The 88,323-nt window shown below is 73.6% G+C and carries 80 protein-coding genes and 4 tRNA genes (1 of these 84 only partly in view); 29 read left to right on the top strand and 55 right to left on the bottom strand.

The genetic code is table 11. From position 1 onward, the window contains the following. On the bottom strand, positions 1–441 hold a 441-nt coding region (locus INN71_RS10515; RefSeq protein ID WP_301800272.1), incomplete at its 3' end, for a response regulator transcription factor. Positions 442–600: 159 nt separating this feature from the next. Between INN71_RS10515 and INN71_RS10510 the strand changes: the two genes are divergently transcribed. Genes INN71_RS10510 through opgC form a run of 5 tightly spaced genes read left to right on the top strand, consistent with a single transcriptional unit; the run spans position 601 to position 7,273 of the window. Then, positions 601–1,875 carry a PP2C family protein-serine/threonine phosphatase gene (locus tag INN71_RS10510; protein WP_301800270.1) on the top strand — a complete coding sequence of 425 codons (1,275 nt, stop codon included), beginning with the start codon at positions 601–603 and terminating at the stop codon, positions 1,873–1,875. Further along, positions 1,875–3,914: a glycosyltransferase family 2 protein gene (locus tag INN71_RS10505; RefSeq protein WP_301800268.1), complete on the top strand. Its 2,040-nt coding sequence runs from the start codon at positions 1,875–1,877 to the stop codon at positions 3,912–3,914. The genes INN71_RS10510 and INN71_RS10505 overlap by 1 nt, the downstream gene beginning before the upstream one ends. Further along, a complete protein-coding gene (locus INN71_RS10500; protein WP_277498350.1) occupies positions 3,911–4,243 on the top strand; it encodes an STAS domain-containing protein in 333 nt (110 codons plus the stop codon). The genes INN71_RS10505 and INN71_RS10500 overlap by 4 nt, the downstream gene beginning before the upstream one ends. Next, on the top strand, positions 4,236–4,691 hold the full coding sequence (locus tag INN71_RS10495) for an ATP-binding protein (protein ID WP_301800266.1): 456 nt from the start codon (positions 4,236–4,238) through the stop codon (positions 4,689–4,691). The genes INN71_RS10500 and INN71_RS10495 overlap by 8 nt, the downstream gene beginning before the upstream one ends. Then, the gene (gene opgC / locus INN71_RS10490; protein WP_301800264.1) at positions 4,661–7,273 is read left to right on the top strand and encodes an OpgC domain-containing protein; all 2,613 of its coding nucleotides are present in this window, start codon (positions 4,661–4,663) and stop codon (positions 7,271–7,273) included. The genes INN71_RS10495 and opgC overlap by 31 nt, the downstream gene beginning before the upstream one ends. Positions 7,274–7,291: 18 nt before the next feature. On the opposite strand, the gene INN71_RS10485 is transcribed toward opgC, so the two are convergent. From INN71_RS10485 to INN71_RS10475, 3 genes are all read right to left on the bottom strand, one after another. Next, the gene (locus tag INN71_RS10485; protein WP_301800262.1) at positions 7,292–8,581 is read right to left on the bottom strand and encodes a nitrate/nitrite transporter; all 1,290 of its coding nucleotides are present in this window, start codon (positions 8,579–8,581) and stop codon (positions 7,292–7,294) included. Positions 8,582–8,612: 31 nt separating this feature from the next. Further along, complete coding sequence (gene uvrB, locus INN71_RS10480; protein WP_301800260.1) at positions 8,613–10,742, bottom strand: excinuclease ABC subunit UvrB; 2,130 nt, start codon at positions 10,740–10,742, stop codon at positions 8,613–8,615. Positions 10,743–10,803: 61 nt separating this feature from the next. Next, entirely contained in the window at positions 10,804–11,187 is a 384-nt protein-coding gene (locus INN71_RS10475) for a response regulator transcription factor (protein WP_277498344.1), read from the bottom strand. A 58-nt stretch (positions 11,188–11,245) separates the two neighbouring features. On the opposite strand from INN71_RS10475, the gene INN71_RS10470 reads away from it, so the two are divergent. The 3 genes from INN71_RS10470 (at position 11,246) to INN71_RS10460 (ending at position 14,071) form a co-directional block, all read left to right on the top strand. After that, on the top strand, positions 11,246–12,505 hold the full coding sequence (locus tag INN71_RS10470; RefSeq protein ID WP_277498343.1) for a phosphatidylserine/phosphatidylglycerophosphate/cardiolipin synthase family protein: 1,260 nt from the start codon (positions 11,246–11,248) through the stop codon (positions 12,503–12,505). Positions 12,506–12,632: 127 nt separating this feature from the next. Beyond that, on the top strand, positions 12,633–13,520 hold the full coding sequence (locus INN71_RS10465; RefSeq protein ID WP_301800257.1) for an SDR family oxidoreductase: 888 nt from the start codon (positions 12,633–12,635) through the stop codon (positions 13,518–13,520). Next, positions 13,517–14,071, top strand: coding sequence for a carboxymuconolactone decarboxylase family protein (locus INN71_RS10460; protein ID WP_277498341.1), 555 nt, complete (start codon positions 13,517–13,519; stop codon positions 14,069–14,071). Before INN71_RS10465 ends, INN71_RS10460 begins: the two co-directional genes overlap by 4 nt. A 16-nt stretch (positions 14,072–14,087) precedes the next feature. On the opposite strand, the gene INN71_RS10455 is transcribed toward INN71_RS10460, so the two are convergent. The 10 genes from INN71_RS10455 to INN71_RS10410 all read right to left on the bottom strand — a co-directional run bounded on the left by INN71_RS10455 (position 14,088) and on the right by INN71_RS10410 (position 24,283). Beyond that, complete coding sequence (locus INN71_RS10455) at positions 14,088–15,179, bottom strand: MCE family protein (protein WP_301800254.1); 1,092 nt, start codon at positions 15,177–15,179, stop codon at positions 14,088–14,090. Between the two features lies 1 nt (position 15,180). Then, positions 15,181–16,215 carry an MCE family protein gene (locus tag INN71_RS10450; protein ID WP_277498339.1) on the bottom strand — a complete coding sequence of 345 codons (1,035 nt, stop codon included), beginning with the start codon at positions 16,213–16,215 and terminating at the stop codon, positions 15,181–15,183. After that, the gene (locus INN71_RS10445; protein WP_277498338.1) at positions 16,212–17,309 is read right to left on the bottom strand and encodes an MCE family protein; all 1,098 of its coding nucleotides are present in this window, start codon (positions 17,307–17,309) and stop codon (positions 16,212–16,214) included. The genes INN71_RS10450 and INN71_RS10445 overlap by 4 nt, the downstream gene beginning before the upstream one ends. Next, a complete protein-coding gene (locus INN71_RS10440) occupies positions 17,306–18,289 on the bottom strand; it encodes an MCE family protein (RefSeq protein WP_277498337.1) in 984 nt (327 codons plus the stop codon). Before INN71_RS10440 ends, INN71_RS10445 begins: the two co-directional genes overlap by 4 nt. Next, complete coding sequence (locus INN71_RS10435) at positions 18,286–19,308, bottom strand: MCE family protein (protein WP_277498336.1); 1,023 nt, start codon at positions 19,306–19,308, stop codon at positions 18,286–18,288. Before INN71_RS10435 ends, INN71_RS10440 begins: the two co-directional genes overlap by 4 nt. Position 19,309: 1 nt before the next feature. Then, positions 19,310–20,386 carry an MCE family protein gene (locus INN71_RS10430; protein WP_301800252.1) on the bottom strand — a complete coding sequence of 359 codons (1,077 nt, stop codon included), beginning with the start codon at positions 20,384–20,386 and terminating at the stop codon, positions 19,310–19,312. Between the two features lie 4 nt (positions 20,387–20,390). Next, the gene (locus tag INN71_RS10425; RefSeq protein ID WP_277498334.1) at positions 20,391–21,212 is read right to left on the bottom strand and encodes an ABC transporter permease; all 822 of its coding nucleotides are present in this window, start codon (positions 21,210–21,212) and stop codon (positions 20,391–20,393) included. A gap of 11 nt (positions 21,213–21,223) precedes the next feature. Then, complete coding sequence (locus INN71_RS10420) at positions 21,224–22,057, bottom strand: ABC transporter permease (RefSeq protein ID WP_277498333.1); 834 nt, start codon at positions 22,055–22,057, stop codon at positions 21,224–21,226. Between the two features lie 9 nt (positions 22,058–22,066). Further along, the gene (locus INN71_RS10415; RefSeq protein WP_277498332.1) at positions 22,067–23,017 is read right to left on the bottom strand and encodes an SCP2 sterol-binding domain-containing protein; all 951 of its coding nucleotides are present in this window, start codon (positions 23,015–23,017) and stop codon (positions 22,067–22,069) included. A 279-nt stretch (positions 23,018–23,296) separates the two neighbouring features. After that, complete coding sequence (locus INN71_RS10410; protein WP_301800248.1) at positions 23,297–24,283, bottom strand: DNA-3-methyladenine glycosylase; 987 nt, start codon at positions 24,281–24,283, stop codon at positions 23,297–23,299. Positions 24,284–24,451: 168 nt separating this feature from the next. Here INN71_RS10410 and INN71_RS10405 point away from each other — a divergent pair, with 168 nt between their 5' ends. Beyond that, positions 24,452–25,213 carry a TetR/AcrR family transcriptional regulator gene (locus INN71_RS10405; protein ID WP_277498330.1) on the top strand — a complete coding sequence of 254 codons (762 nt, stop codon included), beginning with the start codon at positions 24,452–24,454 and terminating at the stop codon, positions 25,211–25,213. A gap of 75 nt (positions 25,214–25,288) precedes the next feature. Here INN71_RS10405 and INN71_RS10400 read toward each other — a convergent pair whose 3' ends face one another. Beyond that, positions 25,289–26,578 carry an acetyl-CoA C-acetyltransferase gene (locus INN71_RS10400; RefSeq protein ID WP_277498328.1) on the bottom strand — a complete coding sequence of 430 codons (1,290 nt, stop codon included), beginning with the start codon at positions 26,576–26,578 and terminating at the stop codon, positions 25,289–25,291. A gap of 200 nt (positions 26,579–26,778) precedes the next feature. Between INN71_RS10400 and INN71_RS10395 the strand changes: the two genes are divergently transcribed. After that, entirely contained in the window at positions 26,779–28,116 is a 1,338-nt protein-coding gene (locus INN71_RS10395; RefSeq protein WP_301800246.1) for a 3-oxoacyl-ACP reductase, read from the top strand. Positions 28,117–28,120: 4 nt separating this feature from the next. Next, on the top strand, positions 28,121–29,008 hold the full coding sequence (locus INN71_RS10390) for a MaoC/PaaZ C-terminal domain-containing protein (protein WP_277498325.1): 888 nt from the start codon (positions 28,121–28,123) through the stop codon (positions 29,006–29,008). 92 nt (positions 29,009–29,100) lie between these two features. Here INN71_RS10390 and INN71_RS10385 read toward each other — a convergent pair whose 3' ends face one another. From INN71_RS10385 to INN71_RS10360, 6 genes are all read right to left on the bottom strand, one after another. Next, positions 29,101–29,985 (bottom strand): acyl-CoA thioesterase II, encoded by an 885-nt coding sequence (locus INN71_RS10385; protein WP_277498324.1) that lies wholly within the window; start codon positions 29,983–29,985, stop codon positions 29,101–29,103. Between the two features lie 79 nt (positions 29,986–30,064). Then, positions 30,065–30,991 carry a PAC2 family protein gene (locus tag INN71_RS10380; RefSeq protein WP_277498323.1) on the bottom strand — a complete coding sequence of 309 codons (927 nt, stop codon included), beginning with the start codon at positions 30,989–30,991 and terminating at the stop codon, positions 30,065–30,067. A gap of 126 nt (positions 30,992–31,117) precedes the next feature. Beyond that, complete coding sequence (locus tag INN71_RS10375) at positions 31,118–32,596, bottom strand: amino acid permease (RefSeq protein ID WP_367619029.1); 1,479 nt, start codon at positions 32,594–32,596, stop codon at positions 31,118–31,120. 100 nt (positions 32,597–32,696) lie between these two features. Further along, entirely contained in the window at positions 32,697–34,601 is a 1,905-nt protein-coding gene (gene dxs, locus INN71_RS10370; RefSeq protein WP_301800242.1) for a 1-deoxy-D-xylulose-5-phosphate synthase, read from the bottom strand. A gap of 132 nt (positions 34,602–34,733) precedes the next feature. Continuing rightward, a complete protein-coding gene (locus INN71_RS10365) occupies positions 34,734–35,711 on the bottom strand; it encodes an SMP-30/gluconolactonase/LRE family protein (RefSeq protein WP_301800240.1) in 978 nt (325 codons plus the stop codon). Next, positions 35,708–36,013, bottom strand: coding sequence for a thiamine-binding protein (locus INN71_RS10360; protein ID WP_301800239.1), 306 nt, complete (start codon positions 36,011–36,013; stop codon positions 35,708–35,710). Before INN71_RS10360 ends, INN71_RS10365 begins: the two co-directional genes overlap by 4 nt. A 124-nt stretch (positions 36,014–36,137) precedes the next feature. Here INN71_RS10360 and INN71_RS10355 point away from each other — a divergent pair, with 124 nt between their 5' ends. The 5 genes from INN71_RS10355 to INN71_RS10335 are packed head-to-tail and all read left to right on the top strand — an operon-like array spanning position 36,138 to position 39,592. After that, positions 36,138–36,371 carry a hypothetical protein gene (locus INN71_RS10355; protein WP_301800238.1) on the top strand — a complete coding sequence of 78 codons (234 nt, stop codon included), beginning with the start codon at positions 36,138–36,140 and terminating at the stop codon, positions 36,369–36,371. Beyond that, positions 36,364–37,347, top strand: a complete 984-nt coding sequence (locus INN71_RS10350) for a hypothetical protein (RefSeq protein WP_301800237.1) — start codon at positions 36,364–36,366, stop codon at positions 37,345–37,347. The genes INN71_RS10355 and INN71_RS10350 overlap by 8 nt, the downstream gene beginning before the upstream one ends. Then, complete coding sequence (locus INN71_RS10345; RefSeq protein WP_301800235.1) at positions 37,344–37,631, top strand: hypothetical protein; 288 nt, start codon at positions 37,344–37,346, stop codon at positions 37,629–37,631. Before INN71_RS10350 ends, INN71_RS10345 begins: the two co-directional genes overlap by 4 nt. A 1-nt stretch (position 37,632) precedes the next feature. Further along, a complete protein-coding gene (locus INN71_RS10340; protein WP_301800233.1) occupies positions 37,633–38,574 on the top strand; it encodes a hypothetical protein in 942 nt (313 codons plus the stop codon). Continuing rightward, complete coding sequence (locus INN71_RS10335; protein WP_301800231.1) at positions 38,549–39,592, top strand: heparan-alpha-glucosaminide N-acetyltransferase domain-containing protein; 1,044 nt, start codon at positions 38,549–38,551, stop codon at positions 39,590–39,592. The genes INN71_RS10340 and INN71_RS10335 overlap by 26 nt, the downstream gene beginning before the upstream one ends. 99 nt (positions 39,593–39,691) lie before the next feature. Here INN71_RS10335 and acnA read toward each other — a convergent pair whose 3' ends face one another. The 3 genes from acnA to INN71_RS10320 all read right to left on the bottom strand — a co-directional run bounded on the left by acnA (position 39,692) and on the right by INN71_RS10320 (position 45,970). Continuing rightward, entirely contained in the window at positions 39,692–42,496 is a 2,805-nt protein-coding gene (acnA, locus tag INN71_RS10330; RefSeq protein WP_301800229.1) for an aconitate hydratase AcnA, read from the bottom strand. A 178-nt stretch (positions 42,497–42,674) separates the two neighbouring features. After that, positions 42,675–43,910, bottom strand: coding sequence for a class I SAM-dependent RNA methyltransferase (locus tag INN71_RS10325; protein ID WP_301800227.1), 1,236 nt, complete (start codon positions 43,908–43,910; stop codon positions 42,675–42,677). Further along, complete coding sequence (locus INN71_RS10320; protein ID WP_277498306.1) at positions 43,907–45,970, bottom strand: APC family permease; 2,064 nt, start codon at positions 45,968–45,970, stop codon at positions 43,907–43,909. Before INN71_RS10320 ends, INN71_RS10325 begins: the two co-directional genes overlap by 4 nt. 86 nt (positions 45,971–46,056) lie before the next feature. Between INN71_RS10320 and INN71_RS10315 the strand changes: the two genes are divergently transcribed. Together INN71_RS10315 and INN71_RS10310 are read left to right on the top strand one after the other, a co-directional pair. Then, positions 46,057–46,719 (top strand): TrkA family potassium uptake protein, encoded by a 663-nt coding sequence (locus INN71_RS10315; protein WP_277498305.1) that lies wholly within the window; start codon positions 46,057–46,059, stop codon positions 46,717–46,719. Then, entirely contained in the window at positions 46,719–47,387 is a 669-nt protein-coding gene (locus INN71_RS10310) for a TrkA family potassium uptake protein (protein WP_277498303.1), read from the top strand. The genes INN71_RS10315 and INN71_RS10310 overlap by 1 nt, the downstream gene beginning before the upstream one ends. A gap of 117 nt (positions 47,388–47,504) precedes the next feature. Here INN71_RS10310 and aspS read toward each other — a convergent pair whose 3' ends face one another. Genes aspS through INN71_RS10295 form a run of 3 tightly spaced genes read right to left on the bottom strand, consistent with a single transcriptional unit; the run spans position 47,505 to position 51,461 of the window. Continuing rightward, positions 47,505–49,283, bottom strand: coding sequence for an aspartate--tRNA ligase (gene aspS / locus INN71_RS10305; protein ID WP_301800224.1), 1,779 nt, complete (start codon positions 49,281–49,283; stop codon positions 47,505–47,507). Next, complete coding sequence (hisS, locus tag INN71_RS10300) at positions 49,280–50,695, bottom strand: histidine--tRNA ligase (protein WP_301800222.1); 1,416 nt, start codon at positions 50,693–50,695, stop codon at positions 49,280–49,282. The genes aspS and hisS overlap by 4 nt, the downstream gene beginning before the upstream one ends. Positions 50,696–50,729: 34 nt before the next feature. Then, positions 50,730–51,461, bottom strand: a complete 732-nt coding sequence (locus INN71_RS10295) for an MBL fold metallo-hydrolase (protein ID WP_301800220.1) — start codon at positions 51,459–51,461, stop codon at positions 50,730–50,732. Between the two features lie 156 nt (positions 51,462–51,617). Here INN71_RS10295 and INN71_RS10290 point away from each other — a divergent pair, with 156 nt between their 5' ends. Further along, entirely contained in the window at positions 51,618–52,844 is a 1,227-nt protein-coding gene (locus tag INN71_RS10290) for a DUF349 domain-containing protein (protein WP_301800218.1), read from the top strand. An 85-nt stretch (positions 52,845–52,929) separates the two neighbouring features. On the opposite strand, the gene INN71_RS10285 is transcribed toward INN71_RS10290, so the two are convergent. From INN71_RS10285 to INN71_RS10195, 19 genes are all read right to left on the bottom strand, one after another. Beyond that, entirely contained in the window at positions 52,930–55,167 is a 2,238-nt protein-coding gene (locus INN71_RS10285; protein WP_277498359.1) for a bifunctional (p)ppGpp synthetase/guanosine-3',5'-bis(diphosphate) 3'-pyrophosphohydrolase, read from the bottom strand. A 299-nt stretch (positions 55,168–55,466) separates the two neighbouring features. Next, complete coding sequence (locus tag INN71_RS10280; protein ID WP_301800216.1) at positions 55,467–56,075, bottom strand: adenine phosphoribosyltransferase; 609 nt, start codon at positions 56,073–56,075, stop codon at positions 55,467–55,469. A gap of 26 nt (positions 56,076–56,101) precedes the next feature. Further along, positions 56,102–58,735 (bottom strand): hypothetical protein, encoded by a 2,634-nt coding sequence (locus tag INN71_RS10275; RefSeq protein WP_301800214.1) that lies wholly within the window; start codon positions 58,733–58,735, stop codon positions 56,102–56,104. 3 nt (positions 58,736–58,738) lie between these two features. Next, positions 58,739–59,086 carry a preprotein translocase subunit YajC gene (yajC, locus tag INN71_RS10270; RefSeq protein ID WP_301800211.1) on the bottom strand — a complete coding sequence of 116 codons (348 nt, stop codon included), beginning with the start codon at positions 59,084–59,086 and terminating at the stop codon, positions 58,739–58,741. Between the two features lie 129 nt (positions 59,087–59,215). Further along, positions 59,216–60,262 carry a Holliday junction branch migration DNA helicase RuvB gene (ruvB, locus tag INN71_RS10265; RefSeq protein ID WP_277498358.1) on the bottom strand — a complete coding sequence of 349 codons (1,047 nt, stop codon included), beginning with the start codon at positions 60,260–60,262 and terminating at the stop codon, positions 59,216–59,218. 55 nt (positions 60,263–60,317) lie between these two features. Then, positions 60,318–60,920 (bottom strand): Holliday junction branch migration protein RuvA, encoded by a 603-nt coding sequence (ruvA, locus tag INN71_RS10260; protein ID WP_277498294.1) that lies wholly within the window; start codon positions 60,918–60,920, stop codon positions 60,318–60,320. Next, entirely contained in the window at positions 60,917–61,552 is a 636-nt protein-coding gene (ruvC, locus tag INN71_RS10255; RefSeq protein ID WP_277498293.1) for a crossover junction endodeoxyribonuclease RuvC, read from the bottom strand. The genes ruvA and ruvC overlap by 4 nt, the downstream gene beginning before the upstream one ends. Positions 61,553–61,690: 138 nt before the next feature. Next, on the bottom strand, positions 61,691–62,458 hold the full coding sequence (locus INN71_RS10250) for a YebC/PmpR family DNA-binding transcriptional regulator (protein ID WP_277498292.1): 768 nt from the start codon (positions 62,456–62,458) through the stop codon (positions 61,691–61,693). Positions 62,459–62,473: 15 nt separating this feature from the next. Beyond that, positions 62,474–63,157, bottom strand: coding sequence for a pyridoxal 5'-phosphate synthase glutaminase subunit PdxT (gene pdxT / locus INN71_RS10245; protein WP_277498291.1), 684 nt, complete (start codon positions 63,155–63,157; stop codon positions 62,474–62,476). Positions 63,158–63,218: 61 nt separating this feature from the next. Next, positions 63,219–64,364, bottom strand: coding sequence for a metallophosphoesterase (locus INN71_RS10240; RefSeq protein ID WP_277498290.1), 1,146 nt, complete (start codon positions 64,362–64,364; stop codon positions 63,219–63,221). A 54-nt stretch (positions 64,365–64,418) separates the two neighbouring features. Next, positions 64,419–65,324, bottom strand: a complete 906-nt coding sequence (gene pdxS, locus INN71_RS10235; protein ID WP_277498289.1) for a pyridoxal 5'-phosphate synthase lyase subunit PdxS — start codon at positions 65,322–65,324, stop codon at positions 64,419–64,421. A 10-nt stretch (positions 65,325–65,334) separates the two neighbouring features. Continuing rightward, positions 65,335–67,101: an FAD-dependent oxidoreductase gene (locus INN71_RS10230; protein WP_277498288.1), complete on the bottom strand. Its 1,767-nt coding sequence runs from the start codon at positions 67,099–67,101 to the stop codon at positions 65,335–65,337. A gap of 132 nt (positions 67,102–67,233) precedes the next feature. Further along, complete coding sequence (locus INN71_RS10225; RefSeq protein WP_277498287.1) at positions 67,234–68,295, bottom strand: diiron oxygenase; 1,062 nt, start codon at positions 68,293–68,295, stop codon at positions 67,234–67,236. A 163-nt stretch (positions 68,296–68,458) separates the two neighbouring features. Then, the gene (gene pgsA, locus INN71_RS10220) at positions 68,459–69,097 is read right to left on the bottom strand and encodes a phosphatidylinositol phosphate synthase (protein WP_277498286.1); all 639 of its coding nucleotides are present in this window, start codon (positions 69,095–69,097) and stop codon (positions 68,459–68,461) included. Positions 69,098–69,109: 12 nt separating this feature from the next. Further along, complete coding sequence (locus INN71_RS10215) at positions 69,110–69,889, bottom strand: inositol monophosphatase (protein ID WP_277498285.1); 780 nt, start codon at positions 69,887–69,889, stop codon at positions 69,110–69,112. Continuing rightward, a complete protein-coding gene (locus INN71_RS10210; protein ID WP_277498284.1) occupies positions 69,886–70,407 on the bottom strand; it encodes an HIT domain-containing protein in 522 nt (173 codons plus the stop codon). Before INN71_RS10210 ends, INN71_RS10215 begins: the two co-directional genes overlap by 4 nt. Positions 70,408–70,450: 43 nt before the next feature. Next, the gene (locus tag INN71_RS10205) at positions 70,451–71,470 is read right to left on the bottom strand and encodes a hypothetical protein (RefSeq protein ID WP_277498283.1); all 1,020 of its coding nucleotides are present in this window, start codon (positions 71,468–71,470) and stop codon (positions 70,451–70,453) included. A 5-nt stretch (positions 71,471–71,475) separates the two neighbouring features. Next, a complete protein-coding gene (gene thrS, locus INN71_RS10200; protein ID WP_277498282.1) occupies positions 71,476–73,464 on the bottom strand; it encodes a threonine--tRNA ligase in 1,989 nt (662 codons plus the stop codon). Positions 73,465–73,993: 529 nt separating this feature from the next. Beyond that, positions 73,994–74,683 (bottom strand): NADPH-dependent F420 reductase, encoded by a 690-nt coding sequence (locus INN71_RS10195; protein WP_277498281.1) that lies wholly within the window; start codon positions 74,681–74,683, stop codon positions 73,994–73,996. A 78-nt stretch (positions 74,684–74,761) separates the two neighbouring features. Here INN71_RS10195 and INN71_RS10190 point away from each other — a divergent pair, with 78 nt between their 5' ends. Continuing rightward, positions 74,762–75,139, top strand: a complete 378-nt coding sequence (locus INN71_RS10190) for a DUF1330 domain-containing protein (RefSeq protein ID WP_277498279.1) — start codon at positions 74,762–74,764, stop codon at positions 75,137–75,139. A gap of 92 nt (positions 75,140–75,231) precedes the next feature. Here the strand turns inward: INN71_RS10190 and INN71_RS10185 are convergent. Together INN71_RS10185 and INN71_RS10180 are read right to left on the bottom strand one after the other, a co-directional pair. Continuing rightward, a tRNA-Val gene (locus INN71_RS10185) sits at positions 75,232–75,303 on the bottom strand. A 65-nt stretch (positions 75,304–75,368) separates the two neighbouring features. Then, a complete protein-coding gene (locus INN71_RS10180; RefSeq protein WP_277498277.1) occupies positions 75,369–76,190 on the bottom strand; it encodes an aminotransferase class IV in 822 nt (273 codons plus the stop codon). Between the two features lie 139 nt (positions 76,191–76,329). Between INN71_RS10180 and INN71_RS10175 the strand changes: the two genes are divergently transcribed. The 4 genes from INN71_RS10175 to INN71_RS10160 all read left to right on the top strand — a co-directional run bounded on the left by INN71_RS10175 (position 76,330) and on the right by INN71_RS10160 (position 77,599). After that, positions 76,330–77,073 carry a FadR/GntR family transcriptional regulator gene (locus INN71_RS10175; RefSeq protein WP_277498276.1) on the top strand — a complete coding sequence of 248 codons (744 nt, stop codon included), beginning with the start codon at positions 76,330–76,332 and terminating at the stop codon, positions 77,071–77,073. 242 nt (positions 77,074–77,315) lie between these two features. Further along, positions 77,316–77,388, top strand: a tRNA-Gly gene (locus INN71_RS10170). 28 nt (positions 77,389–77,416) lie between these two features. Beyond that, positions 77,417–77,487: transfer RNA gene (locus tag INN71_RS10165), tRNA-Cys, on the top strand. Between the two features lie 37 nt (positions 77,488–77,524). Beyond that, positions 77,525–77,599, top strand: a tRNA-Val gene (locus INN71_RS10160). Between the two features lie 93 nt (positions 77,600–77,692). Here INN71_RS10160 and INN71_RS10155 read toward each other — a convergent pair. Next, positions 77,693–77,989 carry a hypothetical protein gene (locus INN71_RS10155; RefSeq protein ID WP_277498275.1) on the bottom strand — a complete coding sequence of 99 codons (297 nt, stop codon included), beginning with the start codon at positions 77,987–77,989 and terminating at the stop codon, positions 77,693–77,695. A gap of 90 nt (positions 77,990–78,079) precedes the next feature. Between INN71_RS10155 and INN71_RS10150 the strand changes: the two genes are divergently transcribed. After that, positions 78,080–78,286: a hypothetical protein gene (locus tag INN71_RS10150; protein ID WP_277498273.1), complete on the top strand. Its 207-nt coding sequence runs from the start codon at positions 78,080–78,082 to the stop codon at positions 78,284–78,286. Positions 78,287–78,711: 425 nt separating this feature from the next. Beyond that, the gene (locus INN71_RS10145) at positions 78,712–79,251 is read left to right on the top strand and encodes a hypothetical protein (protein WP_277498272.1); all 540 of its coding nucleotides are present in this window, start codon (positions 78,712–78,714) and stop codon (positions 79,249–79,251) included. 7 nt (positions 79,252–79,258) lie between these two features. On the opposite strand, the gene INN71_RS10140 is transcribed toward INN71_RS10145, so the two are convergent. The 5 genes from INN71_RS10140 to INN71_RS10120 all read right to left on the bottom strand — a co-directional run bounded on the left by INN71_RS10140 (position 79,259) and on the right by INN71_RS10120 (position 85,306). Continuing rightward, positions 79,259–81,274 (bottom strand): ATP-binding protein, encoded by a 2,016-nt coding sequence (locus tag INN71_RS10140; protein ID WP_277498357.1) that lies wholly within the window; start codon positions 81,272–81,274, stop codon positions 79,259–79,261. Between the two features lie 27 nt (positions 81,275–81,301). After that, positions 81,302–82,393: a TrkA family potassium uptake protein gene (locus INN71_RS10135; protein ID WP_277498271.1), complete on the bottom strand. Its 1,092-nt coding sequence runs from the start codon at positions 82,391–82,393 to the stop codon at positions 81,302–81,304. Positions 82,394–82,402: 9 nt separating this feature from the next. Beyond that, entirely contained in the window at positions 82,403–82,774 is a 372-nt protein-coding gene (locus INN71_RS10130) for a hypothetical protein (RefSeq protein ID WP_277498270.1), read from the bottom strand. A 5-nt stretch (positions 82,775–82,779) separates the two neighbouring features. Continuing rightward, entirely contained in the window at positions 82,780–83,736 is a 957-nt protein-coding gene (locus tag INN71_RS10125; protein WP_277498269.1) for a YihY/virulence factor BrkB family protein, read from the bottom strand. A gap of 127 nt (positions 83,737–83,863) precedes the next feature. Further along, positions 83,864–85,306, bottom strand: coding sequence for a cation:dicarboxylase symporter family transporter (locus tag INN71_RS10120; RefSeq protein WP_301800195.1), 1,443 nt, complete (start codon positions 85,304–85,306; stop codon positions 83,864–83,866). A 121-nt stretch (positions 85,307–85,427) separates the two neighbouring features. On the opposite strand from INN71_RS10120, the gene INN71_RS10115 reads away from it, so the two are divergent. From INN71_RS10115 to INN71_RS10105, 3 genes are read left to right on the top strand one after another with little or no spacing between them, the layout of a single operon-like run. Further along, entirely contained in the window at positions 85,428–85,643 is a 216-nt protein-coding gene (locus tag INN71_RS10115; protein WP_277498361.1) for a hypothetical protein, read from the top strand. After that, positions 85,610–87,094: a sensor histidine kinase gene (locus tag INN71_RS10110; protein ID WP_277498356.1), complete on the top strand. Its 1,485-nt coding sequence runs from the start codon at positions 85,610–85,612 to the stop codon at positions 87,092–87,094. The genes INN71_RS10115 and INN71_RS10110 overlap by 34 nt, the downstream gene beginning before the upstream one ends. Next, positions 87,091–87,765 (top strand): response regulator, encoded by a 675-nt coding sequence (locus INN71_RS10105; protein ID WP_277498267.1) that lies wholly within the window; start codon positions 87,091–87,093, stop codon positions 87,763–87,765. The genes INN71_RS10110 and INN71_RS10105 overlap by 4 nt, the downstream gene beginning before the upstream one ends. Positions 87,766–87,921: 156 nt before the next feature. Here INN71_RS10105 and INN71_RS10100 read toward each other — a convergent pair whose 3' ends face one another. Continuing rightward, positions 87,922–88,323: the end of a glycine hydroxymethyltransferase gene (locus INN71_RS10100; RefSeq protein WP_301800193.1), read on the bottom strand. 1,158 nt of this gene lie beyond the right edge of the window; only the last 402 of its 1,560 coding nucleotides appear in the window; the start codon falls outside the window, past its right edge; the stop codon is at positions 87,922–87,924.

Raw genomic sequence — 88,323 nt, 5'->3', positions numbered from 1 at the left:
CGCGGGCGCCCCGGCCGGTGCGGCGGGCGCGGCCGTCGTGCCGGCCGGCGTGGCCGCCACCGCGGGGCGCGAGCGCCGCAGGAACGCGCCCACCCGGGCGCGGAGCTCGCGGGGCGAGAACGGCTTGACCATGTAGTCGTCCGCGCCGACGTCGAGGCCGGCGAGCCGGTCGGACTCGTCCGTGCGACCGGTCAGCATGATGACGAACGCGTCGCTGAACGCACGCAGCCGCCGGCACGTCTCCATGCCGTCGATGTCGGGCAGGCCGAGGTCGAGGGTCACCAGGTCCGGCTGCTCGCGCCGCACGACCTCGACCGCCTCGGCGCCGGTCGACGCCTCCAGCACCGTGTAGCCGGCCTCCTCGAGGACCGTCACCACGAGGAACCGGATGTCCTCGTCGTCGTCCACGACCAGGACCGTGCGTCCCGTCTGCTCCGTCACGCCCGTGCGCCTCCCTCGTGCATCTGGTGCATCCCCGACCGCCCCGGTACCCGGCGAGCCGCGTCGGCACCGGTCGTGACCTGCGCGGTAGGTTCCACGTTAGCGTGGAGCGAGCACGCTCCGCTGGTGTCGTGGGGGCACCTACTCGAGGAGCGGCAGATGCAGGACGAGCGTCAGGGCACCCCGTCGACCCATCCCGGGTCGACGGCGTCGGGGCACGACGGCGGGGACGGGCAGGACGAGCCCGGCCGGCACGACGAGCCCGGCGACGTCGCGCTGCAGCGCGCCGTCGACGGGGTGAGCGACGTGGTGGGCTCCGGCAGCGAGCAGCTGGACCGGATCACCCGCGTCGCGCGCAAGCTCTTCCGCGTGACCGCCACCTCGATCACGCTGTTCGACCGCGACCGCGCGTGGCTGCCGAGCGCGCAGGGCACCGACCTGCGCACGCTCCCCCGGGCCCAGACCTTCTGCGACACCACCCAGGCGCTCGGCGACCTGCTCGTCGTCCACGACGCCCGCGACGACGAGCGGTTCGCCGACCTCGACATCGTCCGCGACGGCGGCATCGTGTTCTACGCCGGCCACCCGCTCACCGACCACCTGGGCAACGTCGTCGGCACGCTCTGCCTGTTCGACGACGCCCCGCGCGACCTCGACGAGGAGGGTCGCGCCGACCTCGCGGACCTCGCCGCGTGGGCGCAGCACGAGCTCGTGTCGTCGACCGAGATGGGCCAGGCCCGCGAGGTGCAGGCGTCGCTGCTGCCCGCCGAGCCCGTCTCGCACGGACCGTGGCGGGCGGCCGGCACCTGCCTGCCCGCCCTGGCCGTCGGCGGCGACTTCTTCGACCACGGCGTCGGCAGCGGCGTGCTGCACCTCGGGGTGGGCGACGTGATGGGCAAGGGCACCAGCGCCGCGCTCCTCGGCGCCGGCGCCCGCGCCGCGATCCGCAGCACCCACGCCGCGGTGACGGCGGGCGCGGACCTCGGCGTCACCGCCACCCAGGTCGCGCGGAGCCTCACCCCCGACCTGGAGCGCGCGGGCGCCTTCCTCACGGTCTTCGAGGCCGCGGTCGACCTCGACGACGGCTACACCCGCTGGGTCGACGCCGGCTCCGGGCTCGCCGCGGTGGTGCACCCGGACGGGTCGTGGACGACGCTGACCGGGCAGGACCGCCCCTTCGGCGTCTTCCCCGACGACCACTGGAGCGAGCACACGACCACGGTGGGCCCCGGTGACCGCCTCGTCGTGATCAGCGACGGCGTGCTCGACCTCCTCGACGCGCCCGAGACCCCGTGGCCGGAGCTGGCGGCGATCGTGCGCGCGGAGGAGACACCGGACGACCTGCTCGACGCGGTCCGTCGGCTCGCGCGGGAGCGCACCCCCCTCGACGACGTCACGGTCCTGGCGGTGTTCCGCCAGGCGGAGGAGGGGTGATGTCGCGGCGGCTGCTGCTCCTGCGGGTCATCGTCCTCGTCACGGCGCTGCTGGGCATCAACTACGTCACCTGGCGGTGGCTCTTCTCCGTCCACTGGTCCGCATGGTGGATCGCGGTGCCCCTGGTCATCGCCGAGACCTACAGCCTCGTCGACTCGCTGCTGTTCGGCATGGCGATGTGGCGGCTGAAGGAGCGCGGCGAGCCGCCGCCGCCGATCCCCGACGCGACCGTCGACGTCTTCATCACGACGTACAACGAGCCGATCGACCTCGTGCGCGGCACCGCGGTCGCGGCGGTGGCCATCCGCCACCCGCACCGCACGTGGATCCTCGACGACGGCAACCGCCCGGAGATGGGGCGCCTGGCCGAGGAGCTCGGCATCGGGTGGATCACCCGCTCCGGCGACTGGGCGGGCATGCCCCGCCACGCGAAGGCCGGCAACCTCAACAACGCGCTGCAGGCCACCGACGGCGAGTTCCTCCTCATCCTGGACGCCGACCAGGTGCCCTCCCCCGACATCCTCGACCGCACCCTCGGCTACTTCACCGATCCCGAGGTGGGGCTCGTGCAGACCCCGCAGTACTTCGTGAACGTGCCCGAGGACGACCCGCTCGGCAGCCAGGCGCCCCTCTTCTACGGCCCGATCCAGCAGGGCAAGGACGGCTGGAACTCCGCGTTCTTCTGCGGCTCCAACGCCGTCATCCGCCGCGAGGCCCTCATGCAGGTCGGCATCGCCCGCTACGTGCACGAGGTGGGCGTCGGCGTGAACCGCGCCCTGCGCTCCGCTCGCTCCGTCGTCGCCCGCGCCCGCAAGGAGCTCGGCCCCGAGGAGACGGCGGTCGCCAAGGCCCTCGACGAGGTGCTGTACGACGTGAACCGCGCGCGCCGCGAGATCGCGCGGGGCGAGGCGCTGCTCGACGTCACCTACCGGTTCCAGCACCGCATCGGCGAGATCCGGCGCCGCCTGGTCGCCGAGGACATGCAGCTCGTCGCCGCCGACCTCGAGGTCATCTCGCAGCTCGAGGGCCTGGCCGAGGCCTCCGACCAGTCGCTGGCCACCGTCAGCCTCGAGAGCATCGACCGGGTCACGGCCCGGGCGCTCTCCCCGCTCGGCGCCATCGAGACCGTCGAGGCGCTCGTGCGCGCGGTCGACGTCGACCGATCCGACGAGGCCATGCCGATCATGCCGATGGCCACCATCTCGGTCACCGAGGACATGGCCACGTGCATGCGCATCCACGGGCTCGGATGGCGCACCGTCTACCACGACGAGGTGCTGGCGCACGGGCTCGCGCCGGAGGACCTGGAGTCGATGCTGACCCAGCGGCTGCGCTGGGCGCAGGGCACCGCGCAGGTCATGTTCCGGGAGAACCCGCTGGTGCAGAAGCGGCTGCGCTGGCCGCAGCGGCTGATGTACTTCGCGACGATGTGGAGCTACCTCTCGGGCTTCGCCGCGCTGGTCTACATCGCCGCGCCCGTCGTCTACCTGACGATCGGCGTGCTGCCGGTGCAGGCGCTCAGCTCGGACTTCTTCCTGCGCCTCGTGCCGTTCCTCGTCGTCAACCAGCTGCTGTTCTTCGTCGCCGCCGCCGGGCGTCCGACGTGGCGGGGCCAGCAGTACTCGCTCGCGCTCTTCCCGGTGTGGATCAAGTCGGTCACGTCCGCCTTCGGCAACGTGTTCCTCGGTCGCGACCTCGACTTCTCGGTGACCCCGAAGGTGCGCAAGGAGGACGAGCGGCTGCGCTGGGACCTCGTGCGCCCGCAGCTGATCGCGATGGGCCTGCTCACCCTCGCCGCCGTCGTCGGCGTCGTCCGCCTGGCCGTCGGCCAGGCCTCGGTGCTCGGCACGTCGCTCAACCTGGTCTGGGTCGTGTTCGACCTGGTCATCTTCTCGGTCATCATCCGGGCCGTCCGCTACCGCGGCTACGCCCCCGAGACCGCCGAGGCCCCCGAGGCCCCCGACGAGCCCGACGAGCCCGACGGCGCGGCCGGGACCGCCCTGCCGCCCACCTCCCCCGCCAGCGAAGGAGACCGATGATCGACATCGACGTCAGCACCGACCGAGGGATCGCCGTCGTGGTGCCCCACGGGCGCCTCAACATGGTCGCCGCCCGGCAGCTGCGGGAGACGCTGAACGGGGTCATCGAGGGCGGCACCAACCGCGTCGTCGTCGACCTCGCCGAGACCACGTTCCTCGACTCCTCGGGGCTCGGTGCGCTCATCAGCGGTCTCAAGTCGGCGCGCCAGGCGGGGGGCGACCTCCGCATCGCCCGACCGACCCCGGCGGTGCTGTCGGTCTTCGAGCTGACCAACATCGACAAGGTGCTGCGCCCGCGGGCGGACGTGGAGAGCGCGTTCGATGTCTGAGCGCTCCCACCAGGGTGACGAGGCGGACGGCGCGCGCGTCCTGCTCCTCGACCTGGCCGCCGAGCCCTCGGCCCTCGACGACGCGCACGACGCCCTCGACCAGGCGTGGGAGGAGCACCCCGAGGTGGGCGACGCCGAGCGGCTGCGCTTCGTCATGGCCGCGATGGAGATCCTCGGCAACGTGGTCGAGCACGCGTACGCCGCCGACGAGGAGCCCCGGCGGCGCCGGCTGACGCTCGAGGTGCGCCGCGTCGACGACGGCCTGCTCGGCACCATCAGCGACAACGGCCAGCCCGCGGCGCTCGACCTCAGCGACGTGACGATGCCCGGGGAGGACGCCGAGAGCGGCCGGGGTCTGGCCCTGGCGCTCGCCGCGCTCGACGAGCTCGGCTACGAGCGCGTCGAGGGGCGGAACGTGTGGACGCTGCGGTGCGCGCCCCGGGGCTGAGCGCCCCGGGAGGGGCCTCCGCGTCGGGTGCGCTCCGCCGTACCCCGGTCGTGCTGGCCTGCCTCGGGCTCCTGCTGACCCTGCTGTCCTTCGTCTCGGCGGCCCCGCCCGCCGGTGCCGCCGACGACGACGCTCCCCCGGAGCTGCCGCCCGCCGGCAGCCCCTGGTTCGGTCCCGGCCTGACGTGGACCGAGGACTCCGCGGCCGACTACGCGAGCCGGCTGGGGCGCACGCCGTCGCTCTACACCCAGCGCGTCAACTACCCCCTCGGCGACGACGACCGCACCTACCTGCGCCAGTTCGTGGAGCAGGCCGCGACCCAGGGCGCGGTCGCCGTCGTGAGCCTCGAGCCGGTGATGCCGCTCGTGGACCTCACCGACGCGCACGCCGCCGACCTGGCCGACGAGCTCGTGGAGCTGCACGACGAGCTCGACACCTACTTCCTCGTGCGGTTCGCGCCCGAGATGAACGGCACCTGGTACGGCTGGGGCCAGCAGCCCCGCTCGTACGTCGAGGCCTTCCGCACCGTCGCCGACGCCGTCCACGACGCCACGCCGCACGCGGCCATGGTCTGGTCGCCGGTGTACGGCGCGGGCTACCCCTACGGAGCGGCCTACGGCGACGTCGACCCGGACCGGTTGGCGGAGGTCGCCGAGCTCGACACCGACGGCAGCGGGCGGCTCGACGAGGGCGACGACCCGTACGGCCCGTACTGGCCGGGCCCCGAGGCCGTCGACTGGGTGGGCCTGACGCTCTACCACTTCGGCCCGGACCGGGGTCGCATCGACAACGACCTCGACCCGACCGAGGGCGGCGAGACCGGCGACGTCGAGACGAGCGAGGGCTTCGAGCTCGACCGCGTGCCCGCCGAGGACGCCTACCGCGACCGCCTCGAGGAGCAGTTCAACTACGTCGGTGACGGCGAGCGGACCCCGTTCTACGAGCGGTTCGCCGAGGAGTTCGAGCTGCCGATGCTGGTCGAGACGGGGGCGCTGTGGATCCCCGACGACGCCGGCGACCCCGAGCTCGACATCAAGCAGACGTGGTGGCGCCAGGTCTTCGAGGCCGAGGCCGACTACCCCCTCGTGCGGGGCTACTCGTGGCTGGAGCAGCGCCGCCCGGAGGCCGAGGCCGACGACCGCACCGTCGACTGGCGCGCGACCCGCACCGACGAGCTGACCGCGGCGCTGCGTCCCGACCTGCTCGACTCCGACACCCGGCTCGGGCCGGTCACCCGTGTCCTCGACCAGGAGGCGGGCAACGAGGCGACCGCCCAGGGGCGCCTGCCCGACGCGGACGACATCGGCGCCGAGATGGGCTGGATCGTCTTCTGCGTCGCCGTGCTCGCCGTGCTCTTCGCGCTGGCGGGCCCGGCCGGGCGGTGGCTGCCCTCGTGGCGCTACCCCGACGAGGACGACCCGCGCGACAAGCGCCTCGACCTGTTCCGCGGGTGGATCATCCTGGCGGTGGTCATCACCCACATCGAGGTGGCGAGCCCGTACTCCTACATCACCCTCAACGCGATCGGCGCCATCACCGGCGCCGAGATGTTCGTGCTGCTCTCGGGCATCGTGCTCGGCATGATCTACCTGCCCACCGTGCGCAAGCTCGGTGAGTGGCCGACCGCGGTGACGATGTGGCGCCGGGCCCGCAAGCAGTACGTCGTGGCGCTCGTCGTCGTCATGCTCGTCTACCTGCTCGGGCTGGTGCCGTTCATCGACGCCACGGTGATCACCACGTTCACCGACCGCGGCACCGGTGAGGACGGCGAGGTCCTCAAGGGGCAGGTCTACGACCTGTACGCGAACGCGCCCCGCCTCTTCGACTACCCGCCGCCGTGGTACGCGGTGCGGCAGTTCCTCCTGCTGGAGATGGGGCCCTGGGTCTTCAACATCATGGGCCTGTTCGTGGTGCTGAGCCTGCTGCTGCCGGTGCTGATGTTCCTCGTCAAGCGCGGGCTGTGGTGGCTGCTGCTGGCCATCTCCTGGGGGCTCTACATCTGGAACGCGTTCGACGAGGTCCACCCGCTGCCCTCGCAGTTCGAGGCCGTGTTCCCCCTGCTGACGTGGCAGATCGCGTTCACCCACGGCCTGGTGCTCGGCGTCTACCGGCGCCAGATCACCCGGGCGCTGCTGACCCGGGCCGGGAAGATCGGCTGCGCGGTCTTCGTGTTCGGCTACGCCGGCAGCCTGGTGTGGCTGTGGCTGGCCCACACGTACGGCTACTCGGCCTCGCCGTTCCCGGAGGGGGCCTACGGCTGGCTCTACGACAACGCCTACACCCGGGTGTTCCTGCAGCCCGGGCGCCTGCTCGACCTCGCGCTCATGATCATCGTGGCCTACGCGGTGCTGACGACGATGTGGAAGCCGATCGACAAGGTGATCGGCTGGTTCTGGACGCCGCTGGGCTCCTCGAGCCTCTACGTCTTCATCGTGCACGTGTTCTTCGTGCTCGCGGTCGGCAACATCCCGGGGCTGGACCGGGGCTCGATCTGGCAGGGCACACTCGTGCACACGGCGGTGCTGGCCCTCATCTGGCTGATGGTGCGCAAGCGGTTCCTGTTCTCCGTGATCCCGCGCTGAGCCGGACCCGGACGGGGCCTACGTGGGCACGGCGGCCGTCGCCTCGCCCGCGCGCAGGTGCGCGCGGGCGGAGCGGCGGTAGCGCCAGACCTGCACGAGCCCGACGCCCCAGAGCAGGAACTGCAGGCTCATCGCCCAGCGGAACGCCTCGGGCGTGTACGTCGCGCCGTCCCCGGGGGTGCGCCAGTCGAGCACCAGGCCGATGCCGACGACCAGGAGCAGGGTGGCGTAGAAGCCGCCCTGGTTGACGAGCCCCGTCGCGCTCGCGAGCCGCTCGAGGGGGTTCGAGGTGCGGGCCACGTCGAAGCCGATCATCGAGGCCGGGCCGCCGACGCCCACGACCACGACGAGCAGCACGAGCACGGCCAGCGGGGCGTCGCCCGGCCAGGCGAGCACGACCGCCCACATGACGACCATCGCGCTCACGATGCCGATGGCCATGGTCGAGCGGTGGTAGGGGAACGCGCCGACGAGCCAGCCCAGCACGGGCCCCGCAGTCATGACCGCGACCACCATGAGCGTGAGCAGCAGCCCGGCGACGGCCTCGTCCTGGCCCTCCCCCTGCACGAAGAACGGGTAGCCCCAGAGCGTGCCGAGCGCGTTCGCGCTGAACGGCGTCATGAAGTGCATCCACATGCCCAGGCGCGTCCCCGGGTGCCGCCACGCCTCGCGCAGACCGGTGAGGGTGTCGCGGGGGGACAGCGCCGGCCCGCGCAGCGAGCGCCGCGTCGGGGTGTCGTGCACGAGCACCAGCAGCGCGACGAGCAGCACGATGCCGACGGCGGCGGCGCCCAGGTAGGTGCGGGTCCACCCGAACGCCCCCAGCGCCAGCGTCATCGGCACGGCAGCGACCACGGCCCCGAGCTGGCCGAGCGTGCCCGTCAGCTGGCTCATCAGCGGCACCTGCCGCAGGGGGAACCACGACGACACGAGGCGCAGCACGCAGATGAAGACGAGGGCGTCGCCGACGCCCACGAACACCCGGGCCAGCAGCGCGACGGCGTAGGTCTCGGCGAACGCGAAGCCGGCCTGCGCGCAGGTGAGCACCACCAGGCCGCACAGCAGCACCTGCCGCGAGCCGAAGCGGTCGACGAGCACGCCGACGGGGACCTGCATCACGGCGTACACCAGCAGCTGGAGCATGACGAAGCTCGCCAGCTGCGACGCGTTGATGTCGAAGCGCTCCCGCGCCACGAGACCGGCGACGGCGAGGGAGGAGCGGTGGAAGACGGCGAGGAGGTAGACCGCGAGACCGAGGCCCCACACGACGTAGGGGCGCAGCCGTCCGACGGCCGGGTCGTTGCTCATTGCAACGAATCCTACGCCGCGGCGCGGGCCCTCACTTCGCGGCCTCCATCATCTGGCGCAGCTCCTTCTTCAGGTCCGAGATCTCGTCGCGCAGGCGCGCGGCCAGCTCGAACTGCAGCTCCGCGGCCGCGGTCTTCATCTGCTCCGACAGCTCCTGGACCAGCTGGGCGAGCTCGGCGCTCGGCAGGCCCGCCGCGCGGGCGACCCGGTCGGCCACGGCCTGGTCGCCCAGCACCGGCACGGGCGCCTTGCGGGGCTTGACCCCGCCGGCCCGGCCCTTCTGCCCCACGTCGGCCCAGGTCTGCAGGAGGGCCTCGGTCGTCTCGTCCTCGCGCGCCAGCATCTCGGTGATGTCGGCGATCTTCTTGCGCAGCGGCTGCGGGTCGACCCCGTGCGCCACGTTGTAGGCGACCTGCTTCTCCCGGCGGCGGTTCGTCTCGTCGATCGCCGACGCCATCGAGGGCGTGATGCGGTCGGCGTACATGTGCACCTGACCCGAGACGTTGCGCGCCGCGCGCCCGATCGTCTGGATCAGCGACTTGTCGGAGCGCAGGAAGCCCTCCTTGTCGGCGTCGAGGATCGCCACGAGCGACACCTCGGGCAGGTCGAGGCCCTCGCGCAGCAGGTTGATGCCGACCAGCACGTCGTAGGCCCCGAGCCGCAGGTCGCGCAGCAGCTCGATGCGCTTGAGGGTGTCCACCTCGGAGTGCAGGTAGCGCGTGCGGATGCCGGCGTCGAGCAGGTAGTCGGTGAGGTCCTCCGACATCTTCTTCGTCAGCGTCGTCACCAGCACGCGCTCCTGGCGCTCGACGCGCGTGCGGATCTCGCCGATGAGGTCGTCGATCTGGCCCTTCGTGGGCTTCACGATGACCTCGGGGTCGACCAGGCCGGTCGGGCGGATGATCTGCTCGACGACGTCGCCGCCGACCTTGTCGAGCTCGTAGTTGCCCGGCGTGGCCGACAGGTAGATCGTCTGCCCGATCCGCTCCAGGAACTCCTCCCAGCGCAGCGGCCGGTTGTCCATCGCGCTGGGCAGGCGGAACCCGTGGTCCACGAGGTTGCGCTTGCGGGACATGTCGCCCTCGTACATGCCGCCGATCTGCGGCACCGCGACGTGGGACTCGTCCACGACGAGCAGGAAGTCCTCGGGGAAGTAGTCGAGCAGCGTGTTCGGGGCCGTGCCCCGGGCGCGCCCGTCCATGTGCATCGAGTAGTTCTCGATGCCCGAGCACGAGCCGACCTGGCGCATCATCTCGATGTCGTACGTCGTGCGCATCCGCAGGCGCTGGGCCTCCAGCAGCTTGCCCTGGCCCTCGAAGACCTCGAGCTGGTCGGCCAGCTCGAGCTCGATCCCCTTGATGGCCCGCTCCATGCGCTCGGGACCCGCGACGTAGTGGCTCGCCGGGAAGACGTAGAGCTCCTCGTCCTCGGTCAGGATCTCGCCGGTCACGGGGTGCAGCGACATGAGCCGCTCGATCTCGTCGCCGAAGAACTCCACCCGCACGGCGTGCTCCTCGTAGACCGGGAAGATCTCGAGGGTGTCGCCCCGCACCCGGAAGGTGCCCCGCGTGAACGCCAGGTCGTTGCGCGTGTACTGGATCTCGACGAGCCGGCGCAGGATCGAGTCGCGGTCGCGCTCCTCCCCCACGCGCAGCCGCAGCATGCGGTCGACGTACTCCTGCGGGGTGCCGAGGCCGTAGATGCACGACACCGTCGAGACCACGATGACGTCGCGACGCGTCAGCAGCGAGTTGGTCGCCGAGTGGCGCAGCCGCTCGACCTCCTCGTTGATCGAGGAGTCCTTCTCGATGTAGGTGTCGGTCTGCGGGACGTACGCCTCGGGCTGGTAGTAGTCGTAGTAGGAGACGAAGTACTCCACCGCGTTGTCGGGGAACAGCTGGCGCAGCTCGTTCGCGAACTGCGCGGCCAGCGTCTTGTTGGGCTGCAGCACGAGCATCGGGCGCTGCACCTGCTCGGCCACCCAGGCGACGCTGGCGGTCTTGCCGGTGCCGGTCGCGCCGAGCAGCACGACGTCCTGCACGCCGGCGTCGATGCGGCGGGAGATCTCGGCGATGGCGGCGGGCTGGTCGCCGGCCGGCTGGTAGTCCGAGACGACCTGGAACGGCGCCACCCGGCGCTCGAGATCGGTGACGGGTCGCATGGGTGCGAGCGTACGACGCGCCACCGACAGGACCGTCCGGCGTGCGCGCCCCGGGGCGGGCTCAGCCCGTCGACAGGCCCCGCTCGGCGAGCGCTGCGCCGACGACCTCGCGCAGCTGGCGGGGCGAGAACGGCTTCGACATGAACGTGTCGGCGCCCAGCTCCGCGCCCGAGTCGCGGTCGGCCTTCTCCTCGCGGGCGGTGAGGATCACGACGTACGCCTCGCTGAACTCGCGCAGGCGCCGGCACGTCTCGATGCCGTCGATGTCGGGGAGGCCGAGGTCGAGGGTGACGACGTCGGGCGGGTTGGAGCGGGCCAGGTCGAGGGCCTGCAGGCCGTGGGAGGCCTGCTCGACCTCGACGTCCAGGCGCTCGAGCACCAGGGCGACGAGCTCGCGGATGTCCCCGTCGTCGTCCACGACCAGCACTCGTCCTCGGCGTGCCATCGCCACCTCTTCCCTCCCTGGGCGGTCGGCGGGCGCCGACCTCGCTAGATTGTCGCTCGTGAGATCACGCAGCGCCGGTGCCGACCGTATCCTCCGCGTGCTGCGGCGCACACTGCTCACCCTCCTCGGGGTGCAGCTGGCGCTCGCCCTCGGCATGACGTTCGTCGACTCCTACCGCCGCCGCGGCAAGAAGCCCAAGCCGTTCCCGACCACGTCGCCGACCACCGTCGAGATCGGTGAGGGCACCGTCACCACCTACACCTTCGGCCAGGACCTGTACGACGACATGCTCGCGGCCATCGCGGGCGCGCGCCGCCGGATCCTGCTGGAGACCTACATCTGGAAGGGCGACGAGGTCGGGGAGCGCTTCAAGCAGGCGCTCGTCGACGCGGCAGCCCGCGGGGTGGACGTCTACTGCATCTACGACGGCTTCGCGAACCTCGTGGTCGACCCGCGGTTCAAGCGGTTCCCGCCGGAGATCAAGGTGCTCCCCTACCCCGTGTACGGCGCGGGCCTGCGCTTCTGGGACCTGCGGCGCTACGGGCGCGACCACCGCAAGATCCTCGTCGTCGACGACGAGACCGGGTTCGTCGGCGGCTACAACATCGGCGCGCCCTACGCCACGGAGTGGCGCGACACCCACGTGCGGATCACCGGCCCCGGCGTGTGGGACCTGACCCGCACGTTCGCCGACTTCTGGAACCTGCACCGCCGCAAGCGCTTCCGCAGCAGCGAGCGGCCCCTGCTGCTCGAGACCGCGTCGGTGTGGGAGCCCCGCATCCGGTTCCACCGCAACATCCCGCGCCTGTGGATGTTCCCCATCCGCTCGATGTACCTCGAGGCCATGGACCGGGCCACGCACAACATCTGGATGACCCACGCCTACTTCATCCCCGACCAGGACTTCGTCGACTCCCTCGTGCGCGCGGCCCACCGGGGCGTCGACGTGCGCATCCTGCTGCCGCACAAGTCGAACCACATCGTGGCCGACTGGATCTCGCGCGGCTACTTCTCCCAGCTGCTGGAGGCGGGGGTCCGCGTCCTGCGGTTCCGCGAGGCGATGGTCCACGCCAAGACCGCGACGATCGACGGCAGCTGGTCCACCGTCGGCACGGCCAACGTCGACCGCCTCAGCCTCCAGGGCAACTACGAGATCAACGTCGAGGTCATCGACGAGGAGTTCGCCGCCACCATGGAGGAGATCTTCCTCTCCGACCAGGGACACAGCTGGGAGCTGCGCGGCGACGAGTGGGAGGCCCGCTCGGCCCACCGAAAGTTCACCGAGTTCGTCCTCGCTCCCCTGCGCCCGCTGCTCTGACCCCCGCCCCGCACCCTTCCGTACCGCACCCTTCCGCCCCGGGCTGCGGCCGTGCGAGGCTGGGCCGACCCGGGCCCCGGCGCCGACGAACGTCTGCGCGGCCCGGTCGACGGGGAGGAGACCCACCATGGGGCCGTGGCGCCGCACGTTCGAGCTCGCCGGTCGGGACGTCCTCGTCACCGGGGCGGCCAGCGGCATCGGCCGGGCCGTGGCCCTGCGCGTCGCGCGCGAGGGGGCCCGCCTGCACCTGACGGACCTGCGGGAGGAGCCCCTGCTCGCCGTCGCCGCCGAGGTCCGCGCCGCGGGCGGCGAGGTCGGCCTGGTCCGCGCCGCGGACGTCTCCGACCGTACGGCGGTGCTCGCCCTCGGCGCCGACCTCACCGCGGTCCACGGCCCCATGGACGTGGTGATGAACGTGGCCGGCATCTCCGCCTGGGGCACCGTCCGCTCGCTGGAGGGGCACCACTGGCGCAGCATGGTCGAGGTCAACCTCATGGGCCCCGTCCACGTCATCGAGGCGCTCGTGCCGCCCATGGTCGACGCGGGACGGGGCGGGGCCCTGGTCAACGTCGCGTCGGCCGCGGGCATCATCGCGATGCCGTGGCACGCGGCGTACAGCGCGAGCAAGTTCGGTCTGCGCGGCGTCTCGGAGGTGCTGCGCTTCGACCTCGCCCCGCACCGCATCCGGGTGAGCCTGGTGTGCCCCGGCGGGGTCGCGACGCCGCTCACCGAGACGGTGCAGATCGCCGGCGTGGACACGACCACCCCGCGCTTCCGACGCCTGCTCCGGCGCTTCCGCAGCCACGCCGTCACGCCCGAGCAGGCGGCCGAGGCCATCGTCGCGGGCGTCCGGAAGGGCCGGTTCTGGGTCTACACCTCGAGCGACATCCGCCTGCTCCACCTCCTGCAGCGCCTCTTCCCGCCCGGCTACCGCCTGGCGATGACGGTGCTCCACCGCGCCGCCAACGCCGCGCTGCCCGAGGTCGGGCGCGCCCGGCGTCAGGACGCCGCGTGAGCGCTCCCCCGCCCCGCGTGGCACCCGGTGGGCGCCGGGACGTGGGCGTGCCCGCCTGGCTGCTGGCCCGCGCCGCCGGGCGCCTCACCGGGACCGAGCCGCCGGCCGTGTTCCTCACGCTGGGGCGCACCCGGGGCCTGTTCTGGGGGTGGCTGCACTTCGCGGGTCGCCTCATGCCCGGCGGCCGGCTCCCGCGGCGCGACACCGAGCTCGTGATCCTCCGCGTGGCGACCCTCGCGGGCAGCGCGTACGAGCTCACCCAGCACCGCCGCCTGGCGCGGCGCGCCGGTCTCGGCGAGGCGGAGGTCGCGCGCGTCGCCGACGGCCCCGGCGCCGAGGGCTGGACCCCGCGCCAGCGGCTGCTGCTGGGCGCCACCGACGCCCTGGTGCGCGACCGCGACCTCGACGACGAGACGTGGGCCGCGGTGCAGGCCGAGCTCGGCGACCGCTGCGCCGTCGAGCTGCTGCTCCTCGTCGGGCACTACGACATGCTCGCGCTCGTGCTCCACGCCCTGCGCGTGCAGCCCGACGCCCCCCGCCGGCGGCGCTGAGCCCCGGCGTACCGGGTCAGCGGTCGAGCGGCGGCGGCGCGTACTGCGCGCCGCGACGCACCGGGCCGCCGATCGCGCAGCGACCGTCGACGTAGGTCTCCAGCCGGTCCGTCGAGCGCGGGTCGCCGCGGTACTCGCGGTAGTCGCACTCCTGGGCGCCCTGCAGCCACAGGTCGAGGTTGAGCCATCCGCCCTCGAAGGCGCTCGCGAAGCGGCTCATGCCGTAGAACAGCGCGTCGGGCAGCGCGCGCAGGTGGGGCTCGCGCTCGTAGACCACCTGGCCCAGCGTGTTGAGCTGGGTCAGCAGGGGCGGCAGCACCGGCCGGAGGTCGGCCACGAGCAGCTCGACGTTGGCGAAGTCGGCGCCGGTGCGTCCCAGGATCTCGCGGAACTGCGGGTCGAAGTCGCGCAGGAAGGCCGAGATCGAGGCCGCCGCCGTCGAGAACCGCTCGAGCAGGGGGATGTTGCCCTCGAGCAGCTCGCCGACCGTCTGGCCGTTCGTCAGCAGGCGCTGGGTCTCGGGGAACGCGGCGTCGAGGGTGGCCGACAGGTTGTCGGTCGCGTCGAGCAGGGTCTCGAGGTCGTCACCGACGCCGTCGGTGGCTGCGCCGAGCTCGGCCAGCACCAGCTGCAGCTGGTCCTCGTCGATCACCCGGATGAACCCGTTGAGGCTCTCGGCGGCCTCCGCGAAGGACACCGGGATGTCGACGGCCTCGGCCGAGATCCGGTCGCCGTCGGTGAGGTAGGGGCCCTCCTCGTCCTTCGGACGGAAGTCGAGGTACTGCTCGCCGACCGGCGACAGGCTCCGCACCTGGGCCTGCGTCGACTCGGGGATCTCGGTGCCCTCGGACAGGCTCACCGTCGCGGTGATGCCCCCCTCGGGGTTGATCCGGATGGTGTCGACCGTCCCGACGCGACTGCCGCGGTACGACGCGGCCGACCCCTCGAACAGGCCGCCGCTGCGCGGCAGGTCGATGGAGATGCTCGCCGGCCGGCCCGTGAGCGGCAGGTTGAGGACCGACGTGAGCATGTAGGCCAGCGTCACGGCGAACACGACTACGAGGCCGATGACGCTGAGCACGAGCTTGCTCGGCAGGAGGCGGGACATGTCAGCCACCGTTCGGCGTCGAGCCGCCGAGGAGGTCGCCCAGCCCCGGCAGCGGTGAGGTGAGGACGGAGTCGACCCGCAGCTTGAAGTACAGGTTGAGGTAGTCCGTCGGGGTGCGGTCGTCGAGGGTGGCCGAGAACGTCGCCAGGTCGTCCAGGGCGGGCAGCAGCTCGCCCTCGGCGGCCAGCACCGTGTCGAGCACCGGGCCCAGCTCGTCGACGATGAGGACCAGGTCCTCCCGGGTGCGCACCACCAGGTCGTCGGCGGTGATCGCCAGCGCGTCGGCGGAGCGCAGGAGCGCGGCGAGGTCGTCGGTGTTCTCCGTCAGCGTCTGCGCGGCGGGGCGCAGGTCCCGCAGCGCGGCGTTGATCGTCTCCTCGCGGGCGTCCAGCGTGGCCGAGGCCGCGGAGAGCGCGTCGAGCACCCGGTCGATCTCCTGGGTGGAGGCGAGCGCCTCCGCCAGGAAGATGTCCGTCTGCTCCAGGAGGCTCTGGGTGGCGCCGACGCGGCCGTCGAGCGCCGTGTTCAGCTCGCTGACGATGGTCTGGATCTGGCCCAGGTTGCCGCCGTTGACCAGCAGCGAGGCCGACGCCAGGGCGTCCTCCACGCTGGGGGCCACGGCCGTGCTGGCGTCGTCGACGGTGTCGCCCTCCGCGAGCAGCTCGCCCTCGCCGGACGGCGTGATCTCGACGTACACCTCGCCCAGCGCCGTGGTGTAGCGCAGCCGGAAGCGCGAGGTCGAGGGGATCTCGATGTCGTCGTCGATCGCCATCGTGACGCGGGCCCGGTAGTCGTCCGGCTCGATCTTGACGACCTTGCCCACCTGCACGCCGTCGACCTTGACGGTGGCGCCGTCGGGGAGGTTGAGCGCGTCGGAGAAGCTCGCGGTGAGCTGGTACCGGTCCGCGCCGGCAGCGGTGGGCCGCAGGTTGTCGACGCGGCTGCAGCCGGCCGCCGCCATCGCGACGGCGGTCACCGCCACCAGGGCGGTGGTGCCGCGGCGCAGCGGCCGGGTGGTGCGGGGGAAGGGGCTCATGGCGTCAGCAGTCCTCCCAGCTGGCGCAGGAGCGCCAGCAGGTCCGGGCTGGTGCCGAGCTGCGCGCACACGTCCAGCGGCAGCGACGCGAGCGCACCGCACAGGGCCTCCGTCACCGGCTGCACCGGCGAGAAGTACTGCGGGGGCAGCTTGACCAGCAGACGGTTCTCGTCGGTGACCGCGTCGCCGACGTTGGTGAAGGCCATCGGCCCGATCTCGATGGTCTCCTCGAGCTGGGCGCGGTGGGCCGCCAGGTTCTCGAGCACACCGGTCAGGCCCCGCGTCGTCGTCGCGATGGCCGAGCGGTTCTCGACCGAGAACCGGCCCAGCGCCGCGAGTGCGTCGCTCAGGGCGACGAGAGACGCCTCGAAGTTGTCCTGCTCGGCCGCGAACAGCTCGGTCGCCTCGGTGACGCTGAGCAGGAACTCGTTGATCGTGCCCTGGTTCTCCGCGAGCAGCGTCGTCAGGTCGTCGAGGTCGCCGATAGTGCCCGCGATGTCGTCGCTGTTGGCCGACAGCGAGTCCGCCGCCTGCGCGAACTGGCGGATCGTCTCGTTGAGCTGGGCGCCCCGCCCGTTCAGCGTGCCGGCGCCGATCTCGAGCAGCCGGTTCAGCGTGTCGGCGTTGCCGTCGGGGCCGCGCAGGCCGTCGCTGAACGTGCGCAGCGTCTCCAGCACCTCGTCGAACTCGATCGGGGTGCGGGTGCGCTCGACCGGGATGACGGCGCCGTCCTCCAGCCGCGGCCCGTCGGCGAACGCCGGCGTCATCTCGACGTACCGGTCGGTGGCCACCGAGCGGGACATGACGAGGGCGCCCGCGCTGGCGGGCAGGTCGGCGTCCGGCTCGATCTCGAGCGTCACGTCGACGACCTCGCCGCGCGGCTCGATCTCGGTGACCGTGCCGATCGGGACGCCGAGCACACCGACGTCGTTGCCGACGAAGAGCCCGGAGGTGGTGGTGAACTGCGCCGTCACCTCGATCATGCCGTCGTCCCCGACGGAGCAGCCGCCGGTCGAGAGGAGCACGCCACCGGCGAGGAGGGCCGCCGTCCGCGCCCGCAGGCGTGACCGCCCGCCCTGCTGGACCCCGCTCATCGGACGCACACCCTTTCGATGACGCACTCGAGGTTGTCCGGCAGGCCGCCGGGCGTGTACTGCGCCAGCCACGGACCCGTGCCCGCGCTGTTCGTGAAGTAGCGGGCGGTCGCGGGGAGGATCTCGAGCGCCGAGTTCAGCGCGCCCTCGTGCCGCTCCAGCACCGCCACCGTCGTGTCGAGGTCCGCGAGCAGCGGCTGCACGGCTTCCTCGTTGTCCTCGATCACCCCCCGCAGCAGGGTGCCCAGCTCCGTCATGTCGGTCAGGAGGGCGTTGATCGCGTCGCGTCGCACCCGCAGGGTGTCGAGGATCAGGTCGCCCTGGCGCATCAGCTCGATGAGGTCGGGCGTCGACTCGCTCAGCTGCTGGGTGACCTGGCGGGCCGCGCCCAGCAGGGTGGTCAGCTGCTCGGAGCGGCGCACGACGACACCGGACAGGCTCTGCACCCCGTCGAGCGCCGGCCCGAGGTCGTCCCCGGTCACGTCGAGCACCTCGGTGACCTCGGCGAGGCTGCGCTCGAGCGCGACGCTGTCGAACTCGTCGAGCTCGCCCACCGCGCCGTCGATCGCGTCCTGCAGGTTGTAGGGCACGCGGGTCTGGGCCATCGGGACGGTGTCGTCGGGCAGCTCGCCCTCCCCCGCCGGGGTGACCATGAGGAAGTGGGTGCCCAGCAGCGTGGCCACTTTGACCTCGACGGTCGTCTCCGAGCCCAGCTCGACGTCCTGGTCGAGGGTGAAGGTCACGCGGACGGCCTGGCCGTCGAGCTCGATGTCGGTCACGTCGCCGGTGCCGACGCCCGCGACCTGCACCTCCTCGCCCACCCGGATGCCGCCGGTGTTCTCCAGCATGGCCGAGTAGGTCTTGGTGCCGATCGACAGGCCCGACGCCGCGCCGATGACGGCGGCGAGGAACGCCAGGACGGCCAGGCCGGCGAGGCCGACGCGGTAGCGGTTCGCGTTCGCGAGGTTCAGCTTGCTCATGACGGCGTGCACGCCTCCGAGTAGGGGCCCCCGCTGCCCGGCACCCAGATCGTCGCCCCCGCGACGTCCACGCCCAGGTTGCAGAGGTAGATGTTGAGGTAGGCGCCGTAGGACATCGACCGCGAGTACGCGCCCAGCAGCAGCGGGAGCGACTCCACGGTCCGGGCGACCCGGTCCTGCTCGCGCGCCAGCAGCGCGGCGGTGTCGGCGAGGCTGGCGACGTCGCGCGCCAGGGGCGCGCGGATCTCGGCCAGCAGGTCGGAGGTCGAGGCCACGAGGCTGCCCAGGTTGTCGATCGAGTTGGCGAACACGTCCCGCTGGGCCGCGAGCCCGGTCATCAGGTCGCGCAGCTGCACGACGGTGGCGTCGAACTGCGCCGACTGCTCGTCGAGGTTCTGCAGCACCGGCGTGAGGTTGGCCAGCACCTCCCCGAAGACCTGGTCCTTGCCCGCCAGGTACTCCGTCGCCTCCGCCGTGTTCTGCAGCAGCGACTCGATGGTGCCCGCCTCGCCCTGCAGGACGGCGACGATGTTGCCCGCGAGCTGGTTGACCTCGGAGGGCTCCAGCACCTCGAACAGCGGCTCGAAGCCGTTGAGCAGCACGGTGAGGTCGAACCCGGGCGAGGTGCGCTCCCGGCTGATGGGGGTGTCCTCGTCGAGCTCGTCGCCGCGGTCGCCGTCGGGCGCCGACAGCGCGAGGTACCGCTGCCCCAGCAGGTTCTGGTAGCGCAGCGCGACCAGCGTCTGCTCGTAGACCGGCTGGTCCTCGCGCAGGGAGAAGGTGACCTCCGCCGAGTTGTCGTCGGCCAGCTCGATCGACTCGACGCGACCGACCTTCACGCCGGCGACGCGCACGTCGTCGCCCTCGCGCAGGCCGCTCACCGCGGTGAACTCCGCCGTCCACTCACGCAGGTCGCCGCCGACGGTGTTCGTCATCATGCGGAACAGCCCGACGAACAGCACGAGCGCGACCACCGCGAAGACGACGAACTTGACCAGCGTGCTCTTGAGCCCGGTCACGTCAGCACCCCCGTCCCTGCAGGTCGCCGTACGACGGGCAGTCCGCCGCCCCGTAGGCCTGCGGCCCCGTCAGCACCAGGTCGGCGTCGATCCGCACGTAGCGGCCGTAGCTCATGGCCTCGGTGAAGCCGCGCCCGAAGTCGGCGGCGGCCAGGACCCCGGCGACCACGTCGTCGCGCTCGTCGTACAGCACGTCGACGGTGACCGCGGTGCGCAGCAGCATGTCGACCAGCCCCTGCTCGTTCTCCGTCAGCAGCGCCCGCGTCTCGTCGAAGGCGGAGCTGCCGTTCGTGACGATGGCGGCGAAGTTGCGCTCCTGCTCCACGAGCGTGCGGGCGGCGACGAGGATGTCGTCGGTGGCCGCGAAGAGCTCCGGCGCGTAGCGCTGGAACGCCTCCAGGTTGGTGGACAGCAGCTCGAGGTTGCGACGCACGCGGGGGAACTCCGGGTTCAGCTTGGTCAGGTACTCGTCGAGACGCTCGATCGTGCGTCCCAGCTGCTCGCCGTTGCCGTCGAGGGCCTGGGCGAGGTTGCGCAGGGTGGTGGCCAGCTCGGCCGGGCCGAGCGCGGTGACGATCTGGTCGATGCTGTCCAGCACCTCCTGCAGCTCGAGGGTCTCCGCGCTGTTGTCCTGCGGGATGGTCTGGCCGGCGCGCAGGAACTCGGTGGTCTCCTGCGGCGAGGTGAGCTCGACGAACGACGTGCCGAACACGGTCGCCGGCAGCACGCGGGCCTGCACGTTGCGCGGCAGGTCGGAGGACAGCTCGGGGTCGAACTTCACCCCGACCTCCACGTACGCGCGGCCCGTGTCGGCGTCCGCCTCCTCGCCGTGCTGGATCGACTGGACCCGCCCGACGATGACGCCCTGGAAGCGCACGTCAGCGCCCTCGCGCAGCGCGCCGCCGGCGTTGTCGAGCTGGACGGTGCCATCGAACTGCTCGGCGAACGCGCCCCGGCCCACCAGCACGAGGAGCGCCACGACCATGCCGATGACGACCACGCCCGCCGTGCCGCGCAGCACGAGCGTCGCCTTGGCGGGCTCGCGGTTGTTGCCCTTGAGGACCTGCCAGATGCTCACGCCATCACCCCGTGATCCTGAAGCCGGGGTCGTTGCCCCAGAACGCGAGCGTCAGCAGCATGTTCATGAGGATGACGACGACGATGCTCGCCCGGATGGCCCGGCCGGTGGCCTCGCCGACGCCCTGGGGACCACCGCCGGCGTTGAACCCGTACCAGCAGTGGATGAGCGTGACCAGCACGGCGAACACGACGATCTTGACGACCGAGAAGAAGACGTCGCGGCCCGAGATGAAGATGTCGAAGTAGTACTCGTAGGTTCCCGACGACTGCCCGAACACGACGACCACCGAGAGCTGCGAGGCGATCCACGAGCCGAGCAGACCGATGAGGTAGAGCGGCAGGATGGCGAACATCGAGGCGAGCAGGCGCGTGGTCACCAGGTAGCGCAACGGGTGCACGGCCATGACGCCGAGCGCGTCGATCTCCTCGTGGATGCGCATCGAGCCCAGCTGCGAGGTGAAGCGGCACCCCACCTGGGCGGCCAGGGCCAGCGCAGCGATGAGCGGGGCGAGCTCACGGGTGTTCACCGACGCCGACACGAAGCCGGTCAGCGGGGCCAGACCCACCAGCTCGAGGCCGTTGAAGCCCTCGATGCCGAGCGAGGTGCCCGCCGACAGGGAGAGCAGCACCATGACGCCGATCGTGCCGCCGCCGACGATGATGGCGCCGGAGCCCCAGCTGATGTCCATCAGCTGGCGCAGCACCTCCTTGCGGTAGTGCACGAGCGTGTACCGGATCGCGAGGATCGCGCGGACGGCGAAGGTGAAGAAGTCGCCGATCCGGGCGAGCCCGTCGGCCGGTGCGTCGAGGATCTTGGCTGCCATCGGTCCCTCCCTCACGCGATCCGCTGCGGCACGAGCATGACGTAGGCCTGGGTCACCGCGACGTTCACGATGGACAGCAGGATGAAGCTGAGCACCACGGCCTGGTTCACCGCGTCGGCGACGCCCTTGGGCCCGCCCTTCGCGTTGAGGCCCTTGTGGGCGGCGACGATGGTGGCGATGAAGCCGAACAGGGCCGCCTTGAACTCCGCGAGCACCAGGTCGGTCGGCTGCGCGAAGGAGATGAACGAGTTCAGGTAGGTGCCCGAGCTGACGTCACCGCTGCCCACGTTGAGGAAGTAGCCGGTGCCGATCGCGGTCACCGCCACGATCACGTTGAGCAGCAGGGCCACGACGATGGCCGCGAACAGCCGCGGCGCCACCAGCCGGTTCACGGGGTTGATGCCCATGACCCGCAGCGCGTCGACCTCCTCGCGGACCGTGCGCGCCCCGATGTCGGAGCACAGCGCGGACCCGACCGCGCCGGCGATCATGAGCGACGTCACCAGGGGGGCGCCCTGGCGCAGCACGCCGATGCCGTTGACCGCGCCGCTGAACGAGATCGCGCCGATCTGGTTGGCGATGCCGCCGATCTGCACCGACACGATGACGCCGAACGGGATGGCCACGAGGATCGTGGGCAGCAGCGACACCTTCGTCATGAACCAGGCCTGGAACAGCGCCTCCTGCCACGAGAACTTGCGCTGGACGATGTCGACGAAGATCGCGCGGGTCGCCTCGACGGCGAGGATGATCATGGCACCGGTGGTGGTGATGCCGGCCTGCATCCGTCCCCGGAGGTCGCCCACCAGGGCTGCTCCCGGCAGGCTGCGGGTTGTCGTGGACACGGGGGCTCCTCAGCTCGGACGGGGGATGTCGATGGCGGAGCTCAGCAGCAGGGCCTTGGCCCGGTCGCCGCGCACACGCAGCTGACCGCGCAGCACGGCGGTGAGCGGGTTGAGGTGGCCGGTCGCCACGCGCAGGAAGTCCTCGCCCGAGCAGGTCACCGTGGCGTCGCGGTCGACGGTCGGGTCCTCGTCCGCCGGGCGGTCGGGCGTGATCGGGGTGACCGTGGCGGCACCGTCCGCGACGCGCACGACGAAGCGGTCGTGGCCGCCGCCGGCGGCGCCCGTGATGCGGAAGACGACCGTGAGCCGTACGAGGCCCGGCAGCCGCGGCTTGACGTGCTCCGGCAGGCGTCGCGCGACCTCGGCCAGCACCACGTCGCGGAACGGCCCCGCCATGACCGCGCGCAGGTGCCCGGTCGGGACCCCGAGCAGCACGGACGACACCGCACGCGGGTCGAGGGCGGCGGGCTCGACGAGGGGCTCGCCCGAGCCCGGGACGCGCAGGACCCGCCCCGCCCGGAGCACCGTCGCCTGGTCGCCGGCGAGCTCGAGGCGGCCCGCGAGCAGCTCGAGCGCCGCCTCGGCCTGACCGGTCAGCAGGCGGACGAAGCCGAGGGCGGTCAGTCGCACCACGACCTCGGGCCGGCCGGCGGCGGGGCGGCCCGTCGTACCCCCCGCGGTGGCGTGCACGCGGCCGCCGTCGACGACGACCGTGCGGCGGTGGACCAGCGCACCGCGTCGGGTGAGCTCGAAGGTGACGGCGCAGGTGTCCACGCCGTCCGGGGCGCCCGAGGCGTCGACGAGCGCGTCCACCAGGGCGTCGACCAGGGCGGCCCCGTCGGGGCCGGTCACCCGCTCGAGCACGAGCGCGTCGTCGGCGTCGCGCAGCACCGCGAGGAGCGCGGGACCCTCCAGCGCCAGCAGCTCACCCGCGCCGAGCAGCCCGCCGGGGGCGCTCACGCGACCACCGCGACGGCCGCGACGACGGACGCGATGCCGGGCTGCCGACGTCGTGACGCCGGCCGCGGGGCACGACTGGTGGGCATCTGCACTCCGTTCCACTCCCTCAAGCGGTCACAGGGGTAACGCCGGGTTCACCCTGGGGTTACGCGGGTCACACCTTAACCGTTGCACCGCTCGTGTCGTGTCGTGGCTCACGTCCCGGCGGGAGGAAGGTACTCGCGGGTACGGGACCTGCCAAGGGGCCCGCCGAGCGTCCGTCCGGCGCCGCGGGGGCGCTCACCGGCCGCGCCGGCGCACCGGCAGGTGGGTGCGCGGGGACATCCGCGCCCCGTGCCGGGGCCGCCGCAGCCCGGCCACGGCCAGCAGCTCCGGGACCCGGGCGCGGTGGGGCCGGTAGGGCTCGAGCAGCTCGGCCATCCCGGCGTCGTCGACGGGCTCGCCGACCAGCGCCCAGCCCACGTCCTTGGCGACGTGGTAGTCGCCGAAGCTCACCGCGTCGGCGTCGCCGAGCGCGCGGCGCGTGGTCTCCGCGGCGGTCCAGACACCCACCCCGGGGACGGTGCGCAGGCGCCGGGTGACCTCGGCGGGCTCGAGGCCGACGGCCCGCTCGAGGGAGTCGGCGACCCGGGCCACCCGCACCAGGGTGCGCGAGCGGCCCGGGTCGATGCCGAGGGCGAGCCACTCCCACGACGGCACCAGCGCGAGCGTCCCGGGGGCAGGTGGCACGAGGAGCGGGCGGCCCGGCCGGACACCCGCACCGGTCCGCGCCCGTCCGCCCACCGGCCGGTCCCCCGGTTCCGGCCCCGGGGCGGGCTCGCCGTACCGGCGCAGCAGCGCGGCGTAGGAGGCGAATGCCTCCTGGCCGGTCACCTTCTGCTCGATGACCGCGGGCACGAGGGCGTCGAGCAGCACCCCGCTGCGCCCGAGCCGCCAGGCACCGTGGCGACGCCAGACGTCCCGCACGACCGGGTGGTGGGGCCGGAAGCCCGTCACGTCGTCCGCCGCCCCGAGGAGCCCGGGGGCCGCCTCGGCGAGCCAGTCCGCGCCCGGGCCCCAGCACGTGAGGTCGACCTCGCCGTCGTGGGGCCGGGCCAGCACGCGCAGGGTCGCGGGTCCCTCGGGCGTGCGCTGGGCACGCCAGTGCGCGCCGTCGAGGGTGACCGCGTACGACGGGTCCCCCGCCCCGTGGCGCTGCTGGCGCAGGACGGCGGTCGCCGGGCAGGGCCACCCGGGCCGCCAGGTGCGGTGCACCTCGCCGCTCACCACGGGCTCACCACGGGCTTACCACCGGCTCACCACCCGCTCACCGCACCCTCCTCCTCCCGGACGTCCGTGGGCGACGCTAGTCCGCGGCACCGACGGGCGGGCCCCTCCGCGAGCGGACACGCGTGCCACGCCCGTGCAACTGCGCGTTGCACTACGATGCCGCGCATGAGCGAGGCGGCGGCGCCCCCTGCCGACGGGGCCGACGGGCCGGGCGGGCCCGACGAGTCGGGCGGGGCGACCCAGGAGAAGGCACCCGGCGGGGACCGGCGACGGTCGGCGGCGGCGACGCGGCGGCGTCGTCGGGAGCAGGACATCCTGGAGGCCACCCGACGGCTCTTCGACGAGCGGGGCGTCCGCGACGCGCAGATCGAGGACGTCGCCCAGGCGGTCGGCATCAACCGCGCCATCGTCTACCGCCACTTCACGGGCAAGGAGGAGCTCTTCGCCCTCACGCTCGTGGGCTACCTCGAGGAGCTGCGCGACGCTCTGGCCGCCGGCGCCGCGACGTCGCAGCGCGCCCCCGAGCGCCTCGAGGCGGTCGTGACCGCGTTCATCGAGTACGGCCTGGGCTACCCCGCGTTCGTCGACTGCGCCCAGACCCTCATGCGGCGGACGGGCACCGAGCTGCTGGACGAGATCAGCGAGAGCGCGATGCTCCGGCTGGGCCGGGGCATCTCCGGGTGCCTGGCCGTCCTCACCGGCGTGCTCGAGGACGGCGTGCGCTCCGGGGAGTTCTCCGTGGCCGACCCCATCCTGCTCTCGAACACCCTCTACGCGAGCGGGCTCGGGGCGCTGCAGCTCGCCCGCGTCGGCATCCTCGTGAAGGAGGCCGCGCCGGGCATCCCGACCGTCTCGAGCATCTCGCCCGAGCAGGTGCGGGTCTACATGGTCACCTCGGCCCTCGCGCTGGCCACGACCACGGGCTGACCGCCACGACGACCGACGGCGGCGACCCCCACCCGGGGATCGCCGCCGTCGTCGCGTGCGGGTGGTGCCGCCGCGTCAGTCCGCGGGGCGCTCGAGGATGGCGGTCACGCCCTGGCCGCCCGCGGCGCAGATCGAGATGACGGCCCGGCCCTCGCCCTTGTCGGCGAGCAGCTTCGCGGCGTTCGCGATGATGCGCCCGCCGGTCGCGGCGAACGGGTGGCCGGCGCCGAGCGAGGAGCCCTTGACGTTGAGCTTGTCCCGGTCGATCGAGCCCAGCGGCGCGTCGAGGCCGAGGCGCTCCTTGCAGAACACCGGGTCCTCCCACGCGGCGAGCGTCGAGAGCACCTGCGAGGCGAACGCCTCGTGGATCTCGTAGAAGTCGAAGTCCTGCAGACCGAGGCCCTCGCGCTCGAGCATGCGCGGCATGGCGTAGGCGGGCGCCATGAGGAGGCCCTCGCCGCCGTGCACGTAGTCGACGGCGGCCGTCTCGTACGCCGTGAGGTAGGCCAGCACCGGCAGGCCCTTCTCCTTCGCCCACTCCTCGGACGCGAGCAGCACCACGGAGGCGCCGTCGGTCAGCGGGGTCGAGTTGCCGGCCGTCATCGTGGCGGCCTCGCCCTTGCCGAAGACCGGCTTGAGCTTGGCCAGCTTCTCGGCCGTGGAGTCGGCGCGCAGGTTGTTGTCGCGCTCCACGCCGCGGAACGGCGTGACGAGGTCGGCCTGCCACCCCTCGTCGTACGACGCGGCGAGGTGCTGGTGCGACGCGGCGGCGAGCTCGTCCTGGGCCTCGCGGGTGATCTGCCACTCGACGGCGGTCAGCGCCTGGTGCTCACCCATGGACAGGCCGGTGCGCGGCTCGCCGTTCTGGGGGATGGTCGGCACGACGTCCGCCGGGCGGATGCGGGCCAGGGCCGCGAGCCGGCCCTTGAGGTCCTTGGCGCGGTTGGCGTCGAGGAGGATCTTGCGGAGGTTCTCGCCCAGGGCGATCGGGGCGTCGGAGGTCGTGTCCGAGCCGCCGGCGATGCCCGCGTCGATCTGGCCGAGGGCGATCTTGTTGGCGACGTAGATGATCGCCTGCAGGCCCGTTCCGCACGCCTGCTGGATGTCGGTGGCCGGCGTCGTCGGCGCGAGCTTGGAGCCCAGCACCGCCTCGCGGGTCAGGTTGAAGTCGCGGGAGTGCTTGAGGACGGCACCGGCGACGACCTCGCCCACCTGCTCCCCGGCGAGGCCGAAGCGGTCGACGAGACCGTCGATCGCCGCGGTCAGCATGTCCTGGTTGGAGGCGTCCGAGTAGACGCTGTTCGAGCGGGCGAAGGGGATGCGGTTGCCGCCGACGACGGCGACGCGGCGAGTCTGGGCCTGCATGTCGATCTGCTCCTGATCCTGGGGACGACGGGTGTGCCTATCCTGGCGGCGACCGCGGCCTGGGCGGTACCCGGTGAGCGCCAGGTCACGGAATGTGGACACCGAGTTGCACCACACGTTACTACTGGTGAGTAGTCTACTGCTCGCCCATCATGCCCGTCTTGTCGCCGAACCATCCGCGCACTGGAGGACGTCTGACCATGACCGACCGCTACCAGGGGTTCGTCGCGAGCCCCGTCGGCAAGTTCCTCGTCAAGAATCTCGGCCTGCCCAGCCCGGTGGCCCTGGACCGCTACGTCGAGGGCGCGCCCCTCGTCGACGGCACCGTCCTCGTGGGCGGCACCGGCCGTCTCGTGGAGCAGCTGCCCGAGGTGCTCGACGGCCTCGGCATCACCGCCACGACGACGCGGGAGGACGGCGCGACGTACAAGGGCCTCGTCCTGGACGCCACCGGCCTGACCTCGGCCGCGGAGCTCGGCGCCCTGCGCGACTTCTTCACCCCGGTGCTGCGCAGCCTCGCGCCGTGCACGCACGTCGTCGTGCTCGGCACGCCGCCCGAGACCACCGGCTCCACCGGCGAGCGCATCGCCCAGCGCGCCCTCGAGGGCTTCACGCGCTCGCTGGGCAAGGAGATCGGGCGCGGCAGCACCGTGCAGCTCGTGTACGTCGCCCCCGGCGCCGAGGGCGCGGTCGACTCCACGCTCGCCTTCTTCCTCTCCCCCAAGTCGGCCTACGTGTCGGGCCAGGTCGTGCGCGTCGGCACCACCGGCTCCACCACGGCCGAGCCGGTGGCCGACCCGACCGAGCCGCTGGCCGGCAAGGTCGCCCTGGTCACCGGCGCCAGCCGCGGCATCGGCGAGCAGATCGCGCGGGTGCTGCACCGCGACGGCGCCACCGTGGTGGGTGTCGACGTGCCGCAGGCCGCCTCCGACCTCGTCGCGCTGGTCAAGGAGCTCGACGGCGACCACATCGCCCTCGACATCACCGCGCCCGACGCGCCGCAGCGCATCGCGCACCACGTCAAGGAGAAGCACGGCGGCGTCGACATCGTCGTCCACAACGCCGGCATCACCCGCGACAAGAAGCTGGCCAACATGGGCGAGGACCGCTGGGACTCCGTCATCGCGGTCAACGTCTCCGCGCCCGAGCTCATCACCGCCGAGCTCCTCGAGCAGGACGCCATCCGGCCGAACGGCCGCATCATCGGCGTCGCCTCGATCGCCGGCATCGCGGGCAACGTCGGGCAGACCAACTACGCGGCCTCCAAGGCGGGCGTCATCGGTCTCGTCGACGCGCTGGCGCCGACGCTGTCCGACGGCATCACCGTCAACGCGGTGGCCCCGGGGTTCATCGTCACCCAGATGACGGCCGCCGTGCCGTTCGCGACCCGCGAGGTGGGCCAGCGCCTCAACGCCATGGCGCAGGGCGGCCTCCCGGTGGACGTCGCCGAGACCATCGCCTGGTACGCCTCCCCCGGGTCCACCGCCGTCAACGGCAACGTGGTCCGCGTGTGCGGCCAGATGATGCTGGGGGCCTGACGCGGTGGCCGCCCAGGACGAGGCCCGCACGCTCTCGGGCAGCACCGGCGGGCTCGCCGTGCTCGCCCGGGCCGCGCTGCCCGCCGTACCCGGCGTGAACCAGCTGCCCGGGGTGCGCAAGCGTCCCGCCGCGGACTTCACCGGCCTGGCGTTCACCCGCCCGGCCGTGGTGGTCGAGAGGGACGAGGTGGCGGCGTACGCCGGGGTCTGCGGGTTCCCGACCAAGGACGTCGTGCCGCTGACGTACCCGCACATGCTCGCCTTCCCGCTGCACATGGCGATCATGAGCGACCCGGCGTTCCCCTACCCGGCCATCGGCACGGTCCACCTCGAGAACGCGATCACGCAGCACCGGCCCGTCGCGATCGGCGAGACGCTGGCCGTGCGCACCGCGGTCGCCCCGGCCCGGCCGCACCCGAAGGGCCGGGTGCTCGACTTCACCACGACGGCGTACGTCGGCGAGGAGCTGGTCTGGGAGAGCACGTCGGTCTACCTGCGGCGCGGTCGCGGCGACGCCGACGCACCCTTCGGCACCCTCTTCGAGGAGGTCGGCCCCACCGGGACGCAGTGGAAGCTGCCGGCCGACCTCGGCCGCCGTTACGCCGCGGTCTCCGGCGACCACAACCCCATCCACCTCTACCCGCTGACCGCGAAGGCGCTGGGCTTCCCGCGCCAGATCGCGCACGGCATGTGGAGCAAGGCGCGCTGCGTCGCGCAGCTGGAGAACCGGCTGCCCGACGCCGTCACCGTCGAGGTGTCGTTCCGCAAGCCGATCTTCCTGCCGGGGACGGTCGCGTTCGGCTCGCGCCCGACCGAGGACGGGTTCGCGTTCTCGCTGTCCGACCCGCGCCGCGGCTCGGTGCACCTGCTGGGGCGCAGCACCGCGCGCTGACGCGCCACCACCGCCACGTGGCGGGGGCTCCCGGGACGGCCGGGGCCCCCGCCACGTGTCGTCCCGGGATGCCGCAGGGTCGCGGGGAAGGGTCAGGGACCGCCGACGTTCGGGCCGGCCACGGGCCGGATGAGGCCCTCCTGCGCCACCGTCGCGGCGCGCGTGCCGTCCTCGGTGTAGATGCCCGCGAGCGACAGCCCGCGGGCACCCGAGGCCGAGGGCGACTCCTGGTCGTAGAGCCACCAGCGGTCGGCGCGGAACGGGCGGTGGAACCACACCGTGTGGTCGAGCGACGCCGGCTGGATCCCCGGCGAGTTGAGCGTCAGCCCGTGGGGCACCAGCGTCGCGCCGAGCAGCGTCAGGTCGCTCGCGTAGATGAAGACGGCCCGCTGCAGCGCCTGATCGTCAGGGATCTCGCCGTCGACGCGCACCCAGATGCGCGCCTGGGCGGGACGGGCGGGGTCGACGGGCAGCCCCAGGCCGCTCACGCCGACGTAGCGCACGTCGAGCGCCGACCACTCCCGCTCCCAGGCCTCGACGTCCACGCCGCCCTCGCTGCGGCTGCGGATGATGTCGACGAGCCGCAGGGACTCCTCCGGCGGCACGACCGTCGGCGCGCCCGCCTGGTGGTCGAAGCCGGGCTCCTCGTCCTGGAAGTTGATGGTCACGTAGAAGATGTCGCGCCCGTGCTGGCGGGCCACGACGCGGCGGGTCGAGAACGCACGCCCGTCGCGGAGGCGCTGCACGTCGTACACGATCGGGACGGCGGGGTCGCCGGGGCGCAGGAAGTAGGCGTGCAGCGAGTGCGCGAGGCGCTCCGGGGCGACCGTCCGGGCGCCGGCGAGGAAGGCCTGCGCCGCGACCTGGCCGCCGAAGACCCGCTGGCGCGACGTGTCGGGCTGGCGGCCGCGGAAGAGGTTGACGTCGATCGTCTCGATGTCGAGCAGGTCGAGGAGCTCGTCGGCGGTCTGCGGCATGGCGGGCCTTTCTGCGCCCCGCCGCGGACGGTCACGGCGGGGTGTGTCGGTCGGGGTGCGGGACGTTCGGGGCGAGCGGTCAGGTGCGGTCGTCGGGCACGTCGGGGCCCTCGAGACCGGCGAGGAACTGCTCGAACTGCCGGCCGATCTCCTCGCCGGAGGGCAGCGGCTCCTCGGGCGCGAGCAGGTTCGAGCCCTGCTCCTCGGCGCGGTGGAACGTGTCGTACTGGCGCTCGAGGCCCTGCACCACCTCGAGCACCTCGCCGTGCTCGGTCAGGTAGTCGGCGATCTCGGCGTCCGTACGCTCGGCGTCCGCGCGCAGCGTCGTCAGGTCGAACGACAGCGACGCGGCCTGCGCGACGTGCTCGAGCAGGCTGATGGCGGCACGCGGGTAGCCCATCTGCGCGAGGTAGTGCGGCACGTGGACGACGGCGCCCTGCATCGGGTGCCCCCACTCGCCGAGGCGGATCTCCAGCATGGCCTGGGCGCTGGACGGCACCCGCAGCTCGCCCTGCCAGGGCGACGGACCCGTCACCAGGTCGGCCTCGTTGGCGTGCACGGTCAGCGCGACGGGCCGGGTGTGCGGCACGGCCATCGGCACGGCGGCCAGGGCGACGACGCGGGAGACACCCAGGCGCTCCACCAGCACGCGCACGGCGCGGGCGAAGGCCTCCCAGCGCACGTCGGGCTCGGGGCCCACCAGCAGCAGGTACGGCGTGCCCTCCGCGTCGCGCTGGCGGCGCACCACGAGGCGCGGGGCCGCGTAGTCCTCGTAGCGGTCACGGACGAACGACACCGGGGGACGGCGCGCCCGGTAGTCGTAGAGCTCGTCGACGTCGAACGTGGCGACGACCGGGCCGCGGTCCGCGAGCAGGTGCTCGGCCGCGAGCACCGACGCCCGTCCCGCGTCGAGGAAGCCCTCCAGGGCCAGCACGAGCACCGGGGCCTCGAGCGGCTCGACGTCGTCGACGATGTGCACCAGCCGGTCGGCGCGGTCGTGGTCCATCGGGCGGCTCCTCTCGCTCGGGCAGGGTCGGTGGCACAACCGTAGTGGTGGCGCCCGTTGTTCCCCCGCGGGCGGGCCCGGGGGTGAGACCTGCGCCCCACTCCCCCGGACCGTCGGCCGGGTGCGTCAGCCCCGCGCCGCGGCCTCCTCGCGCGCCAGGTTGGAGCGGCGCACGCCGTACGCGAAGTAGACGACGACGCCGATGACCATCCAGATCCCGAAGCGCAGCCACGTCTCGCCGGTGAGGTTCAGCATGAGGTAGCCGCACAGCAGCACCGACGCGGTGGCCACGAACCCGACGGCCGGGGTGCGGAAGGCACGCGGCAGGTCGGGACGGGTGCGGCGCAGCACGACGACGCCGATGCTGACGAGGATGAACGCGAAGAGCGTGCCGATGTTGACGAGCTCGCCGAGCGTCGTGAACGGCACGAGACCGCTCATGAGGGCGACGGCGATGCCGGTGATGAGGGTGATCCGGTACGGCGTGCCGAACCGCGGGTGGACCTTGGCGAGGCCCTTCGGGAAGAGGCCGTCGCGCGACATCGCGAACGCGACGCGCGTCTGGCCCATCATCAGGATCATCACGACGACGGTGAGGCCGATGCAGGCGCCGACGGCGATGAGGTCGCCGATCCAGTCGCGGCCCACGGCCGCGAAGGCGTCGGAGAGCGGTGCCGCGCTGTCGGGGTCGATGTCCTCGTAGCTCTGCATGCCCGTGATGACGAGGCTGACGGCGATGTAGAGCCCGGTGACGATCGCGAGGGAGGACAGGATGCCGATCGGCACGTTGCGCTGCGGGTCGATGGTCTCCTCGGCGGTCGTGGCGACGACGTCGAAGCCGATGAAGGCGAAGAACACGATGGAGGCGCCGGCGATGACGCCCGCGACGCCGTACACGGCCGGGTCGAGGCCGAAGATCGAGGAGACGAGCGGCGTGTGGAGGAAGCCGCCCTCGGAGTCCGGGGTGGGCTGCGACGGCGGGACGAACGGCGAGTAGTTGTCGGCGCTGATGTAGCCGACGCCCATCACGATGACGATGGCGACCACGGCCAGCTTGATGGCCACGACGACCTGGTTGATGCGGCTCGACAGCTTGATGCCGCCGATGAGCACGGCCATGACGAGCAGCGAGATGACGACGGCGGGGAGGTCGATCACGCCGTCGGTGGAGCTGGACAGCTGGGTGGGCAGCGCGAGCGCCGTGCCGTCGAGCAGGCTCGACAGGTAGCCCGAGAAGCTCGTGGCCAGCGCGGCCGAGCCGACGGTGAACTCGAGCACCAGGTCCCACCCGATGATCCACGCCACGAGCTCGCCGGCCGTGGCGTAGCTGAACGTGTAGGCGCTGCCGGCGACCGGGACCGTCGAGGCGAACTCGGCGTAGCAGAGCGCGGCGAGCGCGCAGGCGAGGCCCGCGACCGCGAAGGACAGGGCGATGGCCGGCCCCGCGTTCGAGGCCGCCACCGTGCCGGTCAGCACGAAGATGCCCGCGCCGATGATGACGCCGACGCCGAAGACCGTCAGGTCGACGGCGGTCAGGTTCTTCTTGAGCCGGTGCTCGGGCTCCTCGGTGTCGGCGATCGAGCGCTCGACGGACTTGGTGCGCATGACGTTCACGCGGAGGACCGTACGACGTGGCGCCCCGCCGGGGCGAGCGGGCTCCCGGCTCGGCCTCCCCGGGTCGGCCCCCGGGTCGGCCTCCCCGGGATCAGCCGGAGTGGTCGACGTCGAGCAGCGGGCCGCGGTCGGCGAGCGCGGTGATCTCCTCGAGGCACTGCCGCGCGAGCGTCTGCGGGTCGAGACCGACCTGCTCGAGGATCGCGGCGCGCTTGGCGTGGTGCAGGAACTCCTGCGGCAGCGCGTGGATCCGCACCGGCGTGCTCACGCGGGCCTCGTTGAGCGCGGTGAGCAGCGCGACGCCGCAGCCGCCGACGCGGCCGCCGTCCTCGACGCTGACGACGAGGCGGTGGCGCCGGGACAGCTCGACGAGGGCGGGGTTGACGGGCACGACCCACCGCGGGTCGACGACGGTGACGCCGACGCCGTGGGCGCCCAGGCGCTCGGCGACCTCGAGCGCGGTCGTGGCCATCGCGCCCACGGCGACGACGAGGACGTCCTCGTCCCCGCTGCGGTGGAGCACGTCGACGCCGCCGACCTGCTCGAGCGCCGGGATGTCGGCCGGCGGCGGGCCCTTCGGGTAGCGCACGACGGTCGGCGCGTCCCCGACGGTGACGGCCTCGGCGAGCAGCTCGGCGAGACGGGCCCCGTCGCGCGGCGCGGCCAGGCGCAGGCCGGGCACGAGCTGGAGCAGCGACATGTCCCACATGCCGTTGTGGCTGGCGCCGTCGTCGCCCGTCACGCCCGAGCGGTCGAGCACGAACGTGACGCCGCAGCGGTGCAGGGCGACGTCCATCAGCACCTGGTCGAAGGCGCGGTTGAGGAACGTGGCGTAGACGGCGAAGACCGGGTGCATGCCGGCGAGCGCGAGACCGGCCGCCGACGTCGCCGCGTGCTGCTCGGCGATGCCCACGTCGAAGACGCGGTCGGGGAAGCGCTCGGCGAAGGCCTGCAGGCCGACGGGGTGCAGCATGGCCGCGGTCAGGGCCACGAGGTCGGGACGCTGCTCGCCGAGGGTGACGATCTCCTCGGAGAACACGTCGGTCCACCCGCGGGCCTTCGGCTTCTCGACGCCGGTGCCGACGTCGAAGGGGCCGGGCGCGTGGAACTGGTCGGCCTCGTGGCGCTCCGCCGCGTCGTACCCGTGGCCCTTGCGGGTCAGGGCGTGGACGATGACGGGGCCGCCGAATCCCTTGGCCTGGGCGAGCGCGTGCTCGAGCGCGTCGAGGTCGTGGCCGTCGACGGGCCCGACGTACTTCAGCCCGAGGTCCTCGAAGAGGCCCTGCGGGGCGATGGCGTCCTTGACGCCCTTCTTGATGGCGTGGAGCGCGTCGTACGCCGCGGGGCCGACCCCCGGCACCGCGTTCAGGCGTCGCTTGACGAGGTCGAGCACGTTCTCGTAGCGCGGGCTGGTGCGCAGGGTCGTCAGGGCGGTCGCGAGGCCACCGATCGTCGGGGTGTAGCTGCGGCCGTTGTCGTTCACGACGATCACGAGGCGGCTGCGCGGGGAGATCGCGATGTTGTTGAGCGCCTCCCAGGCCATGCCGCCCGTGAGCGCGCCGTCGCCGATGACGGCGACGACGTGGCGGTCCTCGCCCTGCAGCGCGTAGGCCTTGGCAAGGCCGTCGGCGTAGCTGAGGGCGGTGGAGGCGTGGGAGTTCTCCACGATGTCGTGGGCGGACTCGTCCTGGCTCGGGTAGCCCGACAGGCCGCCCTCCTGGCGCAGCGACGAGAAGCGGGGGGCGCGACCGGTCATCAGCTTGTGCACGTAGGTCTGGTGGCCGGTGTCGAAGACGACGCGGTCGTGGGGCGAGTCGAAGGTGCGGTGGATCGCGAGCGTCAGCTCGACGACGCCGAGGTTCGGGCCGAGGTGGCCGCCGGTCGTGGCGCAGGTCGCGACGAGCAGGTCCCGGATCTCCGTGGCCAGCTCCTCGAGCTGCGGGGCCGTGAGGTCACGCAGGTCCTCCGGCGCCGTCACCGACTCCAGGTAGCCCATCAGCCGCGTCCCTTCCGTCGTGTCGTCGCTCGTGGTCCGTGCGCGCCCGCGACCGTGCCGAGGGCGTCTGTCGAGTGTATCGGCCGGGTGCGCGTGCTCCCGGATCCTCGGGCCGGCCCCTCGGCCGGCACCTCACAGGTCGACGCGGGCCACCGAGCCCTCGTGCAGGCTGCCGAGCCAGACCCGGCCGTCGTGCTCCCGCACGCCCGTCACCATGTGGAACTGCGCCCGCGTCGCCGGGTCCCGCACCTCGAGGTCGTGCACGACCCCGCCGTCGGCGTCGAGCGCGATCGCCCGCACGGTACGGCGGGGGGCGGGCTGGAGGCGGTCCGGCACGGCGGTCACGGCGCGCCGTACCCAGCCGGGGCCGCGCTGGATGCGGGTGATCAGCGGGTCCTCCGGGCTGGCCACGGCGATCCAGGTCAGGCCGTCGCTGCCGGTCGCGATGTTGTCGGGGTAGCCCGGGAGGTCGTCGGCCAGCAGGTCGCGCTCACCGGCGCGCGGACCGGTCAGCCACAGCCGTACGACGGTGCGCAGCGCCGTCTCGGCCACCGCCACCCAGGAGCCGTCGGGCGCCAGCGCGACACCGTTCGCGAAGCCGAGGTCGTCGAGGAGCACCTCGACCGTGCCGTCCGGCGCACGGCGCAGCAGGCGGCCGGTGCGGGTGACGCGCACCATCTCGTGCTTCCACTCGTCGATGCCGTGCCGCAGCGAGGAGTCGGAGAAGAAGATCGTGCCGTCGGGTGCGACGGCGGCGTTGTTGCAGAACCGCATCGGTGTGCCGTCGACCTCGCGCACGAGGGTCTCGACGCGGTCGCCGGCCAGGTCGACGGCGAGCAGGCCGCGCCGGGCGTCGCAGACGAGCAGCCGGCCGTCGGGCAGGTGCTCCAGGCCCAGGGGCCGGCCGGCGGTGTGGCCGACCCGGGTGACGCGGCGGCCGTCGTGGGAGATGCGCAGGAGCGCGCCGTCCTCCGTGCCGGTGAACACCGCGCCCTCGTCGGGGCCGTGCAACCCCACGAGCACGTCCTCCGTGCCGAAGCCCGGCACGTGGACGAGGTCGAGGGTGCGCGCGACGGCACCGTCGGACGCGGCGGCTTCCCCGGCGCTCATGCCTGCTCCTGCAGGGCGGCCTCGACGCGCTCGACCTTGCCGGTCAGCTCGCCGGTCCAGCCCGGTCGGATGTCGGCCTTCAGCACGAGGCTGGTGCGCGGGGAGACCGCGGTGACGACGTCGACGGCCTCCTTGACGACGGCCATCACCTCGTCCCACTCCCCCTCCAGGGTGGTGAACATGGCGTCGGTGCGGTTCGGGAGGCCCGACTCCCGCACGACGCGCACCGCGGCGGCCACCGCCGCGCTCACCGAGCCGTCGTCGCCACCCGTCGTCGGGGCGACCGAGAACGCAACCAGCACGGGGCACTCCTCTCCTCGCGACCACCGGCGCCACCCGGCGCCCGAGCCGCCGGTGGACCCACCGGCGACGGCCTCGGCCCAGCATGCCTCCCGGTCCGTCCTACCCGACAGTAGGGTGGCCGCCATGTCGCGATCCGTGGACGAGCTCGCCACCCGGCTCGGCCTGCCGGTCGAGCGCCTGGCGCTCCTGGAGGGCCACGACGAGGCGGACGTGGCCGTGCTGGCCGACGCCGTGGGTCTCGCGGTGCTCGCCGAGGACCGCGCCGTCGAGGACGGGCTGGCGGCGGCGCTGCGGATGGTGCCGCTGCCGCTGCGGGGCCGCGCCCGCGCGCTGCTGCTGGGGGACGACGATGCCTGAGCCCGGCGCCCCCGCCACCCCCGCGGACCGCCCGGACCCGGCGGCTCCCCCGGCCCTCGGCGACGTCGCCGCCCGCCTGGCGACCCGCGCGGAGCTGGCGAAGCTGGCCCACGAGCTCGACCTCGCCCCCGACGAGCTCGCGTTCCTCGCGGACGAGCCGGCCGAGGCCCTGCGGGCGCTGCGCACCGACGTCGCCACCAGCCTCGCCGCCCGCCACGAGGCCCGACTGCGCCGGGTCGCGGGCCTCGCCGGCGTGCTCCCGCCGGGGCTCGCGGCGCGGGCGGCCCAGCAGGCCGGCCCCGTCGTCGGCGCCCGGGTCGCGAGCGCGCTCGACCCCGACGACGCCGTGCGGCTCGCCGGACGCCTGCCCCTGGACTTCCTCGCCGAGCTCACGCTCTCCCTCGACACCGCCGGCGTCCAGCGCGTCGTGCCCGGACTCGACCCGGCCCTGGTGACCGCCGTCGGCCGCCGCCTGCTCGACGAGGGCGAGCACCTCGTGCTCGGCCGGCTCGTCTCGGCCGTGCCCCCCGAGGCCGCGCTCGCGGTGGTGGAGCACGCGGACCCCGCCGCCCTGCTCCAGGTCGCGCTGCTGGTCGACGACCGGTCCGTGCTGCCCGGCCTGGTGCGGGAGCTGCCGGTGGACGCGCTGCGCACCGTGCTCGCCGCGTGCCACGACCACGGCACCGAGACCGACGCCCTGACCCTCCTCACCGCCCTCGACGCCCCGGGCCGCGGGCGCGTCCTCACCTGCCTCGCGTCCCTGCCCGTCGAGCACCGGGCCGGGTTCCTCACGGTGGCCGCCGAGCTCGGGGCCTGGTCGGAGGTGCTCCCCGGCCTCCCGCACGTCGACGACGCCACCCTGCGCACGCTCCTCGAGCCCCCCGCCGGGCCTGCTGCGCTCGCCGGGGTGTCTGCCGCAGCCCGGGCGGTCGGCGACACCGCCACCGTGGCCCGCCTCGACGCGGTGGGCCCGTGACCCAGGGCGTCCCCGTCCCGCCCCCGCTCGTCCGCGTCGCGGAGCGTCTCGACGTACCCCTCACGGAGCTCGCGGCCCTCGAGCGCTGCGACCCGGCCGACCTCGAGGCGCTCGACACCGCGATCGCGATGGCGCAGCACGCCGAGGACCTCGAGGTACGCCGGAGCATGCGCGACGCCGTGCGCTTCGTGCCCGCTCCCCTGCGCCGTCGGGTCGCCGCGGCGCTGTTCCCGGCCGACGAGCCCGCGGAGACCGGCGCCGGCACCCGGGCGGGGGCGGAGTGACGTGTCCCTGACCGCCACCGCCACGCCCACCGGCCCCTCCACCGGGACCGGCCACGTCGCCGTGGAGCTGGCGCGCCTGCGCCACGAGCTGGCGCTGGGCGCGGACGACCCGACGCTCGACTTCCTGGCCGAGCTCGGTCCGACGGAGGTGGCCCGCCTGCGCCGCCGGGTGGTGGACGCCCGCCACCGCCGCCACGAGCACCGCTTCGCCCGGCTGGCCGGCCTGACGCGGTTCGTCCCCGTCGCCGTCTGCGCCCGCGTGGCGGAGGCCGCGCTGGGCCCGCTCGTCGCGGCCCGGACCGCCGAGGTCATGCCGCAGCCCGACGCCGTGCGGCTAGCGGCGCGCATCTCCCCCGACTTCCTGGCCGAGCTGACGACGTACCTCGACCCGGCCCGCAGCGGGCCGCTCGTCGCCGACCTGCCCGAGCCGCTGCTCGTCGCCGTGGGCCGGCGGATGCTGGCGAGCGCCGAGCACCTGGCGCTCGGCGGCTTCGTGGGGGTCATGGCCCCGCGCGCGAGCGTCGAGGTGATCCGGGACGCCCCGGGCCTCGCGGTGCTGGAGGTCGCGCTGCACGCCGAGGACGCCGGGGCGCTCGACGCGGTCGTCGCGGGCCTGCCCGATGCGACGCTGCTGCGGGTGCTCGCGGCCGCCACCGACGCCGGGCGGGCCGCCGACGCCGTCCTCCTGCTCGGCGTCCTGGGGCTGGACACCCGCACCCGCCTCTTCGAGCTGCTCACCCGCCTCGAGCGCGAGACCCAGCGGCAGGTGGTGGCCGCCGTGGTGGCCCGCGGCGACTGGGAGCACGTGCTGCCGGTGCTGTCGCGCGTCGGCCCGGAGACCCTGCGGCAGCTGCTGACGCTGCCGGAGATCGCGGATCCCGACGTCGTGGCCGGCCTGGTGCGCCAGACTGCGGCCCATGCCGGTCCCCACCCCGTCCCGTGACCTGGCCGTCGACGCCGCGCGCGGCGTCGCGATCCTGTCGATGTTCGTGGCGCACTTCGCGCCCACGCTCGGCCCCGGCCAGGTGCTGCTGCTCGCCGACCACCTGACGGCGCCGCTGTTCGCTCTCCTCATCGGCTGGGGCGCGCAGCTGGGCCGGGGACGGCGCGGCGAGTGGTCCTCGGTGCTCGTGCGCGGCGTGGCCCTCGTGGGCCTCGGCCTCCTGCTGGAGGACGCCGGCGCCCAGATCGCCGTCGTGCTGGTCTGGCTCGGGGTGCTGACGCTGCTCGCCGTGCTGCTCGTGCGGCTGCCGGACCTGGTGCTCGTGGTGGGGGTAGCCGCCCTCCTGTGGGTCGCCCCGGACGTCGTCGCATCCGCCACCACCCACCTCGGGGAGTGGCGCATCGAGCGGGTCTTCGCGGGCGAGCCGGCGGACGGTCTCTACCCGCGGGCCCTCGAGGTGGCGGCGGCCGGCCCGTTCTACCGGCTGGTCGAGCTCCTGCCGATCGCGGCGGTCGGCGTGCTCCTCGCGCGCCACGGGGGCCGCGTCGTCACCGTGGTGACCCTCGGTGTCGCCGCGGTCGTCGTCGCCGGCCTGCTCGGCGCGGAGGCGGCCGGGGAGGTCGCGCTCGCGCCGTACTCGGGGACGCACCCCGTCCTGGCGCTCGAGCTCGGCCTGTGCGTGCTCGTCGTGCAGGGCGCACGCGCGCTCGAGGACCTCCTGGGCCGCACGGTGCGCCCCGTCCTCGCCCTGCTGGCCGGCGCGGGGACGGTGGCCCTCACGGCGTACGTCGTGCAGGTCCTCGTCGCCGCGGCCTGGGTGCGCGACGCCCCGCCCGGCACGACCGACGACTCGGGGCTGCTGCTCGGCGGCCTCGTGCTCGGCACCGTCGCCCTCGGGTGGGCGTGGCCGCGCGTCGTGCGCGTGCGGCCGTGGGACCGCGGGCCGCTCGAGGGGCCGCTGCGGGCGCTCGCGCAGGGCCTCGACCGGGTGCCGCCCTTCCGCCCGCGCCGCGGCTGAACCACCCGCGGGCCACCCCGGCCGGCCGGGCAGCACGACGGCCCGCCACCCCTCGCGGGGTGACGGGCCGTCGTGACGGTGCGGCGCGGGTGGGGGCGCTCAGCCCTTCAGCAGGCTCCGCAGCACGTACTGCATGATGCCGCCGTTGCGGTAGTAGTTCGCCTCGCCGGGGGTGTCGATGCGGACGACGGCGTCGAACTCGACGTCACCGGCCTTCACCTTCACCGTCTTGGGCGTGCGGCCCTCGTTGAGCTCGGTGATGCCGGTGATGGAGAACGTCTCCTCGCCGGTCAGGCCCAGGCTCTCGGCGTTCTCGCCCGCCGGGAACTGCAGCGGGACGACGCCCATGCCGATGAGGTTCGAGCGGTGGATGCGCTCGTAGCTCTCGGCGATGACGGCCTTGACGCCCAGGAGCGACGTGCCCTTCGCGGCCCAGTCGCGCGAGGAGCCCGAGCCGTACTCCTTGCCCGCCAGCACGACGAGCGGGATGCCCGCCGCCTGGTAGTTCTCGGAGGCCTCGAACACCGACGTGACCTCGCCACCGGCGGTGAAGTCGCGCGTCACGCCGCCCTCGGTGCCGGGGGCCAGCTGGTTGCGCAGCCGGATGTTGGCGAACGTGCCGCGGATCATGACCTCGTGGTTGCCGCGACGCGAGCCGTAGGAGTTGAAGTCCCGGTTCTCGACGCCGTGCTCGGCGAGGTAGCGGCCCGCCGGCGAGTCCTTCTTGATCGCACCGGCCGGGCTGATGTGGTCGGTGGTCACGGAGTCGCCGAGCTTGAGCAGCACGCGCGCACCGTCGATGTCGGTGACCGCGGTCGGCTCGTCGGGCATCCCGTCGAAGTACGGGGGCTTCCGGACGTAGGTCGACTCCGGGTCCCAGGCGAACGTCTTGCCCTCGGGCGTCGGGAGCGAGCGCCACTGCTCGTCGCCCGCGAAGACGTCCTGGTAGCTCTCGCCGAACATGTCGGAGTTGATCGCCTGGGCGATCGTCTCCTCCACCTCGGCCGGGGAGGGCCAGACGTCCTTGAGGAACACGTCGTTGCCGTCGGCGTCCTGGCCCAGCGGGTCGGTGAACAGGTCGACGTCCATCGAGCCGGCGAGGGCGTAGGCCACGACCAGGGGCGGCGACGCGAGGTAGTTCATCTTCACGTCGGGGTTGATGCGCCCCTCGAAGTTGCGGTTGCCCGACAGCACCGAGACGACCGAGAGGTCCTTCTCGTTGACGGCCGCGGAGACCTCGGGGATGAGCGGGCCCGAGTTGCCGATGCACGTGGTGCAGCCGTAGCCGACGAGGTTGAAGCCCAGCTTGTCCAGGTACGGCGTGAGGCCGGACTTCTCGTAGTAGTCCGAGACGACCTTCGAGCCCGGCGCCAGCGTCGTCTTGACCCACGGCTTGCGCTGCAGGCCCTTCTCGACGGCCTTCTTCGCGAGCAGGGCCGCGCCGATCATGACCGACGGGTTCGAGGTGTTCGTGCACGACGTGATGGCCGCGATGGTGACCGCGCCGTGGTCGAGCGTGAACCGGGTGCCGTCCTCGAGGGTGACCTCGACCGGGTTGCTCGGCCGACCGCCGTCGGTGGACGCCGCGGAGAGGTGGTCGGTCGGCGGGGCCGCCTTGCCGTGGCCGTTGCTGGTGGCCGGGTCGGAGGCCGGGAAGGTCTCGGCGACGGACTCGTCGTACCCGTCCTCCTCCTCGCCCGCCACGTAGTCCTTCAGCGACGCGCGGAAGGACTGCTTGGCGTCGGTGACCTGGATGCGGTCCTGGGGACGCTTCGGGCCGGCGATGGACGGCACGACGGTGGCGAGGTCCAGCTCGAGCTTCTCGGAGAAGCGCGGCTCGGCGGCCGGGTCGTGCCACAGGCCCTGGGCCTTCGCGTAGGCCTCGACGAGCGCCAGCTGCTCGGGCGAGCGGCCGGTGAGCTCGAGGTACTTCGTGGTCTCCTCGTCGATCGGGAAGACCGCGATGGTCGAGCCGAACTCGGGGCTCATGTTGCCGATCGTGGCGCGGTTGGCCAGCGGCAGCGCGGAGACGCCGGGGCCGTAGAACTCGACGAACTTGCCGACGACGCCGTGCTTGCGCAGCATCTCGGTGATCGTCAGCACCAGGTCGGTGGCGGTCGAGCCCTCGGGCAGGTCGCCCGACAGCTTGAAGCCCACGACGCGGGGGATGAGCATGGAGACCGGCTGGCCGAGCATGGCGGCCTCGGCCTCGATGCCGCCGACGCCCCAGCCGACGACGCCGATGCCGTTGACCATCGTCGTGTGCGAGTCGGTGCCGACGCAGGTGTCGGGGTAGGCCTGCAGCTCGCCGTCGACCTCGCGGGTGAAGACGGTGCGGGCCAGGTGCTCGATGTTGACCTGGTGCACGATGCCGGTGCCCGGGGGGACGACCTTGAAGTCGTCGAAGGCGCCCTGGCCCCAGCGCAGGAACTGGTAGCGCTCGCGGTTGCGCTCGTACTCGATCTCCACGTTGCGGCCGAAGGCCTCCGGGGAGCCGAAGACGTCGGCGATGACGGAGTGGTCGATGACCATCTCGGCCGGCGCGAGCGGGTTGATCTTGGCCGGGTCGCCGCCGAGGTCGGCCATCGCCTCGCGCATGGTGGCGAGGTCGACGACGCAGGGGACGCCGGTGAAGTCCTGCATGATCACGCGCGCCGGCGTGAACTGGATCTCCTTGTCGGGCTCCGCCGTCTCGTCCCAGCCGGCCAGCGCCTTGATGTCGTCGGCGGTGATGTTCGCGCCGTCCTCCGTGCGGAGGAGGTTCTCCAGCAGGACCTTGAGCGAGAACGGCAGCGACGCGACGTCGAGCCCCTCACCGGTCACCGCGTCGAGACGGAAGATCTCGTAGGACCTGCCGTCCACGTCCAGGGTGCTCTTCGCACCGAAGCTGTCCTGACTTGCCACAGTCACACTCCTCGTCGCTGGTCTCGCGCTCCCGGCCCATCTTGCCGCCGGGCCCGGTCACCTTCCTAGGAAGGCTCGCCTTACCTCGGGCCGGACGGCCTGGCCGCGGTCGGAGCGGCTGGCCGGCATTTGTCTCGACGTCAAGATACACGGCGTCGAGCGAAAACCGGAGGAGCGGTCAGGCCGCGTCGCGACCGTCCGGCACGAGCAGCGCGACGCACTCGACGTGGTGGGTCATCGGGAAGAGGTCGAACCCGCGAAGCCGCTCCAGGCGGTAGCCCCGCTCGGCGAAGGACGCGACGTCGCGCGCCAGCGCCGCGGGGTCGCACGCGACGTACGCCACCGCGCGCGGCGAGCGGCGCACCACCTCGTCGACGACCTCGCGTCCCGCGCCCTCGCGGGGCGGGTCGAGCACCACGACGTCCACCGGGTCACCGAGGCCGTCGCGCAGCACCTGCGCCACGTCGCCGCGGCGCACCTGCGGCGCCCCGGGGGCGTCCGCGAGGTTGGTGGCGGCGTGGGCGGAGGCCGCGGCGTCCCCCTCGACGCTGACGACGGAGCCGTCCGGGCCCACGCGGTCGGCGAGGAAGCGCGCGAACAGCCCCACCCCGCCGTACAGGTCGAGGGCCCGCTCCCCCGCCCGCGGCGCGAGCATCCCGAGCACGGCCTCGACGAGCGTCGCCGGCGCACCCGGGTGCACCTGCCAGAACCCGGCGGCCTCGACGGCGAAGCGGTGTCCCGTGCCGCCCGCGGCGACCTCCTCGTGCACCACACCGGGCCGGGGCTCGCGCGCGTCGGGGTGGGCGATGCGGCAGTCGTCGACCTCGACCACGTCGTGGGCCCGGTGGCGGCGCATGCCGCGCCCGCCGTCGGGCAGCGCGACGTACCGCACCCGCGTGCGCCACCGCAGGCCCGCCAGCTGCTCGGGGAGGTCGCCGGGCACGGCCTCGACCTCGACGTCGAGGTCGAGGCCCGCGAGGCGGCGCAGCTGCTCGGCCACGACGTCGGCCTTGAGGCGGCGCTGGTGGGCGAGGTCGACGTGCTGGAAGTCGCAGCCGCCGCACAGACCGGGGCCGGCGAACGGGCACGGCGCGTCCACGCGGTGGGGCGAGGCCTCCTCGACCACGACCGCGTCGGCGCGCCAGAACCGGTCGCCGTCGCTGCCCTCGGTCACCTCGAGCACGACGCGCTCGCCGGGCAGGGCGTGGCGCACGAAGACGACGCGGGGGCGCTCCTGGTCCGGCAGCTGCACGCGGGCGACGCAGTGCCCGCCGTGGGCGACCGGGCCGACCTCCGCGGTGAACCGCTCGCCGACCCGGGAGGCGCCGCGCGGGACACGGGTACGGCGGACCCCGCCGCCGCGCGGCCCGCGCCGCCGGTCGCCCCGACCGCGGCCAGGAGCCGGCTCGCTCACCGGCCGCGCTCCGACGGGGGCGTCACGCGGTCCGGCGGGGCGTCGGTGACCCGGCCGCGGCGCAGGTCGCCGGGCCGGACGCGGGTCATCTGCCGGTCCTCGCGCTCCAGGGCGGCGGCGGACGAGCGCAGCTGGTAGGGCACCGAGGTCACCATGATGCCGGGCGTGAAGAGCAGCCGGCCCTTGAGGCGCAGCGCGCTCTGGTTGTGCAGCAGCTGCTCCCACCAGTGACCCACGACGTACTCCGGGATGTAGACGGCGACCACGCCGCGCGGGTTGGCGCGGCGGATCTCCACGGCGTAGTCGACGATCGGCCGGATCAGCTCGCGGTACGGCGAGTGCAGCACCTTCAGCGGCACGTCGATGCGCCGGGCGTCCCAGGCCTCGAGGAGGCGGTCGGTGTCGGCGGAGTCGGTCGAGACGCAGACGGCCTCCAGGACGTTGGGCCGCGACGCCTTGGCGTAGGCCAGCGCCCGCAGCGTCGGCTTGTGCACCTTCGAGACGAGCACGATGGCGTGCACGCGCGTCGGCAGGACCTTGTCGCCCTCCTCCGCGGCGAGCTCGAGGGCGACGCGCTCGTAGTGGCGCCGGATGCCCCGCATGAGGAAGAACGCCGCCGCCATCGCCAGGATCGTGATCCAGGCGCCCTCGAGGAACTTCGTCACCAGCACGACGACGAGCACGACCGCGGTGAAGCAGAGGCCGACCGTGTTGATGGCGCGCGAGCGCTGCATCGACCGGCGCCTCGCCGGGTCCTTCTCGCTCGCCAGGTGCCGCGTCCAGTGCCGGATCATGCCGAGCTGGCTGAGGTTGAACGAGACGAAGACGCCGACGATGTAGAGCTGGATCAGCTTCGTGGTCTGGGCGTCGAACGCGACGATGAGCACGATCGCCATGACGGCCAGGAAGACGATGCCGTTGCTGTAGGCGAGGCGGTCGCCGCGCGAGCCGAGGGCGCGCGGGGCGTACCCGTCCTTCGCCAGGATCGAGCCCAGCACCGGGAAGCCGTTGAAGGCGGTGTTGGCCGCCAGCACGAGGATGATGCCCGTCATCGTGACGATGAAGTAGAAGCCCGGCGGGAAGTCGGAGAAGAGCGCGCCGGCGATCTGGGCGATCACCGTGTGCTGGTCGTAGCCCTCGGGCAGCGGGTCGCCCGCCACGGTGCGCAGGCGGTCCACCTCGTGCGGGTCGACGTAGCGCAGCCCCATCTCCCGGGCCAGCAGGATGACCGACATCATCATCGTGATGGCGATCGCGCCCAGCATGAGCAGCGTCGCCGCGGCGTTGCGGCTCTTCGGCCGGCGGAAGGCCGGCACCCCGTTCGAGATGGCCTCCACCCCGGTCAGGGCGGCGCAGCCCGACGAGAACGCCCGGGCCAGCAGGAAGACCATCGCGAACTGGCTCAGCGGGTCCTCGAACCCCTCGCGCGGCACCACCTGCAGGTCGGCGCTCTCGACCTCGGGCAGCGTGCCGGCGAACCAGCGGATGCCGCCGTACACCGCCATGCCGAGGATCGCGACCATGAACAGGTACGTCGGCACGGCGAAGTAGCTGCCCGACTCGCGGATGCCCCGCAGGTTGAGCGCCATGAGCAGGACGACCAGCGCGGAGGCGAAGAAGACCTCGTGCCCGGACAGGAACGGGATGGCCGCGGCCGCGTACTGCGAGCCCGACGAGATGGAGACCGCGACGGTGAGCACGTAGTCGACGAGCAGCGCGCTCGCGACCGTGGTGCCGGCCGCGGGGCCCAGGTTGACGCTCGCCACCTCGTAGTCGCCGCCGCCGCTCGGGTAGGCGTGCACCGTCTGGCGGTACGACAGGATGACCGCGGCCATCACGAGCGCGACGGCGACGCCGATCCACGGGGAGAAGACGTAGGACGTCGCCCCCGCGATCGAGAGCATGATGAAGACCTCGTCGGGGGCGTAGGCCACGGACGAGAGCGCGTCGCTGGCGAAGACGGGGAGCGCGATGCGCTTGGGCAGGAGTGTTTCCCCGAGCTGGGAGCTGCTGAGCTTGCGCCCGAGCAGGACCCGTTTCGAGGCGTCGGCGAGACCCACGAGGCGCGATCGTACGCCCGCGCGGTGGCGGCGCCACTTCCTCGCGGTGGAGCCCGCCCGAGCCCGACTGGGCTACGGTTCGCCACGTGCATGTCGTGATCATGGGCTGCGGCCGCGTCGGTTCGACGCTGGCGCGGAGCCTGGAGGACCGCAACCACACCGTCTCGGTGATCGACGTCGCCTCCGAGGCCTTCCGCCGACTCGGCCCGGGCTTCAACGGCGAGAAGGTGACGGGCCTCGGCTTCGACCGCAAGGTGCTCGTCAAGGCGGGCATCGAGCGGGCCGACGCGTTCGCGGCGGTGTCGAGCGGAGACAACTCCAACATCATCGCCGCCCGGGTCGCCCGCGAGTCGTTCGGCATCGAGCAGGTCGTGGCCCGGATCTACGACCCCGGCCGCGCCGAGGTCTACCAGCGGCTCGGCATCACCACCGTCGCCACGGTGAAGTGGACGGCCGACCAGGTGCTGCGCCGGATCCTGCCCGCCGGGGCCGAGCCCGACTTCCGCGACCCCTCGGGCACCATCCGCCTCGACCAGGTCCCGGCCCCCGAGCGCTGGGTGGGCGTGCGCACCGTCGCGTTCCAGGAGCAGACCCGCACCCGGATCGCCTGGATCGACCGGCTCGGCGAGGGCACGCTCCCCCACCGCGAGAGCGTCATCCAGGACAACGACATGCTCCACCTGGTGATGCGCGAGGAGAACGCCGCCCACGCCTACCAGACCATCGCCCGCGGACCGGAGGAGAGCTGATGCGCGTCGCCATCGCCGGCGCCGGGGCGGTCGGCCGCTCCGTCGCGGCCGAGCTGATCGACAACGGCCACGAGGTGCTGCTCATCGACAAGGCCGCCGTCGCCATCCGCCCCGAGCGGGTGCCCGAGGCGGAGTGGCTGCTCGCCGACTGCTGCGAGCTATCGTCGCTGGAGGAGGCGCGCCTCGACCAGTGCGACGTGGTCATCGCCGCCACCGGCGACGACAAGGCCAACCTGGTGACGTCGCTGCTGGCCAAGACCGAGTTCGCCGTGCCCCGCACGGTGGGCCGCGTCAACCACCCCGACAACGAGTGGCTGTTCAACGAGGCGTGGGGCGTCGACGTCAGCGTCTCGACCCCGCGCATCATGTCGGCGCTGGTCGAGGAGGCGGTCGCGGTCGGCGACCTGGTGCGCCTCTTCACCTTCCGCCAGGGCCAGGCCAACCTGGTGGAGCTCACGCTGCCGGAGGACTCGCCGTACGTCGGGAAGCCCTCGGGACTCGTGCCGTTCCCCGACAACTGCGCGCTGGTGACGATCCTGCGCGACGGGCAGGTCTACACGCCGGACGCCGAGCAGCCGCTCGAGGCCGGTGACGAGCTGCTCTTCGTCGTGCCCGCGGAGCTGGAGGACGACCTCGAGCGCCTGCTGGCGCCGAGCACGCACCCCTGACGCGCAGCAACCCGGCAGCACCCGGCACCACCCGGCAGCACCCGCGGACGCCCGACGGGCCGCCGCCCCGCCCCCGCAGGGGTGGTGGCGACGGCCCGTCGGCGCGTCCGGCGCGGCTCAGCCCTGCGCGGGCGCCTCGGCCTTGACGGCCGGCTTCGCGTCGACACCGGCCTCCTTGCGCTGCGCGGGCGTGATCGGCGCGGGCGCGGCGGTCAGCGGGTCGAACCCGCCGCCCGACTTCGGGAAGGCGATGACCTCGCGGATCGAGTCGACGCCGGCGAGCAGCGACACGATGCGGTCCCAGCCGAAGGCGATGCCGCCGTGCGGGGGCGCGCCGTACTTGAACGCCTCGAGCAGGAAGCCGAACTTCTCCTGCGCCTCGGCCTCGTCGAGGCCCATGAGCGCGAACACGCGCTTCTGCACGTCCTCGCGGTGGATGCGGATGGACCCGCCGCCGATCTCGTTGCCGTTGCAGACGATGTCGTAGGCCCACGCGAGCGCCTCGCCCGGCTGCTCGTCGAACGACGCGACGTCCTGCGGCGAGGTGAAGGCGTGGTGCACGGCCGTCCAGGCGCCCGATCCGACCGCCACGTCGCCGCTGGCGACGGCGTCGCCGGCGGGCTCGAACAGCGGGGCGTCGACGACCCAGAGGAAGCTCCACGCCGACTCGTCGATGAGGCCGCCGCGGCGACCGATCTCGAGGCGCGCGGCGCCCAGCAGGGCGCGCATGGGCTTGGTCGCGCCCGCGGCGAAGAAGACGCAGTCGCCGGGCGCGGCGCCGACGTGGGCCGCGAGGCCGGCCTTCTCCGCGTCGGAGAGGTTCTTGGCGACGGGGCCGGTCAGCTCGCCGTCCTCCTGCACGAGCACGTACGCCAGCCCGCGGGCGCCGCGCTGCTTGGCCCACTCCTGCCAGGCGTCGAGCTGCTTGCGCGGCTGCGAGGCGCCGCCGGGCATGACGACGGCGCCGACGTACTCGGCCTGGAAGACCCGGAACGTCGTGTCGGCGAAGTACTCGGTGCACTCGACGAGCTCGAGGCCCATCCGCAGGTCGGGCTTGTCGGAGCCGAAGCGGGCCATCGCCTCGGCGTACGTCATGCGGGGCAGCGGGGTGGGCACGTCGTACCCGACGAGGGCCCACAGCGCCGAGACGATCTCCTCGGCGAGGCGGATGACGTCGTCCTGCTCGACGAAGCTCATCTCGATGTCGAGCTGGGTGAACTCCGGCTGGCGGTCGGCGCGGAAGTCCTCGTCGCGGTAGCAGCGGGCCAGCTGGTAGTAGCGCTCCATGCCCGCGACCATGAGCAGCTGCTTGAACAGCTGCGGGCTCTGCGGCAGCGCGTACCAGCTGCCGGGCTGCAGGCGGGCGGGCACGAGGAAGTCGCGGGCGCCCTCGGGGGTGGACCGGGTCAGCGTCGGCGTCTCGATCTCGACGAAGTCGTGGCCCGCGAGCACCTCGCGCGCCGCCTTGTTGACCTCGCTGCGTAGGCGCAGGGCGCGGCCCGGGCCGGTGCGCCGCAGGTCGAGGTAGCGGTGGCGCAGCCGCGCCTCCTCGCCCACGTCGACGTGGTCGTCGATGGGGAACGGCAGCGGCGCGGCGGCGCTCAGCACCTCGACGTCGGTCGCGATGACCTCGATCTCGCCGGAGGCCAGGTTGGGGTTGGCGTTGCCCTCGGGGCGCAGGGCGACCTCGCCGGTCACCTGCACGCAGTACTCGTTGCGCAGGCCGCCGGCGACCTCCTCGTCGCGCACGACGACCTGGGCGACGCCGCTGGCCTCGCGCAGGTCGAGGAACGCCACGCCGCCGTGATCGCGCCGCTTGGCCACCCACCCGGCGAGGGTGACGGTCTGGCCTACGTGCGCCGGGCGCAGGGCGCCGGCGTCATGGGTGCGGATCACGGGGTCTTCTCCTGGGGGTCGGTGCCGCGGGGGCTGCTGGGGGTGGCGCTGTTGCCGCTGGGGGGCTCGTTGAGCACCTGCGGGCGCAGGTCCTCGGGCGAGGGTGCCCACGAGGACGGGTCGGCGTCCACCTGGTTCCCGTCGCGGATGTCCTTGACCTGGTGGCCGCCGTCGTCCTGGGGGAACCAGACGAAGGGGATGCCGCGGCGGTCGGCGTAGCGGATCTGCTTGCCGAACTTGGCGGCGCTGGGCGCGACCTCGCAGGGGATGCCGCGGGCCCGCAGCGCGTCGGCCACCGCGTCGGCGGCCGGGCGGGAGCCCTCGTCCACGAGCGCCACGAGCACGGCGCTCGGCACCGATCGGCTGCCGCGCACCACACCGCGGGCGAGCAGGGGCACGAGCACGCGGGAGACGCCGAGCGAGATGCCCACCCCGGGGTACGTCGTGCGGCCGTCGGAGGCGAGCGCGTCGTACCGGCCGCCGGAGCAGATGGAGCCCATCGACTCGTAGCCGTCGAGGCGGGTCTCGAAGACGGTGCCCGTGTAGTAGTCGAGCCCGCGGGCGATGGACAGGTCGGCGGTGATGCGGACCTTGCCGCCGGCCAGCGGGGCCGCCGCGCGCACGAGGGTGGCCAGCTCGTCGAGGCCCTCCTCGAGCAGCGGGTGGGTGACGCCGAGGGCGCGCACCTGCTCCACGAAGCCGTCGTCGTCGGTGCGGATGGTCGCGAGACGCAGGCAGGCGTCCGCCTGCTCCGGCGTCGCGCCCGCGTCGGCCACGAGCATCTCCCGCACGCGCTCGGCCGGCACCTTGTCGAGCTTGTCGACCAGGCGCATGACCTCGTCGGTGTCGGCGAGACCCAGGCCTGCGTAGAAGCCCTGGATGAGCTTGCGGTTGTTGACCTGCAGCCGGAAGCCGGGCAGCCCGATGGAGCCGGGGTCGGCGAGGCGCCGCAGCGCGTCGAGCATGACGCGGGTGACCTCGACGTCGTGGTGGAACGGCAGCTCGTCGCGGCCGATCACGTCGATGTCGGCCTGGGTGAACTCGCGGTAGCGACCGTCCTGGGGCCGCTCGCCGCGCCAGACCTTCTGCACCTGGTAGCGGCGGAAGGGGAAGTCGAGCTTGCCGGCGTTCTCCAGCACGTAACGCGCGAACGGCACGGTGAGGTCGAAGTGCAGGCCGATGCCCGCGTCGCGGCCGCCGTCCTCCTCTTGGAGGCGGCGCAGGACGTAGACCTCCTTGGAGGTGTCGCCCTTCCGCAGCAGCTGGTCCATCGGCTCGACGGCGCGGGTCTCGATGCCGGCGAAGCCGTGCAGCTCGAACGTGCTGCGCAGGGTGTCGACCACCTGCTGCTCGACGACCCGCTGGGCGGGCAGCAGCTCGGGGAACCCGCTCAGCGGGGTGGGCTTGCTCATGGGGTGCTCAGCTCTCGGGTGCTCTGCTCGTCGGTCACAGGCCGCGGGTGACGCGCCCGGCGCCGCCCTCGCGGCCGGTCTCGATCAGGTCGCGGAGGTAGGGGTTGGTGGCGCGCTCGCGGCCGATGGAGGTCTGCTCGCCGTGCCCGGGCAGCACCACGACGTCGTCCGCGAGCGGGAGCACCTTCGAGCTGAGGGTGCGCAGCATCGTGGCGTGGTCACCGCCGGGCAGGTCGGTGCGCCCGATCGAGCCCGCGAAGAGCAGGTCGCCGGCGAACATCACCTCGGAGACGTCCGGCTCGCCCTCCCCCGCGCCGTACGGCGTGCGGAAGGTGACGGAGCCCTCGGTGTGGCCCGGGGTGTGGTCGACGACGAACCGCAGGCCGGCCAGCTCGAGCTCCTGGCCGTCGGCCAGCTCGGCGACGTCGTCGGGCTCGACGAACTCGTGGCGTCCGCCCAGCAGCATCGCGGCGCTCTCCTTGCTGATGCCCGCCATCGGGTCGCTCAGCAGGTGGCGGTCGCGGGGGTGTATCCAGGCCGTGGCGTCGTAGGCGCCCGCCACCGGCGTCACCGACCACATGTGGTCGATGTGCCCGTGCGTCAGCAGCACCGCGACCGGCTTGAGCCGGTTCTCGGCGACGACCTGCTCGACCCCCGCCGTGGCGTCCTGCCCGGGGTCGACCACGACGCACTCCGTGCCCTTGCCCGTGGCCACGACGTAGCAGTTCGTGCCCCAGGCACCTGCGGGGAATCCGGCGATGAACACCCCGGCACACTACCGAGCGGGTACGGCGCGCCGCACGTCGGCGGGCACGCCGCCCCACGCGGGGGGCGGGGATGACTAGCATGTGCCCCGGACAGCCGTGCGCGCGACCAGCGCGCCCGGAGCGAGGCCATCGGGTAGCGAGAAGAGGACGACCACGTGACGGGTCAGGACTGGGGTCGGGTCGACGAGGACGGCACGGTGTACGTGCGCACCTCCGAGGGTGAGCGGTCCGTCGGGCAGTACCCGGCGGGGTCACCCGACGAGGCCCTGAAGTTCTTCACCGACCGCTTCGACGCGCTCAGCTTCGAGGTCGACCTCCTGGAGAAGCGGATCGGCAGCGGCGTGCTGAGCCCCGAGGACGCCGCGGCGTCCGTGGCGAAGGTGCGGGCCAGCGTCGCCGGGGCGAACGCCGTCGGCGATCTCGAGGGCCTGCTGGCCCGGGTGGACGGCCTCACCGGCGCCGTGGACTCCCAGCGCGAGGCGAAGAAGGCCGAGCGCGCCGAGCGCGTGGCGGCCGCCCGCGTCGAGAAGGAGCGCATCGCCGCCGCGGCCGAGGAGCTGGCGGCGGGCAACGACTGGCGCAACGGGGCCAACCGCCTGCGCGACCTGCTCGAGGAGTGGAAGGCGCTGCCGCGCCTCGACCGCGCCTCCGACGACACGCTGTGGCGCCGGTTCTCCGGCGCCCGCACCACCTACACCCGCCGGCGCAAGGCGCACTTCTCGCAGCTGAACGAGCAGCGCGACTCCGCCCGCGCGGTGAAGGAGCGCCTGGCGACCGAGGCGGAGGCGCTGTCCACCTCGACCGACTGGGGCCCGACCGCCGGCCGCTACCGCGACCTCATGCGCGAGTGGAAGGCCGCCGGCCCGGCCCCGCGCGACGTGGACGAGGCGCTGTGGCGCCGCTTCCGCGGCGCCCAGGACACGTTCTTCGGCGCCCGGGACGCGGCCAACAACGCGCTCGACGCGGAGTTCGCCGGCAACGCGGAGGTGAAGGAGAAGATCCTCGCCGAGGCCGAGGCGCTCCTGCCCGTCGAGGACCTCGACGCCACCAAGCGCGCGTTCCGCGACCTGGCCGACCGCTGGGACGCGGCGGGCAAGGTGCCGCGCGACCGCGTCAAGGAGCTCGAGGGCCGGATGCGGAAGGTCGAGCAGGCCATCCGCGGTGTCGAGGACGAGCAGTGGAAGCGCTCGGACCCCGAGAAGTCCGCGCGCGCCAACGACGTCATCGTCAAGCTCGAGACGGCCATCGCCGAGGTGGAGGCCGAGCTCGAGGCGGCGCGGGCGGCCGGCGACGCGCGCAAGGTCGCCGACCTCGAGGGCAACCTCGCCTCGCGCCAGATGTTCCTCGACGCCGCCCGCCGCGCCTCCGCCGACTTCGGCTGAGCGGCCCGACACCCGGGACCACGACGGAGGCCCGGTCCCGCACCTGACGGGTGCGGGGCCGGGCCTCCGGTCGTACGGCGGGGCCCTACTGCGTCAGGCGGTAGGCGTCGAAGACGCCGGGCACCGTGCGCACGGCCCGCAGCACGGTGTCGAGGTGCTTGGCGTCGGCCATCTCGAACGTGAACTTGCTCTTGGCGACGCGGTCGCGGGTCGTGCTCAGCGAGGCGCTGAGGATGTTCACGTGCTGGTCCGACAGCACCATCGTGATGTCGGAGAGCAGGCGGGCCCGGTCGAGTGCCTCGACCTGGATGTTGACGAGGAAGGTCGACTGCGCGGTCGGCGCCCACTCCACCTCGACGAGGCGCTGGGGCTGCGAGAGCAGGTTGTCGGCGTTCGTGCAGGTCTTGCGGTGCACCGAGACGCCGCCGCCCTTCGTGACGAACCCGAGGATCGGGTCCGGCGGCACGGGGGTGCAGCACTTCGCGAGCTTGACCCACACGTCGGCGGCGCCGCGCACGATGACGCCGGAGTCCGTCGACGTCGGGGTGGCCGCGCGTCGGCGGCGCGGCGAGGTGATGGTGACGCCCTCGGCCGCGTCCTCCCGGGCGCCCTCCTCGCCGCCGTGGAGGTCGATCACGCGTCGTACGACGGTCTGCGCCGACAGGTTGCCCTCGCCGACCGCGGCGTACAGCGCCGTGATGTCGGCGAGCTTGAAGTGGACCGCGACCTCGGTCAGCGACTCGGCGGACATGAGCCGCTTCAGCGGCAGTCCCTCCTTGCGCATGAGCTTGGCCAGCTGCTCCTTGCCGCGCTCGATGGCCTCCTCGCGCCGCTCCTTGGTGAACCAGGCGCGGATCTTGGAGCGCGCGCGCGGGGAGCGGACGAAGCCCAGCCAGTCGCGCGACGGGCCGGCGTTCGGCGCCTTCGAGGTGAAGACCTCGACGACGTCGCCGTTGTCGAGGGTGGACTCCAGCGGCACCAGACGGCCGTTGACGCGTGCACCGATGGTGTGGTGGCCGACCTCGGTGTGCACGGCGTAGGCGAAGTCCACGGGCGTGGCACCGGTGGGCAGCGCGATGACGTCGCCGCGCGGGGTGAAGACGTAGACCTCGGCCTGGTTGATCTCGTAGCGCAGCGAGTCGAGGAACTCCCCCGGGTCCTCCACCTCGCTCTGCCAGTCGAGCAGCTGGCGGACCCACGCCATGTCGTCGCGCTCGGCCAGCCGGTCGGTGTCGACACCGGCGCGGCCGTCCTCCTTGTACTTCCAGTGGGCCGCGACGCCGTACTCCGCCCGCTTGTGCATGGCGTAGGTGCGGATCTGGATCTCGACGGGCTTGCCCTGCGGGCCGATGACCGTCGTGTGCAGCGACTGGTACATGTTGAACTTCGGCATCGCGATGTAGTCCTTGAACCGGCCCAGCACCGGGTTCCAGCGCTGGTGGACGGCACCCATCACGGTGTAGCAGTCGCGGTCGTCCTCGACGAGCACGCGGATCCCGACGAGGTCGTAGATGTCGGAGAACTCGCGGCCGCCGACGATCATCTTCTGGTAGATCGAGTAGTAGTGCTTCGGCCGGCCGGTCACGGTGGCCTTGATCCGCGCGTCCTTCAGGTCGGAGGTGACGCGGGCGATGACCTCGGCGAGGAACTGGTCGCGCGACGGGGCCCGGTCGGCCACGAGGCGCACGATCTCGTCGTAGATCTTCGGGTGCAGGGTCGCGAACGCGAGGTCCTCGAGCTCCCACTTCAGCGTGTTCATGCCGAGGCGGTGGGCCAGCGGCGCGAAGATGTCGAGGGTCTCGCGGGCCTTGCGCTCCTGCGTCTCCTGCTTGACGTAGCGCAGCGTGCGCATGTTGTGGAGCCGGTCGGCGAGCTTGATGACGAGCACGCGGATGTCGCGCGACATCGCCACGATCATCTTGCGGATCGTCTCGGCCTGGGCCGAGTCGCCGTACTGCACCTTGTCGAGCTTGGTCACGCCGTCGACGAGCACCGCGACCTCGTCGCCGAAGTCGGCGCGCAGCTCGTCGAGCGTGTACGGCGTGTCCTCGACCGTGTCGTGGAGCAGGGCCGCGACGAGCGTCGGCTCCGTCATGCCGATCTCGGCCAGGATGGTGGTCACGGCGAGCGGGTGCGTGATGTAGGGGTCGCCGCTCTTGCGCATCTGCGTGCCGTGCAGGCGCTCGGCCGTCAGGTAGGCGCGCTCGAGCAGCGCCAGGTCGGCCTTGGGGTGGTTCGCGCGCACCGCGCGGAACAGCGGGTCGAGCACCGGGTTCGTGCCCGGCTGGCTGCGTGTGCCGATGCGGGCCAGGCGCGCCCGCATGCTGCGGGCGGAGGTCACCGACTCCGTGGAGCGGGTGCCGGTCGGCGCGGGGAGGGCCTCACCGGACCGGGCCAGCCGGCGCGTGCGCGAGGTGGCGCCGCGGGCATCTTCGTCCTCACGGGGCACGGCCCCGTGCCCGCCCCGGGACTCGACACCGGGCTCCACGACCGGGTCCGCCGGAGGGGCCTCGGCGACGGGCACACCTGTCCGGGGCTCCGCACCGCTCCCCTGCTCGTCGCTCACCCTCGTCAGTCTAGGACCACGTCGGTCGGCACGTGCGGGCGCCGGTCGCCCTCGCGTCAGACCTGGAGCAGCGCCGTCACCGGCACGCCGTCCACCGCGGCGCGACCGGGCAGGAAGGTGAGCTCGAGGAGCAGCGCGACGCCGACGACGTGGGCGCCGCACCGCTCGACCAGCGTGCGCGTCGCGGCGGCCGTGCCGCCGGTCGCGAGCACGTCGTCCACGACCAGCACCCGGTCGCCGGGGGCCAGCGCGTCGACGTGGAGCGCCAGCGAGGTGGACCCGTACTCGAGGTCGTAGTCGACCTCGTGGGTGGCGCGGGGCAGCTTGCCGGGCTTGCGCACCGGCACGAAGCCGACGCCCAGCGCCTGCGCGACCGGGGTGCCGAAGAGGAAGCCGCGGGCCTCCATGCCGACGACCTTGTCCACCACCGTCGCGCCGTCCGGCCCGCGGCCGGCGTCCGCCAGGGCGGCCACGACGGTCGCGAACGCCACCGGGTCGGCGAGCAGCGGCGTCACGTCCTTGAACACCACGCCGGGCTGGGGGAAGTCGGGGACGTCGATCGACGTCGACCGGACGGCCTCGGCCGCCGCGGCGCGCCGGGCCTCCACCGCGTCGGCGTCGGCGGTCCCCGGGACGGGGGACGTGGGGGGCTGCGTCGCGGCCATCGGCCTCGGTCTCCGTTCGTGGTGGGTCAGGGCGTCGACACGGTACGGCGTGGCCCCGCGCCCGCCGTACCCGCCGTGCCCGGTGCCGGGCCGACCCCGGACGGCAGCGGCGGTGGGGCCATCAGGCGGGTCGGGGCCAGCAGGAGCGCCGTCGTGGTGGCCACGAGCAGGCCCCCGGCCACGACGAGGAACGGTCCCCGCACCGAGGGCGCGGCGAGCACCACGCCGAGCAGCGGGAGGAGGGCCAGCGCGGCGGCCTCGACGTAGCGGCGCCACCAGTCGTCGACCTCCCGCCCGGCCACCACGGCGACGTGCGCGACGACTGCGGTGACGGCCACGGCCAGCAGGGCGGCGAGGGTCGCCGGCGAGGCCGTCACACCGGCCCACGCAGCGAGCCCCGTGCCGGTCAGCAGCGCGAGGGCCGTGGCGGCGACCACGACTCCGACGGCGCGCAGCGACCACGCCAGCAGCCCGCGGGTCAGGGCGAGGCCGGCCAGGAGCGCGACGAGCACCAGGGCACCCGCGCCGACCCAGGCCAGCGGCGACCCGGCCGCGCGGAAGCCGGCCGACGAGACGCCGGCGTCCTCGGTGACCGGCAGTGCCGCCAGGTCGGCGGTCAGCGCGGTGCGCTCGGCGGTCGTCAGGCGCGGCGTGGTGACGAGCACGGCGCCGTCCCCGGCGGTGCGTACCGACGAGACGGGAACGCCGCTCCCCCGGGCCGCGTCACGTACGGCGGACCGGGCGTCGACGGGGTCGCCGACCACCGCGACGAGGTGCTCCTCCCCGGTGGTGAACGCCGGGTCGGAGGCCACGCCGCGCAGCGCCAGACCGGCAGCGGCCACCACGGCCGCCGCCACCAGGAGCCCGGCGACGACGCGGCGGGCGGACGCCGGCCGCGGGAAGCGGCTGGTGGCGGGGGTGGTGGCGGGGGTGGTGGCGCCGGGGAGGTGCGCCGCGCCGCGGCGCTCCGCGAGGACGACGGCCAGCGGCCGCACGAGGAGGAGGCCGCTGACGAGCGCGGCGGCGAGCACGACGCCGACGGCCACGGCCACGTCACCCAGCTCGCCCCCGGCCACGAGGCGCACCGCTCCCGCTCCGACGACGCCGGCAGCGACGCACGGCCACCAGCGACGCCACGCCTCGGCGCCGCCGCGCTCGGCGGCCGCCGCGGGCGTGCGTCCCGGCGCCTCGCGCTCGCCGGCGACCTGCACGCCGGCGGCGAGGAGGGGCACGACCGGCAGCGTGCCCGCCACGGCGACCGCGACGGGGAGGGTGAGCGGCAGGCCGACGACCTGGTCGGCCAGGAGCAGCAGCGGGGCGACGAGGGCCGCCGTACCGGCCGTCGCGACGAGCGGCAGCACGGCCCGCCGCCGGGCGAGGGCCCCCACCGCGAGGGCGGCGACGAGCAGGCCCACCCCCGCCCCCAGCGCCCCGTGCGCGCCCTCGTCGCGATCGAGGGTGGAGCCGAGGCGGATGACGTCGACGTGGTCGACCGCCACGGGAAGGGCACCGGCGCGCACGCGCTCGGCGGCGGCCTCCGCCTCGGGCTGGTCGAGCCGACCGACGAGCACGGCGCCGTCGTCGGGCTCGGTGAGGTCGGACACGGCGACGACGTCGCCGTCGATGGTGAGGGCGACCTGGGGGACGTCGGCCTGCGGGCCGTCGGGGCCGTCGGGGGCGTCGGGGGCGTCGGGGGCGTCGGGGGGCACGGTCAGCGCGACCAGGGTCGCGACGCCGTCCGCGGCCCCCGGGTCCAGCTCGACGCGCACGCCCCACCGGCCACCGTCGAGCACCGGCTCCTCACCCCCGGGCACGAAGTTGCCGTCGGCGGGGTCGTCGCCGAACTCGGCCCCCGGGTCGCCCGGCGCCGCGGGGTCGGCGGGGTCGGCGGGGTCGGCGGGCACGTCGTCGCCCGGGACGCGGTCGGCCGGCGCATCGTCGGGGGCGGGCCCGTCCGGCACCTCGCCCTCGGCACCGCCCGGCGCCTCCGCCCCGCCGGGCTCGCCGGCGGGCGCCTCCCGCAGCTCGGCCGCGGCGCCGTCGACGGTGTCGCCGGCCGCGAGCGCCGGTCCGAGCAGGTAGGTGCCGCCCGCGGCGTCGCAGGCCAGCAGCGGCTGGTCGGCGGCCACGGGCCCGGTGTCGTCCCCGCAGCGGTACGACGGGAGCGCGGCCGCCCATGTCGGGTCCGGCGAGCGGGTCCACGCGACGGCCGAGTCACCGGTGGTCGGGAGCCCGGCGGCGTCGACACCGCCGTCCGCGCTGCCGGTGGCGGTGCCGGTGCCGGTGGGGGCGTCGTCGCCCCGGGCGACGACCGCGCGCAGACCGACCTGGCCGGTCGAGCGCAGGGCGTCGAGCACGCGGTCGTCGGGACGACCGGGCAGGGTCACGAGCAGGGCGCCGTCGCTGCGGCGCCGCGCCGTCGCGCCCGGGGCGCCCGCGTCACGCGCGCGCGTCTCCAGCACCTCGGCGGTGGCGTCGAGCGCGTCGGCCGAGGACTCCTCGGCGGTCGGGACGACCACGACCCGGGTGCCGGCCAGCACGTCGACCCCCCAGCGGGGAGCCCAGCTGGCGGTCAGGGCCACCACGCCGAGGGCGGTGGCGACGAGCAGGACGTGGAGGACGACAGCCCTGCCGTGGGTGGTGGCGCGTCCCCCGGCCACGGGTCAGGCCCCGTTGGCCCGCTTGTCGAGGTCGACCGTGGTGTCCGCGGCCGGGTCGGCCGCGTCGGCCGGGAGCGCGGCGGCGTCCTCGACGTCCTCGTCCTTCACGACCACGGCGACGGCGGCGCGCACGACCTCGACGACGGTGCCGGGGGCGAGCTCGACGCGGACGCGCTCGCTGTCGCCCACCTCGCGCAGGACGCCGAAGACGCCGCTGGTCAGCATCACCTCGTCACCGACCCGCAGCGAGTTCTGGAGCTCGACCTGCGCCTTCTGGCGGCGCTGCGCCGGGCGGATCATGAGGAACCAGAAGAGCAGGAACAGCAGGGCGAGGAACAGCAGCTCGTACACGAGGCGACATCTCTTCGGCGTCGACGACAGGGACCGGCCGCGCGAACGACCTCCGCGATCCTAGCCCGCCCGCGGGGCCCGGGTCCGGCAGCGGTCGGGCAGCGGTCGGGCAGCGGTCGGGGGCGTCGCTCAGTCGTCGAAGAGCGGCGCGTCGGCCACGCGGCCGCCGGGTCCGTCGTACGACGCGGGCACGGCCAGCCCGAGGTGGGCCCACGCCGCCGTGGTGGCGACGCGGCCGCGCGGCGTGCGGGCGAGCAGCCCGGAGCGCACGAGGAACGGCTCGGCGACCTCCTCGACCGTCTCGCGCTCCTCACCGACGGCCACGGCGAGGGTGGAGACCCCCACCGGTCCCCCGCCGAAGCGGCGGCACAGCGCGTCCAGGACGGCCCGGTCGAGCCGGTCCAGCCCCGAGGCGTCGACCTCGTACAGGTCCAGCGCCGCGCGGGCCACCTCGCGGGTCACGACGCCGTCGGCGCGGACCTGGGCGAAGTCGCGCACCCGGCGCAGCAGCCGGTTCGCGATCCGGGGGGTGCCGCGCGAGCGGCCGGCGATCTCGGCGGAGCCGTCGTCCTCGAGCGTCGTGCCGAGCAGCCCGGCCGAGCGGCGCACGATGCGGTCGAGGTCCTCGGGCTCGTAGAACTCGAGGTGGGCGGTGAACCCGAACCGGTCGCGCAGCGGGCCGGGCAGCAGGCCGGCCCGGGTGGTCGCGCCGACCAGCGTGAAGGGCGGGATCTCGAGCGGGATGGCGGTGGCCCCGGGGCCCTTGCCGACGACGACGTCGACCCGGAAGTCCTCCATCGCCATGTAGAGCATCTCCTCGGCCGGCCGCGACATCCGGTGGATCTCGTCCACGAACAGCACGTCGCCCTCGTTCATCCCCGACAAGATGGCGGCGAGGTCACCGGCATGGGTGATGGCGGGACCGCTGGTCAGGCGCAGGGGCGCCGACATCTCGGCGGCGATGATCATGGCGAGGGTCGTCTTGCCCAGCCCCGGCGGGCCCGACAGCAGCACGTGGTCGGGCGCCCGGCCGCGGCGTCGGGCCGCCTCGAGCACGAGGCCGAGCTGCTCGCGGACGCGGACCTGCCCCACCACCTCGTCGAGGGTCCGGGGGCGCAGCGCCGCCTCGACGGCGCGCTCGTCACCCTCGGCCTCCGCCGCCGTCAGGGTGCGCAGGTGGGCCTCCTCGGCGGCGCTGAGGTGGTCGTCGTACCCCTGCTCGTCGCCCACGTCAGGCCTTGCTCAACGTGCGGAGGGCCGCGCGCAGCAGCGCACCGACGTCGGGCGCGTCGCCCGCCTCGGGCGCGACCGCGTCGACGGCGCGGTCGGCCTCCTTCGCCGACCACCCCAGCCCGACGAGACCGCTGTGCACCGGCGCGCGCCACGCGTCGCCCGGCGCCACGACCGGCTGGCCCGGGGCGACGACGGTGCCGGGGGCGCCGATGCGGTCCTTCAGCTCGAGGATGATGCGCTGCGCGCCCTTCTGCCCGATGCCGGGGACCCGCGTGAGCGTCTTGACGTCCTCGTCGGCGACCGCGCGGCGCAGGTCGTCGGGCCGCAGCACCGCGAGCATGGCCTGGGCCAGCTTGGGCCCGACCCCCGACGCGGTCTGCACCAGCTCGAAGACCTGCTTCTCGTCGTCGTCGACGAAACCGAACAGGGTCAGCGAGTCCTCCCGCACGACGAGGCTCGACGCGAGCGTGGCGCGCTCGCCGCGGCGCAGCGTGGCGAGCGTCGCGGGTGCGCACAGCAGCTCGACACCGACACCGCCGACCTCCAGGACGGCGCTGGTCAGGCCGACCGTGGCGACCTCGCCTCGGACGAACGCGATCATCTCTTCCTCCCGTGGGCGGCGACGGCCGCGGCGTACCGGTTCGGTGCGGTGGTGCTGGTCGTGCCGGACGTGCTGGGCGTGCCGCTGGCGCCCCGGGGCGTGCCGGCGACGCGTGACGTCGCCCGAGCGCCGGCCACCGCGGCCTCCAGGCGGTCCTGCGCCCCGCCGCGCCAGATGTGGGTCACGGCGAGGGCCAGCGCGTCGGCGGCGTCGGCAGGCTTCGGCATCTCGGAGAGCCGCAGGATCCGGGTGATCATGGCCCCCACCTGGGCCTTGGTGGCGCGGCCGCTGCCGGACACGGCGGCCTTGACCTCGCTCGGGGTGTGCAGCGCGACCGGGATGCCTCGGCGTGCGGCCACGACCATGGCGATGCCGCTGGCCTGGGCGGTGCCCATCACCGTGCTGACGTCGGAGCGCGCGAAGACCCGCTCGATCGCCACGACGTCGGGGCGGTGCTCCTCGATCCAGGCCTCGACACCCTTCTCGATCGTCACGAGCCGGACCGGCACGGCCTCGGTGGCCGCGGTGCGGAGCACGTTGACGTCGACGAGGGTCAGGGGACGGCCGACGCTGCCCTCGACGACACCCATGCCGCAACGGGTCAGGCCGGGGTCGATCCCGAGCACGCGCATCCGTGGTCCTCCCGACGCGAGGTGGTGGTGTCGAACGTGTGTTCTAGCGCGCCACCGTAGCCCGCTCGCGGGCCGTGGGCGGTACGACGCGCCGCCGTGCCGCCGTGCCGCCCTCGTGCCGCCCTCGTGCCTCCGCCGTCAGGCGTCCTCGAGCTCCGCCATGACGTCGTCGGAGATGTCGAAGTTCGCGTAGATGTTCTGCACGTCGTCGAGGTCCTCGAGCACGTCGACGAGGCGCAGCATCTTGCCGGCGGCGTCCTTGTCGAGCTCGACCTTGAGGTCGGGGCGGAACTCGGCCTCGGCGGAGTCGTAGTCGATGCCCGCCGCCTGCAGCGCGGTGCGGACGGCGACGAGGTCGGTGGCCTCGGAGACGACCTCGAACGCCTCGCCGATGTCCTCCACGGCGTCGGCGCCGGCCTCGAGGGTGGCCTCGAGCACGTCGTCCTCGTCCACCGTGCGCGCGTCCTGCGCCGCGGGCACCACGACGACGCCCTTGCGGTGGAACAGGAAGGAGACCGAGCCCGGGTCGGCGAGCGAGCCGCCGTTGCGGGTCATCGCGGTGCGGACCTCCATGGCCGCGCGGTTCTTGTTGTCCGTGAGGCACTCGATGAGCATCGCGACGCCCGCCGGCCCGTAGCCCTCGTACATGATCGTCTGGTAGTCGGCGCCGCCGGTCTCCGCGCCCGAGCCGCGCTTGACGGCGCGGTCGATGTTGTCGTTCGGGACCGAGCTCTTCTTCGCCTTCTGGATGGCGTCGTACAGCGTCGGGTTGCCCCCGGGGTCACCGCCGCCCATGCGGGCCGCGACCTCGACGTTCTTGATCAGCTTGGCGAACATCTTGCCGCGCTTGGCGTCGATGGCGGCCTTCTTGTGCTTCGTGGTCGCCCACTTGGAGTGGCCAGACATGCGTCCCTCTTCTACTCAGCCGGTACGACGGGTCCGAGCCTCGTCCACCACCGAGTCCCAGAACATCCGGTGGACGACGGGGTCGTCACCGATCTCGGGGTGGAAGGACGTCGCCAGGAGCGCGCCCTGCCGGACCGCGACGATCCTACCCGCGGCGTCGCCGTGCGTCGGGGAGCCCTCCGCCCGGGCCAGCACCTCGACCCCGGGGCCGGCCGACTCGACCCACGGGGCCCGGATGAAGACGGCCGGCACCGGGGTGCCGGCGAGGTCGACGGTGGTCTCGAACGAGTCGACCTGCCGACCGAAGGCGTTGCGGCGCACGGTGACGTCCAGGCCGCCGACCACCTCCGAGCCGTCCTGCTGCGCCGGCGTGCCGTCGAGGACCCGGTCGGCCAGCAGCACCATGCCCGCGCACGTCCCGAGGACGGGACGGTCCCGGGCCACGAACGCCCGCACCGCGTCCATCACCCCGAAGCGCACCGCGAGCCGGCCGATGGTCGTCGACTCCCCGCCCGGGAGGACGAGCCCGTCGAGCGGCTCGATCTCCTCGGCCCGGCGGACGGCCACTGCGTCCGCGCCCAGGCGGCGCAGCGCCGCGACGTGCTCGCGGACGTCGCCCTGGAGGGCGAGCACCCCGACGCGCGGGCGGCTCGACGGGGGCGACGGCGGGGACGGAGGGGGGGACGGAGGGGCGGGCACGGGCGCCGAACCTAGCGGGCGGCGGGTGCCGGGCGGCGGGCGTCCCGCATCGCGGCGGGCCTCAGCCCGCCCGCAGCGTGACGACGACGACCTCGGGCGGCGCGCCGACGCGCACCGGCGGGCCCCAGGCCCCGGCGCCCCGGCCGGTCACCAGCGTGACCCCGTCCACGTCGTCCACCCCGGCGACGGTGGGCTGGTCGAGGCGCACGAACCACCCGAAAGGCCACAGCTGCCCGCCGTGGGTGTGCCCGGACAGCTGCACGTCGACGCCGCGGTCCGTGACGACCTGGGACGGCTCGTGGGCGACGAAGAGGATCGCGTCGTCGGGCGACGTCCCGGCGAGGGCGGCGCCGGGGTCGGGGGCGGACGCGCCGGTCCCGATGGCGTCGTGCACCCCGGCCACGACGAGGCGCGCTCCCCCGGCCTCGACGGTCACCGACTCGTTGGCCAGCACCGTGATGCCGAGCCCCTCGAGACGGGCGACGAGCTCGTCGGCGTCGCCGTTGAGGAACTCGTGGTTGCCGGTCACGGCCACCACGCCGTACGGCGCGTCGAGGTCGCCCAGCGGGTCGAGGTAGGGACCGACGTGGCGGTGCAGGCCGTCGGCGTAGTCGCCCCCGAGCACCACCAGGTCGGCGTCCGTGCCGGCCACCTGCTCGACCACCGCGCGCACGAAGTCGTCGTCGCGCACCGGCCCGACGTGCAGGTCGCTGATGAACGCCACCCGGAGGCCGTCGAGCCCGTCGCCCAGGTCGGCCACCACGACCTCGTGCTCCGTGGTCCGCACGTGGGCGGCCTCGACGTGCCCGTACGCCGTGGTGCCCGTCGCCGCGAGCACGGCGAGCACGGCGCCCCACCGCGCGGTCCGCAACCGGGCCGCCGGACGGCGGGCGAGGCGCAGCACGCCGCACGTGACCGCCACCAGCAGGAGGCCGAGCGTCAGGTACCAGGCCAGCGCGACCGCCGTGAGGCCGAGCCACAGGAGCGGGCGCCACGGGGCCGGGTCCGTCGTGCGCTGCACGACCTCCGCCACGGCGAAGGCGACGACGCCGAGCACCGCGACGGCGACGGTCCCCCGTCGTACCCGGGCCGCGCCGCGCGGGCCCAGCACGTCGCCCCAGGCGGGCGCGACGGCGAGGCGGCGCACGAGCCACGTCACCCAGCCGACGAGCACGAGGAGGGCGAGCGCGCCGCCGAGCCAGATCACCCGGTCATCCTGCCGGGGCCGCCCTGAGGCGCCCCGCCGTCGCGGCGGCGGGCCTCACCAGCCGCGCTCGGCCAGCCGGTGCGGCTGCGGGATCTCCTCCACGTTGATGCCGACCATGGCCTCACCGAGCCCGCGCGAGGCCTTCGCGACCACGTCGGGGTCGTCGAAGAACGTGGTGGCGCGCACGATCGCCTCGGCGCGCTGCGCGGGGTTGCCGGACTTGAAGATGCCCGACCCGACGAAGACGCCCTCGGCGCCCAGCTGCATCATCATCGCCGCGTCGGCCGGGGTCGCGATCCCGCCGGCCGTGAACAGCACGACCGGCAGCCGTCCCGCGGACGCGACCTCCGCGACCAGCTCGTACGGCGCGGACAGCTCCTTCGCCGCGACGTACAGCTCGTCGGGGGCCAGCGAGGACAGGCGGGCGATCTCGGCGCGGATCGTCCGCATGTGGGTCACCGCGTTCGACACGTCCCCCGTGCCGGCCTCGCCCTTGGAGCGGATCATCGCCGCGCCCTCGGTGATGCGCCGCAGCGCCTCGCCCAGGTTCGTCGCCCCGCACACGAACGGCACGGTGAACGACCACTTGTCGATGTGGTGGGCGTAGTCGGCCGGGGTCAGCACCTCGGACTCGTCGACGTAGTCGACGCCCAGGCTCTGCAGCACCTGCGCCTCGGCGAAGTGACCGATGCGGGCCTTGGCCATCACCGGGATCGACACGGCCGCCACGATCGAGTCGATCATGTCGGGATCGCTCATCCGCGACACCCCGCCCTGCGCGCGGATGTCGGCCGGCACCCGCTCCAGCGCCATCACGGCCACCGCACCGGCGTCCTCGGCGATCCGGGCCTGCTCGGCGGTGACCACGTCCATGATCACGCCGCCCTTGAGCATGTCGGCCATGCCGCGCTTCACCCGCACGGAGCCGGTGGTGGACGGGGCGGTCGGTTCGTTCGTCATGGGCGGCACCCTAGGACCGTCGGCGGGCGCGGCGGGCGCCGTGCCGAGGGGTGGGCGCGACGGGTCGGGCCCGCGCCACCTCGACCATCGTGTCCCGGTCGACCAGCTTGCGGCGCGGCCGGCCGTCGCGCGCTCCCCAGGCCCGCTCGTACGTGTCGACCGCCGCCCAGCCGGCCGCGTCGATCGACCGGGGCGCCCGGCGCCGCACGAGCTGCGCGAACGCCTCGCGGTGCGCGCCCGGCTCGCCGTCGGGGCCTGCCGATGCGCCGGCGGTGGGGGCGCTGGGCTCCGCGAGCAGGCCGGCGTTGAAGTCGGCCACCAGGTGCGCGACCGTCTCCTCCGCGTCCGTCTTGTTCGTGCCGATGTAGCCGCTGGGGCCCCGCTTGATCCAGCCCGCGACGTACGTGCCCGGCACGGGGGTGCCGCTGCCGTCGTGCACCCGCCCCGCGTCGTTGGGGATGGTGGCGCTGACCTCGTCGAAGGGCAGGCCCGGGACGGGACGTCCGCGGTAGCCCACCGAGCGCAGCACGAGACCGGCCGCGAGGGTCGAGACCCGCTCGGTCGCCACGGCGCGGGCGTTGCCCTCCGCGTCGACGACGAGGTCGTTGTCGACCACCTCGAGCCCGGCCACCGCGCCCTCGCCCAGGATGCGCAGCGGGGACTGGGCGAAGCGGAGGACGACGCGGCGCCGTCCCTCGCCGCGGGGCTCGGGGAGGTGCTCGAGCATGCGGATCTTCTGCTCGAGCATGGGCTCCAGGGTGCCGGCCGCCCGCCGGCGCAGCGTCTCATTGTCGAGGCGCAGCCCGCCCTCGACGACCACGTCGATGTCGTCGCGCATGACGAGGCCGGTGAGCTCGGGCAGCGTGTACGCCGCCTGCGCGGCGCCCCGCCGGGCGACCAGCACGACCTCGCGCACCTTGCTCTCCCGCAGCGCCTCCAGCGCGTGGTCGGCGATGTCGGTGCCCGCGAGCCGCTCGGGGTCGGTGGCCAGGATGCGGGCGACGTCGAGGGCGACGTTGCCGTTGCCGACGACCACGACCCGCTCCGCGTCCAGGGGCACGTCGAGCTCGGTGTGGTCGGGGTGGCCGTTGTACCAGGCGACGAAGCCCGTGGCCGTGCCGCTGCCCGGCAGGTCCTCGCCCTCCACGCCGAGGCGGCGGTCGAGCGAGGCGCCGGTCGCGTAGAGCACCGCGTGGTGGTGGGCCAGCAGGTCCTCGTGCGTCACGTCGACGCCGACCTCGACGCCGAGGTGGTAGGAGAAGCCCCGCTCGCGCTCGATGGTGCGGAACAGGTCGACCACCTTGCGGGTGTCGGGGTGGTCGGGCGCGACGCCCGCCCGGGCGAGGCCGTACGGCGTGGGGAGCCGCTCGATCACGCTGACCTGCGCGCCGTCCTGCTTGAGCACCTCGTCGGCGGCGTACATCGCCGCCGGGCCCGAGCCGACGACGGCGACGCGCAGCGGCCCGCGGGCCGGGTCGGCCCGCTCGATGGGCCGCAGGGGCGCCTGGACGGGTCGCGGTCGCGGCGGGGTGTGGAAGAGCTCGTTGATCTCCAGGAACGGCAGCTCGCCCTCGGCCAGCTTGGTGTGGGGCTTGATCGCCCCGACCGGGCAGGCGCTGACGCACGCGCCGCAGTCGACGCACGACGCCGGGTCGATGTAGAGCATCTCGGCGGTGCCGAAGTCCGGCTCGTCGGGCGTCGGGTGGATGCAGTTGACCGGGCACGCGAAGACGCAGGACGCGTCCCCGCAGCACGAGCGCGTGACGACGTGGGGCATGGGGGCTCGCTGTCTGTTCGGGGCGTCGCGGCGGGGCGGACGACCGGGCTCGACCGGGGGAGAACGGTACGGCGGCACCGGCGACGTGGGGGCCGTCGCCGGTACCGCCGTACCGGGGGTGCTGCGGGCGGCTCAGGCCGCGAACTTCACCGGGGGCTCGCTGCGGTAGCGCGACGGGCGCGTGCCGTACATGCCGAGGCGCTTCCAGACCCGCTTCGCCAGCGGGTTCATCAGCCCGGACTGCTCGGCCAGCATGCGCACGTCCGCGAAGGTGTCGGCGAGCATCTTCTGCGACTCCGGCGAGTCCCAGTAGAGCTCCTTGACGAGGCTCTCGGGCACGCCGAACCGGCGGCGGAACTCCTTGGGCGGCATGAGGATGGCGTCGCCGAGGATCCGCATGATGACCGGGTAGAGCAGCGAGACCGCGAGCTTGTTGATGCGGCCCATCTTGGGCGCGCGACGCTTGACGAGCTCGTGGGCGAACGAGATGTGGCGTGCCTCCTCGGCCACGTGGATCTCCATGATCCGGCCCATCATCGGGTGGATCTCGTCGCGGCTGCGCAGGATCGCCTTCTGCGTGTGGTCGATCGGCTCCTCGCCGGCCAGCACGCCGACGAAGAAGATGACCGGGAGGCGGTTCGCGACCAGCGAGAAGGTCGGGCTGAGCACCCGGATCCAGAGCGGCATGCCCGAGACGTCCATGCCGACGCGGTTCACCGCCTCCTGGAACATCTGGGTGTGGTGGCACTCCTCCGTCGCCTCGTGCATGAGGTAGCGGTACTCCGGCGAGCCGTTCTCCAGGCTGAAGACGTACTGCATGATCCCGCGGATCAGGATGTTCTCGAACTGCCAGCCGACCTTGAAGATGTTGGCCTGACGCCACAGGCCCATCTCGATCTGCTTCTCCACCGGCTGCGACTGGTACCACGCGCTCGAGCCCAGCGGGTCCACCTTCGGCAGGATCCAGCGCGGGTCGTCGTGGCGCACCTGGAAGTCGGGGTGGTCCCAGTCGATGTCGACGAACGCGTCGAAGTGGCGCTCGACCGAGGCGACCGAGAGACGGTGCAGCACCTCGGCGTACTCCTCGTCGGACAGCCCCTCGGGCACCTCGGGAGCGTCCCAGTCGATCATGTCGAGGGTGAACTTCTCCGGCTCACCGGAGGCGTCGGGCTTCTCGGACACCTGTGCGGTCATCGCTGGCACTCTCCTCGCGTCGTCGCGGCACGGCCGGTTCCCCGGCCGTTCGAGGGTGGCTGGCCACCCGTTCACACGATCGTGCTCCGCCGACCGGACGATGTCAAGGACTATGTAACATTCAGAGTGTCATGTTCGGGTGTCACGTTCGCGGCGGGCGTCCTCAGGCCGCGGACGGCGGCGCCGCGCCCCCGGTGCTCTCCGCCAGGGCCTGCTCGCGCACCACCCAGATGCGCTGCACCACGGTCACCGTGCTGGCGGCCGCCAGCGCCCACAGCGTCACCTCCATGAGGATGCGCAGGTCGAACAGGCCCGACAGGCCGGTCATGACGAGGATCGCGACGAGGCGGTCCGCCCGCTCGGCGATGCCCACCTTGGCCTGGAAGCCCAGCCCCTCCGCCCGGGCCCGCGCGTACGACGTCACGCTGCCCATGACGAGGCAGACCAGGCTCAGCACGAGGTAGAGCGTCGAGTCGCCCGGGCCCGCGAAGTAGAGCGCCAGGCCGCCGAAGATGGCGCCGTCGCCCACGCGGTCGAGGGTGGAGTCGAGGAAGGCGCCGAACTTCGAGCTGCGCCCCGTCTCCCGGGCCATGAACCCGTCGATGAGGTCGGAGAACACGAAGGCGGTGATGAACAGGACGCCGATCAGCAGCTCGCCCTGCGGGAAGAACACGAGGGCGCCCACGCAGACACCGAGCGTGCCGACGAGGGTGACGGCGTCGGGGCTGACCCCACGACGGATGAGGAGACGGGCGATGGGCGAGAGGAGTCGGGTCCAGAACCCGCGGAAGCGCTCGAGCATGGTGACGGCAGGCTAGCGGCCCGCGAGCGCCGCGCACGCCTCCGCGACCGCCGTCGGCGCGCCCGCGGCGTACCAGTCCAGCCCGTCGACCACCTCGTGCCGGGTCGTGCCGCCCACCCCGCGCACGAGCGCGGCGCCGGGCAGCTCGTCCCACGTGGGCACCGAGTGCTGGAACACCAGCCCGAGACGGCCCTGCGCGACGGCGGTGGCGTCCATGCTCCCCGAGCCGAGCATGCGCACCGCCGCGACGGCACCCGTCGCCCGCCCGAACGCACGGCCCGCCTCGCCCGCGAGCGCCGACGGGTGGAAGTAGGTGGCGGCGCTCGTGCGCGCGAGCGGTACGTCGGTCAGTCGCGGCAGGCGCTGCCCGTCCCGGGTGGTCGGGAGCCCGGGGCCGCCGACGAACAGCGCGTCCTCGTGCGGGTGGTAGACGGCGCCGAGCACGAGCTCGTCCCCGTCGAGCAGCGCCAGGGCCGAGCACCACCACGTCAGCCCCGAGAGGAAGTTGTAGGTGCCGTCGACGGGGTCGATCACCCAGCGGCGCCCGGTGGTGCCCGCCTCGTCGACGCCCTCCTCCCCCAGCAGCCCGTCGCCGGGGCGCTCGGTGCGCAACCGGCCCGCCACCAGGTCCTCGGCGGCGTGGTCGGCGGCCGTCACCACGTCGGAGACCGACGTCTTCTCGGCGACGGCGAGACCCTCGACCCCCTCGGCCCGCATCGCCGCCGCGAGCCGGCCCGCGGCGCGCACGACGTCCCCGGCGAGGCGGACGTCGTCGGCGTCGGGCGCGCTCACGCCGGCCACGCCTCGCGCAGGAGGTCGCGGGTGTCCGTGAGCAGCTGCGGCAGCGTCTTGGTCGCGCCGAGCACCGTCATGAAGTTGGCGTCGCCCGACCAGCGCGGCACGACGTGCTGGTGCAGGTGGGCGGCGAGCGAGCCGCCCGCGGCCGAGCCGAGGTTGAGGCCCACGTTGAACGCGTCCGGAGTGGCGATCGCCCGGATCGCGGTGATGGCCGCCTTGGTCATCGCCGCGACCTCGGCGGTCTCGTCGTCGTCGAGGTCGGTGTAGTCCGCGACGTGCCGGCGCGGCAGCACCATGAGGTGGCCCGGGTTGTAGGGGTAGAGGTTGAGCACCGCGAAGGTGGTCGGCCCCTCGGCGACGACCAGGTCGGGCTCCGTCGACGTGCCCGCCACCATCCGGCAGAAGGGGCAGCCGCGCGGTTCGGTGCGCGGCTGCTCCTCCCCGTCACCGCCCCGGATGTAGGCCATCCGGTAGGGGGTGTAGAGCCGCATCAGCCCGTCGGGGTCGCTCACGGTCGCTCCTCCGCCTCTCGCGCGCCCGTCCGGCGCGGGTCGCTCAGTACTGGTGGAACCATCGGTCCAGCTCGTCGGCCACGCCGGGGCAGGTCACGTCCTGGTCGCGCTCGTCGGCCACCCACTGGCCCAGCACCGCCGGTCCGCCCTGCACCACCCACTCCTCGCCGCAGCGCGCCAGCGCCTCCGCGCGGGAGGTGTGCCCGGCCGCCCGCCACTCGGGCACGCCGAGCGCCAGGTCGCCCACGACCTGCTCCCACAGGTACGGCGTGGAGTAGACGCCGATGGCCAGTCCCGCGTCGGTGTAGCCCCGGGCCACGCCCTCGACCACGGCCGCGTTCGCGTCCGGGTCGTCGCTCCACGCGAAGTCGGGCACCGGCTCGACGTCGATCCACACCACGGGCGAGACGAGCCCCGCGGAGCGCATCGAGGCCACGTTGAACCGGGCCTGCTGGTAGCCGGTGTTGCGCAGGGCGCCGTCGGGTGTCGAGCCGTCGAAGGGGCCCGTCGTGCCGTGGCGGGCCACGGTCGCCGCGTCGGGGAAGCTCGCCACCGCGTACGCCGACGCGAGCAGGTGACGCTCGGCCACCCAGTCGACCTGCGCGGCGAGGCACGGGTTGGGGTGGAAGCCGGGGCCGTTGGTGAGGCCGATGACGACGTACTCCGCCTCCGGCAGGGGCAGGGGCATGCCGAGCGTGCGCTTCTGCGGGATGCCGAGGCCCCGGGGGCACTGGGGCCAGCTGATGTCGCCGCCGAGCACGGCACCGTCCGGGCCGCGTACCGGCCCGTCCTGGGGCCCGTCCTGCGGCCCGTCCTGCTCGCCGGCGAGCTCCTCGGCCAGGCCGGCCAGGTCGCCGGCCTCGGGGCCCGCCGTACCCGGGGCGGGGGCCTGGGTCAGCTCGGTGGCCGCGGCCTCGGGGGCGCTGGGCGGCGCAGGAGCCGGGGTGCTCGGCTCCGTCGCGCCGTCCCCGCCTCCCCCGCCGCAGGCGGCGAGGGGGACGACGAGGAGAGCGGCGGCCAGCAGGCCGCGCACTCCCCCGCGGCCCCCCACGCCGGCCCGCACGCCGCTCAGACCTGGGTGCGGGCGGCGACGGCGTCGACGACCCGGGCGACCGCGTCCTCGATCGGCACGCCGTTGTCCTGGTCGCCGTTGCGGTAGCGGAAGGACACCGCGCCCGCCTCCACGTCCTGGTCGCCCACGATGACCATGAAGGGCACCTTCTGCAGCTGGGCGTTGCGGATCTTCTTCTGCATCCGGTCGTCGGAGTCGTCGACCTCGACCCGGATGCCCGCGGCCCGCAGGCGCTTCGCCACGTCGTACAGGTAGTCCACGTGCCGCTCGGCGACCGGGATGGCCTGCACCTGCACGGGCGCGAGCCACGGCGGGAAGACGCCGGCGTAGTGCTCCACCAGCACGCCGAGGAACCGCTCGATCGAGCCGAACTTCGCCGAGTGGATCATCACGGGCTGCTGGCGCGACCCGTCCGCGGCGGCGTACTCCAGACCGAAGCCCTGGGGCTGGTTGAAGTCGTACTGCACGGTGCCCATCTGCCACGTGCGGCCGATGGCGTCCTTGGCCTGGACGGAGATCTTCGGGCCGTAGAACGCGGCGCCGCCCGGGTCGGGCACCAGCTCGAGACCGGAGCCCCGCGCGACGTCCTCGAGCACCTTCGTCGCGGTCGCCCACTGCTCCTCGGTGCCCACGAACTTGCCCGGCTTGGAGTCGTCGCGGGTCGAGAGCTCCAGGTAGAAGTCGTCGAGACCGAAGTCGCGCAGCACGCTCAGCATGAAGTCGAGCAGGTGCTCCACCTCGGCCGGCGCCTGCTCGGGGGTGCAGTACGAGTGCGAGTCGTCCTGGGCGAAGCCGCGCACGCGGGTGAGGCCGTGGATGACGCCGGACTTCTCGTAGCGGTAGACCGACCCGAACTCGAAGAGCCGCAGCGGCAGCTCGCGGTAGGAGCGGCCGCGGGAGGCGTAGATCAGGTTGTGCATCGGGCAGTTCATCGCCTTGAGCTGGTAGTTCGAGCCCTCGAACTCCATGGGCGGGAACATGGTGTCGGCGTAGTACGGCAGGTGCCCCGAGGTGTGGAACAGGCCGTCCTTGCTGATGTGCGGGGTGCCGACGTAGGAGAAGCCCTCCTCGATGTGGCGACGGCGGACGTAGTCCTCCATCTCCCGCTTGATGACGCCGCCCTTGGGGTGGAAGACCGGCAGCCCGGAGCCCAGCTCGTCGGGGAAGCTGAACAGGTCGAGCTCGCGGCCGAGCTTGCGGTGGTCGCGGCGCTCGGCCTCCTCGAGGCGGTGCAGGTGGGCCTCGAGGTCCTCCTTGGTCGCCCAGGCGGTGCCGTAGATGCGCTGCAGCTGCTTGTTCTTCTCGTCGCCGCGCCAGTACGCCGCCGCGCTGCGCATCAGCTTGAACGCCGGGATGCGCTTCGTCGTGGGCAGGTGCGGGCCGCGGCACAGGTCCTTCCAGACCACGTCGCCGCTGCGCCCGGTGTTGTCGTAGATGGTGAGCTCGCCCGCGCCGACCTCGACGCTCGCGCCCTCGGCGGCGTCCTCCGCCGCGCCGCCGCCCTTGAGCGCGATCAGCTCGAGCTTGTAGGGCTCGTGCTGCAGCTCGGTGAGCGCGTCGGCGTCGGTGGTGACCCGGCGGGAGAACCGCTGGTTCTCCTTGATGATCTTCCGCATCCGGGTCTCGATCTTGTCGAGGTCCGCGGGCGTGAACGGGGTCTCGACGTCGAAGTCGTAGTAGAAGCCGTCGGTGATCGGCGGGCCGATGCCGAGCTTCGCCTCCGGGAAGAGCGCCTGGACGGCCTGGGCGAGCACGTGCGCGGTCGAGTGGCGCAGGATGTCGAGGCCGTCGGGGCTGGTGATCTCGACGGCCTCCACCTCGTCGCCGTCGGCGAGCTCGTGGGACAGGTCGCGGAGCTCGCCGCCGATGCGTGCGGCGATGACGTCCGGCTGCTCGGCGAAGAGCTCCCAGGCCCTCGTGCCGGCCGTGACCGTCCGCTCCTCGCGCACGTCGGCGTGGGTGCGGGCGATCGAGATGTCGGACACGAGGTATCTCCTGGGCGTGCGGTCGGTGGCGGGCGCTCGGCGGGCGCACGGGGGCGCCCGGCGCGATGCTATCGGTCGCCGCCGTCCGCGCTCGCCCCGGTTTCGCCCCGCGGCGGGCCGCCGACGGCCTACCCTGCGCGGGTGAAGCAGACGACCCGCCGCAGCAGTCCCCCCGCCACCCGGTGCGCCGTGTGCTGGAGCGCCGTGGACCTGACCGACGGCACGACCGTGCGCCTCGTCCTGGCCCGTGGGCTCGACGAGCCGTCCTCCGACCCCACCACGGCCTCCAGCGAGATCGACACCGACTGGCGGCACTCCTACGCCGTCAGCTTCTGCGGGATGGAGCACGCGCGCTCCTGGGCGGCGGAGGCCGACGTCCCGCAGCACGCGTGGGTGCGGTCGTCGACGGTCAGCGACGGCGAGCTCGGGTTGGTGCTCCTCGTGGCCCTGCTCGTCCTGGTGCTCGCCGGGTTCGGCGTCGTGCACCTGGCGGGCACCTACCTCTGTGTCGCCCTCTCGGTCGGGCGGGTCAGGCCATGTCGCGGTAGCGCTGCGCGGTCGCCAGCTTCTCCTCGAGGAGCGGGCGGGTGGCCTGGCGCGGGTGGGCCCAGTCGTCGTCGACGACGAAGAGGCCCGCGTACGCCGCCGTGTCGCGCTGGTAGCGCCAGCCCTCCGCCAGCGGGCCGACGTCGAGGGCGTCGTACCCCAGGCGGTCCATGACGTCGCGCACCGTCGCCTTCGCGCCCGGGTCGTCGCCGGCGATCGGCAGGACGCTGCGCTCGGGGTCGCCGCTCTCGCGCGCCCGGCTGAAGAGGTGCTCGAAGAAGATGTTGTTGAACGCCTTGACCACGTGCGACTCCGGCAGGTGCGCCTGCAGCAGCTCGCTGGTGGTGGTCGACTCGTCGTCCAGCTCGGCGACGTGCCCGTCGCGCTCGGGGTAGTAGTTGTTCGTGTCGATGACGACCTTGCCGCGCAGCGGCTCGACCGGCACGTCGCGGTAGGCCTTCAGCGGGATGGTCACGACGACGACGTCGCCCTCGGCCGCGGCCTGCTCGGGCGTGGCCGGGCGCGCGCTGCCGCCGAGCTCGGTGACGAGGTCGACGAGGGTCTCGGGGCCGCGGCTGTTGCTCAGCACGACGTCGTACCCCGCCGCGACGGCGAGCCGGGCGAGCGTGCCGCCGATGTTGCCGGCGCCGATGAATCCGATGGTGGTGGTCATGGCCGCTGCAACCCCGCACGGCGCGCCGCTGTTCCGCGAGGCGCGACACGGCGTCGGTGACCTGCCACGATCGGCGCCATGGCGATCAACCCCACCGGCAAGGACATCAAGCGCTACCTGACCGAGGACCCGGGCGGACCCGTGGTCATGCTCAACCTGCTGCGCTTCGCGGACGGCGGGCGCGAGGAGTACGCGCGGTACGCGGCGGCGCTCGAGGAGACGTTCCTGCCGCGGTACGGAGCGCAGGTGCTCTACGCCGGCGACGGGTCCACCACCCTCGTCGCCGAGACGGGCCAGGACTGGGACGCCGTGCTGCTCGTGCGCTACCCCGACCGGCAGGCCTTCAGCCGGATGGTCGCCGACCCGGAGTACCAGCAGGTGACGCAGCACCGGACGAACGCACTCACCGAGGCCGTGCTGCAGGCCACCGTGCCGTGGGCCGGCTCCGCGAGCTGACCGCGCCACACCCGGCCGCCCGGCGCCACACCCCGCGACCGCCCCACGACGCAGGAACGCCCCCGGCTCGAGAGCCGGGGGCGTTCCGTCGGTGGGCGATACTGGGTTCGAACCAGTGACCTCTTCGGTGTGAACGAAGCGCGCTACCACTGCGCCAATCGCCCGCGTGGTGCGGTCGCACACGTTAGCGCACGACGCCCGGCAACTCACAATGCGGGGTCCCGCGACCTCACGGGTCGACGTCCTGCGCCTCCCGCTCGGCCCAGACCTCCTGCGCCCGGGCGGTCACGGGACCGGGGGCCGGCAGCTCCCGGTCGCCCCACCGCGCGACGGCCTGCACGTCCCGGGTCGTGCTGACGAGGAACGCCTCGTCCGCCTGCTCGGCGACCGTGATCGGCTCGTCGACCTCGCGGGCCCCCAGCCACTCGATGACGAGCGCGCGGGTCACGCCGGCGAGGCAGCCGCTCGCGAGCGTCGGGGTGCGCAGCTCGCCGTCGACGACGTAGAACACGTTCGAGCCGGTGCCCTCGCAGAGGTCTCCCGCGGTGTTCGCGAGCACCGCCTCCGAGGCGCCCCGCTCGGCCGCGTGCGCGAGGGCGACGACGTTCTCGGCGTACGACGTCGTCTTGAGCCCGGCGACCGCGCTGTGCTCGTTGCGCCGCCACGGCACGGTGACGACCTTCGTGGCGGCGGGCAACGGGTCCATGGGGACCGCCGACACGAGGACCGTGGGCGCCGCGTCACCCCGCCCGGACCCCAACGGCGCCGGCCCCCCGGTGACGGTGATGCGCAGCCGGCCCAGCGGCAGGTGCGCGGCCGCGAGCACGGCACCGACGCCCTCCTTGACGGCAGCGACGTCGACGCCCCCGAGGCCGATCCCGGCCGCCGATCGCTCCAGGCGCTCGAGGTGGCGGGTCAGCGCGAACGGGCGGCCGTCGACGACCTTGACGGACTCGAACACCCCGTCCCCCACCGTCAGCCCGTGGTCGGTCGCCCGCACCACCGGCTCGTCGGGATCGCTCAGGAGCCGGCCGTCCACCCACGTCTGCATGGCGGCCATCGTAGGTCGGGGCGGGTCGATGCCCCGGGGGGCCGGGCGGCTGTCGCGAGCCCCTCACCCCCGAAGGATCCATGCCTATCATCCGTCTCGTGGCGGCTGGACCGCCGTTCCCGGCCGACCAGGAGGTCTCATGAGCCAACCGTCGTTGCGGCCGCAGAAGACCGCATTGCTGCTCGCCCAGCGCATCGTCGGCGACATCCACCAGCGGGGCAACAGGGCCGGCGACCGCCTGCCCCCCGAGCGGGTGATGCTCGAGGAGTACTCGGTCGGACGGGGCACCCTGCGCGAGTCCCTGCGGTTCCTGGAGCTCCAAGGCGTCATCAGCCTTCGCCCGGGGCCCGGTGGAGGACCGGTGGTCCAGCAGCCCCGCGCCAGCAACCTCGCCCACAGCCTCACCCTCCTGCTGCAGTTCGAGCACGCCTCGTTCCGCACCGTCGTCGAGGCCCGGGGCACCCTCGAGCCCGTGATGGCGCAGCTCGCCGCCCAGCGGATGAGCGACGAGCAGATCGTCGAGCTCGGGCGCAGCGTCGAGACCCGGGAGGAGCAGCCCGGCGACGAGGGCGCGGTCCGTCAGCAGGACAGGCAGTTCCACGGGGCCATCGCCCACGGCTCCGGCAACGCCGCGCTCGGCTGCCTGGTCGACGCGCTGCTCGAGACCCTGCACGGTTCGGCCACCGGTGTCGACCTCCCCGATACCCACCGGTCGGCGGTCGACGACGCCCACCGCGCCATCTACGCGTCCATCGCGGCGCGCGACCCGGCCCGGTCCGCCGCCGCCATGCGGGACCACCTCGCAGCGCACCTGGAGCACGCTGAGCGAACCTTCCCCGACGTGCTGGACGCCCCGGTCACCTGGTTCCTCGGCACGACGTGAGCCCCCGACGCAGCGCCGGGCCGGCGCCGCAGCGTCGACGCAGCTCGGGGCATGGCCCGGGCGGCGCTCGGGCAACTGCCCTCGACGGACCCGGCACTGGACGGGTCCGGAACGGCCGAGAACCGCGCCACGACGGGCCCGTTCGCCTGCTCGCCACGCCGCCGTGGACCCGATTTTGCACCGGGTGGGGCATCCGCTAATGTTCTCGACGCACGCCGGGCCGGGAACGGAACGGAGCGCAAGCGGACGTAGCTCAGTTGGTAGAGCGCAACCTTGCCAAGGTTGAGGTCGCGAGTTCGAGCCTCGTCGTCCGCTCGGAGAGAACAATGGTCGAAGCCTCCACGGTGGAGTGGCCGAGAGGCGAGGCAACGGACTGCAAATCCGTCTACACGGGTTCAAATCCCGTCTCCACCTCGACTTCCTCGATCCTCCGGGATCGTGGTCGCTTGAAGGGCGATTGGCGCAGTGGTAGCGCGCTTCCTTGACACGGAAGAGGTCACTGGTTCAAACCCAGTATCGCCCACCACACGTTCCACCAGGTCAGACCCCGTCACGGCGCAGCCGAGACGGGGTCTTCCTCGTTCTCGGGCCGCCTCCGGCGCGTCCACGGCGGCCGCCCTCACCGTGGCGGAGTCGGCCCTTCCTCGATCGGCCCTTCCTCGATCGGCCACTGGTCGAGGGTGCGCACGAGGCGGGAGTCGATCCACGCCTGCTCCATGCGGGCGTCGGGCCGCTGGTCGGTCCCCGGCTCGATCCACACCGCCCAGGCGTCCCACCCGAAGCGCTTGCCCCGTCGCTGGCGCCACATCATCACGACGCCGGGGCGCGGCTGCTCCCACCGGCCCGTGACGTCCACCCACACGTGCTGCACCCGGGCCGCGTACATCGGGCCCAGCTCGACGGAGGTGACACGCACGAGTGGCAGGATAGAACGTGTGTTCGATCATCTCCCACTCGTGCCGCCCCCGCCTCGCCCTCCCGCCGTGCCGGCTGGGAGGTCCTGACCGTGCGCGCCTCGCGCTGGGTCGCGACCTGGAGCGACGACGGCCGGGCGGTCACGTACCACCCGCGCGAGACCCGCACGCGGGAGCCGCGGCCGTTCGGGGAGTGGGCACGGTCGCCGCTGGGCGACGTGACCGATCGCCGCGCCTTCGACGCCCACATGGACCAGGTCGGCGAGGACGACCAGAGCGTCCCGGACACCGACGCGTGACCCGGCACCCGGCGACGTCCCCCGCTGACGTCCCCGCTGGCGACCGCCGGACGGCTACGGTGGTGGACGTAGCCCACCCCGCAGAGGTCGGCGCACAGAGGAACCCCGGTCACCCTCACGCAGGGCGGCGGGGGTTCCTCGTCGCTCGGGCCGTCTCGGTCGGCCGGCGTCAGTAGCGCGTGACGGCCAGCGCCAGCAGCACGACCGCGACGACCGCCAGCACGGCGAGCCCTCCGAGCGCGACCACCGGCGGGACCCCGTCACGTGGGTGTCGCCTGCTCATCGTCGTTCCTCCCCCATGCCGCGGGACGCTACGGTGCGCGACCACCGCCCCGGGCCCGAACGCCCGAGACTTTGCCTCCGGCGCTCGCCCCTGGCGGAGGCGCCCCCGGCGACGCCGTCGTCCGGCGGTAGGTTCCCCACCCATGAAGCGCATCGTCCTCGTGGCCGGCGTGCTCGCCGGGATCTCGTCGCTCACCGCCTGCAGCTCCGACACCGGTGACGACACGGCGCCGGCGGCCGGACCCGACGGCGTGCCCACCCGCAGCTCCACCGAGGTCGCCGTCGGGGACGCGCTCGAGCTCGTCGACGGGGTCCTGGTCACCGTCTCCTCGCTCGCGGTCGGCGGCGACAGCGGCGGCCCCTGGGTGACGGCGTCGGTGCTCGTCGAGAACCCCACCGACCGGGAGACCGCCGTACCGAGCTTCGGCATCGTGTGCGGCGACGAACCGGCCCTCGGGGAGTACGCCGCGGGGTCGACGCTGCTGATCGGGGACCCGTTGGCTGCCGGCGCCTCGGCCGAGGGCACGCTCGACCTCCTCCTGCCCGGTGACACCCGCACGGGCACCGTCCCGGAGTGCCCCGCGCCGGCGTACGTCGAGGTGTCGGCCGTCGGGTCGATCGACCCCGACGCCACCAGCGCGCGGTTCCCGCTGCCCGACGACGTGCTCGCCGAGCTGGGCTGAGCCCGCGTCAGGGAGTGGTCGCGCCCGGACCGGGGGTCTCGGCAGCGGGGAGCAGCACCTCGATGCGGGTACCCCGGCCCGCGGGGTTGTCGCTCACCGTGATCGTGCCGCCGTGGCGGTCTACGATGCGGCGGCAGATGGCCAGGCCGAGCCCGGTGCCGGAGTACACCGACCCGGCGTGGGCCCGGTAGAACTGCTGGAACACCAGGTCCTTGGCCTCGTCGGGGATGCCCACGCCGTTGTCCGTGACGCGCACCGCGACCATGCCGTCGCCGGCCGCCTCGCCGTCGACCCGCACGTGGGCGACCTCGCCGGGCACGACGTACTTCAGCGCGTTGCCGACGAGGTTCTCCAGCAGCTGGCGCAGCATCGCGGCGTCGCCGTGCACGCGCGGCGCCGGGCCCACCTCGACGCGGTCGGCGGCGTCGCGACCCGCGACCACCTCGTCGGCGAGCACCGCGACGTCGACGTCCTCCAGGTCCAGGGCGGCGTCGCGGCTCGTGGCGTGCTGCAGGAGGTGGCGGATGAGGCTCTGCATCCGGCCCGACGCCGTGCGGACCTTGTCGACCGTCTGCTCGACCGTCCGGCGCGGCGGCACGCCCCCCTCCTCCAGCTCGTCGGCCAGCACCTCGATCCAGCCGTCGACCACGGCCAGCGGGTTCTTCAGGTCGTGCGCCACGACGCCCGCGAACGCGGTCAGCTCGCGACGCTGCAGCTCCTGCTGCGTGACGTCACGGACCACCATCACCGCCCGGGGCGGCAGCGCGGCGGAGCGCGGGAGCGGGGTGGCCGCGACCTCGATGAAGACGTCGGCGTCGTCGGCCGGCAGACGCAGCACGTAGCTGCCCCGCACGTCCTCGCCGTCGAGCGCCCGCCGGTAGGGCATCTGGTCGACGGAGAGCACCCGGCCCGCGGCGTCGCGGACCGAGGACGACTCGTCCCGGGGCTCCAGGCTGCCGGCGGCGGGGTTGCGCAGCACGACCGCCCCGTCGCCCTCCACCACCAGCACGCCCTCGTGCATCGTGTCGATGATGGTGCGCAGCAGGTCGGTCTGCTCCAGCGCGGCCGCCTCGGCACGACGTACGTCGAGCAGCAGCGCGCGACGCTCGTCGCGCCCGACCCCCAGGACCAACCCGGACACGATGACCACGCACACGAAGAGCTGGGCGAGCACCGCACCCACGCGCGGGTCCAGGGCACCGGCGAACGGACCGTGGTCGGCGAGCGTCACGAGCACGACCGTGATGCCCGCACCGACGCCGTGCGCGGCCGCCACGGCCGTGGGGAAGCGGAGGGCCGCCCAGGCCGTGACGACGAGCAGCGGGAACGCGAGGGGCAGGCCCTCGGGCAGGAAGGCAGCCAGGTAGAGCAGGGCGGTGACCACCAGTAGCGCCACCAGCTCGAGACGTCCGCCCTCGTCGGACGCGCGCGGGCGACGCACGGCGACGGCACGGCCGATGACGAGCAGCGGGGGCACCACGAAGATGCCGCCGGCCAGGCCGCGGCCGAGGAGCAGGCCGAGACCGACCAGGTCGGGCGCGTCCCCCTCGATCGCGAGGCCGAGGGCGGCGACGGCACCGCCCACCACTCCCCCGACCACCACGGCGCCGACCACCCGGGCCATGGCGGCGACGCTGCCGACGGGCTCGTCACCGCCGGCGACGCCCCAGGTGCGGGGGCTCCAGCGCCGCAGCAGCACCACGCTGAGCACCACCTGCACCATCGCGCCCGCCACGAGGGCCGCGGCCGGCGCCGGGGGAAGACCGGTCACGATCGACACCGCGGCGAGGCACACCAGCAGCAGGCCCCAGTCGGGGCTGCGCCACCCCGCGTCCCGCGACAGCATCCACAGCACCGCGAAGCCCGTCGACGGCACGACCAGGGACGGCGCCCCGGGCTCGACGGCCGTGAGCCTCCCCAGCAGGGTGAGGCCCGCGACGACCGTCGCCCAGGCGAGCGCCCACGGCCACGACAACGGCCAGGTGGGTGCCGGGCGCCGCCCGGCGACGGCGGGCTGCCCCATCACGAGTCCCCCCTCACGAGTCCCCCGTCACGCGTCCGTCGAGGCGGCTTCGCCGTGGGTGCCGGGACGGGGGGCCCACGGCAGCTCCTGCGCGGGCCGGACCACGATGAGGTGGTCGCCCCGCGCCAGCTGCGTCACGACCGGGTCGAAGTAGCGGTAGACGCGCTCGTCGCGGACGACCGCGATGACCTGGTCGGGCAGCGACTGCGGCTGCTTGCCGACCTCGGTGACGAGCAGCTCGCGCTCGGCGACCTCGAGCCCGTCGCCGTACGTCAGCAGGTCCTCCATCACGGTGCCCAGGGCGGGCGAGAGCGAGGAGAGGCCGAGGAGGCGGCCCACGGCGTCGGACGAGGTGATGACGGAGTCGGCGCCGCTCTGCTTCATCAGCGGCACGTTCTCCTGCTCGCGGACCGCGGTGACGATGAACGCCTCGGGGTTGAGCTGGCGCACGGTCAGGGTCGCGAGCACGTTCGTGTCGTCACGGTCGGTGGTGATGACGACCTGGGAGGCCTCGGCGACCCGCGCGCGGCGCAGGACCTCGCGCCGGGTGGCGTCGCCGACGACGATCGCCAGCCCGTCGGCGTGCGCGTCGTCCATCGCGACCTGGCGCGGGTCGACGACCACCACCTGCTCGCGCGACCAGCCGTTGCGCACCAGCGTGTCGACCGCCCGGCGCCCCTTCGTGCCGTAGCCGACGACCACCACGTGCTGAGCCATGCGCTTCCTCCAACGGTTGACCCGGAACATCTCGCGTCCCTGGGACGCCAGCACCTCCAGGGTGGTGCCGATGAGGAGCACCAGGAACCCGACGCGCGCGGGGGTGATGATGATCGCGTTCACGAGCCGGGCGCCCGCGCTGACCGGCGCGATGTCGCCGTAGCCGGTCGTGCTGAGCGTGACGGTCGTGTAGTAGAACGCGTCGAGCAGGCCGACGCGCTTCGTGGGGTCGTTGTTGTCGACGTACCCCTCGCGGTCCAGGTAGACGAGGAGCACCGTGCCCAGCAGGATCGCCGCCGCCGCGCCCAGGCGCTTGGACAGCTCGAACCAGGGGGAGCGCTGCCGGTCCGGGAGGGCGACGCGGCCGCGGGAGGTGCCCTCGGGCTGCTGAGGGTCGCTCACCGGGTCAACCTAATCGACCACGTCGCCGTAGATGAGCACGTTGGCCGAGCCACGCTCGCCCGAGGGCGGGTCGTCGGTCACCTGCACCCAGAAGCGGAAGGTCGTGCCCTCGGCGGGGTCGCCCGCGTCCGGCGGGCGCATCCACTGCCCGCACAGCTCGGCGTCCTCGCCGTCGCCCTCGACGTCGTCGGCGGCCTCGGTGTCCACCAGCGCCTCGCCCCGCAGGCAGAGCTCGCTGGACGACGGGGCGAAGGAGACGACCTCGGCCGTGCCGACCTCGGGGTCCTCGGCCGTCACCACGACGCCGAGGAGGTACCCGCCGGCGACGCAGAGCACGGCACCGAGCCAGACCACGGGCTTCGGCATGTTCACGTTGGCCACGGGCGTCAGTCTCCCACGGGTGCTCCGGGCTGCCGTCGCGGCCGCAGCAGCAGGGCGAGCTCGCGGCGGGCGGCCGCCGTCGTGCTCTGCGGCACGAGGCGGTCGAGCGCGGCGTTCAGGGCGGCGCCGACGAGCACCGCGATGGCCAGCAGGTAGAGCCACAGCAGCACGTAGATGGGCGCGGCCAGCGGCCCGAAGATCGAGCGCGACTCCGCGGCGGTCGCCGCCAGCCCCCAGCGCAGCACGCCCGAGCCCAGGATCCAGAGGGCCAGCGTCAGGACCGCCCCCGGCAGGTTCATCCGCCACCGGGTGCGCACGGGCACGGCGACGTGGTGGAGCGTCGCGAGGAAGCAGGTCCCCAGCACGAGCACGGTCGGCCAGTAGAAGCCCAGCAGCACCTCGAGCCGCGACGGCGTCACGGACGTCAGGAACGTGGGGCCCGCCACGACGAGCGGGATCATCACCGCCCCGATGACCAGGCCCAGCAGGTAGAGGCCGAACGACAGCGCCCGCGTGGCGATGATCCCGCGCCGCCCGCCGAGCCCGTGCATGATCGTGATGGTGTCGACGAAGACGTGCAGGGCCCGGGAGCCCGACCACAGGGCGAGCACGAAGCCGACGGACACGACGTCGAAGCGACCGCCCTCGAGCACGTCGTCGATGGTCGGCACGACGACACGGTCGACCGCGGTGTCGGTCAGTGCCCGGGACGCCAGCTCGACCACGAAGTCCCGCACCTGGCCGACCTCGCCGGCCGAGAGGTGCTCGGAGACGTAGCCGATCGAGCCCGTCAGCGCGAACACCAGGGGCGGCACCGACAGCAGCGCGAAGAACGCGGCCTCGGCCGCCAGCCCCGTCACCCGGAACTGCAGGCACGACGCCGCCGTCGCCCGCGCGACCCGCCCCAGCAGCCGCAGGGCCCGACGGGCGACCGCCCGGCGGGAGGGGTTCGGGGGCGTCACCGCGCCACCGTAACGACCGGCGACCGTGCGGCCCCCGGGACACGCGAGGCCCGGACCGCGGGGTGGGCGGTCCGGGCCGGTACGGCGACGCGCGGGGTGGGCGGGCCGGTGCGGGTCGAGCGGGTCGTCAGCGCGCGGCGAGCCGGTCGTCGGTGACGGCGTCCTTGGACAGGGCGACCTGGTGGTCGGCCTTGGCGTTCGCGGCGACGGCCTCGGCGTGGTCGACGGCACCGTGGCCGTGGTCGTGGCCGTGCTCGTCGAGCATCGTCTCCTCGTCGAAGGGGAGGCGACCCGAGACGGCGGCGTCGAACTTCTCGCGGTCGAACCCGCCGGTCCAGTGGCCGATGAGGACGGTGGCGACGGCGTTGCCGGCGAAGTTGGTGACGGCGCGGGCCTCGGACATGAAGCGGTCGATGCCGACGATGAGGCCGACGCCGTCCACCATCTCCGGGCGGTGCGAGCTGAGGCCGCCGGCGAGGGTGGCGAGGCCGGCTCCGGTGACGCCCGCGGCACCCTTGGACGCGATCATCATGAACAGCAGGAGGGAGACCTGGTCGCCGATGCTCAGCGGGTCGCCGAGCGCGGAGGCGATGAAGAGCGACGCCATGGTGAGGTAGATCGCGGTGCCGTCGAGGTTGAACGAGTAGCCGGTCGGCACGACGACGCCCACGGTCGGCTTGTCGACGCCGGCGTGCTCCATCTTGGCGATGAGGCGGGGCAGGGCCGACTCGGACGACGAGGTCGACACGATGAGCAGGAACTCGCGGCCCAGGTACTTCAGCAGCGTGAAGATGTTGATGCCGGTGCTGACCTTGAGCAGGGCGCCGAGCACCACGAAGACGAAGATGGCGCAGGTGGCGTAGAAGCCCAGCATGAGCACCGCCAGGCTCTTGAGGGCACCGGCCCCGGTCGCACCGACGACGGCGGCGATCGCGGCGAAGGCGCCGATCGGGGCGGCCCACATGATCATCGCCAGCACGCGGAAGACGAGGCGCTGGACGTGGCCGACACCGGTCAGGATCGGCTCGCCGGCGCGGCCCATGGCCTGCAGCGCGAAGCCCACGAGGAGGGCGACGAAGAGGGTCTGCAGCACCGAGCCGGAGGTCAGGGACGAGACCAGCGAGGTCGGGATGATGCTCAGCAGGAAGTCCGCGGTGGTGGCGTGGCCGGCCTTCTCGGCGTACTCCGCGCCCGACGCGGCGACGGAGTCGTTGACCCGCAGCCCCTCACCCGGGTGCACCAGGTTGCCGACGACCAGGCCGATGCCGAGCGCGAACGTCGACATGGTGATGAAGTAGGCGAGCGCGAGGCCGCCGACCTTGCCCACCTGCGCGGCGCTGCGGATGGAGCCGACGCCGAGCACGATCGTGCAGAAGATGACCGGCTGGATCATCATCTTGATGAGCGCCACGAACGCCTTGCCGATCGGCTCCAGCTCGACGGCGAAGCTCGGGGCGAGGATGCCCACCGCGATGCCCAGGGCCACCGCGACGATCACGGCGATGTAGAGGAAGTGGGTGCGCGCCTTGCGGCGCACGGGCGCCTGGCCCGCCGTCGTGCTGCTGCTCATCAACTGCTCCTCGTGCTCGGGTCCCGCTGCGCCGGGGGACGACCGTCACACTGTGGGCCGCGCTGTGAGCCGGGTCACCGTTGTGGTCGTTGTGTTCGCGGTCACGACCTGCACGTGCGGCATGATCGTCCCCGTGGTACGACCCGGTGAGCGACGCGAGTGGTCCGTCGCGGGGCAGGTGCTCACCCTGCAGGTGGTGCTGGTCCTCGTGCTGGTGGCGACCGCGGTGACGCTCGCGCTGGTCGACGCCCGCGCCGACACCGCGACGACGCGGCCGACCGCGCGCTCGCCGTCGCCGAGTCCCTGGCCGACTCCCCCGCCCTCGCCGCGGCGGTGACCGGACCCGACCCGTCGCGCGGCCTGCAGGCGTGGGCCACCGAGGTCGAGGAGGACACCGACGTCGACTTCGTCGTCGTGATGGACACCGACCGCACCCGCTTCACCCACCCCGACCCCGCGCAGGTGGGCCGGCGCTTCGTGGGCGACATCGAGCCCGCGCTGGCGGGCAGGCCCTTCACGCAGGAGTACGTCGGCACGCTCGGCCCGTCGGTGCGCGCGGTCGTGCCGGTGTTCGCCGCGGACGGGGCCGCCGACGGGGCCGAGGGGGCGGACGGGGCCGACGGGGCGCGGCCCGTCGTGGCGCTGGTCTCCGTCGGCGTGAGCATCGACCGGATCTCCGACGCCGTCCGGGCCGCGCTCGTGCGCGTCACGGTCGCCGCCTCCGTGGTGCTCCTCGTCGGCTTGGCGGGGGCCGCACTGGTGGCGCGCCGGCTGCGCCGGCAGACCCACGGCCTGGGCGAGCGCGAGATGACCCGCATGTACGAGTACTACGCCGCCGTGCTCGGGGCCGTGCGCGAGGGGCTGCTGCTCGTCGACGTCGACGGCCGGGTCACCCTCGTCAACGACGAGGCCCGCCGCCTCCTCGACCTGCCCGCCGACGGGGTCGTCGGCACCCCGCTGCGCGATCTCGGGCTGCCGCCGGGACTGGTCGCGGCGGTGGCCGCGGGCCGGGCGAGCAGCGACGACCTCTACGTGAGCGGTGACAAGGTGCTCGTCGTGAGCTCCTCCCCCGCCTCGTGGGCCGACGCCACCGTGGGCGCGGTGGTCACCCTGCGCGACCGCACCGACCTGCAGGCGGTCACCGGCGAGCTCGACGTCGTGCGCGCGCTGGGCGACTTCCTGCGCGCCCAGAACCACGAGGCCGCCAACCGTCTCCACACCGTCGTGTCCCTCGTCGAGATGGGCCGCGTCGAGGAGGCCGTCGACTTCGCCACCGAGGAGCTGCAGGTGGCGCAGCTGCTGACCGACCGGGTCGTCGCCGCCACCGGCGACCCCGTGCTGGCGGCGCTGCTGCTGGGCAAGACCGCGGAGGCCGCCGAGCGCGGCATCGACCTGCGGATCGAGGGCGCGGTGCCCGCCGACGTGCTCGTGCCGCACCGCGACATCGTCACCGTGGTCGGCAACCTCGTCGACAACGCGCTGGACGCCGTCGCCGCGAGCGGGGTGCGCACCGTGCGGGTGACGTTCTCCCCCGGGCCCGACCGGCTGCGCGTGCTCGTCGAGGACGCCGGCCCGGGCCTGAGCCCCGCGGACGCCGCCCGCGCCTTCGAGCGCGGCTGGACCACCAAGGCCACGGCCGAGGGCACCGGCGGGCGCGGCATCGGGCTGGCGCTGGTGGCGCAGGTGGCCCGCCGGCACGGCGGCGACGTCGTCGTCGGCTCCTCCGACCTCGGGGGCGCCGCGTTCACCGTCGACCTGCGGGCGGACGCGGGGGTGGCGGCGCCGTGAGCGTGCGGGTGCTGGTCGTCGAGGACGAGGCCACCGCGGCGCAGGCGCACGCGTCGTACGTCGAGCGGCTGCCCGGCTTCGAGGTGGTGGGGGTGGCCCGCTCGGCGGGCGAGGCGGCGCGGACGCTGTCGCGCGAGCCGGTCGACCTCGTGCTGCTCGACATGCACCTGCCCGACGGGCACGGTCTGGGGCTGGTGCGCAGCATGCGCGCCGCCGGCCACCTCTGCGACGTCATCGCCGTCACCTCGGCCCGCGACGTCGAGGTCGTGCGACAGGCGGTCGCCCACGGCGTGGTGCTCTACCTGCTGAAGCCGTTCACCTTCCCGACCTTCCGGGCCAAGCTCGAGCAGTACGCCGCCTACCGCGCCAGCCTGCTGGACTCCGCGGAGATCGCCCAGGAGGAGGTGGACGGGCTCCTCGGGTCCCTGCGGGCGCCCACGGCCGGCACGGTGCCGAAGGGGATGAGCGCCGAGACCCTGCGCGAGGTGACCCAGGCCGTGCGCGGCGCCGGTCGCGGCGTGTCCGCGACCAAGGTGGCCGAGCTGGTGGGGGCCTCGCGCGTCACGGTGCGCCGCTACCTCGAGCACCTCGCCGACGCGGGGCGCCTCGAGCGGGCGCCGCGGTACGGCGGCACCGGGCGCCCCGAGGTCGAGTACCGCTGGCGCAGCTGAGTCACCCGGGTGGCGGGTTCCCCGGTGCACCGGGGAACCCGCCACTTCCGGGTGGAAGCTTCCCGCCGGAAGTGGCGGGTTGCGGCGTCAAGTGTCGCCCCGAGGCAAGAACGGGCCGGTACGGCGGCGCGAGCGGGCCGGCGTACCCCCTGCGGATCAGGACAGCTCGAGACCCGGGTAGAGCGGGAACTTGTCGAGCATCTCCGCGGAGGCCGCCTTGGTGCGGTCGGCGACGCCGTCCTCGGTGACGTAGGTGGCCTTCGAGGGACCGCCGGTCTTGGTGGTGCCGGGCTGCGTGCGGCTGAGCACGTCGACCACGAGCTCGGCGACGCGGTCGAACTCGTCCTGGCCGAAGCCGCGGGTGGTCAGCGCCGGGGTGCCGAAGCGGATGCCGGAGGTGTACCAGGCGCCGTTCGGGTCCCCGGGCACCGAGTTGCGGTTCGTCACGACGCCCGCGTCGAGCAGCGCCGACTCGGCCTGGCGGCCGGTGAGGCCGAAGCCCGTGACGTCGAGGAGCACGAGGTGGTTGTCGGTGCCGCCCGTCACGAGCTTCGCGCC

The sequence above is a fragment of the Nocardioides sp. ChNu-153 genome (assembly GCF_030466625.1).
Lineage (GTDB): Bacteria > Actinomycetota > Actinomycetes > Propionibacteriales > Nocardioidaceae > Nocardioides.
The sequence above is the reverse complement of the archived record's forward strand: the minus strand, read 5'-3'. Positions and strand labels throughout refer to the sequence as shown.

Excerpts from the sequence above, each read along its gene's own strand:
- INN71_RS10510 (WP_301800270.1), top strand. The coding sequence starts at position 601 with ATGCAGGACGAGCGTCAGGGCACCCCGTCGACCCATCCCGGGTCGACG.
- INN71_RS10505 (WP_301800268.1), top strand. The coding sequence starts at position 1,875 with ATGTCGCGGCGGCTGCTGCTCCTGCGGGTCATCGTCCTCGTCACGGCG.
- INN71_RS10500 (WP_277498350.1), top strand. The coding sequence starts at position 3,911 with ATGATCGACATCGACGTCAGCACCGACCGAGGGATCGCCGTCGTGGTG.
- INN71_RS10495 (WP_301800266.1), top strand. The coding sequence starts at position 4,236 with ATGTCTGAGCGCTCCCACCAGGGTGACGAGGCGGACGGCGCGCGCGTC.
- INN71_RS10485 (WP_301800262.1), bottom strand. The coding sequence starts at position 8,581 with ATGAGCAACGACCCGGCCGTCGGACGGCTGCGCCCCTACGTCGTGTGG.
- uvrB (WP_301800260.1), bottom strand. The coding sequence starts at position 10,742 with ATGCGACCCGTCACCGATCTCGAGCGCCGGGTGGCGCCGTTCCAGGTC.
- INN71_RS10475 (WP_277498344.1), bottom strand. The coding sequence starts at position 11,187 with ATGGCACGCCGAGGACGAGTGCTGGTCGTGGACGACGACGGGGACATC.
- INN71_RS10465 (WP_301800257.1), top strand. The coding sequence starts at position 12,633 with ATGGGGCCGTGGCGCCGCACGTTCGAGCTCGCCGGTCGGGACGTCCTC.
- INN71_RS10455 (WP_301800254.1), bottom strand. The coding sequence starts at position 15,179 with ATGTCCCGCCTCCTGCCGAGCAAGCTCGTGCTCAGCGTCATCGGCCTC.
- INN71_RS10450 (WP_277498339.1), bottom strand. The coding sequence starts at position 16,215 with ATGAGCCCCTTCCCCCGCACCACCCGGCCGCTGCGCCGCGGCACCACC.
- INN71_RS10445 (WP_277498338.1), bottom strand. The coding sequence starts at position 17,309 with ATGAGCGGGGTCCAGCAGGGCGGGCGGTCACGCCTGCGGGCGCGGACG.
- INN71_RS10440 (WP_277498337.1), bottom strand. The coding sequence starts at position 18,289 with ATGAGCAAGCTGAACCTCGCGAACGCGAACCGCTACCGCGTCGGCCTC.
- INN71_RS10425 (WP_277498334.1), bottom strand. The coding sequence starts at position 21,212 with ATGGCAGCCAAGATCCTCGACGCACCGGCCGACGGGCTCGCCCGGATC.
- INN71_RS10405 (WP_277498330.1), top strand. The coding sequence starts at position 24,452 with ATGAGCGAGGCGGCGGCGCCCCCTGCCGACGGGGCCGACGGGCCGGGC.
- INN71_RS10400 (WP_277498328.1), bottom strand. The coding sequence starts at position 26,578 with ATGCAGGCCCAGACTCGCCGCGTCGCCGTCGTCGGCGGCAACCGCATC.
- INN71_RS10395 (WP_301800246.1), top strand. The coding sequence starts at position 26,779 with ATGACCGACCGCTACCAGGGGTTCGTCGCGAGCCCCGTCGGCAAGTTC.
- INN71_RS10385 (WP_277498324.1), bottom strand. The coding sequence starts at position 29,985 with ATGCCGCAGACCGCCGACGAGCTCCTCGACCTGCTCGACATCGAGACG.
- INN71_RS10380 (WP_277498323.1), bottom strand. The coding sequence starts at position 30,991 with ATGGACCACGACCGCGCCGACCGGCTGGTGCACATCGTCGACGACGTC.
- INN71_RS10375 (WP_367619029.1), bottom strand. The coding sequence starts at position 32,596 with ATGCGCACCAAGTCCGTCGAGCGCTCGATCGCCGACACCGAGGAGCCC.
- dxs (WP_301800242.1), bottom strand. The coding sequence starts at position 34,601 with ATGGGCTACCTGGAGTCGGTGACGGCGCCGGAGGACCTGCGTGACCTC.
- INN71_RS10365 (WP_301800240.1), bottom strand. The coding sequence starts at position 35,711 with ATGAGCGCCGGGGAAGCCGCCGCGTCCGACGGTGCCGTCGCGCGCACC.
- INN71_RS10355 (WP_301800238.1), top strand. The coding sequence starts at position 36,138 with ATGTCGCGATCCGTGGACGAGCTCGCCACCCGGCTCGGCCTGCCGGTC.
- INN71_RS10350 (WP_301800237.1), top strand. The coding sequence starts at position 36,364 with ATGCCTGAGCCCGGCGCCCCCGCCACCCCCGCGGACCGCCCGGACCCG.
- INN71_RS10335 (WP_301800231.1), top strand. The coding sequence starts at position 38,549 with ATGCCGGTCCCCACCCCGTCCCGTGACCTGGCCGTCGACGCCGCGCGC.
- INN71_RS10310 (WP_277498303.1), top strand. The coding sequence starts at position 46,719 with ATGCGCGTCGCCATCGCCGGCGCCGGGGCGGTCGGCCGCTCCGTCGCG.
- hisS (WP_301800222.1), bottom strand. The coding sequence starts at position 50,695 with ATGAGCAAGCCCACCCCGCTGAGCGGGTTCCCCGAGCTGCTGCCCGCC.
- INN71_RS10285 (WP_277498359.1), bottom strand. The coding sequence starts at position 55,167 with ATGCGGGCGCGCCTGGCCCGCATCGGCACACGCAGCCAGCCGGGCACG.
- INN71_RS10280 (WP_301800216.1), bottom strand. The coding sequence starts at position 56,075 with ATGGCCGCGACGCAGCCCCCCACGTCCCCCGTCCCGGGGACCGCCGAC.
- ruvA (WP_277498294.1), bottom strand. The coding sequence starts at position 60,920 with ATGATCGCGTTCGTCCGAGGCGAGGTCGCCACGGTCGGCCTGACCAGC.
- ruvC (WP_277498293.1), bottom strand. The coding sequence starts at position 61,552 with ATGCGCGTGCTCGGGATCGACCCCGGCCTGACCCGTTGCGGCATGGGT.
- INN71_RS10250 (WP_277498292.1), bottom strand. The coding sequence starts at position 62,458 with ATGTCTGGCCACTCCAAGTGGGCGACCACGAAGCACAAGAAGGCCGCC.
- pdxS (WP_277498289.1), bottom strand. The coding sequence starts at position 65,324 with ATGACGAACGAACCGACCGCCCCGTCCACCACCGGCTCCGTGCGGGTG.
- INN71_RS10230 (WP_277498288.1), bottom strand. The coding sequence starts at position 67,101 with ATGCCCCACGTCGTCACGCGCTCGTGCTGCGGGGACGCGTCCTGCGTC.
- INN71_RS10225 (WP_277498287.1), bottom strand. The coding sequence starts at position 68,295 with ATGACCGCACAGGTGTCCGAGAAGCCCGACGCCTCCGGTGAGCCGGAG.
- pgsA (WP_277498286.1), bottom strand. The coding sequence starts at position 69,097 with ATGCTCGAGCGCTTCCGCGGGTTCTGGACCCGACTCCTCTCGCCCATC.
- INN71_RS10195 (WP_277498281.1), bottom strand. The coding sequence starts at position 74,683 with ATGACCACCACCATCGGATTCATCGGCGCCGGCAACATCGGCGGCACG.
- INN71_RS10190 (WP_277498279.1), top strand. The coding sequence starts at position 74,762 with ATGGCGATCAACCCCACCGGCAAGGACATCAAGCGCTACCTGACCGAG.
- INN71_RS10180 (WP_277498277.1), bottom strand. The coding sequence starts at position 76,190 with ATGCAGACGTGGGTGGACGGCCGGCTCCTGAGCGATCCCGACGAGCCG.
- INN71_RS10175 (WP_277498276.1), top strand. The coding sequence starts at position 76,330 with ATGAGCCAACCGTCGTTGCGGCCGCAGAAGACCGCATTGCTGCTCGCC.
- INN71_RS10145 (WP_277498272.1), top strand. The coding sequence starts at position 78,712 with ATGAAGCGCATCGTCCTCGTGGCCGGCGTGCTCGCCGGGATCTCGTCG.
- INN71_RS10140 (WP_277498357.1), bottom strand. The coding sequence starts at position 81,274 with ATGGGGCAGCCCGCCGTCGCCGGGCGGCGCCCGGCACCCACCTGGCCG.
- INN71_RS10120 (WP_301800195.1), bottom strand. The coding sequence starts at position 85,306 with ATGAGCAGCAGCACGACGGCGGGCCAGGCGCCCGTGCGCCGCAAGGCG.
- INN71_RS10115 (WP_277498361.1), top strand. The coding sequence starts at position 85,428 with ATGATCGTCCCCGTGGTACGACCCGGTGAGCGACGCGAGTGGTCCGTC.